The following is a 94140-nucleotide window of genomic DNA, read 5'->3' as shown; positions in this document are numbered from 1 at the left end:
GCAGCGTCGGGCGCGAGAGGTTAAGGGCAGGGCGGATGCTCTCCGTGGGCCCAAGACTTCGTGCCGACGAGCGGCGCTGTCAGGTTCGTTTCGCCAGTAAGTTTCCGGCTCCGTCGACAGGGCCGGGAAAACTGCGGCGAGGAGCGAGCCGTGCGTACGGCAAAACCGTGTGGTCCTGGCCGTCGTTGCTACGGTCAAGCCTTGGCGAATGCGGCATTTGCGTCAACCGACGCGGTGCCGGCGACTTTCGCGAAGGTGAGGGAGGCCAGAAGGAATTCGGCTCCCGGGAGAGCACGGCATAAGCCGTCCGACCATCGCGCAGGGAAGGCCGTGTGTTGGGCTTCACCTGTTGCTGCTGTGCGGTTTTCTCTGCGCACCCTTTCGCGCAGCGGACCGCGGGTGCCGCCGGCACCCGGCCTTCCCTGCGCCCTCTTGGCGAAGAGGGTGGCGAGATCAAGCAAAGCTCGGGTGAAATCAGCCGCGAGGATGCGAAGGCGTGTCCACGAGCCTGTAGGATGGGTAGAGCGAAGCGAAACCCATCATGTTCCGGCGACGATGATGCGCGATGGGTTTCGCTTCGCTCTACCCATCCTACGAGTGCGCGTTGGGAGAACTGCGTGCCGCCCCTTGCTCCGTCATTGCGAGGAGCGACTTGTCCGCCGTAGCTCGAAGAGCCAAGGCGGAAGCGTGCCCACGACTTCTCGCATCGTGACCGAAATCGTGGGCGCGGCGCTTTGCGCCTTTGCCTACCCCACGGCACTGCGTCCTGTCGCTCGCACCTCTGGCAGCGGTGGAGGCGACTCACTTCGAGTGCACCCAGCCATCGCCGCAAAATTGGGCGCGCTTCGTGTGTCCTAAAATCTCAAGTTGTGGATTGTCATCTTCACAAGGGTATCGCGGTAAGCCAACCCGTGTCTTCCTGGCCACGATTGTGCTGCTTAAGCAACACTCACGCCGGATTTAACCCTCATCACCGGTCGTTCGCATCAGCGCCGCTTTTTGGCCACACCCGAACATGAATAAAATCGCTCTAATGTTTCAGGGGCTGGGCTGGTCCCTTGCAGGCGACGGGAAATCCCAAGGTCGATTCAAATCTTGGGTCTGACGTTCCGGGTCTGACAAGGGTTAGCCAAGGAAACTGGTTAGCGATGGACGCGAAGAGCAACATCAAGCACAGGCTGCCGAGCCGTCACGTGACGGAAGGCCCTGCGCGCGCGCCGCACCGGTCCTATTTCTACGCCATGGGTCTGACCACCGAGCAGATCCACCAGCCCTTCGTCGGCGTCGCCTCGTGCTGGAACGAGGCCGCTCCCTGCAACATCGCCCTGATGCGCCAGGCGCAGGCGGTGAAGAAGGGCGTCGCGTCGGCCGGCGGCACCCCCCGCGAGTTCTGCACCATCACCGTCACCGACGGCATCGCCATGGGCCATGACGGCATGCGCTCCTCGCTGCCGTCGCGCGAATGCATCGCCGATTCCGTCGAGCTGACCGTCCGCGGCCATGCCTATGACGCCCTGGTTGGGCTAGCCGGCTGCGACAAATCGCTGCCGGGCATGATGATGGCGATGGTCCGCCTCAACGTGCCCTCGATCTTCATCTATGGCGGCTCGATCCTGCCCGGCAATTTCCGCGGCCAGCAGGTCACCGTGCAGGACATGTTCGAGGCGGTCGGCAAGCACTCGGTCGGCGCCATGTCCGACGAGGACCTCGACGAGATCGAGCGCGTGGCGTGCCCCTCGGCGGGCGCCTGCGGCGCACAGTTCACCGCCAACACCATGGCGACTGTCTCCGAGGCGATCGGTCTGGCGCTGCCTTACTCGGCCGGTGCCCCTGCACCGTACGAGATCCGCGACGCCTTCTGCATGACCGCGGGCGAGAAGGTCATGGACCTGATCGCCCAAAACCTCCGGCCGCGCGACATCGTCACCCGCAAGGCGCTGGAAAATGCTGCGGCCGTGGTCGCAGCATCCGGCGGCTCAACCAATGCTGCACTGCACCTGCCGGCGATCGCGCACGAGTGCGGGATCAAGTTCGATCTGTTCGACGTCGCCGAAATCTTCAAAAAGACACCTTATGTCGCGGATTTGAAGCCGGGCGGCCGTTATGTCGCCAAAGACATGTTTGAAGTAGGTGGCATACCGCTTCTGATGAAGACGCTGCTCGACAACGGATTTCTCCACGGCGACTGCATTACGGTCACCGGTCGAACGATCGCCGAAAACCTCAAAAGCGTGAAATGGAATCCGCACCAGGACGTGGTGCACCCGGCAGATAAGCCCATCACCGTCACCGGTGGTGTGGTCGGTCTGAAGGGCAATTTGGCGCCAGAAGGTGCGATCGTGAAAGTCGCGGGAATGTCCAACCTCAAGTTTACCGGTCCGGCCAGGTGCTTCGACCGGGAGGAGGACGCGTTCGAGGCTGTTCAGAACCGGACCTATAAGGAAGGCGAAGTCATCGTCATCCGCTACGAGGGCCCCAAGGGCGGCCCCGGCATGCGGGAGATGCTCCAGACCACCGCGGCGCTGACCGGCCAGGGCATGGGCGGCAAGATCGCGCTCATCACCGACGGCCGCTTCTCCGGCGCCACCCGCGGCTTCTGCATCGGCCATGTCGGCCCCGAGGCGGCCATCGGCGGCCCGATCGGGCTGCTCGAGGACGGCGACATCATCGAGATCGACGCCGACGCCGGTACCCTTAACGTAAAATTGAGTGACGCTGAGCTCGCTCAGCGCAAGACCAAATGGAGCGCTCGCGCGACTAACCACACGTCGGGTGCGCTTTGGAAGTATGCTCAGCAGGTTGGACCAGCGGTCGGAGGGGCAGTAACCCATCCGGGCGGCGCGCACGAGAAGCAGTGCTATGCGGACATCTAGGCGTACCATTGTTGCGTTTGTGTTGGGGGCCAGTGCGCTGGCCATGCCGGCGTTCGCCTTCGACGGCTCGCCGGCCAACAACAAGGACGCCACCATCCCGGTCGTGACCACGCTGCCGGGTGCTGCGGGTGCGGTGCGCAGCAAAGTAGCGCCGCCGGCCCAGGAAACCTCGCTCAGTGCACTGCAATATGCCGCCGAGGGCGGTCATCCCGGCGCGCAGTTCAAGCTCGGCCGCATGTATGCCAATGGCGATGGCGTCGCCCAGGACGACGTGCGCGCCTTCGAATATTTCAGCCGGATCGCCAACGCGCATGCCGACGACAGCCCGTCGGCGCCGCAGGCCCAGATCGTGGCCAACGCCTTCGTCGCGCTCGGCCGGTACTATCTGAACGGCATCCCGAACTCGAAGATCAAGCCGGACCAGGACCGGGCGCGGGAGATGTTCTCCTACGCGGCCTCCTATTTCGGCAATGCGGACGCCCAGTACGATCTCGCCCGCCTGTATCTGAAGACGCCGGACGCCTCGCGCGAGGACTTCCGCTATGGCGCGCGCTGGCTCGGCCTTGCCGCCCAGAAGGGCCAGCACGAGGCTCAGGCGCTGCTCGGCCAGATGCTGTTCAACGGCGACCGCCTGCCGCGGCAGGCCGCGCGCGGCCTGATGTGGCTGACGCTGGCCCGTGACAGCGCCGGCACCGAAGAGACCTGGATCAAGGAAAGCTACAACCGCGCCTTCGCCAAGGCCTCCGACGACGATCGTGCCATGTGCCTGCAAATGCTGGAACAGTGGGTGCAGGGCCGCCGCGAGTAGGCTCCACGTGCAGTCATTCCGGGGCGATGCAAAGCACCCAGCCCGGAATCTCGAGATTCCCCGGTGCGCAATTGCGCACCTGAGGTTCGGCTCTTCGAGCCGCCCCGGAATGACGGCGCTGATGGCTACGCCGCCTCCAGATCCAGATCCGCCCACACCGGCACGTGGTCCGACGGCTTCTCCCAGGCCCGCACATAGCTGTCGATCCCGACATTGGCGAGCTTGTCGCTGGCCTGCGGCGACAGCAGCAGATGGTCGATCCGCAAGCCGTGGTTCTTCTGCCAGGCGCCGGCCTGGTAGTCCCAGAAGGTGTAGAGCCCGGGCTCGTCGGTGACGGCGCGCAGGGCGTCGGTCAGGCCGAGGCCGAGCAGGGCCTGAAAGCTCTCCCGCGTCTCGGGCTTGAAAAGCGCGTCCTCGGTCCAGGCCGCGGGGTTATGGACGTCGCGGGCATGCGGGATGACGTTGAAGTCGCCTGCGAGGATCAGCGGCTCCTCGGTCTTAAGGCGCTCCTTCGAATACTCAAGAAGCCGCGACATCCATTTGAGCTTGTAGGGATATTTCTCGGTCCCAACCGGATTGCCGTTGGGCAGATAAAGACAGGCGATACGCATCACGCCGGACTTGAGCGTCACCACGCCCTCGAGGAAACGGGCATGGGCGTCCTCGTCGTCGCCGGCGAGCCCCGACTTGGTCTCGTCGAAGCGGAGCTTCGAGAGCAGCGCGACACCGTTGAACGTCTTCTGCCCGTGCGTGACCACGTTGTAGCCGAGCGCCTCGATCTCCAGCCGCGGGAAGGCCTCGTCGACGCATTTGATCTCCTGCAGGCAGACGATGTCCGGCTGGCATTCCTTCAGCCAGGTCAGCAGCAGGTCGATCCGCTGCCGGACCGAGTTCACGTTCCAGGTGGCAACTCTGATGGGCATGTCGGCAGGGCTCCGGGCAGGGGCCATGGTTAGAACAAACTGCCAACGCGCCCGTCAAGGACGCCGCAAAATCTCCCACAAAATTAACCCGGCTTAAGCGGGCCGCAGGCCATTGATACGGAAAAGGTTCCGTGGATGGGATGGCCGGTCAAAACTTCAGAGCGAGCTGAGCCGCGCGACGGGCTGGTCGGCGCGTTCCTGTACTGGCTCGGCGGCTTCGAGATCGAGGACGGCCTGACCGCCGATCTCAGCGAGCGCGAGCTGCGCCGGATCCGCGCCAAGCAGATCGACGCAGTGACGCGGCTGATCCCGGTGACGATGGCCGTCACCATGCTCAACGTCGCCATCGTGCTGATCCTGTTCTGGGGCAGGGGCTGGAACGACTTCCTCGCGGTCTGGGGCATGACGCTGGCCGTCACAGCCTCGCTCGCCGTGCGTTCGTGGCGGCGCTCGCATCGGACCCCGCCGCAGGAGGCCTCGCCCCGTGCCGCCGAGCGCATGCTGCGGCAGGCCTTCTTCCTCGCCGCGATCTGGGGCACGCTGCCGCTCGCCCTGTTCAGCCGGGTCGGACCGATCAGCCAGCTCATCCTGGCCTGTCTGATGGTCGGCATGATGTCGGGCGGCGCCTTCACGCTGTCGACGTTCCCGCGCGCCGGCCTCGTCTATCTCGCCACCATGACGGTCGCCTGCGCCGGCGCGCTGCTGCTGTGCGGCACCGGGCCGCATCTAGTGACCGCGGTGTTCCTGCTGCTGTTCGCGTTCTTCATGGCGCGCAACATCGTCTCGCAGGGCAATCTGTTCCTCGGCAATCTCAAGGCCCAGCTCGAGCTCGAGCGCCAGACCGAGATCATCTCGCTGCTGCTGAAAGACTTCCAGGAGAACGCCAGCGACTGGCTGTGGCAGACCGATGCGGAAGGTCATCTGACCGACGTGCCGCAACGCTTCGCCGACGTCGCGCAGTTGCCGTTGCCGCTGTTGAAGGGCTCGCACTTCGCCGACGTGCTCGACATGCTCTGCCCCGAGGACAAGGCGGCCGCCTACAACGTCGTCGGCCTGATGGAGCATGCCGAGCCGTTGCACGAGATGAACCTCAAGGTCGTCGCCGGCGGCGAGGCGCGGTTGTGGTCGCTGACCGCGAAACCCGCCTATGATCGCGACGGCCAGTTCCTGGGCTATCGCGGCTTCGGCCGCGACGTCACCGAGCGCTGGCGCGCGGAGAAGGCCGAGGCCGAGAGCCGGGCGAAGTCGGATTTCCTGGCGGTGATGAGCCACGAAATCCGCACGCCGATGAATGGCGTGCTCGGGCTTGCCAGCATGCTGCTCGAAACAAAACTCGATCCGGAGCAGCGCGAGGCCGTCACCACGATCCGCGAGTCCGGCGACAATCTGCAGCGCATCCTCAACGACATTCTCGACCTCTCCAAGCTCGAAGCCGGCCGCTTCCAGTTCGAGGCGATCGACTTCGCGCCGCAGGCCCTCGTCGAGACGGTTGCGACCGTCGCGCGCGCCAGCGCCAAGAGCAAGGGAATCGCGGTCAGGGTCGAGCTCGATCCGAACCTGCCGCCAACGCTGCGCGGCGACGTCGCGCGCATCCGCCAGGTGCTGCTCAATCTCGCCTCCAACGCGGTGAAGTTCACAGACGTGGGCGAGGTGACGATCTCGGCGACCTGCCAGGCGCGGCGCGATCTGCTCGCGACCGTCGAATGGGCCGTGACCGATAGCGGCATCGGCATTGCGCCCGAGAAGGTCGGTCAGCTCTTCAGCGACTTCGCGCAGGCCGACGCCTCGATCAGCCGCCGCTTCGGCGGCACCGGGCTTGGGCTCGCGATCTCCCGGCGCATCATCGAGCAGATGGGCGGCACCATCGGCGTCACGTCGACGCCGGGCGAGGGGTCGATCTTCCGCTTCACCCTGGTGCTGCCCTGGAGCCAGGCGCAGGCCTCCGACCAGGCGGCGGGTAGCGATGAAGCCGACGCGCTGAAGGCGCGCATTGCCGAACTCGACCGGCCCTTGAAGGTGCTGGTCGCCGAGGACGATGCCGTTAACCGCATGGTCGTCAGCAAGATGCTGGGAGCCTTCGAGGTCGAGCTGCGCGTCGTCACCGACGGCGTCCAGGCCGTCGAGGCGGCTTCAGAGGGCGATTACGACGTCGTGCTGATGGATGTGCGCATGCCCGACATGGACGGCCTTGCCGTGACCCGCGCGATCCGCGCGCAAGGCGGGCGCTTCGCGGCTCTGCCGATCATTGCGCTCACCGCCAATGCCTTCCCCGAAGACGTCAAGATCTGCCGCGAGGCCGGCATGTCGGACTTCCTGGCGAAGCCGCTGCGCAAGCCCGCGCTCGCTGCCGCCTTGCTGCGCGCGCTGGACGGCCACGCGATGTCGGAGGACGCGCCGCTGCAGCCGGAGCTGATGCCTGATGACGTGGAGTGGACCGACGAGGAAAGGCAGATGACGGGCGCTTAAACCGCGCGTCAGATCGAGAAGCTGGTGCCGCAGCCGCAGGACGCGGTGGCGTTGGGATTGTTGACGCGGAACGACGCGCCGATCAGATCGTCGACGAAATCGACCTGCGAGCCCGCCAGGAACGGCTGCGAAGCGGAATCGACCAGCACCACCGCATTCTCCTGCTCGATCACGAGATCGTCGTCGGTGCGGTCGCGGTCGATGTCGAACTTGTACTGGAAGCCGGAGCAGCCGCCGCCCTCGACGGAGATGCGCAGCATCGCGCCGGCGCCTTCGCCCTTGAGGATCTCCCCAATCCGGCGTGCGGCGCGGTCACTGATGGTCACGTCTGTCGTCATGGCTCGTCTCCGATAGTCCCGTGGTCATATCAAATTCACTTGGCAGATTCACTTGGCCAATTCATTTGGTATCCCGCGTCCGGCATAGTTAAGTGCAAGGATACGCAGAATCAAATGGATAGGGACTAAATTCGTCGTGTCCGTCGGAATGGCAGCCCCCCGCGCGCCCTATGCCTGCGATCCCGATCGCAGCCGCGGCCGGCTGGTCGCCGAGCCGCCGAGCCGGACCCGCAGTCCGTTCCGGCGGGATTGCGACCGGGTAATCCATTCCACCGCGTTCCGCCGCCTGAAGTACAAGACCCAGGTGTTCGTGTTCCACGAGGGCGACCACTACCGCACCCGGCTGACCCATTCGCTGGAGGTGGCGCAGATCGCCCGTGCGCTGGCCCGCCAGCTCGGACTGGACGAGGACCTCACGGAAACGCTGGCGCTCGCCCACGATCTCGGCCACCCGCCGTTCGGGCACGCCGGCGAGCGGGCGCTGGATGCCTGCCTGAAGGATTTCGGCGGCTTCGACCACAATGCCCAGGCCCTGCGCGTCGTCGGCTCGCTCGAGCACCGCTATCCCGAGTTCGACGGGCTCAACCTGACCTGGGAGTCGCTGGAGGGCATCGTCAAGCACAACGGCCCGCTGACCGATCGCAGCGGCGCGCCGGTCGGACGCTATCGCGAGCACGGCATTCCCGTCGGCATTGGCGACTACATCAAGCTCTATGATCTCGAATTGTGGAGCTTCGCCTCGCTCGAAGCACAAGTAGCGGCGATCGCCGACGACATCGCCTACGACGCCCACGACATCGACGACGGCCTGCGTGCGGGCCTGTTCGATCTCGACGATCTCAAGGTGATGCCGCTCACGGCCGAGATCATCGCGGAGACCTCGGCGCATTACCCCGACCTTGAAGACGTCAGGCGCGGCGCCGAGCTGGTGCGCGAGCTGATCTCGCACCTGATCGGCGCGGTATTCGCGGAGACGCAGAAGAACCTCCATGCCGTGAAACCGCAATCGGCCCAGGACGTCCGCCAGCAAAGCCGGGCGCTGGTCGCGTTCCCCGCCGAGGTCGCCGAGGAGGAGGCCGCCATCAAGCGCTTCCTGTACCAGCACATGTACCGCCACAAGCGGGTGATGCGGGTGATGGGCGAGGCGGAGCAGATCCTGTTCGACCTGTTCGCGAAATACCTGAAATCGCCCGCTGAGCTGCCGCCGGAATGGCTGCTCGGGGCGGAGGCGGACGATGAGGGCGACCGGGCCCGGCGGATCGGCAATTTCATTGCCGGAATGACGGACCGCTTTGCCCTCACCGAGCACCAGCGGCTTTTTGACTCGACCCCGGATTTGCGTTAGGCGGCGCCCATGCCCGACACATCCTCATCCCTGCACCTGTTCGCCGACGTGCTCGCACGCGTGCACGCCGCCTGCCGTACGCTTGCGGCGGAAGCCAGCTGGCCCGAGGGCATCGATTTCTCGCGCGTGGTGGTCGAGCCGCCCCGCGACGCCACCCATGGCGACATGGCGACCAACGCCGCGATGGTGCTTGCGAAAGAGGCAAAGGCGAAGCCGCGCGACCTCGCCGAGCAGATCGCCGAGCGGTTGCGCACCGATGCGCTGATCGCCAAGGTCGACGTCGCCGGTCCCGGGTTCATCAACCTGACGCTCAAGCCGGCGGCCTGGGCTGAGGCGCTGCGCACGGTGCTGCGCGAGGGCGCCGATTACGGCCGTGTCCGCGGCGGCTCCAAGGTCAATGTCGAGTACGTCTCGGCCAACCCAACCGGACCGATGCATGTCGGCCATTGCCGCGGCGCCGTGTTCGGCGATGCGCTGGCGAGCCTGCTCCAGTTCGGCGGCCATGACGTCACCCGCGAATATTACATCAACGACGCCGGCGCCCAGGTCGACGTGCTCGCGCGCTCCGCGTTCCTGCGGTATCGCGAGGCGCTCGGCGAGGACATCGGCGCGATCCCGGAAGGGCTCTATCCCGGCGACTATCTGAAGCCGGTGGGCACTGCGCTCGCGAAGGAGCACGGCGACAAGCTGCTCGCGATGAGCGAGGCCCAGTGGCTGCCGACGGTGCGCGCCAAGGCGATCGCGATGATGATGGACGAGATCAAGGATGATCTCGCCGCCCTCAACATCCGCCACGACGTGTTCTTCTCTGAGCGCTCGCTGATCGAGACCGGCAACAACAAGGTCGCCGAGACCATCGATTTCCTGAAGGCCAAGGGCGACATCTACGAAGGCCGCCTGCCGCCGCCCAAGGGCGCGCCGGTCGAGGACTGGGAAGACCGCGAGCAGCTGCTGTTCAGGGCGACCGCTTACGGCGACGACGTCGATCGGCCGCTGATCAAGTCGGACAATTCCTACACCTACTTCGCCTCCGACATCGCCTACCACAAGAACAAGTTCGACCGTGGTTTCGCGGAGATGATCGACGTCTGGGGCGCCGATCATGGCGGCTACATCAAGCGCATGCAGGCGGCGGTGAAGGCGACGACCTCGGGCAAGGGATCGCTCGACGTCAAGATCGTCCAGCTCGTGAAGTTGCTGCGCAACGGCGAGCCGGTGAAAATGTCCAAGCGGAGCGGGGACTTCGTCACCTTGCGTGAGGTGGTGGATGAGGTCGGCCAGGACGCCGTCCGCTTCATGATGCTCTACCGCAAGAACGACGCCGTGCTCGACTTCGACCTCGCCAAGGTCATGGAACAGTCGCGCGATAACCCGGTGTTCTACGTCCAGTACGGCCACGCCCGCGGTCACTCGATCTTCCGCAACGCGCGGGCCGAGGTGTTCCCGGAACTGCCTGACGATTCGGACAAGCGCATTGCCTGGCTCAGTGAATCGGCAGTTGAGCGGCTGTCGGACCCGGTTGAACTCGATCTTCTGAAGCGCCTCGCAATTTATCCGAGGATGCTGGAAGCCGCCGCCGCGGCCCATGAGCCGCACCGTATTGCCTTTTATCTCTATGACTTAGCGAGCGAATTTCACGCACTTTGGACGAAGGGGCGCGATTTGCCCTATTTACGCTTCATTATCAATAATGATGCAGATCTTACAAAGGCGCGACTGGCGATGGTCCAGGGCGTCGTCTCGGTCCTGGCATCGGGCCTCGCCATCCTCGGCGTCCATGCCCCGGACGAGATGCGGTAGTTTGGGGCGAACTACTTAAGAGGAATTTTGGGGGTAACCGGCAGAAGCCGGATCGCTTAGACTTGGTTGAAGCCTTGTGGGTCGAAAGCCGCGCCTTGGTCGAGGGGCGCGCGGCTTTCCCGAAGGGACGCATCATCACGATGGCCGAACGATATCAGGAAAGACCGTTTCCCTCCGATGACTATGGTCGCGGTGGCGATCAGCATGGGAAGGCGGAAAATGATCCCTTGGCCGAACTCGCCCGCCTGATCGGACAGACCGATCCGTTCGCAGCCCAGGGGCGCCCGGGCGCGCCAGCGCCGGCAGGGGCCACCCAGAACTATCAGGACTACCAGCAGGACGGCTATCACCAGGACTATGCCGAGCAGGCTCCGCCGCCGCCGGGGCCGCCTTCATGGATCCGGCGCGCCAATGTGCAGCCGGAGCCGGCCCCCGCGCCGGAGCCTGATTATCCCGTCTCAGCCAACCCGGTTCATCCGTTGCATCGCTATTCCGCCCAGCCGACCGCGCCCGAGCCCGAGTTTCAACAGCCGCAGGCCTATCAGGACCACGGCTATCAGCAGGCTCAGAGCTATCAGGATCAGGCTTACCAGCAGCACGATCAGGCGTATCAGGACCAAGCCTATCAGGAGCCGTATCAGCAGCAGCCCGATCCGTCGCGTTACGACGATGCGCTGTATGGGCGGCTGGAGTCGGGCGAGCAGGATTACCAGCGCGAGCCTGCTTATCCCGACGATCCCTACGCGTTCCAGAGCGACTATCCCGAGGCTGATCTGGACGAGCCGAAGAAGCAGCGCGGCGGCATGATGACCGTCGCGGCGATCCTCGCGCTCGCCGTGGTCGGCACCGGCGCGGCGTTCGCCTACAAGACCTACGTGGGCTCGCCCCGCAGCGGCGAGCCGCCGATCATCAAGGCCGACAACACCCCGACCAAGATCGTGCCGGCGCCGACGGATTCCGCAACCAAGGTGCCTGATCGCATGGTCACCGGTGACGGCGGCGAGAAGATCGTGCCGCGTGAGGAAGCGCCCGTCGACGTCAACGCCAGAGCGAGCGGTCCCCGCGTCGTGTTCCCACCGCTGAACCCGAATGCCAATCCGCCGCCGGTGGCAAGTGTCTCGCCGTCCGCGGCCATGCAGCCAGGCGCGGGTCCAGTTCCGAGCAACGGGACGATGCCGAACAGCGCGCCGCGGGCGATCAGGACCGTGGCCGTGAGGGGTGATCAGACCGATAGCGGCACGCCACAATCGGCGGCGGCCGCCAAGCCGTCCGCAACGGCGCCGAAGCCCGTTGCCGCACCCGCTGCACCGGCCGCGCCGCGCAATCCGCCGACCTCGGCCAATGCCAGCGCCAACCAGCCGCTCTCGCTGGCGCCGCAGTCAGAACCGGCGCAGCGGATGGCTGCGACCAACCCGACGCAGATCGCGCCGAGCGCTGCTCCCGATACGGGCGGCGGGGGCTTCCTAGTGTCGGTGACCTCGCAAGACACCGAGGCTGCCGCCCGGTCGTCGTTCCGTGTGGCGCAGGGCAAATACGCCTCCGTGCTGGGCTCCCATTCGCCTGTGATCAAGCGGGTGGACCGGCCCGACGGCACGGTCAAATACCGTGCGATGGTTGGGCCTTACAAGACGCGGCAGGAAGCCAGCCAGTTCTGCAAGGAGCTGATGGCGGCCGGCGGGCAGTGCTTTATCCCGTAGTATTATCGGCCGTTTCCTTGACCCTCTGACGGGGCAGGGTTAATCGGCCGTTATGAGCAAGCGGGCCTTCATTACCGGCGTTTCCGGAACGGAACTGACCGCTATCGAGCGGGAGTTCATCCGTGCCGAACGTCCGTGGGGCTTCATCCTGTTCAAGCGCAATGTCGCGACACCGGCTCAAGTGGCTGCGCTGGTTGCGGAATTGCGGGCAGTTGCAAACGCGCCCGATGCGCCAATCCTGATCGATCAGGAGGGCGGGCGCGTACAGCGGCTGGGTCCGCCGCACTGGCCGGTCTATCCGCCGGGAGCAGTATTCGCGAGTTTGTACGATGCCGATTCGGCGCTCGGCCTCACGGCGGCGCGCCTCAGCGCCCGCCTGATCGCCGCCGATCTCGCCGATCTCGGCATTACCGTAGATTGCTTGCCGCTGGCTGACGTGCCGGTGCAAGGTGCCGATGCCGTCATCGGGAACCGGGCCTACGGCACCGAGCCGGGCAAGGTTGCCGCGATCGCCCGTGCGGTGACCGAGGGCCTGGAGCAGGGCGGCGTGCTGCCGGTCCTCAAGCACATCCCCGGCCATGGCCGGGCCACCGCCGACACCCATTTCAAGTTGCCGACGGTCGATACGCCCAGGGACGAGCTGGAACAGACCGACTTCGCGGCGTTCAAGCCGCTGGCGGATCTGCCGATGGCCATGACTGCACATGTTGTGTTTAGCGCGGTCGACCCCGCCCATCCGGCGACGACTTCTGCGACAATGATTGCTCAGGTGATTCGCGGCGCAATCGGGTTCCAAGGTTTGTTAATGAGTGATGACGTGTCGATGAACGCGCTGTCGGGGAATATCGCCGAACGGACTCGCGCCATCTTCGCGGCCGGTTGCGACATAGCCCTGCATTGCAACGGCAACATCGAGGAGATGCGCGAGGTCGCCGGCCAGACACCGGAATTGTCGGGCAGGGCACTGGAGCGCGCGAACGCCGCGCTCGCCGCACGCAAGGCACCGCAGGCGTTCGACCGCGTGGCCGCGCGCGCCGAACTGGACGCATTGATCGCACGGGCAAACACGGCATCCGCATGACCGCAGAAATCCTATCGTTTGAAACCGGGCGGCCCGCAGAGCTCGCCGAGGGCGAGCCGGCGTTGGTGGTGGACGTCGAGGGGTATGAAGGCCCGCTCGACCTGCTGCTCGCGCTGGCGCGGCAGCAGAAGGTCGATCTCGCCAAGATATCGATCCTGGCGCTGGCCGATCAGTACCTCCACTTCATCGAAGCCGCGCGAAAGATCCGGCTTGAGCTTGCCGCCGACTACCTCGTCATGGCGGCGTGGCTCGCCTTCCTGAAATCGCGCCTGCTGCTGCCGGAGCCGCCGAGTGCGGAAGGGCCGAGCGCCGAGCAGATGGCGACCGCGCTGGCCAACCGGCTGCGTCGTCTGGAAGCTATTCGCGAAGCCGCCAATCGGCTGATGAACCGTCAGCAATTGCTGCGCGATATCTTCCCGCGCGGCGAGCCCGAGCAGATCGCCGAGATCAAGCATCCGAAATACACCGCGACGCTGTACGACCTGCTGACCGCCTATGCCTCGCAGCGCCAGTCGCGTGTGCTCGCGAGCGTGCATCTGGCCAAGCGCACGGTGTGGTCGCTTGCGGAAGCGCGCGCCACGCTGGAGCGGCTGGTCGGCAGCATCACCGAGCAGGACGATTGGGGCGTGCTCGACGACTTCCTGATCCGCCACGTCGCCGATCCCACGCAGCGCGCGACGGTGTTCGCCTCGAGCTTCGCCGCCGCGCTCGAACTGGTGCGTGAAGGTCAGCTCGAGCTGAACCAGAAAGAGGCGTTTGCGCCCATCTATTTCCGGAAGGGGCGTCCTAAACCGGTCCCGGACGCAGCTCCTGCGCCCGACGCGCCGGTCGCTTAAGTGCAAGAAGGAGAATCTGCCATGGCAAGCCTGGCTGAAGTGCGGGTAGAAGAGGCCGAGCCGATGGAGAACGAATCCCAGGCACGTCCCGAAGAATTGCGGCTGCTGGAAGCGCTGCTGTTCGCCTCGAGTGAGCCGCTGGATACCGCGACGCTGGCCAAGCGCATGCCTGACGGCGTGGACGTCAAGGCCGCGCTCGAGCAGCTCCAGGCCGACTACGCCTTGCGCGGCGTGAATCTCGTGCGGGTCGCCAACAAATGGACCTTCCGCACCGCCGGCGATCTGTCCTGGCTGATGACGCGCGAGAGCACCGAGACCCGCCGCCTGTCGCGCGCGGCGATCGAGGTGCTGGCGATCATCGCCTATCACCAGCCGGTGACGCGTGCCGAGATCGAGGAGATCCGCGGCGTCGTGACCTCGAAGGGCACGCTCGACGTGCTCTTGGAGACCGGCTGGATCAAGCCACGCGGCCGCCGCAAGACGCCCGGCCGTCCGCTGACGTTCGGAACCACCGAGGACTTCCTGTCGCAGTTCACGCTGGAACAGCTCGGCGACCTGCCGGGTCTGGAGGAGCTGAAGGGCACGGGCCTCTTGGATTCGCGCCTGCCGACCGGATTCAGCGTCCCGACGCCGTCGGATGACCCGGCGCTGCGCGAGGACGAGGATCCCCTGGAACCGGGCGAGGAGCTTGATCTGGCGCTGGCGCCTGCGGTCGAGCCCGAGACGCCGCCGGAAGGCGGCAATGAGGGTGGCGAGGCCGGCAGCGAGGAGTGATCCTCCGGCCTTCTACGGGCCCCCTGCGACCAGTTAACACTAGCAAGATTACGTAGCGCCAACAGCGAATTGGCGTTGCCTTGGTCCTTGTTTTTGAGGCCTGCCAAGCCTACGTTCCGGTCAAGATCGGCCGGGTCCCCGGCCATGCGTGTTTGGAGGGTTGCAGGATGGGTTCACTCAGCATTTGGCACTGGATCTTGGTGATCGCGGTGGTCCTGCTGCTGTTCGGCCGCGGCAAGATTTCGGATCTGATGGGCGACGTCGCCCAGGGCATCAAGGCCTTCAAGAAGGGCATGCAGGACGACGACAAGGTCGCCGACAAGCCCGAGCCGGCCAAGTCGCTCGAGCACAATGCCGCCCCGACTGCGGCCCGGTCCGACGTCGGCAGCAAGGCCGTCTGAGCCAGAGAGCACGCGAGACGCGGGTAGCGGCCCCGATCCTGCGCGCAAGGGATTGGGCCGGCTGCGGCTGGCGTGAACGGAAGACCTCATGTTCGACATCGGGTGGAGTGAACTGGTCCTGATCGGGGTCGTGGCCCTGATCGCCATCGGCCCGAAAGAGCTGCCGGGCGTGCTGCGCATGGTCGGGCAATGGATGGGCAAGGCCCGCAAGATGGCCGCCGAATTCCAGGGCCAGTTCCAGGAAGCGATGCGCGAGGCCGAAATGGCCGACCTCAAGAAGAGCTTCGACGAGGTCAAGGAAGCCGCGACCGGCTTCGCCAGCAACAATCCGCTGACCTCGCTGCAGAAGGACGTCAGCGACGCGCTCCGCGTCGATGCGCTCGACAAGCCGGCCGAGACGCCGACCACCTCGGCGGCGATCGAGCCGCCTGCGACTTCAAGCGAAGCACCGGTGACTTCAAGCGAAGCACCGGTGACCCCGACCACTCCGGAAGCACCGACACCGCAGACCTTCGTGGAAGCCGAGGCGCATGCGGCGGTGAACGAGCCGCTCGCCATCACCCGTGAGGTCGAGCAGGCACAGGTTACGCAGACCTCGGTGACGCAGGACACCGCGCCATCCGAGGCGATCAAGGACGCCAAAGCGTCATGACCGACGCCGATATCGAGGCCAGCAAAGCCCCTCTGATGGACCATTTGATCGAGCTGCGTTCGCGGCTGATCAAGGCGCTGCTCGGCTTCGGCCTGGCCTTCATCTTCTGCTTCTTCTTCGCCAAGCAGATCTACAACGTGCTGGTCTGGCCGTTCGTGTGGGTCGCGGGCCCCGAGAACTCGAAGTTCATCTACACCGCGCTGCTGGAATATTTCATCACCCAGCTCAAGCTTGCGCTGTTCGGCGCCGGATTCCTCTCGTTCCCGATCGTCGCGGGACAGATCTACATGTTCGTCGCGCCGGGCCTCTACAAGCACGAGAAGCAGGCCTTCGTGCCGTATCTGGTCGCGACCCCGTTCTTCTTCGTGCTGGGCGCGGCGCTGGTCTATTTCGTCGTGCTGCCGATGCTGGTGCGGTTCTCGCTCGGCATGCAGCAGGCCGGCAGCGACGAGACCGCACAGATCCAGCTCCTGCCCAAGGTCGGCGAATATCTGTCGCTGATGATGTCGCTGATCTTCGCCTTCGGCATCGCCTTCCAGCTCCCGGTGATCCTGACGCTGCTCGGCCGCATCGGTATCGTCACCGCGAAGATGCTGCGTGAGAAGCGCCGCTATTTCATCGTCATCGCCTTCGTGATTGCGGCGGTGCTGACGCCGCCCGACGTGCTCAGCCAGTGCTCGCTCGCGATTCCCCTGCTGGCGCTCTACGAGGGCTCGATCATCGCGGTGGCGATGGTGGAGAAGAAGGCGGCTGCCTCGCAGGCAAGCACCGGCACCGACGTGTCGACGCCGGCCAATCCGGCCGAGTAGGGGCGAGCACCGCGGTCATTCCCCGCCAATGCGGGGAATCCAGTACGCCGCGGCCCCTCCAGGAATCACTCCCGTCTCTGGAATACTGGATCGCCCGCTTTCGCGGGCGATGACAGCCGTGCTAGGGGAAGCCAGCCATTTGCACGACTGCGAATCCTGGATTTGCAGGCTTGCAACAAGCCTCAGGACCACGGCCATGCACGACATCAAATCGATCCGCGACAATCCGCAAGCCTTCGACGCCGGCCTCGCCCGGCGTGGCCTGAAGCCGTTGTCGGGCTCGCTGCTCGCGATCGACGAGAAGCGGCGCGCGGCGATCCTGGCCTCGGAGCAGGCGCAGGCGCGGCGCAATGCAGCCTCCAAGGAAATCGGCGACGCCAAGAAGGCGAAGGACGAGGCGCGCGCGGCCAAGCTGATGGCTGAGGTTGCCGAGCTCAAGACCACCATGCCCGAGCTTGAAGCGGCCGCGAAGGCTGCCGACGAGGAGCTGACCAGGGAGCTGTCGGAGATTCCGAACATCCCGTTCGACGAAGTGCCCGACGGCGTCGACGAGCACGGCAACGTGCAGCACCATGTGTTCGGCGACAAGCGCAACTACAGCTTTGCGCCGAAGCTGCATGACGATCTCGGCACCGCGCTCGGCTACATGGATTTCGAGGCAGCGGCAAAGCTGTCCGGTGCGCGCTTCGTCGTGCTGAAGAAAGGGCTGGCGCGGCTCGAACGCGCGATCGGTCAGTTCATGCTCGACCTGCACACCAACGAGCACGGCTACACCGAGATCAATCCACCGCTGCTGGTGCGCAACGAGGTGATGTTCGGCACCGGGCAGTTGCCGAAATTCGAGGACGATCAGTTCTGGGCGATCAAGGGTGAGCTGCTCGCATCGCCCGATCACGCGCGGCTCAAGACCGAGCGCCTCGGTCTCATTCCGACGGCCGAAGTCTCGCTCACCAACCTCGCGCGCGAATCCATTCTCGACGAGAAGCAATTGCCGATGCGGCTCACCGCGCTGACGCCGTGCTTCCGCGCCGAAGCCGGTGCGGCCGGACGCGACACGCGCGGCATGATCCGCCAGCATCAGTTCACCAAGGTCGAGCTGGTCTCGATCACGACGCCCGAGACCAGCAAGGACGAGCTGGAGCGGATGCTGTCCTGCGCCGAGCAGGTGCTGCAGAAGCTCGACCTGCATTACCGCGTGATGACGCTCTGCGCAGGAGATATGGGTTTTTCGTCGCAAAAAACCTACGACATCGAAGTGTGGATGCCTGGGCAGGGCGACGGCGGCATGTTCCGCGAGATCTCGAGCTGCTCGGTGTGCGGCGATTTCCAGGCGCGGCGCATGGATGCGCGCTCGCGCGGGCCGGACGGCAAGCCGCGCTTCGTGCACACGCTGAACGGCTCCGGCACCGCAGTCGGCCGCGCGCTGATCGCCGTGATGGAGACCTATCAGCAGGAGGACGGCTCGATCGCTGTTCCCGATGTGCTCCAGCCCTATATGGGCGGACTGAAGGTGGTCGCGCGCGATTAGAGCGTTTTCAAGCGAAGTGGGTACCGGTTCGCGTCAAGAAAACGCGTCAAACTAGATAAGGCGCATTGCCGGTCTGAAGCGAGCGAAACGTTTGGTTGCGAAGATCGGGCGGCCGGTTATCCTGCCGGCCACCCGACAACGCGAACCGATCGTTCATGGCCTTGCACCGCGACATCTTCTGGGTTGGTCGACAATGGGCGGTGACGGGTGCCGGCATCCAGGCCGTTGATCAGCGCTTGCGCGGCGTGCTCGACATCGGGATCGCGCGGCTCTGGGACGATGATCTCGTGCAGAGCCGGCGGGCCAAGCCCGGCGTGAACGCTGCCGATTTCGACAAGGCGCTGACGGTGGCGCGCGAACGTTTTCCCAACACACTGGTCGATATGCCGGCGTCAGACCCGATCGTTGCGCAACTCAAAGCACTCGGCGTGATCGAGACGCCGGTCGTCAGCCCGGTCGTGCCGGCGATGAAGCTGCGCGCCGAAGGCCGGCTCGCGCGCTTCCTGCCGCAGTGGCGCATCCGCCGCTAATATTGCATCGGGCTCGAATAACTCGGCGCCATTCGCAGCAGCGTCCCGGGATCGATCGTCTGCGACCGGTGCCGTGCCGGCACGCAGCCGTGACGTGTCGCGACCAGGCCCTTGGCACAGGTGCGCGACCGCTCGGGTTCGTCGGATGACAGTCCTGGCGATGATGACGTTGGGGATGCCTCCGGCTTGGTTGCTGCCGTGGCGCAAGGGCCCTCGCGCGGGCAGCGTTTCGGCACGCATCTGCCGCGCGACAATTCGAGGTCATAGACCTGTCCGGACATCGTCACCTGGCCGTTACACAGGCACTCGCCGCTGATCGTCATGGCGCCGCCCAGGCAATTCTCCGCGTTGGTCCGCACGCAGGTGCCGCCGGGATCGTTGCCTGCGGGCATCAACTGGAATCCGGCGGGGCAGGCGCATTGGCCGTTGCTCGCGGTGCCGCCGATGCAGGTGATGGTGATCAATGCGCGCGGCGGCGCAATTGGTGGAGGCAGCGCATCGGCGACACAGATGTTGCTCGCCGCGTCGAGATGACTGTCGGCGGGGCAGGCCGGCTGGACGGCCGTTTCGCTGCGGTCCGGCACAGCGGGCGGGCTCGGAAGCTGCGTTTCCACCGGTGGAGCGAGAGGGGCTGCCTTGGCTACGCAGGCGCCGCCCCGGAACTCCTGCCAGGGGAAGCAGCGGTCCACGGCCCCTGAATCCTTTGAATCCTGGGCCTGTGCCGGAAGCGCTGCGAGCGCGTTCAGGCCAAGGCCGGCACCAAGGCCTACTCCAAGGCACATCAGGGCTGCAAAGCGGGTCATGGGGCGTCCCGTCGCCACAGGATATCCTCCGAAAATAGGATACGGTGCTGCGCCGCGGCAATGAGCTAGATCACAAATGCGGTCTGCTCGCCGGCGCCCCGACGGCGGTGTCCGGTTTGCCTGATCGGCCCCAGCCGGATAAGACGGCCCAAACGGCTTGAGGAATCGACCTTTCGCATGCGCATTCTCTGCACCAATGACGACGGCATTCACGCTCCCGGCCTCAAGGTCGTGGAGGAGATCGCCAAGGCTCTGTCCGACGACGTCTGGGTGGTCGCGCCCGAGCTAGACCAGTCCGGCGTGTCGCATTCGCTGTCGCTGAACGATCCGCTGCGCCTGCGCGAGGTCGGCCCGCGGCACTTTGCCGTGCGCGGCACGCCGACCGACTGCGTCATCATGGGGGCGCGGCATATCCTCGGCACCAAGCCGCCGGACCTCGTGCTGTCGGGCGTCAACAAGGGCCGCAACGTCGCCGAGGACGTGGTCTATTCCGGCACCATCGCCGGTGCGCTGGAAGGCACCATTCTGGGCCTGCCGTCCTTCGCGCTGTCGCAGGAGTTCAGTGTCGAGACCCGCGACCGGCCGCAATGGGACACCGCGCGCCAGTTCGGCCCCGACATCCTGCGCAAGGTGATCAAGGCCGGCATTCCCAAGGATACCGTCATCAACGTCAACTTCCCGTCCTGCGCGCCGGAGGACGTGCTCGGCATTCGCGTCACCCGGCAGGGCAAGCGCAATCTCGGCTTCCTCAAGATCGACGAGCGCAGGGACGGCCGCAACAATCCCTATTTCTGGATCGGCTTCGAGCGCGCGGCGATGATGGACACGCCCGCCGAGGGCACCGATCTCGCGGCGCTGCGCGAGCGCTACGTCTCGGTCACGCCGCTTCGGCTCGACCGCACCAACGAGGCGTTTTCGGAAGCGCTGAGTGCGACGCTGAAATAGCAGGCTACGGGGCCGGCAGTCGTGACAACTAGCCGCCGCGAAGGGCGGCTTCGATGGTCTTGCCGAGCGCGTCGAGCTGAAATGGCTTTTGCAGCGCCGGCCGGTCGCGGTACTGCTCGGGCAGGCCGGAGGAGCCGTAGCCGGTGGCGAAGATGAACGGGCAGCCCTTGGCCTTGATGACGTCGGCCACCGGCGAGATCACCTTGCCGTTGACGTTGACGTCGAGGATGGCGATGTCGAACTGGGTTGCCTGGGCGAGCCGCAAGGCTTCGGTGATGTCGCCGGCCTCGGCTGCGACCTTGTAACCGAGCTCCTCGAGCATATCCGCGACCATCATCCTGATCATCACCTCGTCTTCGACGAGGAATACAGAGCGGCCGGAAAGCCCTGTCGCGGTCATTGTCGGTGAGTCCTTGCCCATTTCGGAAAACGTTCGCAGATAACACGAATCGACGCAATGCGCGTTTCGGCGAACGGACGCCTGAAAATGGCCTTTGCTAGTCCTGTGCAAGCCGATTTGTGATCAAATACCGCGACCAAAAGGCTATCATGGGTTCCTGGACAGGAACAGGATTCGTGCCCGTGCCTTGGCGATCGCAAGCGCCGATCCGGACCTGACGAAACGATATAAGCAGCGATGACCTCCAATCAGCACCCGCCGGAAAAGATGATGTTTCAGCTCACGCTGAGGCGTCGCGGCATCAGCGATCAGACGGTGCTGCGGACCATGGAGGAGGTGCCGCGCGACGAGTTCGTCGACGCCGCCGATCGCGAGGGCGCCTATCGTGACAGCGCGCTGCCGATCGCCTGCGGGCAGACCATCAGCCAGCCCTTCGTCGTCGCCTACATGACCGAGCAGCTCCAGCTCCAGAAGAAGCACCGCGTGCTCGAGATCGGTGCCGGCTCGGGCTACCAGGCGGCCGTGCTGTCGAAGCTCGCAGGGCAGGTGCTGACGGTCGAGCGTTACCGCAAGCTCGCGGACACCGCGCGCGCCCGGCTTGAAAAGCTGGAGTGTCACAATGTCGAGGTGATGCTCGGTGACGGTCTCAACCTGCCGCCCAATATCGGCCCGTTCGACCGCATCATCGTGACCGCGGCGGTGGAGCAGCTTCCCGAGAACCTGGTCGAGCGGCTCGAGGTCGGCGGCATCCTGATCGCCCCGGTCGGCCCGCATCAGGGCGTGCAGACGCTGGTCCGGCTGACCCGGACGGAGACCGGGATCGAGCGCAGGGAACTCGTCGAGGTCCGCTTCGTGCCGGCGCTGCCCGGGGTGGCCCGGGAGCTGTAGAATTCCGGATCGGCTGTGCTGCCAACATCTTATTGGGAGGGTTAAGCCGTTATTTACTCGCGACGTGTTTACTTAAAAGACCAGTTCTGTTGCGTACGAGTGAGTAACCATGTCTGTCGTCGCCGAGTTGCTTTACTCGCGCCGCGTACCGCAGGTCGCGGTGCTGGCGCTGATCTCCTTCAGCTTCGCAGGGTGCAGCGCCGACATGTCGTCGCGCCTGTCCCAGTCGAACTTCTCCAACCCCTTCGCGTCTGACCAGACCGGCTCGGTGCAGCAGGCACCGCCGCCGCAGCAGCGTGAGCTGCCGCAATATGCGCGGCCGCAGACGCAGCCGGGCTATTATCAGTCGCAGCCCTTGCCGCCGCCGGCGGTGTCGGCGCCGCAATCCTATCCCGTTGCGAGCGGTGGCGGCGTGTCCGGAGGCGGGCGCGGGGTCGGCTCCTACGCGCCCCCGGCGCAGCCGCATCTTGAAACCACGGCCGCCGTGCCGCCGCGCTCGGTTGCTGCAGCGCAGCCAGCCGGCGGGACCAAGATCATCGTCGGCACCAGCGACACGCTCGACGTGCTCGCCAAGCGCTATCACGTCACGCCGCAGGCAATCCTTGCCGCCAACGGCTACAAGGGCCCGCGCTCGCTCTCGCCCGGTCAGCAGCTGATCATCCCGCACGCGGGCGCTGTCGCCGCTGCGCCCGCGCCGGCGATGGCTCCGGTTGCGGCGGCTCCCGCGCTGGCGCCTGCTGCGAAGCCGGTTGCCGTCATGGCGGCGCCGCCGAGCTCCCACTTCGTCAATCGTGGCGACACGCTCGCCAGCATCGCCCGCAAGAACCACATCTCGGCGGCTGAGCTGGCCCGTGCCAACGGCCTCGATCCCTCGGCCAAGCTCAAGCTCGGCACCAAGCTGACCGTGCCCGGTGCAAAAACCGCCGCCGTCGCGGCGCCGGTTGCTGCGGCTCCGGTCGGTGCTGCGCCGGTTGCGGGCACGCTCCAGCCGGTCGCTGCGGCTCCTGCGCCCGCCATCAAGATGGCCGCTGCCGCCGCGCCCGTGCAGAGCGCGCGCCTGGCCCAGGCCACGGCCAATGTCGAAGAGAAACCCGCTGAGGCTCCGGCGAAAGCCGCCGAGACCACCAGCTCGCTGCCGACCTTCCGCTGGCCGGTCCGCGGCAAGGTGGTCACGACCTACGGCGCCAAGACCAATGGCAAGTCCAACGACGGCATCAATCTCGCGGTGCCCGAGGGGACGCCGGTCAAGGCGGCCGAAGACGGCGTCGTTGCCTACTCCGGCAACGAGCTGAAGGGTTACGGCAATCTGGTCCTGGTTCGGCATTCCAATGGCTACGTCACCGCATATGCCCATGCGAGTGAGCTGCTGGTGAAGCGCGGCGATACCATCAAGCGCGGTCAGGTCATTGCCAAGTCGGGTCAATCAGGTGAGGTGGCGTCGCCGCAGCTCCACTTCGAGATCCGCAAGGGATCGAGCCCGGTTGACCCGCTTCAATTCCTGAACGGGGCGTGAGGCGCGCGCTTCCCGAAGCCGCGCACGCGACCACCACAAGCCCGCTGTCATCGTCCGCCTTGTGCGCAATTGCGCACTGGGGCGGACGATCCAGTCATTCAGAGACAGCAGTCGCTAAGCCGGGAAGCTGCCGCGAACCATCAAGTCGCGAGGCCGCGAAAAGGAATGAGATCAGGTTCGGCCTGTAGCTTTTGTGGCCGAACAATCAAATGATCGAAAAACAACTCCATGCAAAGTAGCCGATGGCTACCGATGCGATGTCCTAATGTTCTGAATCTGCTTCGGTTTCGATGGCGCAGCAGACATAGCGGGACGTGCTGGCGACCCAGCGCCGTCGTGAAAGAGCCGACCAGGTTCCCTTGATTTAGATCAACCTGGACGCGTCCCGCTCCGTGTCTCTAGCAGCGCAGGCCGCACGGGTCCGGAGTTCGGCATGAAGTTGGCTGATGCGACATCGTCGCGACAATCGCGCTTGCATCCGCCAGGTGAGGGGATGCTGTACGTGCCGGGCGGCACGTTTCGCATGGGGTCGGATCGGCATTATCCGGAGGAAGCGCCGGTCCACCGCGTGACCGTGGATGCGTTCTGGATGGATTGCCATCCAGTAACGAACCGGCAATTTAAGGCGTTCGTCAAGGCTACCGGCCACGTCACCGTTGCCGAGATTGCGCCCGATCCAAAGGACTATCCCGGAATTCTCCCGCACATGATCTATGCGGGCTCCCTGATGTTCTCGCCGCCCGCGTATCCGGTCAGTCTTCGGGATTTCAGCCAGTGGTGGACCTTCGCCAAAGGCGCGGACTGGCGGCATCCCTACGGGCCGGGCAGCGACATCCGCGGGCTGGACGATCATCCCGTCGTGCATGTCGCCTTCAGTGACGTGATCGCTTACGCAAAATGGGCCGGCAAGGATTTGCCGACCGAAGCGGAATGGGAATTTGCGGCGCGCGGCGGACTGGACGGCGCCGAATTCGCATGGGGAGATGAATTTGCGCCGGGGGGCCGTCACATGGCCAACACCTGGCAGGGCGAATTTCCACGCCAGAACACTGGGGACGACGGATACGAACGGACATCGCCGGTCACCGCGTTCCCGCCGAACGGCTACGGGCTGCACGATATGATCGGCAACGTCTGGGAATGGACGTCCGACTGGTACTCGCCTCGGCATGAAGCTGACGCAGCAAAAGCCTGCTGCATTCCAGAGAACCCGCGCGGCGGCCGCGAGGCCGAAAGCTACGACCCCAGAACGACCAACGTCAGGATTCCACGCAAGGTCATCAAAGGCGGTTCGCACTTGTGCGCGCCGAACTACTGCAGACGCTACCGGCCGGCTGCGCGGCATGCGGAGCCGATCGACACATCGACGAGCCACCTTGGATTTCGGTGCATCAGGCGAGGTGCCCCTAACGCATCATAACGGGAGAGCGACGCCATGTTGAACTGCATGTTCGATGACAAGCTTTCGGTCGCAATGCCATCCAAGACATCAAGTTGCTACAAGAGGTCCTACGCCTCGCTGCTTGGCGCGACGATGTTGATGTCGCTGGCCGGGGCAGCCAGCACGCCGGCGACCGCGCAGCCGGCACAGAAACCCAATATCCTCTTCATCATGGGTGACGACATCGGCTGGATGCAGCCGAGCATCTACCACCGCGGCCTGATGGTCGGGGAAACACCCAACATCGATCGCATCGGCAACGAAGGCGCGATCTTCATGCATTATTACGCCGAGCAGAGCTGCACGGCCGGCCGCAATGCCTTTTTCACCGGCATGAATCCGCTGCGCACCGGGATGATTCCTCCGCAACTGCCCGGCAGCCCGTCCTATCTGCGGCCCGGCACCCCGAGTCTCGCCAAATTCCTGCTCGATCTCGGCTACAACACTGGCGAGTTCGGCAAAAATCACCTCGGCGATCACACCGACGCGCTGCCGACCGCGCACGGCTTCCAGGAATTCTGGGGCTACCTGTATCATCTCGACGCCATGCAGGGCGTGAGTTTCCCGGACATCAACAAGTCCCCGACCCAGCAGACGGTTGCTCCGCCATGCAAGAATACGCCGATCCCCGGCATCGCGGAGGTACCGGGCGCGGTCGATCCGCAAACGACGGTTTGCCTGACGCCTCCGCGCAACGTCCTGTCGTGCAAGTCGGATGGTACAAGCAGGACGCAGCAGTGCGTCGACCAGGGCCCGCTGACGCTCGAACGATCGAAGGGGGTCGACGAGGAAATCTCGGCCAAGGTCATCGACTTCATCGATCGCAACGACCCGAAGACGACGGGCAAGCCTTTCTTCGTCTGGTACAACCCGGCGCGCATGCACGTCACCACCGTGCTGAACGACAAGTACATGGCCATGGTCGGCGAACCGGGTGGCAAGGACTGGGGCGTCAACGAAGCCGGCATGAAGCAGATGGACGACAACATTGGCTATGTGCTGAAGAAGCTCCAGGACATGGGCCAGCTCGACAATACGATCGTCGTGTTCACCACCGACAACGGCGCCGAGACGTTCACCTTCCCGGACGGCGGCACGACCCCGTTCAAGGGCTCGAAGATGAACACCTGGGAAGGCGGCATGCGCGCTCCGTGTGTCATTCGCTGGCCGGGCGTCATCAAGCCTGGAACGGTCAAGAACGACATCTTCGCATCGCTCGACTGGCTGCCCACGCTTGTCAACATCGCCGGCGGAGCCAAGGGCGATGCGCTGAACAAGCGGATCATGGCCGGCTCCTATCCGGGCATCGTCAAGACCAAGCTCGATGGCTTCGATCAGACCGAGTACCTTTCCGGACGTTCGGAAAAGTCGGCGCGCGACACCTTCTTCTACTATTCCAGCAGCCATCCGTCGGCTGTGCGCTACAAGAATTGGAAGATGTATTTCGCGATCGCGCCCGAAACCCCGACGGGTTTCCTCTCGCCGGGAGTCCAGACCCAGTTCGCAGCCGGCATGGTTAACCTCAAGCGCGATCCATTCGAGACGTCGTGGGGCGATGAGAAAAAGGCGAGCTTCTGGTTCAGCGGCGCGCTCGCCGGGCCGGTCACGGCTTACATATACGACTGGAACCTGCTGCCGATCGGGCAGGTGCTGTGGCTGAAGGAGCTGGAATCCTACAAGGAGTTCCCACCCCTTCAGGATCCGGCGAGCTACAACCTGGATCAGGTTTTGGATCAGCTCAAGAAGGGTCAGGGGCACCCGAGCCAGTAGCTCGGATGCTTGCGGGTAATGCGGGCGCCCGACACAGGGGCGCCCGCCAATCCACTGCGCTCAGAATCCGACTGTTCACGAAGCAGCGTGCCGACAAGCGTGCAACGAACAGCAACGATGCACGGACCTCGCACGCAGCTTCAATGTTGAGTGGTGCGGACCGCACAGTCGAAATGGATCGGCAATGAAACAGATCATGCGATTTCCACATCCTGACCGTCGCGCGCTGCTCTCGTCTCTGGCGATGCTTCCGTTTCTATCTGCCGCTCTGCGTTCCACGTCGGCCGTGGCCCAGACGCAAACCGGTTCTCTACCATCCTGGAATGAGGGTCCGACAAAAGCTTCGATCGTCGACTTCGTCGCACGAGTCACAGAGAATGGCGGTCCCTATTTCGTGCCGCCCGATCAACGCATCGCGACCTTCGACAACGACGGGACGCTCTGGGTCGAACAGCCGATGTATGTGCAACTCGCTTTTGCGCTGGATCGTGTGAAGGTTCTCGCGCCGATGCATCCGGAATGGAAGGACCAGCAGCCCTTCGCGGCGGTGCTGAACGGCGACCCGAAGGCGCTTGCAGCTTTCGGAGAGAAGGGCGTAGCCGAGCTGGTGGCGGTGACTCACGCCGGCATGACGACAGCGGAGTTTGAGAAGATCGTCACAGACTGGCTTGCGACCGCACGTGATGCCCGTTTCAAGCGTCCGTATACCGAACTTGTCTATCAGCCCATGCTCGAACTGCTGGCTTACCTCCGCGCCAACGGTTTCAAGACCTTCATCGTGTCAGGTGGGGGCATCGAATTCATGCGGCCATGGACCGAGAGGGTTTATGGAGTTCCTCCCGAGCAGGTCGTCGGATCGTCAATCAAGACCCGATACGAAATGCGTGACAGCACGCCGGTTCTGTTTCGTCTGCCAGAGGTCGATTTCATCGACGATAAGGCCGGCAAGCCGATCGGGATTAACAGCCACATTGGCCGGCGTCCGATCGCTGCTTTCGGCAACTCCGATGGCGACCTCGAAATGCTGCAATGGGCGACGCTCGGGACCAGTGGCGCGCGGTTCGGCCTGATCGTTCACCATACCGATGCAGAACGTGAATATGCCTACGATCGCCAATCGCATTTCGGCAAGCTCGATGTCGCTCTCGATGCCGCAGCGGTGAACAGGTGGACCGTCGTGGACATGAAGAAGGACTGGAAGAGGATCTTTCCGTTTGATTAGAGGCGAAACCGCCAGGCTCCCGGTTGCGGGGATATGTTGCGCTAAATGCACGCTATCGGGCAGGGCACGACAGCCAAGTTTCAGCTTGTGGTCAATTCACAACGGATATCGGGCGTGGAACATGCCTTGCCTGCAGGCTGCAACCCAGCTGATCGACATCTCGCTGGGTGTGTCCCATATGAGACAGTGAAAAATAACGCTTTGTAGTTGGATGAGAAAGCGACGGGAAAGTCTGGCAATATCGTTGCCCGACATGGGAGCGTGCCATGAAGTCGTTCCTTGCGGCTCTGCTCGCTATCTTCGCGAGCGTCACCGCGCGTGCTGCGGATATGCCAGTGAAGGCTCCGATCGCTCTTCCGCCGCCATACAATTGGTCAGGGTTTTATCTTGGAGCAAATGTTGGTGGGGCCTGGACCAGCGGCAGCCTGAACATTCCAGGCAACAATTTATACGGCGGGCTGACGGAATTCATCGGTGGCGTCCAGGCTGGCTACAATTTCCAGGCCGGCCATCTTTTGTTTGGCGTGGAAGGTGATTTCGATGGGGCGACGTTTGGTCATCCCGCGCTTCCCACACCTACGCTCGGCTCAGTGAGCCAGAACTGGATTGGGACATTAGCAGGCCGTGTCGGCCTCGTGGAGGATCGTTGGCTTGTGTACGGCAAGTTTGGCGGTGGCTGGGTGCAAAGCAATGCCTCGTTGAACTTTCCCGGTGTCACTTGGCAGGGGTCCAATACCAGTTCCGGCTGGCTGGCTGGGGCGGGCATCGAGTACGGCTTCAAATCGCATTGGACGCTCAAACTCGAATACGATCAGATTATGCTGGGAAACTGGACTTCGGCCACGGTCCCGCCAATCCCGCTGAACCGCAACCTTCAAATGGTCAAGTTCGGTGCGAACTACAAGTTCGAGAGCGGCGGTTCTGATGCAGTCGAACGGACACGCGCTGCCGGTTCTGCCAGGCCTGCGGACGAAGACTTGGCGAAGCAATCGCAGAACCCTATCGCCGATCTCGTCAGCGTTCCGTTCCAAAGCAATACGAATTTCAACGCCGGACCGTTCAACCGCACCCAGGAAGTACTCAACATTCAGCCAGTCGTGCCGCTGCGCCTCAACGCAGACTGGAACCTGATCTCGCGCACCATCATGCCCGTGATGAGTCAACCTAGCCCGATATTTAACAGCAATACGAATGGCATTGGTGACATCACTCAGGAGTTCTTTTTGTCACCCACCCATCCGGGCACTTTGATCTGGGGCGTCGGTCCAGTCTTTACGATCCCGTCCGCCACTGATCCGATTCTCGGAACGGGTAAGGTGTTGTTCGGTCCGACCGCCGTTGCCCTCGTAACGCCCGGACATTGGGTGATCGGCGTGCTGGCCAACAATCAGTGGTCAGTTGGCGGCAATCCGTTGCGGCCGCCGGTGAATCAGTTTCTCGTGCAGCCGTTCGTCAACTACAACATGGCGCACGGGTGGTACCTGACAAGTTCGCCGATTATCACCGCAAACTGGCTGGCTGCACCGGGTCAGCAGTGGAACGTCCCAATTGGTGGCGGCTTTGGTCGATTGTTCAAGCTCGGCGACCAGCCAGTGAGTGCGTCGATCCAAGGGTTTTATAACGTGGTTAGACCGGATGGCGCGCCGACGTGGCAACTGCGTTCGTTTTTCTCCCTGCTATTCCCGGAGAGGTGAGGGGCGTCTGCTAACGAGTGAGGTTCGGAAATTTCTGGTCGCGTACCCTCGTCCGTTGCATGACCGGATCGGTCTTGTGCTGCCGACTGAGATACGAGGTATCGTTCTTGCGTTGGGTTTGAGAGAACCGATCTGGGCGGCCACGCGAAAACGGCAAAACAGTCGCTTTGATCGAGACAGTTTTTGTAAGGCGCAATCGTGCGGCGCTATGAGGAATCGGCAAATCAGCAGGCATGCACTCAGGAAATTGTGGCATGGAAGGCACAGTCTCCCGCTAAGGATGCACAAGCTGGGAAAGCGTCGATACCGCATAGACGCGCTGTGGTAGCGTCTACTTCGTTTTCCGGGTCCTCACACGGCCGGATTGTTCTTCGGTTGTGCGGAGGGCAGAAGAGTGGGGATCGGCAGATGCAGATAAAGAGCAGGAAGTCGGTATCGACGGCTGGTTTCGTTTGTCGGCTGGGCGCGGCGGGAATTGCCACCTTACTCGCGCTCCCCAATGATGCGGCGCGAGCCGATGAAGGCGGCGTCAGCTTCTGGATACCCGGCTTCTTTGGCAGCCTCGCCGCCGCCCCCGCGCAGGCGCCCGGCTGGTCGGTGACCTCGATTTATTATCACACCTCGGTTTCCGCCGGCGCCGACGTGGCGCGGGCACGCGAGATCACGATCGGTCGCATTCCCGCGAATCTGAACGTCAACGTGAATGCGAACGTCAAGGCGAATGTGGATCTTGGCCTTTTGGTCGGGACCTACACCTTTGCGACACCGGTGCTGGGCGCGCAGGCCCAAGCCTCGCTGTTGGGAGTCTACGGGTCCAACTCGACGTCGCTGGCGGGATCGCTGGTGGGGACAGTGACGGGACCAGGCGGCGGCGTATTGCCATTCTCGCGCTCCGACAGCATCAACAGCTCGATCATCGCATTTGGCGATCTGCTCCCGATGTTCCAGCTGAAATGGAACGCCGGTGTCCACAACTACATGACCTACATCACCGGGGACATCCCGGTCGGGGCCTATCAGTCGGACCGTCTTGCGAATTTGGGGCTTGGGCATTGGGTAATCGACGCCGGCGGCGGCTACACCTATTTCGACCCAAAGACCGGGCGAGAAGCATCGGCGGTGCTGGGATTTACCTACAACTTCGTAAACCCTGCCACCCAATATCAGAGTGGCGTCGACATGCACTTCGACTGGGGCGTGTCGCAATTCCTCACCAAGCAGTGGCAGGTCGGCTTGGTGGGTTACGCCTATCAACAGCTCGGCTGCGACAGCGGCTCCGGCGATCGCGTCGGCTGCTTCCGATCGCGGGTGCTCGGCGTCGGACCGCAGGTCGGCTACATTTTCCCGGTTGGAGACATGCAGGGATATCTGAACCTGAAGGCCTACGGCGAATTCGCCAATGAAAATCGGCCAGCGGGCTGGAACGTCTGGCTGACGTTCAATCTTTCGCCCGCGGCGGCAACGCCGCCGACACCCTCGAGGCACATTTTTACTAAGTAGGATCAGCGATGCCCCTACGGCAAATCGGCCATCTGGCTGGAATACTTGGCTGACTTTTGCGATCTCGCCCGCCGCGCCTGAAAGCACCGTTGCGTCAGGCGGTCAACGGCCGCTCGACGATCGAACGCTCAATGTCGTGCTTGCGCTTGTGTTCGCAACATCAGTCCTTGGCCCGGTTCTGACCGGAAGGAGGAGCGCGATGCTACACGCCGCCAGAACCGGTTCTCATGCACACGCGCCCTTGATTCCCCGCCTTCGGGGAAAGACAGCCGTAAGTGGGTTGCGATCCGTCTGCTACGTCGTCGTCAGCTTCACACCCAGCCGTCCCGCCAACTCCTGCACGAACTGCCAGGCGACGCGGCCCGAGCGGGAGCCGCGGGTGGTCGACCATTCCAGCGCCTCGCGCTCCAGCGCCTCGTCGTCGACCTTGATGCCGAAATGGCTGCAATAGCCGCGCACCATGGCGAGGTATTCGTCCTGGCTGCAGCGGTGGAAGCCGAGCCACAGGCCGAAGCGATCCGACAGCGAGACCTTCTCCTCGACCGCTTCGCCGGGATTGATCGCGGTCGAGCGCTCGTTCTCGATCATGTCGCGCGCCAGCAGATGGCGGCGGTTGGAGGTGGCGTAGAGGATGACGTTCTCGGGCCGGCCCTCGATGCCGCCTTCGAGCACGGCCTTGAGCGACTTATAGGACGCGTCATTGCCGTCGAAGGAGAGGTCGTCGATGAACACGATGAAGCGGAAGTCGGCGTCGCGAAGCTTCTCCATCAGCATCGGCAGCGTTTCGATGTCCTCGCGGTGGATCTCGATCAGCTTGAGCTTGTCGGCCGCCTTGCGGTCCGCGTTGATGCTGGCATGCGCCGCCTTCACCAGCGACGACTTGCCCATGCCGCGCGCGCCCCAGAGCAGGGCGTTGTTGGCGGGCAGGCCGTTGGCGAAGCGCTCGGTGTTCTCCATCAGGATGTCGCGCATCCGGTCGACGCCCTTGAGCAGGAACAGTTCGACGCGGCTGACCCGCGGCACCGCAGCAAGGCGGCCGTCGGGGTGCCAGACATAGGCGTCCGCCCGCTCGAACGATTCGCGTTCCACGGCCGGGTTGCCCTGGGCGGCGAGGTGCGCCGCAATGGTCTCCAGCGCGCGGACGATGCGCTCCTGGGAGAGGTCCGGGGAGGCCTTGAAGGGCGCCTTGACGACCCCCTTGGGGCGTTTTGCCGCGACGGCGGCGGGCTTTCTGGCAGGGGTACGGGGGCCTTTGCCGGCCGGGCTTTTGCTTGGTTTTTTGGGCATGTCCGAAGTTCCTGAGAATGCAGCCTTATCGGGCCTGAGGGCGCGCCGCAAGGTGGCCAAATCGACGGTCTGGCAGCGTTGCAATTGGGGCAATGGCCGCTATAGTCCGCGCGAATTTGACCGAACCGGTCGGCTTTGAGGGCCTGACCGGCTTCCCCCGTTTCCACGAGGATCGTCCGAATGCTGATTACCCCTGCGTATGCCCAGGCCGCGGGCGCCGGCGACACCAACAGCATGTTGATGTCGCTGCTGCCGTTCGCCCTGATCTTCGTGATCATGTACTTCCTGATTCTGCGTCCGCAGCAGAAGAAGGTCCGCGACCACGCTGATCTCGTGAAGAACATCCGCCGCGGCGACACCGTCGTGACCTCGGGCGGTCTCGTCGGCAAGGTCACCAAGGTCGTCGACGACGACCAGATCGAGTTCGAGATTTCCGACGGCGTGCGGGTGCGGCAGATGCGCCAGATGATCTCGGGCGTGCGCGCCAAGGGCGAGCCGGCGAAAGAATCCAAGGATAGCGCGAAGGAAACCGCCAAGGACGACGCCGCGTCGAAGTGAGCGCTTCCGCTAGTCTTTCAAGTTTCCTGCAAGTCTCCTGATCTGACAGGTCCAGTCGATGTTGTATTTCACGCGGTGGAAGGCGCTCGGGATCATCCTGACGGCGCTGATCGTGTGCCTCTGCGCGGTCCCGAACTTCTTCCCCGAAGCGCAGGTCAAGACCTGGCCCGCCTGGGCGCAGCGCCGGCTCGTGCTCGGCCTCGACCTCCAGGGCGGCTCCTATCTGCTGCTCGAGGTCGATTCCAACTACGTGAAGAAGGAGCGGCTGGACCAGGTCCGCGACGACGTGCGCCGCACGCTGCGCGATGCCAAGATCGGCTTCACCGGCGGCGTCACCGTGCGCAACGACGCGGCCGAGGTTCGCATCACCAAGGAGACCGACGTGCAGCCGGCGCTCGCCAAGCTGCGCGAGCTGTCGCAGCCGCTGGGCGGCCTGATGGGCACCAGCGGTCAGCGCGACCTCGAAGTGGCTGATGCCGGCGGCGGCGTGATCCGCCTGACCATCCCGCAGGCCGCGATGCTCGACCGCATGCGCAAGACCATCGAGCAGTCGATCCAGATCGTCGAGCGCCGCGTCAACGAGCTCGGCACCGTCGAGCCCGTGATCCAGCGCCAGGGCAACGACCGCATCCTGGTGCAGGTCCCCGGTCTTCAGGACCCGACCCGCCTGAAGGAGCTGTTGGGCAAGACCGCGAAGATGGAATTCCGCATGGTCGACACGTCCGTGCCGCCGGATCAGGCGCAGCAGGGCAGGTTGCCGCCGGAATCCGAGCTGTTGATGAGCGCCTCGCCGCCGCCGACGCCTTACGTGGTCAAGAAGCAGGTGCTGGTTGCCGGTGGCGATCTGACCGACGCCCAGGCGAGCTTCGACCAGCGCACGGGTGAGCCGGTCGTCAGCTTCAAGTTCAACACCTCAGGCGCGCGCAAGTTCGCGCAGGCCACGCAGGAGAACGTGGGACTGCCCTTCGCCATCGTGCTCGACAACAAGGTGATCTCGGCGCCCGTGATCCGTGAGCCCATCACCGGCGGCCAGGGCCAGATCTCCGGCAATTTCACGGTGCAATCGGCCAACGACCTCGCGATCCTGCTGCGCGCCGGCGCGCTGCCGGCGCCGCTGACCGTGGTCGAGGAACGCACCGTCGGTCCCGGCCTCGGCCAGGACTCGATCGAGAAGGGCGAGCTTGCGGCTTATGTCGGCTCGATCCTGGTCATCATCTTCATGCTGCTGACCTACCGGCTGTTCGGGGTGTTCGCGAACATCGCGGTGGCCATCAACGTTGCGATGATCTTCGGCCTGCTGTCGCTGCTCAACGCCACGCTGACCTTGCCCGGCATCGCCGGCATCGTGCTTACCGTCGGTATCGCGGTCGACTCCAACGTGCTGATCTACGAGCGCATCCGCGAGGAATTGCGCGGCGGCCGCAACGCGATCTCGGCGATCGACGCCGGCTTCAAGCGGGCGCTTGCGACCATCCTCGATTCCAACATCACCACCTTCATTGCCGCCGCCGTGCTGTTCTATATCGGCACCGGCCCGGTGCGCGGCTTCGCCGTGACGCTCGGCATCGGCATCATCACCACGGTGTTCACCGCCTTCACCCTGACCCGGCTGATCGTCGCCTGGTGGGTGCGGTGGAAGCGGCCGCAGAGCGTGCCGATCTAGGAGCCTGATCGTGAATCATACCGTTCTCATCGGGCTCGGCGTCCTCATCGCCATCCTCACCGTGGTCGCGGCGCTCGGCCTGCTGCCGTCGCTGCGCATTGTCCCGGACAATACGCATTTCGACTTCACACGCTTCCGCCGCATCAGCTTCCCGATCTCGGCGGCGCTGTCGATCATCGCCATCACGCTGTTCTTCACCCACGGGCTGAACCTCGGCATCGACTTCAAGGGCGGCACGCTGCTGGAGGTCCGGGCCAAGTCCGGCGCCGCCGACATCGCGGCGATGCGCACGACGCTGGATGGCTTGCGTCTTGGCGAAGTCCAGTTGCAGCAGTTCGGCGGGCCCGAGAACGTTCTGATCCGCGTCGCGGAGCAGCCGGGCGGCGATGCTGCGCAGCAAGAAGCCGTCCAGAAGGTCCGCAACGCGCTCGGCGATTCCATCGAGTACCGCCGCGTCGAGGTGCTCGGTCCGCGCGTCGCCGGCGAGCTGCTGGCCTACGGCATGCTCGGCCTGATGCTCGCGATCGTCGCGATCCTGATCTATCTCTGGTTCCGGTTCGAATGGCAGTTCGCGCTCGGCGCCATGATCGCCAACGTCCACGACATCGTGCTGACCATCGGCTTCATGTCGGTCAGCCAGGTCGATTTCGACCTGACCAGCATCGCGGCGCTGCTCACCATTCTCGGCTACTCGCTCAACGACACCGTCGTCATCTACGACCGCATCCGTGAAATGCTGCGGCGCTACAAGAAGATGCCGATGCCGCAGCTGCTCAACGAGTCGATCAACTCGACGCTGTCGCGCTCGATCATCACCCACGTCACCGTGACGCTGGCCCTGCTGGCGCTGCTGCTGTTCGGCGGTCACGCCATCCACAGCTTCACCGCGGTGATGATGTTCGGCGTGGTGCTGGTCGGCACCTACACCTCGATCTTCATCGCTGCGCCGATCCTGATCTATCTCGGTGTCGGCGAGCATCGCGAGGATGCGCCGGACACGGCTACGCCGGCGAAGAAAAACAAGGCATGATCCGAACCGCAGGCCCTCGCATGCGTTCGCGAGGGTATTAGGCTCATTCGGACGAAGCTGATGGCTGGCGATCCCAACGCACCGCATTTCCCGCGCTCGGCGCCGATCGATGCCTATGGCAAGGGTGGCTTCGCCTTTGCAGGCATGTCGCACCGGGGGTCGCTGCTGTGCCTGCCCGACGCGATCTGGGCCTGGGATGTGACCGACCCCAGCAAGATCGACCGCTATTCGCTGGATCGGGTGTTCGCGGCCGCCAACGGCATCGACACGCTCCTGGTCGGCACCGGGACCGGGCACTGGCTGCCGCCGCCGGAGTTGCGCCAGGCGCTGAAGGCGGTGAGGGTGGTGCTGGACACGATGCAGACCGGCCCCGCCGTGCGCACCTACAACATCATGATCGGCGAACGGCGGCGCGTCGCTGCGGCGCTGATCGCCGTGCCATGAGCAGCCCTGCGCCGCCCGACACCGTGACCTTCTGCGCCGATCTCGTGCGCAGCCACGATTTTCCGCGCTATGCGGCGACCCTGTTCGCACCGGCCGCCGAACGGCGTGCGCTGCTGGCGCTCTATGCCTTCAACGTCGAGATCGTCCGCGTCCGCGACCAGGTCAGCCAGCCCTTGCCCGGCGAGATCCGCTTCCAATGGTGGACCGATCTGTTCTCGGGCCTCGTCCATGGCAGCGCCGAGGGCAATCCGGTCGCGGCCGAGCTGTTGCGTGCGATGCGCGATTTCGACCTGCCGGTCGAGCCGCTGTCGCTGCTCGTCGATGAGCACCAGTTCGACCTCTACAACGACCCGATGCCGACGCTGACGGCGCTGGAGGGCTATCTGGCCGCGACCTCGTCGGCATTGCTGGGTCAAGCCGCCCGGATCATGGGCGCACCGCCCGATGCCGCCGAGCATCTTGCGCGGCATGCCGGGCTGGCGCAGGGCATCGTGCAGGTCATCGCCAACCTGCCGCGCGATGCCGCGCACCGGCAATTGTTCCTGCCGCAGCAGGTGCTGGCGAGCCATGGCTGCGAGATGGAGGACGTGTTCGCCGGCAAACAGACGCAGGCCTTGCGCGCCGTGCTGGAGCAGCTCGCAGGTGAGGCACGGCAGCATCTGACCACGGCCCTGTCGCTGCTGGCGCAAGTGCCGGCATCGGTGCGTCCCGCGTTTCTGCCGCTGGCTCAGGCGCGGTCCGAGCTCAAGCGCCTGTCGCAGCCGGGACGCAACCCGTTCACGCCCCAGCCGGTATCGCGGCTGCGCACGCTGTGGACGCTGTGGCGGGCTTCACGTTCGCGGGAATTTACCAAATAGCGGTTGGCTTATCGCTCGCGCCGGGCAAATGCTCTATGCTGTCCCATGGCTGATTTGTATGGCTGACTTGTCCCAAACCACGTCCTCCGATCTCACCGGCTTGCCGGTGTCCCCTGGCGACATTCACGCCGCCGCCGAGACCATCCGCGGCGCCGTCGTCGAGACGCCCTGCAGCTACAGCCGCACGCTGAGCAACATCTGCGGCTGCGACATCTGGCTGAAATTCGAGAACCTCCAGTTCACCTCCTCGTTCAAGGAGCGCGGCGCGCTCAACCGGCTCACGGCGCTGACGGCCGAGGAGCGTGCGCGCGGTGTGATCGCGATGTCGGCGGGCAACCACGCGCAGGGCGTCGCGTATCACGCCAAGCGGCTCGGCATTCCCGCCACCATCGTGATGCCGGTCGGCACGCCCATGGTGAAGGTCGAGAACACTCGGCATCACGGCGCCGAGGTGGTGGTGACGGGCGCGACGCTGGAGGAGGCGGCCGCCTATGCGCGCAGCCACGGCGAGGCTCGCGGCATGATTTTCGTCCACCCTTACGACGATCCGCTGGTCATCGCCGGGCAGGGCACGATCGGGCTGGAGATGATGAAGGCGGTGCCCGAGCTCGACACGCTGGTCGTTCCGATCGGCGGCGGCGGCCTGATCAGCGGCATCGGCATTGCGGCGAAATCGATCAAGCCGTCGCTGCGGATCCTGGGCGTCGAAGCGTGGCTCTATCCCTCGATGTACAACGCCATCCATGACGGCAATCTGCCGGCACGCGGCGACACGCTCGCCGAAGGCATCGCGGTCAAATCGCCGGGCAAGATCACCACCGAGATCGTCCGCCGTCTCGTCGACGACATCGCGCTCGTCAGCGAGGCCGAGCTCGAGCGCGCGGTCGCGACCCTGATCTCGATCGAGAAGACGGTCGTCGAGGGCGCCGGCGCCGCCGGCCTTGCCGCGCTGATGTCCGATCCCTCCCGCTTCAAGGGCCAGAAAGTCGGGCTCGTCCTGAGCGGCGGCAATATCGACACGCGGCTGATCGCCTCCGTCCTCACGCGCGAGCTGGCGCGCGAGGGCCGGTTGACCCAGCTATCGCTCGACATCCCCGACAGGCCGGGGCAATTGGCGGCCGTCGCTTCGCTGCTGGCTGAAGCCGGCGCCAACATCATCGAGGTCTCGCATCAGCGGACCTTCTCGGATCTGCCGGCCAAGGCGACGCTGCTGCAGCTCGTGATCGAGACCCGCGACAGCGCGCATCTCGACGAGGTCATGGCCAAGCTCGGCGCATCCGGACTGAGCGCGCGCTGCACCTGAATGGTGCGCCGCTATCGCGGCGCCAGACCTGCGACGAGGCCGATCAGCCGGTCGATCTCGGCTTCCGTATTGTAGTAGTGCGGCGAGGCCCGCACGACCGGCGGCAGCGCGCGAGTCTCGGCATCGATGCGGGTGCTCGCCGGATCCGACGCGCCGATGGTGATGCCTGCCGCGGCGGCGCTGCGAACAACGGCATCCGCCTCATACCCCTCCACGGTGAAACTGACGATGGCGCCGGGGCTGCGTCCGAGATCGCGAATGGTCACGCCGCGAATGCTGGCAAGGCCGCTGCGTAGACGGCCCGCAAGCATGCGGCAACGCTGCTCGATCGGGCCAAGGCCGATCGCGAGGGCGTAGTCGACGGCTGCGCCGAGACCGAGCCTTGCCGCGTAATTGTTCTCCCAATTCTCGAAGCGGCGGGCATCGTCCCGCAGTTGATAGGCGTCCCGCGAGACCCAGGGCGCGGCGAAGTGATCGATCATCGGCGGCTCGAGTTGCTGCAGGAGCGGCCGGCGGACGTAGAGAAAGCCGGTGCCGCGCGGGCCGCGGAGGAATTTTCGTCCCGTCGCGGACAGCATGTCGCAACCGATCGCCTCTACGTCGACCTCCATCTGTCCGACCGCCTGGCAGGCGTCGAGCAGATAGGGGATGCCGTGCGCCCGCGCGATCTTTCCGATCGCTGCTGCGGGATTGACCAGCCCGCCATTGGTCGGGACCCAGGTGACGGCAATGAGTTTGACGCGTGCATCGATCATGCGCTCGAGCGCGCCGACGTCGAGCTCGCCGCTGGCATCGCTCGGCACCACGTCGATGACCGCGCCCGTGCGCTTGGCGACCTGAAGAAAGGCGACATAGTTGGCGGCGTATTCCGCCTCGGCGGTCAAGATCCGGTCGCCCCTGCCAAACGGCAGCGCGTAGAACGCCATCTGCCAGGCAACCGTCGCGTTCTCCACCAGGGCGATCTCGTCGGGCGCGGCATTCAGCAGACGCGCGACCGAGCCGTAGACTGCATCAAGCCGGCCCGCCTCGCGGTCGGCGGCCGCATAGCCTCCGATCTCGCTCTCGAGCTCGATGTGTTGCTTCATCGCCGCGACAACCGGCGCCGGCATCAGTGCCGCGCCCGCGTTGTGGAGATAGGCGAGCCGGGAGGCAGCCGGCGTGTCGGCACGAATTCGGTCGATGTCGATCATCCACGCCTCCGCATCCTGCGATCTTCGCGCTTGGATTAGACACATCAACGAATGCGGGCAAGATGGCCGGGCCTGGCCTCAGATGCAGAGGCCGAGCAGCTTGACGTGGCAGTTGGTCGATTTGGGCTTGCTTGCCGGAGCTGCCTCGCGCTTGACGGCAACCAGCGGCTCCTTGTCCATGTTCTTGTCTTTGCTCTTCTTGCCCTTCGGCTCGTAGTCGCCGGCGATCACCATGGCCCAATAAGTACGCTTGCCGCTGGCATTCTTGGCGCTGGCGATGCCGACGCGGGAGGCGTTGTGCAGGAGCAGGTTCTTGCGGTGCCCGGACGAGTCGATCCACTGGCCCAGCGTCTTCTCGAAACTGTCGTAGCCGTAGGCGATGTTCTCGGCGGCGCGGCCCGCGCCGGCCAGCGCGACGCGCTTGTTGAACGGGCCGAGGGCGTCGTGACTGAGGTCGTCCTTCGCCGCCATCGCGCGGGCCTGGTCCATGGCGATGCGGTCGAGGGTGGAGTCGCGGACGACGCGGACTTCACCGTTCTTGAGGCGGAAGCTGGAGATCAGCTCGGCCGGGCTCTCGGCCATGGCGGGCGCGGCCGCCAGCACCAGCAGGCCAGCGATGAGCCCACCAACTGCGCGATGCATCATGGTCCCCCGAGTGCCCATCATCCCTGCCAAGATCCCAGCAAAGCCTGCGTTCCCTGACCGCTTCTCTATCGCCAATGTGGACGCTTCAAGGCGTGCCCCACGCTAGCTCGTCGGCAAATCCGCCTCGAAATTGAAGCGGTCGCGCAGGTTCTTGCGCTGCTCCAGAATGTCCTTGAGGAAGGCGCGGTCCTGGTCGTTCTTCATCATCGGCTCGATCAGGTCGAGCTGGTTCATCGCGACCAGTTGCAGGATCTCGGTGCGCGGCTTGCCGCCGGCATCACGCGGCAGCGCGTGCACGACCTGGATGTGTTCCGGCGGCTTCGGGCCCTTGGCAGCACTGAGCTCGTTGCGGAGCTGGCCCTCGAGCGCGGCCTGATCGGCCTCGACGAAGGCGTAGAGGCCGACGCCGGACCGGCGATCGGCGAAGGCGACGATCGCGGTGTCGCGCACGGCCGGGTTCCTGCGGATCAGCTCCGCCAGCACCGGCGCATCATTCACCAGCCGGCGGCCGCCACCCTCGCGGTCGGTGAAGTTGAACAAGCCGCGGGTGATCGCGCGATAGACCTTCTTGCCGGTGGCAAGCCACAGGCTCGCGGCGAACGATTTCTTGGCCAGGATCTTCCGCTCGCGCGGCGTCAGTGCTTCGGGCGCGTAGGTGCGCTTGTGCTTGAGCAGATGCCGGAGGTCTTCATAGGCGAGGATGCGGTAGAGCCGGCCGCGGCGGTTGAAGCAGGCCGCGAGCTGGAAGTCGGTCACATAGGCGCGGCCGTCGCGGCCGACCAGCCAGTTCTGTTCCTTGGCGAGATCGTTGTGGCAGATGCCGGCGCGGCGCAGCCGGCGCAGTGCCGCCTTGGCCGAGCGGAAATAGGCGAGGTCGCCGTGCGGCTTTGCCAGATGCAGCGCGACGCCGTCGACGAAGCCACGCACCAGCGCGCGGCGTCCGGCCCACAGCAGCTCGGGACCGACGTCGAGGCCCTTGGCGAGCGCGAGCGCATGCTTCTCGCGCGCGAACAGATGACGGGCGAGCAGGAACGACCACCACGGCGCCTCGTCGAGCCGGCGCAGCACCGCGTCGACCTCGCCGTTGTCGCCGCGAAAGCGGCCGCGCTCGACGGTCGAGAACACGTCGCGCTTCAGCAGCACGCCCTCGGTCCAGCGCGCCGACAGTGTCGCGGCGTCGTCTTTAGGGAGGCTCATCGAAAACTCACGCGGCGGCGGCAATGCGCAGGTGATCGGCGATCCAGCGATCGAGATCGGCGAGGGCCAGCGCACTCATCGCCTGCTTCTTGGCTACCGTCTTCTCGTTGCCCCGTAGCCGCGTGCCGTCCGGCTTTTTGGCCGGGGCGCTCGCAAGCGGCGGGAACAGACCGAAATTGATGTTCATCGGCTGGAACGAGCGCGTGCCGGGCTCGACGGTCTCGATATGACCGCCGGTGATGTGGCCGAGCAGCGATCCCAGGGCCGTCGTGCTGGGCGGGCTCGCCAGCGTCTCGCCGCGTGCGTCGGCTGCCGCATAGAGGCCGGCGATCAGGCCGACGCTGGCGGACTCCACATAGCCCTCGCAACCGGTCATCTGGCCGGCAAAGCGCAGCCGCGGCTGCGCGCGCAGGCGCAACTGGCCGTCGAGCAGCTTTGGCGAGTTGAGGAAGGTGTTGCGGTGCAGGCCGCCGAGGCGGGCGAACTCGGCCTTCTCAAGCCCCGGAATGGTGCGGAAGATGCGCTGCTGCTCACCGTATTTCAGCTTCGTCTGGAAGCCGACGATGTTGTAGAGCGTGCCGAGCTTGTTGTCCTGGCGCAGCTGCACGATCGCGTAGGCCTTGGTGGTGGGATCGTGCGGATTGGTGAGGCCGACCGGCTTCATCGGGCCGTGGCGCAGCGTCTCGGGGCCGCGCTCCGCCATCACCTCGATCGGCAGGCAGCCGTCGAAATAGGGCGTGTTGGTCTCCCACTCCTTGAACTCGGTCTTCTCGCCCGCGATCAGCGCGGCGACGAAACCGTCATACTGCTCCTTGGTCATGGGGCAGTTGATGTAGTCGGCGCCATTTCCGCCCGGGCCGACCTTGTCGTAGCGCGACTGGAACCAGGCCACCGACATGTCGATGGATTCGCGGTGCACGATCGGCGCGATCGCGTCGAAGAAGGCGAGCGCGTTCTCGTCGGTCAGTTCGCGGATGGCGTCGGCCAGCGGCGCGGAGGTGAGGGGGCCGGTCGCAACGATGACGTTGCTCCAGTCGGCCGGCGGCAGGCCTGCGATCTCGCCACGGGCGATCTCGATCAGGGGATGGTCGTTCAGCGCCTTGGTGACGGCGGCCGAGAAGCCGTCGCGGTCTACCGCGAGCGCTCCGCCGGCGGGCACCTGGTTGGCATCGGCCGCCCGCATGATCAGCGAGTCGAGCCGGCGCATCTCGGCGTGGAGCAGGCCGACGGCGTTGTTGGCGGCGTCGTCCGAGCGGAACGAATTGGAGCAGACGAGCTCGGCGAGCCCGTCGGTGCGGTGCGCCTCGGTCATGCGGTCTGGCCGCATCTCGTGCAGCACCACGGGCACGCCAGCCTTGGCCACCTGCCAGGCGGCCTCTGAACCGGCAAGGCCGGCGCCGATGACGTGCACGGTATTCGATAGGGGTCCTGTCATGGGGCGGACAGGTAGCGCTTTTCGGCGGTCAGTGGAATCGCCGAGATCGAGTTTTCTGCCATCAGAAACGACAACGCCCGCACGAGGCGGGCGCTATCGGTTCGTCCGGTTAGGGCTGAACGATATCAGCCCTGATACTGACCGGCGGCAACGCGCGGGATGTCCGAGCGATCGAGGCCGATGTCGGCCAGTTCGCGATCGCTGAGCTGGGACAGCTCGGCAACATTGCGCTGATAGTCCCGGAAAGCCTGGATCATGCGGATGAGCGAGAGCAGCATTGGTAGTCTCCTGTAGTTCGATTCAGCCCTTGCCCGGGCGTCATCGTTGAAATGAATATAGGTGAGAGTGGTGCAGTGCGAAAGTTCCGATGTTGCGATGCAGCTAAGCGGGTAGCGCATGGCATCGGTAAGGAGCGCTTAACCTGTTGGCAGTCCCGCCCAAGAGCTGGGCGGATGCCTCCGACAGGTGCAATAAAAGTCCGTGAAATCACGGGTTTATCGCAATTCCTGCGGTTCCGTTGGTGCTGGAAATAAGTTACGTTCTCGTGACCCGCAAGGCGATGCGCCAGCTTGTAAGCCCAAGTCTCGCATACGCGAATCGCATGACTCGCGGACTATAATAATGAACATATATTCATTTTATTGGGCACTCAACCGAATTTGAGAGCTGGAACGATCGGCTAGCGCGGGGAGCTGGATTCGGTCGTAACGGCTTGAGGCCCTACCAAATATCGCTTCTTGCCCGATCGAGTGCCCGCAGCCATTGGTGCGCTGCACACACGCCAAGCGTGCAACTCCCTGATTACAAAACTGTAATGAAAATCAGAATTTCTGCATGCGGCTCTGCGCGATGCGCAACATCACGCAATTCTCGCGGGGAATTTATTGCGACATGTTGCCGCGACCGGGGAAGAGTTGTTCCGCAGATTCCGGCAATGTCGCTGGTTCTGGCCCAAGAACAAGAGAAGGAAAGTAACATCATGACGAAGTTACTCGGGGTTATCGCAATTGCCGCCGTCGCATTCGCCGTTGCGCCGGCCCAGGCCGCCAAGCACGCCGCCATGGGCGGCTGCAGCGGGGCGAACCTGGAGAAGACGGAGACCGCGATCGAGAACATGGCCGACGGCGACAGCAAGTTCGTCGCGCAGAAGGAGATCGCTGCGGCTCAGGACTCTCTGCTCAACGGCAAAATGGGTGCGTGCGGAACGCATCTGAACAAGGCGATGCACGCCACCATGGGCAAGTAAACGGGTAGGTCAACGCGACCAAGAGAGGGCCGGTCGCCGGGCGATCGGCCCTATGCGTTTGTGGCGCGAAATCTACGGGGCGTGTGCGAGCTGGGTGGCGAAATAGGCCACGGTCTTGGAATAGACTTCGCTCTTGTTCCACTGCTGGAGCACCGCGAAGTTCGGACTGCCCGGCTGCCAATCCTTGCCCTTCTGCCAGCCATAGCCGGCGAGGTAGTTGGCGGTGGAGGCGAGCACGTCGGGGGCGTTGTGCAGGAGATCGCGCTTGCCGTTGCCGTCGAAATCGACGGCGTATTTCATCCAGGATGACGGCATGAACTGGGTCTGGCCGAGCTCGCCGGCCCAGGCGCCTTTCATGTCGCCGGGCGCAAGATCGCCGCGCTGGACGATGCGCAGCGCATCAAGGAGCTCAGCGCGAAACTGCTCGGAACGCCGGCAGTCATAGGCCAGCGTCGCCAGCGATCGGATGGTGGCGAACTTGCCGGTGTTGACGCCGAAATCGGTCTCCAGACCCCAGATCGCGACCAGCACCTCGCCGGGCACGCCGTAGGTCTGCTCGATGCGGGAGAGCACCGAGCCGTACTGCTTCATCATGTTGGAGCCGCGCGTCATCCGCGGCGGCACCATGCGGCCGGAAAACTCTTCAAAGGTCTGGGTGAAGACCTTTTGCGACTTGTCACGGTTGAGCACGCTCTGGTCGAGCGTCACACCGGCAAGCCCGGCGGTGATAGCCTGCTGCGAGATGCCCTTGGCTGCGGCGTCGGTTTTGAAATCCGTAAGCCAGGCGTCGAAATTGCCCGAGCCGCAGGCCACAGCGGCGAGCGCTGGCTGCGCGGACAGGATGGATGCGGAGAGGGCGAAGGCTGCGAGAGCGAGACGAGAAATCGTCGGGGTCATCAGATGAAATGGATTCCGTGAAGTGATCTGACCAGCGTGTGTAATCTCGGTTGTAACCGCGGCCAAAGCAAGGCGTTTGACAGTGCGCGATCCTGCCCGAGTCGTGCCCGGGCAGGATCGCATGTCACGATATCGTCAGGCGTCCGTCCGATTTCGCCATGGGAACAGGTTGGCGGGGAAGTCGGCGGCCGGCTTGCGCGGACGCTGCGGCGGGGGCGGCACCGGCCGTGCACCGGGCTCCGACACGATCACCTTGCGGTAGAGGTGCCAGGTGGCGTGGCCGAGCAGGGGGATGACGACGGCAAGGCCAAGGAAGGCCGGGATCGTGCCCAGCGCCAGCAGCACCGCGACGATCACGCCCCAGGCCGCCATCGGCACCGGGTTTTTCGCGACGACGCGCAGCGACGTCACCATCGCCTCGAACGCGCCGGCATGGCGGTCGAGCATCAAGGGGAACGACACGGCGCTGATGCAGAGCGCGGCGAGCGCGAACAGGAAGCCCGTGCCGCAGCCGACCACGATCAGCCACCAGCCTTGCTGGGTTGTCAGCACGCGCGTCAGGAAATCCGAGATCCCGGAGACGCCCTCGTAGCCGAACGCGGCAACATAGATCGCCTGCGCGGTCGCGACCCAGGTCACGAACAGCGCGAGCAGCAGCGTGCCGAGGCCGAGCATCGCGCCGAACGAGGGTGAGCGGAGCACCTCCATGGCGTCCCAGGCGCTGGCTTCCTCATAGCGCTCGCGCCGGCTGGAGAGCTCGTAGAGACCGAGCGCCGCGAAGGGCCCGATCAGCGCGAAGCCCGCGGCCAGCGGAAACAGCAGCGGAAGCACCGAATAGCCCATCACCACGCGGGCGAGCACGAGGCCCAGCACCGGGTAGATCACGCAGAGGACGATAGCGTGGCTCGGCACCGCCTTGAAATCCTCCCAGCCGCGCCGGAGCGCGTCGTGCAGGTCGGACAGTTGGATGGTTCGGATGACAGGTCCAGCCGCATTCGCGGGCTGGGCCATCGTGGGGACATTGCCCTGGTAGAGTGTGGCCATGGTCGCTAGCTCCCTCGCCATGCAGCCGAATCTGGCGCCGGCGACGGCGCAAGCGGCCGCTTTTCTTGAGTGATCACGATCCCGACCAGACGCGAATTCCGGAAGGCATCGCGAACGGAACGTAAAGCGTACGCCTATTTCCGAGTCCTGTCCCTCACGCGTGGGTGAGATTCGATGCCGCAGTGCAACCTCGAATGTGTCATTCGGTCGTCATTTCGCCGCAGATAAGCTGATGCTGCTTGCTCGCTCGCAGGAACTTCGCGGGCGCTACGCAGTAACTTCGTCTATAAGTGCCACTCAAGGCCCTTCCAACGGATCCATTTCGGGGAGCAGACATGAGCATTTTCGGGAAAATCATGGGCGCGATCTTCGGCAGCCATCCGGCTTCCGCCGCACCCGCTGGCAGCGCACCCGCCGGCAGCGCACCGTCGGGCAGCGCGCCCGCAAGCGCCGCGCCGGGTGGATCGGCGCCGGCTGCCGCGCCCGCAGCGAACGTGGACGTTGCCGCAATCGTCGACGCGGCCGTGGCCGCGCACAAGGGCGAGAAGCTGGAGTGGCGCACCTCGATCGTCGACCTCATGAAGGCGCTCGACATCGACTCGAGCCTTGCCGCGCGCAAGGATCTCGCCAAGGAGCTCGGCTACAGCGGCGACACGAACGACTCCGCGAGCATGAACGTCTGGCTGCACAAGCAGGTGATGTCCAAGCTCGCCGCCAATGGCGGCAAGCTGCCGCCGGAGATCAAGCACTGACCGACTGATCGGTCGTTGCCAGGGGGCCCGCGATCTCGCGGGCCCTTTTGCTTTCAGGCGATCAGATCGGCATCTTCCGGATGCCGCTCCAGATAGTCGACGACGAAGCCGCAGCCGGCGATCACCTTCCTGCCGTCGCGGCGGATCAGGTCGAGCGCGCCCTTCACCAGCTCGGAGGCGATGCCGCGGCCGCGCAGCGCGCGCGGCGTCTCGGTGTGAGTGATGATCACGGCTGACGGTGTCAGGCGGTAATTGGCGAAGGCGATCTCGCTGCCGATATCGAGCTCGAAGCGGCCCTTGTCCTTGTTGTCGCGTACCGATGCCGCCATGCAAAATCCTTCCGAAGCGCTGCGTCTGCCCTGATCTAGGCGCCTGAACCGGCCCTTGCCAAGGTGCGACCAAGGAAGGTCGTCGCAGGGGAGATATCTCGAAAATGCGTGTCCAGCTCAGCCTCATGGCGCTGCTCGCTGTATTGGCCACGACCGCGCCGGTCGCGGCTGCGGCCGAAGGCGGGCCAGCCTGGGAGACCTGCGTGGGGCTGACTGCCACGCCGGACGAACGGGTCAAGGCCTGCTCGACCGTGATCGATACGAAAAGCGAGAGTGGCAAGCGGCTCGCCGGTGCCTATTGCAACCGCGGCCATGGCCTCACCGAGAAGCGCGACCTCGATGCCGCGCTGTCCGATCTCGACGAGGCGATCAGGCTCGATCCCGACTATGCCTGCGCCTACAACAACCGCGGCCGCGTCTACAGTTTCAAGCGCGACTACGATCGCGCCATCGCCGATTACGACCAGGCCATCAAGCTCGATCCGTCGATGGCGCTGGCCTACAGCAATCGCGGCGAGTCCCGCTATAACAAGGGTGATCTGGACGGCGCCGTCGCCGATTTCGACGCCGCGATCAAGCGCAATCCCAAATCCGCCACCGCCTATGCCAACCGCGGCTACGTCTACGCCCGCAAGCACGACACCACGCATGCGCTGGCCGACTTCAGCATGCGCATCAAGCTCGCGCCGGATCTGATCGCCTATATCGACCGCGGCAACGTCTATCGTGACAGCGAGCAGCTCGACCGCGCTGCTGCCGACTATGGCGAGGCGATCCGCCTCGCGCCGACCGACGCGCGCGGCTGGCGCAATCGCGGCATGATCCGGCTCTACCAGGGCGACAACAAGGGCGGTCTTGCCGACTACGACAAGGCGCTGCAATACGATCCCTCCGATGTGTTCTCGTGGAACAATCGCGGGCAGGCGAAGCTGCGGCTCGGTGACAAGCCGGGCGCGATCGCCGATCTTCGCAAGGCGCTGGAATTGAAGCCGGGGCTAGAGAGCGCGCGCGACGCGCTTCAGAAGCTGGGGGCGCTGTAACACCAAAGATTCCTCCCCGTTACCCTTGCAGCTTTCGCTGTGGTTCCCACGTCCTTGATCAGACATACGCCCGAATGCGGCCGGCAGGTCGCCCGAGATTCGGAAGTCGTGAATGCCAGCCGCCGACGTATGCCTCTTGCTTATAGGAGGTTACGATGTCGGACTTTGGTTTCTTGAATACTCACCGAACATGGGAGGACTGGTGCGGCATGCTGCTCGGCGCGCTGATCGTCGTGTCGCCCTGGTTTCCCATCTATGAGGAGGCGGTGACGGCCGGAGATCAGACGCTCATCCTGAATGCGGTCGCGATCGGATTCATCGTATTTGGCCTCAGCCAGCTCGAATATGTGGCACTGCAACGCTGGCAAGAGGTGATCACGCTCCTGGCCGGGCTGTGGCTCGTCGTCTCGCCTTACGTCCTCGGCTACTCCGGCGCAGGCTTTCTCCGCGTCTATCACACGGGCCTCGGCGCCGCGGTTGTGCTGCTTGGAGTGCTTCAGCTCTGGCAGGACTGGGGGATAAGTGACGAGGACATGCTCAAGCATGGGCGATAGGCGGCAGATATCGGCGGGCCCACTGCACGAATGACCGGTGGGCCTTCACGGTCTATTTCTTCACCAGGTCCTGATACTCCGGATGCTTCTCGATCCACGCCTTCACGAACGGGCACTCCGGGACCAGCTCCAATCCAGCGGCGCGGACCTGGTCGAGTGCGCCTTGCACCAGCTTTGAGCCGACGCCCTTGCCGCCGAGCTCTTTCGGCACATCGGTGTGCACGAAGGTGATGACGTTGCCCTCGCGCTTGTAATGCTCGGTCGCCAGATGACCCTCCACCTCGAGTTCAAAACGGTGATGGGCCTTGTTGTCGATGACGTCGCTCATGTCGTCTCCGGTCAGCTTTTCAGCGAGTCCGTCAGCATCTTGCGGATCGACAAGGCTTCGCCGTCGGAGGCGCCCTTGATGTCGTCGATCCGCCAGCTGCCGGCCTCGCGCACGAAGTCGTAACGCACGATCAGGTCGGCGGGCTTCCGATCGTTGCGGTGGCCGGTGATGGTCACCGCGATCGTCGCCTTGTCGGCCTCCATCTTCTCGGCGTCAACCTTGAATGATTTCACGTCCGGTTCCTGCGAGTTGGTGACCGGATCGAAATCGACCGGACCGACGTCGCCCTTCGGCGTATGCGCATCCGCCTTGGCCCACAATGCGACCAGCGACTTCGACAGATATTTGGCTTTCGCCGCCTTGTTCTCGATGACGAAGGCGGCGCCGCCGTCGCCCTTGCCTTTGGCGGCGCGGGTGTAGACCGCGGTCAGGATGGCGACGGGATCGCTTGGGGCAGGGGTCTCCGCCCATGCGGGAGAGATGCCGGCAAGCAGAGAGGCGGCGACGAAGCTTCGACGGGTGAGCATGAAATGTCCCTGAGATGATGGCACGTGCGCGCAGGCCGGTCTGGCCCACGTCAGCGCGTATCTCTGTAGACCGATGGAGCGGCCGTTCGGTTCAATCGCTCGCGGTTCAATCGGTTGCCTTGGCGAGCCTGGAATCTTCCGGCTGCGGCTGTTGGGGAAGGCAGCCCTGGCAGATGACGAGGGAGCGATTGACCTTGGCGTCCTGTTCGGCCTCGATGCCGTCCTGCGCCTGCCACCATTCCTTCGAATAGGGCTGAAGCCCCGCCTGCGACCTGCTGCGCTCGGAATTGGCAGCGGCGCGCGTTGTGCGCGATGGCGCGGAACGTGGCTGATTGGGATCCTCGCCGGCGCCATCCCAGGCGTAGCGCGCCGGCTTGAAGGCTGGGTCGGAGGCGAGGTGGGCTTGTGGAGCCACGGCGCATCCACCGAGCGCCAGCGACAACAGGAGGAAGGCGGGCGCTTTGACCATGATGCGGCACTCTGTACGCGAGAACTGCGCGAGGTTGCGCCGATCATGTTTAAAATTCCCTGAACGATCGCGGCGGCGCCGGCGACAAACGCCCATGCGCACTCTGGTCCTCATGCTTGTTCTCATCGCCTCCGCTGCGCGCGCCGATGATGCAAAGCCGTTCAATCCAGCCGACTATCCGCCCGGCGTGCAGCAAGCCGTGCGCTACGCCAACGAGGAATGCGAGAGCCAGGGCGGCGGCGCGGTGACCTTCGCGCCTGATACGGTGCGCAAGATCGACCTGACCGGCGATGGCCGCGACGACTACATCGTCGATTTCCGCGACACCAAATGCGGCGAGCGCGAGACGACCTATTGCGGAACCGGCGGCTGCGTCGTGACCATCCTGGTGACGCTGCCGGATGGCCATGTGCGCCCCGTGTTCGACGGCTATGTCCGCAGCTACGAGATCCTGGCGCCGCCGATGAAGCGCGGGGCCGCGCGCACCATCCGTTTCGATCTGCATGGCAGCTATTGCGGCGGCTTTGGTGCGCAGGCCTGTTTCAAGGAGAAGGCCATCACGGCGACGCCGTTCGCGTTCAAGCAGCCGTAGATCTGGTGCGCGCCCGGCGGCCTTGCGGGGGCGCCGGTGAAGGCGATAAATGGGCTTCAACGAGTGGGCGGCGAGCGCGTCGTCCGCACCCGAAGAGGAAGCCCGATGCCGCCCCTGCGCATGTCCCGCCGCGTCATGAATCTCGCTTACATGCTGACCCAGAATGCGCGGCGGCATGGGGCGCGTCCCGGCTTCGTCTGGGGTGACAAATCCTGGACCTGGAGCCAGATCGACGCGCAGGTCTCGGCGCTGGCCGCAGCGCTCGCCGCGCGCGGCATCGCCAAGGGCGATCGTATCCTCGTTCATTCGAAGAATGGCGACGAGATGTTCTTTTCGATGTTCGCCGCGTTCCGGCTCGGCGCGGTCTGGGTGCCCACCAATTTCCGCCTGATGCCGGACGAGGTGACCTATCTTGCGCAGGCCTCCGGTGCGAAAGCGTTTCTGTGCCATGTCGATTTTCCCGAGCATGCCGCTGCCGTGACCGGCGGGGCGCTGGAATTCACCTGGAGCCTCGACGGCAAGGCTGCGTTCGGCGAGCGTTCGGTGGCCGACGCCATCGCCTCGCAGGCGGGAGCGGTGGTCGAGAACGTCGCCGTCGAGCACGACGATCCCTGCTGGTTCTTCTTCACCTCTGGGACCACCGGCCGTTCCAAGGCTGCGGTGCTGACCCATGGCCAGATGGGTTTTGTCGTCACCAATCATCTCGCCGACCTCACGCCCGGCGTGAGCGAAGCGGATGCCTCGCTGGTGGTGGCGCCGCTGTCGCATGGCGCCGGCGTGCATCAACTGGTGCAGACCGCGCGCGGCGTTTGCACCGTGCTGCTGCCGACCGAAAAATTCGACATCGACGAGGCGTTCCGCCTGATCGAGCGGCACCGGGTCAGCAACCTCTTCACCGTGCCCACGATCCTGAAGATGATGGTCGAGCATCCCGCCGTCGACAAATACGATCATTCCTCGCTGCGCCATGTGATCTATGCCGGCGCGCCGATGTATCGCGAGGACCAGAAGACCGCGCTGAAGAAGCTCGGCAAGGTCATCGTGCAGTATTTTGGTCTGGGCGAGGTCACCGGCAACATCACGGTGCTGCCGGCGGCGCTGCACGACGCCGAGGACAGTCCGCATGCCCGGATCGGCACCTGCGGCTTCGAGCGCACCGCGATGCAGGTCTCGATCCAGGATGACGAGGGCCGCGAGCTCAAGGCGAACCAGAGCGGCGAGATCTGCGTGATCGGGCCTGCGGTGCTCGCCGGCTATTACGACAACCCCGAGGCCAATGCGAAGGCGTTCCGCAACGGCTGGTTCCGCACCGGCGATCTCGGTCACATGGACGAGGAGGGGTTCGTCTACATCACCGGCCGCGCCTCCGACATGTACATCTCCGGCGGCTCCAACATCTATCCGCGCGAGATCGAGGAGAAGATCCTGACCCATCCCGCGGTCGGCGAGGTCGCCGTGCTCGGCGTGCCCGATGCGACCTGGGGCGAGGTCGGCGTCGCCGTCTGCGTCCCGCGCGAGGGTGAGAAGCCGGTGAGCGAGGCCGAAATGGCGGCGTTCCTTTCGCCGAAGGTGCCGCGCTACAAGATGCCGAAGCGGTTCTTCTTCTGGGAGGCGCTGCCGAAATCCGGCTATGGCAAGGTGCCGAAACGGATGGTGCGCGACGAGCTCGAGGCGCGCGGGCTGCTCGATCTCGACCAGACGAAGACAGGCTGAGCGTCGGCGATGCGGACCATCAAGCAGCCGGGCGCAGCTATCGCCGAACGCATCCAGTGGGTCGAGGCGAGGGGGCGTGCCTTCGCGTTCACGCTCGAACCAGGCCTGCCGTTGCTGGAAGCCGCGCGGCGCGGCTTTGCGGCGGAGGGCTTTGCGGGCGGCGTCCTGAATTTCGGTCGCGGCGCGCTCGGGCCGTTCGCCTATGTGATGCCGGCGCTGTCGAAGACCGGCGAGAACGCCGCGTTCTACAGCGACACGTATCGGCCCAGAGGCGTGACGCACACCAGGCTCGGCAGCATGACGCTCGGCAGCCGCGACGGCGCGCCGTTCTTTCATTGCCACGGACTTTGGACCGAGGCCGACGGCAAGGCGGGCGGCGGCCACATGATGCCGGACGAGACCATCGTCGCCGAGCCGTTCGCGGTCGAAGCCTTCGGCATCGACGGCGCGACGTTCCTCGCCGAGCCTGACTCCGAGACCAATTTCAAGCTGTTCGGCCCGGTCGCGACCGCGAGCACGCCCGCCCGCACGACGAGCCGTGCCTTCGCGCTGCGGCTGCGGCCCAATCAGGATTTTGCCGGCTGCCTCGAAGAGTTCTGCCGCGCCCACGGTATCGCGCGCGCAAAAATTCACGGCGGCGTCGGCTCGACCATCGGCGCGCGCTTCACCCATGGCGGCGTGACAGAGCCGTTCGCGACTGAACTCGCGATCACGGCGGGCACGATCACGCCCGGTGCGTCCGGCGCGCTGGAAGCCGCGCTCGACGTTGCGCTGATCGATTACACCGGCGGCATTGCCGAGGGCCGTCTGATCCGTGGCGACAACCCTGTCTTGATGACCATGGAGCTGGTGCTCGAGGTATTAGGCTAGATCATCGCGAGCTGGAACCCAGCTTGGCGATAGCCAGGAAGGTGGATTCACTGAACCCTGAGCTTGATCCCTGAAACAGATCGAGCAAGGGAGATTGCCCCTGTCCGGTGGTCTGGCTGTTCTTGACGTCATACATTGCGGTGAAGCGGTTCAACAGCTTTGCAACCTTCGTGGGATCGGAGAGATCCTTGATCTTCATGAATTTGTCCACGAACTTGGCCTGCTGATCGATCGGCATTGCCGCCATCGAGTCAGGTAAATTGAAGGTGGTCCTGAACACCTCCGAAAGAGCCTTGTCGGCGAGGATGTCGTATGCGGAGGTGATCTCGCCCGCCTTGCGCTGGAAATAGAGCGCCAGCCGGACGCCCGGGTTCGTATCCCCCTGCTGCTGCTCCAGGCTTTGCTGGAGATAGTTCGCCTGCGTTTCCCGGAATTGATCCCCTTTCTGCGGACCCATCATCGGCAGGCGTGCGACGTTGCCCTTGCTGTCGAAATTGAACGACGCCACGATATCAGCAAAGCGAGAATCGCTCTGCGAGTTCGCAAAGCTCCTGGGATTGCTGAGGTCGGAGGCGAAGATCTTCTTGAGAAACTCGTCGCTGACCTTTTTGGGATCCAGGCCCTTGGCGACGAGAACAAAATCGACCATCTTGCGGTTTTTAAGCAGATCGGAAACGCTGTCGATGCCGGCGATGGCTTCCTGATAGGCCGTCGCGTCCTTTTGGGCCTGTGCCCGAATCGCCTTTTGCTCTTGAGGGCTCGCGTCTTTTATCGCTGCAATGACGTAGGCCTGCGCAATCTGGAGGACCTGAGCGGAGTCCTGAGCCACCAGGGGGGTCGTCAGATTGCCTTTTGCATCGAAATTGAAGGCGCGCGCGAGCTGGACATACCGGTCGTCCTTGAGGGTATAGACGAAGCTCTTGGGGTCGTTGACGTCGCTTTCGAGGACGGCCTTGATGGTGTCCTGCGAGACCCCCTTGGGATCGAGGCCGACGGCGCCCAGCGCAAAATCATACACGCTCGGTGTCGATACGAACGCCTGGAGCGACTTGACAGTGGGGATGGCGTTCCGGAACAGCTTGATGGCCAGAGCTTCGCTCAGCGGGCTTGCCGCCGCATAGACGGCGGACTTGCTGTCGTCGAACCTGTCTTTCGTGGCCGTGATATTTGCAGCGGTCTGCGCGGACACGCCTGCCGGAAGCGACCCATCCGGCGAAAACTCGAACGCGCCAGCCAGATCAACGAAGTTGCCAATCGTCGCGATCTGGTCGTTGAGGCCGGATACGGTGCTGTTGGATGTATCGAGGTGATATTGCTCGACCAGGATCTGGACCTTCAACTGGGTCACATCGGCGCCCGGCTGCGTTAGTTGAGCCTTGTAGTCCGCAATCTTCTGAGTGGCGGCAGCCGCATCCGACTTGGCCTGGGTGAGCTGGGCGTTGAGGCCGCTCAACTGAGACGTGAAATTGGTGCTGACGTAGCTGGTCGGATCGGATGGATCGCTGCGCAGGACCTGACTGATCGTGTCGCGGGGCCACTTACTCTCATCGATCTCGAATGCCGAATAGACATAGTTGCGAAGACGGTCGTCGTTCAGCAACTGGTCCGCGCTGGTGATGCTGCCGATTTTGGCGCTGTAATATGCGGAGTCGTCGGCGAGTGCATCGACCTGCTTCTGCTTGGTCGCCGTGTACAGGCCGATCGTGTCGTCGGTCTGGTTGTCCGATTGCGCAACCGGCGTTGTGCCGCCTTTGAAGGAGAATGCCGCGGCAAATTCCCGGTAGCGCTTGTCCACCAGCTTGTTGACGAAGCTGTTGGAGTCGTTGAGGTCGCTCTCCAGCACCTTCTTCATGAAGGCCTTGGCGTAGGCCATGTCTTCCAGGCCATAGGCCTTCGTGGCGTAATGATAAAGGCGATAATCCTTCATCAGATCGTCGACGGTCTTCACTTTGCCGATGTTGGCCTTGTAATAGGCGGCCTCGCGCGCCACGTCCGTTTGCTGCCCGACCCGCGTCAGCGACTGCTTGAGATTGCGCGTGATGTAGCTGTAGCTGAAATAGGTTGTGACCATCGCGCATTCCTCGCGGCTTTAGTGTCCCGGACGTCCGTCAATCATTGCCGGGGTCGCGAGGTGGGAGCCGGCCTCATGCCGGCAGACTGTCCTACGTCTTCTCGGGGCGTTTCCGGCCTACAATCTCAAGTGTTAGTTCGAGCCCAGTAACGTTTGCCGTGTTTATTTCTGTCTATTTCTAAATGTTTCTCAGATGCAGCTTTCGCGAGGATTGTGTTCCTGATATGTTCCCGTTGGGGTGGGTCGGAATGGGGTTGGAAGCCGGGGATGAGCCGAAGGAGCAGCCGAACGATCACCCTGTTGGCGCCTTACCTGAGACGGGTCTGGCTCGACCCGTCGCTGGGGGAGTAGGCGAGGGGGCAACCCAGGCTCACTCTCTCCGCCGTCATTGCGAGGAGCGCAGCGACGAAGCAATCCAGAGTCTTTCCGCAGAGGGATTCTGGATTGCTTCCGCCTTCGCCAAAGGCTTCGGCGGACAAGTCGCTGCGCTCGCAATGACGGCTGTTGAGCTGCGGCATTCGCTTCTCTCGTGTCCCGGACGCGCTGCAGCGCGTAGCGGTGCGGCGCAGAGCCGGGACCCAAGAAGTTGCAGGGGTCGCTGACGCATGGGCCCCGGCTCTGCAGCGCACCGCCGAAGAGGCGCTGCGCTACGTCCGGGGCACGGGAGTGGAATTCATCTCGCATCCTTATCCCAATCGCGCACGCTTTCGCATTCTCGCGGCCCATCCGACCCGAGTTTTGCGGCATTCGCCGCCCTCGAAAGTGCCGAGGGCGCAGGGAAGACCGGGTGCCGGCCGGGCACCCACGGTCCACTGTGCGAAAGGTGGCAACAAAACTGCACAGCGGCATACAGGTGAAGCCAAACATCCGGCCTTCCCTGCGCAGTGGTTTGACGGCTTATGTCGCGCTCTCCCCGGGGAGCGATGCACTATTGCCCCCGTCGCCTCGCCGATCGCTGATATGCGCGCCCGGTTGGGCAGGGCACATCACGACAAGACTTGGCGCACAGACCCCGGGCGCCAGGACCACACGATTTTGCCGTACGCTGGGCTGCACCGGTCGTATGCGCGCGGGGTGTTGCTCACGGCGCGAGCCGCCCTGCAAACCACCATCGCGCCGGCGCTGCCCGCGTCCACCACGTCCCACCCCGCGTGTCGTGACGATCGCGATACGCCCCTCGGACCGGGCTGGGATGTCCGTAACATGCGATAATTCCGAATTCGCGTAAAGCGAATTATTTCGCTCCCGATATATTGCCCCTGATCTCGTGTGTTTTGCCCGACGGGCAACGCAAGGGATGGTGTGGAGGCGGCGCGGTCCGCCACAGCGGCGCCGCGAACCGGTCTCGCCATGGTCGAAAAATGCGCTACCATGACCTCAGCGCGCCTCAAGTCGCGCAGATCCAAGAGCGAGGAAACGAGATGAGGATGACGATCGGTACGGCGATCGCCGGAGTGGCGGCGCTGGCGATGGTGGGGATGGCCTTGACGGCTGGTTTCGAGCCGGTCCGGGCCCACGGGCCGACCCGGCAGAAGGTGCGGGAATCCATCGAGATCAACGCAGCGCCCGCCAAGGTGTGGGCGGCGATCGGCAATTTCCAGGACATGAGCTGGCTGCCGCCTGTCTCCAAGACCGAGGGCGAGAAGGGTAACGAGATCGGGGCGACGCGGAAGCTGACCCTGACCGGCGGTGCGACCGTAGACGAGGAGCTCTACAAGTTCGACGCGGCCGCGATGACCTATTCCTATCGGATCACCAATGTGGACGTGAAGGTGCTGCCGGTCACCAATTATTCCTCGACCTTGACGGTGACGCCGAGCGCCGACGGCAAGGGCTCGACGCTGGAATGGGCCGGCGCGTTCTACCGCGGCTTTCCCAACAACGATCCGCCGCCGGAGCTGAGCGACGAGGCGGCCAAGACGGCGGTGAGCGGGCTCTACAAGACCGGGCTCGAGGCGCTCAAGAAGAAGCTCGAGAGCGGAAGCTGACCGTGCGCGCGCTGGTCCTGGCGGCGCTCGCCGCCAGCCTTTGCGGTGCGAGTGTCGGCTGCGCGTTCGCCGAGGAGGCGTTCGTCACCAACCAGCTCAGCGACGATCTGATGGTCGTGGATCTCGCCTCCGCGCGCGGCGTTGCGACCATCCCGATCGGCGGCAAGCCGGCGGGCGTCGCGTTGAGCGCAGACGGGCGCTTTGCCTATGTGACGAGCCCCGATGCCAAGGCGGTGACGGTGGTGGACGCGGCGACGCGCCAGGTCGCCGGCCGCATCGAGGTCGGCGGCGGGCCGCTCGGCATTGCGGTGGCGCCCGACGGCAAGACGGTCTATGTCGCGGACTGGTATGCGGCGGCGGTGCGGGTGATCGACACGGCGAGCCGCAGCGTCACCGCCAGCATCGCGGTCGGCGCCTCGCCATCGGGGCTTGCGGTGACGCCCGACGGCAGGCTGCTGCTCTCGGCGGACCGCGACGACGACAGCGTCTCGGTGGTGGACACCGCGACGCGCCAGCGCAAGGCGGTGATCAAGGTCGGCACCCGGCCGTTCGGCGTCACCATCGATGCCGACGGCAAGCGCGCCTACACCGCCAATGTCGGCTCCAACGACGTCTCCGTGATCGACATCGCCGCGGGCACCGAGATCGGCCGCGTGCCCGTGGGGATGCGTCCCTATGCGGTGGCGCTGGCGCAAGGGCGCGGCTTCGTCACCGACCAATATGGCGGCACGGTCAGCGTGTTCGACCTTGCGACGCTCAAGCCGGTCAGGCGCATCAATGTCGGCGATTATCCCGAAGGCATCAATGCCACCGCCGACGGCAAGCGCGTCATCGTCGCCTGCTGGGAGAGCAACACGCTCGATATCATCGACGCAGCCGAGCTGAAGGTGATCGGCGAGGTCAAGACCGGCGACGGCCCGCGCGCGTTCGGCGCGTTTTTGCGGAGGACGGAGTAGGGGGCGGTAGCCCGCATGAGCGAAGCGACATGCGGGAGCGCGCCGTCCTCATCCACCGGCGTTCCCGGATATCGCTTCGCTCATCCGGGCTACGGCATCGGGACACAGAGTGGCTGTAATCGCCTCCATGCGCTCAAACACGTAGTCGGGCCTCAGCGCCCGCAGCGCCGCCGGTGCCGCATAGCCCCAGCACACCGCGCCGCACGCAATCCCCACCGCGCGCGCCGCCTCGATGTCGCGGACCTCATCGCCGATCGCGATGACGTTGTCCGGCGCGACGCCCGCGCGCCGGATCACCCGGCGGAATTTCGCGGGCTTGCCGAACACCGATGCCGAACAGTCGAAATGCGAGAACAGCGCGGCGGCCTCGCCAAGCTTCTCGCGCGCATTGGCCTCGCTGTCGGAGGTCACCAGCGCGAGCTGTACGCCGCTTTGCGATAGCGTCCGAAGCATCGTCTCGACGCCGGCAAACAGCGAAATCTCCGCCGCCGCCTCGCCCTTCAACCGCCGCGCATGCCGCGCGATCGCCGGCAGCTTCCACAAGGGCACCTCGAGCCGGGAAAGGATCTCCCGCGTCGAGGCATGTCGCAGCGCCTCAACGTCCTCATCCCGAACGCGGCGAAAGCCGAAGCGGTCGGCGACGTCATTGATGGTGCGCAGGAACCACGGAAAGCTGTCGGCCAGCGTGCCGTCGAGGTCGAAGATGGCGAGGGCGTAGGGCATGGAGGAGAGTTTCGAGTCCGCTGACAAGCGAGGCGTGGCGTGCTATGTTCGATAGAATTCGAGGATAGCCATGCGTCACGAGCGGATTGAAATCAACCCGGCGATCATGGACGGCAAGCCTGTCATCCGCGGGACGCGCGTGCCGGTCGAATTGGTGCTGCGCGAGCTGGGCGCAGGCATGACCATCGAGGCCATCCTCTCGGAGCATCCCCGGCTCACGCCAGATGATATTCGGGCAGCCCAGGCTTTCGCGGCCGACTGAACTGTGAACGAGCTGCCCTTTTCGTTTCGAGAGCAGGATGGCGTGGCTACCCGCGTCCCATCCGGCATTCCCGATAAGGCGGCGCTTCTTGCTCACATCGCGCGGGAGCTTAATTTTCCGGATTATTTCGGTGGGAATTGGGATGCACTCGAAGAGTGCTTGTGCGATCTGTCTTGGCTTCCTAAGGGGCCGGTCTTTCTCGACCATGCAGACGTGCCGCTAATTGACGACGTCGCAAGTTCAAGTACCTACATCGCGATACTGGCCAGCGCGGCTGGCAAAGGGTTGAGGTCAGATCGTCCACTTTGCGTCGCATTTCCGGTCGCTTTCCGCGACCGCATATCTTGGCTGCTTCGATTCAAAAAGGGCTAACTCACTCCGCCGCTTCGGCTTCCTGGCTGCAGCACCGCCGCTACGATTTCCACACCGTCTCCTCGGTCCAGCCCAGCTCGGCGAATTCGGCAGCCCGGAGCGGCGCTTCGCCTTCCGCGAAGAACTCGTCGAGCTGCGGCGGCGCGACGCTCGTTTCGGACAGCATGGCGTGGGCCTGTCCGCGATGATGGATCTGGTGCTGGAACAGATGCATGAGCAGCCGGTCGCACCGCTCGGTCTGCACGCGCGTGTCGCGGTTGATCTTCACGACGTCATCGAGCCGCGCGGGCGTCAGTGCATCGCAGATGGCAATCAGGCGCATGTCCATCGCGGCTTGCGCGGGCTTCAGCGCGGCAAGAGAAGGAAAGGGCACTTCGTTCTTCCAGGCCGCCGGTCCGAGCCAGCCGCCCTCGAGCGCGTCGATGTAGAAGAGGTCGATGATGTAGGTGTGGTTCAGGGTGCGCTGCAGGCTTGGAAAGAAGCCGCTGCGGTGGGCGTCGAATTCCGGCTGGGACAGCGCGGCGCAGGCGGTGAGCAGGCGATGGTTCGCCCAGGCATTGTTATGGGCGAAGGCGCGGTAGGTTTGGACGAGTCCTGCGGACATGTCGGTCCTTTCCCGGATCCTGCGTCGGGCGTGAACAACGAAGCGTGGCCACCCACCTCACGAGAAGAGCAGTGGCGGATTACGCTGCGCAAATCCGCCCTACGACTTCGGTTTAACGCTGCTACTCAGCCGCCTCGCTCGTGCTCCGCCGCTTCGGCTTCCTTGCCTTCTTCAGCACCGGCTCCAGGAACTTGCCCGTGTAGCTCCGCGGCGCTTTCGCGATGTCCTCGGGTGGGCCCCAGGCGACGATCTCGCCGCCGCCGTCGCCGCCTTCGGGGCCGAGGTCGATGACCCAGTCGGCGGTCTTGATGACTTCGAGATTGTGCTCGATGACGACCACCGTGTTGCCCTGCGCGACCAGCTCGTGCAGCACTTCCAGCAGCTTCTTGACGTCGTGGAAATGCAGGCCGGTGGTGGGCTCGTCCAGGATGTAGAGCGTGCGGCCGGTGGCGCGCTTCGACAGCTCCTTTGCCAGCTTGACGCGTTGCGCCTCACCGCCCGAGAGAGTTGTCGCCTGCTGGCCGACGTGAATGTAATCGAGCCCGACGCGGTGCAGCGTCTGAAAAGTCTCGCGTACGCGCGGCACCGCCTTGAAGAACTCGGCGGCTTCCTCGACGGTCATGTCGAGCACGTCGGCGATGCTCTTGCCCTTGAACAGGACCTCCAGCGTCTCGCGGTTGTAGCGCTTGCCCTTGCAGACGTCGCAGGTGACGTAGACATCGGGCAGGAAGTGCATCTCGATCTTGATGACGCCGTCGCCCTGGCACGCCTCGCAGCGGCCGCCCTTGACGTTGAAGGAGAAGCGGCCGGGCTCATAGCCGCGCGCCTTGGCTTCGGGCAGGCCGGCGAACCACTCGCGGATCGGCGTGAAGGCGCCGGTATAGGTCGCCGGATTCGAGCGCGGGGTACGGCCGATCGGCGACTGGTCGATGTCGATGATCTTGTCGATATGCTCCAGGCCCTCGATGCGATCATGCGGGGCTGCGCCTTCGCTGGCGCCGTTCAGCTTGCGCGCGATGGCCTTGTAGAGCGTGTCGATCAGCAGCGTCGACTTGCCGCCGCCGGAGACGCCGGTGACGGCCGTGAACAGGCCGAGCGGAATTTCCGCCGTGACGTTCTTGAGGTTATTGCCGCGCGCGTTGACCACCTTGATGGTGCGGCGATGGTTCGGCGGACGCCGTTCCGGCACCTCGACCTCGAGCTCGCCGGTGAGATATTTGCCGGTCAGCGATTTCGGGTTGCGCATGATCTCGGCGGGTGTGCCTTCGGCGATGATGTTGCCGCCATGCATGCCGGCGCCGGGGCCGATGTCGAGCACGTAGTCGGCGAGCAGAATGGCGTCCTCGTCATGCTCGACCACGATCACGGTGTTGCCGAGGTCGCGCAGTCTCTTAAGGGTGTCGAGCAGGCGGGCGTTGTCGCGCTGGTGCAGGCCGATCGAGGGCTCGTCCAGCACGTAGAGCACACCCGTCAGGCCCGAGCCGATCTGCGAGGCCAGGCGAATGCGCTGGCTCTCGCCGCCGGACAGGGTGCCGGAGGAGCGCGACAGCGTGAGGTAGTTGAGGCCGACGTCGAGCAGGAAGGTGAGGCGCTCGCGGATCTCCTTCAGGATCCGGCCGGCGATCTCGTTCTGCTGTGCGTTCAGCGCGTCGGGCACGGTCTCGAACCATTCGCCGGCCTTCCTGACCGACAGCTCCGAGATCTCGCCGATATGCTTGGTGCCGACCTTGACGCAGAGCGCCTCGGGCTTGAGCCGAAAGCCCTTGCAGGCCTCGCAGGGCACGTCGTGGAAATACTTGGCCAGCTCCTCGCGCGCCCATTCGCTCTCGGTCTCGCGGTAGCGGCGGTTGATGTTGGTGATGACGCCCTCGAACGGCTTCTTGGTGTCGTAGGAGCGGACCCCGTCCTCGTAGGAGAACTTGATCTCGTCCTCGCCGGAGCCGTGAAGGATCGCGTTCTGCGTCTTCTTCGGCAGATCCTTCCATTTGGTGGTCAGCGTGAACTTGTAGTGCTTGCCGAGCGCCGTCAGCGTCTGGGTGTAATAGGGCGACGACGACTTGGCCCAGGGCGCGATCGCGCCCTTGCCGATCGCGAGCTCCTTGTCGGGAATGACGAGGTCTTCGTCGACATGCTGCTCGACGCCGAGACCGCCGCAGGCCGGGCAGGCGCCGTAGGGGTTGTTGAACGAGAACAGGCGCGGCTCGACCTCGGGGATGGTGAAGCCGGACACCGGACAGGCGAACTTTTCCGAGAACAGGATGCGCTCGGGCCCGCTCTTGTCGTGGATTTTTGCGGTCTTCTTCTTCTCTTTCTCTTCCGCGGGCGCCGTCGCCGGCGCGTCGGCGAACTCGACCACGGCGAGGCCCTCGGCGAGCTTCAGCGCGGTCTCGAAGCTTTCGGCGAGGCGCTGGCCGATATCGGCGCGCACCACGATGCGGTCGACGACGACGTCGATGTCATGCGGGAATTTCTTGTCGAGCGTCGGTGCTTCCGCGAGCTCGTAGAAGGTGCCGTCGATCTTGACGCGCTGAAAGCCCTTCTTGAGCCATTCGGCGAGTTCTTTCCGATATTCGCCCTTGCGGCCGCGCACGACGGGGGCGAGCAGATAGAGGCGAGTGCCCTCAGGCAGCGCCAGCACGCGATCGACCATCTGCGAGACGGTCTGGCTCTCGATCGGAAGGCCGGTGGCGGGCGAATAGGGCACGCCGACGCGCGCCCAGAGCAGGCGCATGTAGTCGTAGATCTCGGTGACGGTGCCGACGGTCGAGCGCGGGTTCTTCGAGGTCGTCTTCTGCTCGATCGAGATCGCCGGCGAGAGGCCGTCGATCTGGTCGACATCAGGCTTCTGCATCATCTCCAGGAACTGGCGCGCATAAGCCGACAGCGACTCGACGTAGCGGCGCTGGCCTTCCGCGTAGATGGTGTCGAAGGCGAGCGAGGATTTGCCGGAGCCGGAAAGGCCGGTGAACACCACCAGCTTGTCGCGGGGAATCTCGACGTCGATGTTCTTGAGGTTGTGCTCGCGCGCGCCACGGATCGTAATTGCGCGCAGGCTCGAGCCCGCGTTCTGCTGTTGGCGCTTCGCCTTGATCACTTCATCCATCCGAGTTGCCCTCAAGGAATCCCAAAGGTGCACGATCGCGCCGACGTAAAGGCGCGCTTTGCCCGGAACCGGGATCGGCGCCAATGGGTATGCGAGCGAACGTAGGAAGAACGGAGGCGGATTTCCAGTGGGAGATGCGAATCGTCAACGGTTTGTTGGCGCACTGGCGGCATCTGGCAGCAGAGGGCGCGGAACAGGTGGGGAAAAGGCGAGCAAAACGCGAAGGGCCGGCGCGAGGCCGGCCCTTCGTTCGCGGTTGGATGCGGAGTTGGGGGCGATCCGCACCGATCAGGACTTGGAGTCAGGACTTGGAGGATCCTGCGACAAACGCGTGCTTCAGTTTTCTTGCTCAGTATTTCGCGACGACCGGGTTGCCCCAGCGGTAATTGATGCGGATCAGGCCCATGTCGATGTCCTGGCCGATCCGCTCGGTGTGCGCGCCCAGGCCATCGGGGGTGGCGAAGTCTGAGCTGTGATGGCCGAGGAAGACGTGGTTGTACTCGCCACCGACTGACCAATTGTCGGCAAAGCTCCATTCCATGCCGATGCCGATGGCGTAGCCCCAGCGAGTCTGGTTGACGCTGTTGAACCTCGGCACGGCGCCCAGAACGAACTGGTCGTATTTGTCGTGGGCCACGGCCGCGCCGGCCTTGCCGTAAAGCAACAGGCTGTTGACGGCATAGCCCATCTGACCGGTGAGCAGTCCGAAGCTGTCGATCCTGGTCTGGTTGGACAGTGGTGCCAGCACCAGGCTGACATTGCTGCCTTTGAAGTCGGCCCAGTTGCCCTGGCCCTCGAGGCCGAACACCCAGTGCGACTTCTGCCAGCGATAGCCGAGCTGTCCGCCGACGGTGCCGCCGCCGGCATTGTGGCAGCCTTCGCCGAGCGCCGGATCGACCGCGACGCCAATCGCGCTGGTCACCGCCCAGCAGGCATGGGCCCAACCGCCGCCGCCATTGATGCCGGCATAGACGCCGCTCCAGTCGTAGACGGCGATCGGCGCCACCGGCGCCTTGTAGAGTGGAAGATCAGCGGCACCGGCGGGCACAACCGCGCCGAGTGCGAACAGGCCGACTGCGGCCGGCGCCCAGGTTTTCATGTCACGTCCCAAACTCATCAAGCCAATTCGCGCGGGCGATTTGTGCCCCACGATTCCTTGACGGCTCGGCGCAGTGTCCCGCGAAAACAAAAAGGCCGGCGCGAGGCCGGCCTTTCGTGACGATGTGACGATGTGACGTCGGTCGTGAGACGAAGCTCAGTACTTCGCGACGATCGGGCCGCCGAAGTGATAGTTCACGCCGACCTGCACGGTGTGGTACTCGAGCGTTCCGGTCGTCAGAGGGGCAATGCCCGAGAAGTAGGTCTCGCCGCCAAGGCTGCGATAGAGGTACTCGCCCTTGACCGACCACTGCGGAGCGAAGAAGGCTTCGACGCCCGCACCGACGGTCCAGCCGGAGTGCCACTTGCTGTCGCTAACAAGGCCGAGGAGGGTGATCTTGTTGTCGACCCAAGCATAACCGCCGGTGCCGTAGAACAGGACGTTGTTCACGGCGTAGCCGATGCGGCCGCGCACGGTACCCATTGCGTCGGTCTTCGACTTCACGAGGCCGCCGAACGCCGTGTCGCTGGCGTCAGCCCAAGCGCCGTCAGCCTCGACACCGAACACGACATTGCCGGTCTGCCAATTGTAGCCGGCGGTGCCGCCGACAAAGCCACCCTTCATCTTGATGTCGCTGGCGTTCTGCCAGGCGCCGCCACCGACGATACCGAGGTAGAAGCCGGTCCAGTTGTAGACCGAAGCCACGGCCACCGGCGCCTTGGTGTAGGGGCGAGCCGCCAGGTCGGCAGCCGAAGCGGCGCCGGTGAGAGCGAGCAGACAGGCCGAAGCCAAGAAAATCTTCTTCATATTCAACAAATCCCAGTCCCAGTTTCTATTTTGACTTCCGTGCGTCGGAAGCAGGATCGGACGTCGTGGTCCAACTGATGTCGTGCTTACACCAGCAAAGCCGCAAGTTGTGTACCCAAAAAGCCACAACAGTCACAAAACGTAATAATCACTGACCAATTGTGCCGAGCTGGGAACGCCCAGCAAAAAGGCCGGCGCGAGGCCGGCCTTTGATCTGTAAATGATATCAAAGAGATATCAGTACATCGAGATGGCCGGGCCGCCCCAGCGATAGTTCACGCGGACCAGCCCGATATCGGCGTCCTGGCTGATGCGCTCGGAGCGTGTGGCGGCGCCGAGCGGGGCGAACAGGAAGTTGCCAGAACTGGTGAAGCCGATGGTGCGGCTGCCGAGGAAGAGGTGATCGTATTCGAAGCCGACCGTCCAGTTCGGCGCGAATCCGAATTCGACGCCGGCGCCCACGGTGCCGCCCCAGCGGGTCTCGTTGGACCGGTCGAACTCGAGGCCGGTGACGACGTCGTAGCTCCGGTAGCGGTCATTCACGACCGCGCCGCCGCCCTTCACGTAGACCAGCACGTTGTTCCAGGCGTAGCCGACCTGACCGGTGAACAAGCCGAACGCGTTGATCTTGGACCGGTCGCGAAGGCCGGCGCCGCTCGTGCTGACATTGTCGCCGGAGAAATCGGCCCAGTTGCCCTGGCCCTCGAGGCCGAACACCCAATTGGCCGACTGCCAGCGATAGCCGACCTGGCCGCCGACCGTGCCGCCGGTGGCGTTGTGACAACCTTCGCCGATCAGAGTGCCGGTGACGGGCGTGACGAAGTCCCAGCACTTGTGGCTGGAGCCGCCGCCGCCGTTGATGCCGATGTAGAAACCGCTCCAGTCGTAGATCGTGGCGATCATCGGAGCCGGCGCCTTGGTGTAGGGACGCGCAGCGAGATCTGCCGCGCTTGCGGGAGCCGAAAGGCCCAACGCCACTGCGCCGATTGCACCAATCAAAATCTTATTCATCGCAGTCTCCCCAGTTTCAGCCCGCTTCTTGTTGTCCCCGAAGCGGCTGATCAGGCGCGACGCCCGTATGAATTCCAAGGCGAGCGTAGCTCAGCGGGGAGGCAGAGTCCGTCTCCGGAATGCAACAGTTCGGAGGCATCTGAAACGCCTCTAACTTGATGAATGTTAAGGTTTTTTCTGCGCGCGCGGGAACCCGGAAAAGTTCCATGGGGGCGTCGCGATTTTGCAACATGTTCCCGGTCTGCCGCCGGCGCGAAGGGCGAAAGTAATCGCAGGAACAAATCTGGAACAAACCTGAGGTCGATGCTATATGTGGGGATAACCTGAGGGGTGACGGGCTGATCTGCCCTCGCAAGCGTATAGGGTCGCCTCAACGGGGCGGCAGAGCATCGCGGCGCGGGCTCGGCCTTTTGAAATTCAGTGGCATTCGGAGTGGAGAGCGGCGATGGCGGGAAGCGTCAACAAGGTCATTCTGGTTGGAAATCTCGGCAAGGATCCCGAAATCCGCCGCACCCAGGACGGGCGGCCGATCGCGAATTTGAGCATCGCGACCTCGGAGACCTGGCGCGACAAGAACAGCGGCGAGCGCAAGGAAAAGACCGAGTGGCATCGCGTCGTGATCTTCAATGAAGGGCTGTGCAAGGTCGCCGAGCAATACCTGAAGAAGGGCGCCAAGGTTTACATCGAGGGCGCGCTCCAGACCCGCAAATGGACCGACCAGAGCGGCGTCGAGAAGTACTCGACCGAGGTCGTGCTGCAGGGCTTCAACTCGACCCTGACGATGCTCGACGGTCGCGGCGGCGGGGGTGGCGGCAGCTTCGGTGATGAGCCCGGCGGCGATTTCGGCTCCTCCGGTCCGGTCAGCAGCGCACCGCGTCGTGCCGTGGCCGCCGGCGGCGGCGGTGGCCGCAACAACGACATGGACGACGACATCCCGTTCTGAGGCGAGACGGGCGCGGCGCGCCTAACTTTGCTTACTCGCGTAAGGCGCCAGGATTTCTTACCAATCGACGGGCCAAGCTCGGTTTTTCCGGGCTGGCCTCATGTGCCGCTTCAAGCCTTTGACGGGCTGCGATGTGAATGGTATTAACTTCATGTTAATCCTATTCACATGGCCGATCCCCGGCCGGAGGACGCGCCAGATGAGCCTCGCGCCATTGCTTGACGCCGCTCCGGCGATCCCGCTGCACGCCTTCGCGGCGATGGCGGCGTTCGTGCTCGGCATCGTCCAGTTCGCCGCGCCCAAGGGTACGCTGCCGCACCGGACGGTCGGCTGGATCTGGGTCGCGCTGATGGTCGCGGTGGCCGCCTCGTCGTTCTGGATCCACCAGATCCGCCTGGTCGGGCCGTTCAGCCCGATCCACCTGCTGTCGATCTTCACGCTGGTGATGCTGCCGCTCGCGGTGTGGCGGGCGCGCACCCACCGGGTCGCCGATCACCGGCGCATCATGATCATGACGTTCGTCGGTGCCCTGGTGATCGCCGGCCTGTTCACGCTGGTGCCCGGACGGATCATGTACCGGGTGATTTTCGGGGCGTAAGCAGCGGTTCCGCAGCACGCGTTCCGGCCTTGCTCCTGATAGTGCCGGGGAGGGCGTAAGTCTCTGGAAAAACAGTCGGAAAAAGCGCTTCCCAGGACCTCGCAAGGGTGGTTATCAGGGGGGCGATGCGCTATATGATTCCCAGATAAAATTTCACCGGATTCCCCCTTGGCAGACGACGACAACAAGCCCGGCGACCAGCCGGCGCAACCCTCGGATATTCGCCCCGTCTCCATCTTCGAGGAGATGAAGAAGTCGTATCTCGACTACGCCATGAGTGTGATCGTGGCGCGCGCGCTGCCCGATGCCCGCGACGGCCTGAAGCCGGTGCATCGCCGCATCCTGTACTCGATGAACGAGCAGGGGCACACGCCCGACAAGAAGTACGTCAAATCCGCCCGCGTGGTCGGCGACGTCATCGGTAAGTATCACCCGCACGGCGACCAGTCGATCTACGACGCCATGGTCCGCATGGCGCAGGACTTCTCGATGCGCGTGCCGCTGATCGACGGCCAGGGCAATTTCGGTTCCGTCGACGGCGATCCCCCGGCCGCCTATCGTTACACCGAAGCGCGGCTGACCAAGGCGGCGCTGGCGCTGCTGGCCGACATCGACAAGGACACCGTCGACTTCCAGCCGAACTACGACAACAACGAGACCGAACCGTCGGTTCTTCCGGCCAAGTTCCCGAATCTTCTCGTCAACGGCGCCGGCGGCATCGCGGTCGGCATGGCGACCAACATCCCGCCGCACAATCTCGGCGAGGTCATCGACGCCTGCGTCGCGCTGATCGACAATCCGGCGCTCACCATCGACGAGCTCATCAACATCGTGCCGGGACCGGATTTCCCGACCGGCGGCGTCATTCTCGGACGGCAGGGCATCCGCTCGGCCTATCACCTCGGCCGCGGCTCGATCGTCATGCGCGGCAAGGTCGCGATCGAGACCATCCGCAAGGAGCGCGAGGCGCTCATCGTCACCGAGATTCCTTACCAGGTGAACAAGGCGACGATGGTCGAGCGCATCGCCGAGCTGGTCAAGGAAAAGAAGATCGAGGGCATCGGCGACCTGCGCGACGAATCCGACCGCGAAGGCTATCGCGTCGTCATCGAATTGAAGCGTGACGCCGTGCCGGACGTGGTTCTGAACCAGCTCTACAGATTCACGCCGCTGCAGACGAGCTTCGGCGTCAACATGGTTGCGCTCGACAGCGGCCGTCCGCGGATCATGCATCTGAAGGACCTGCTGGCGATCTTCGTCGATTTCCGTGAGCGGGTCGTCACGCGACGCACCAAGTACCTGCTCGCCAAGGCGCGCGATCGCGCGCATATTTTGGTCGGTCTGGCGATCGCGGTTGCCAATATCGACGAGATGATCCGCGTCATCCGGACTTCGCCCGACCCGACCACCGCGCGCGACACCCTGATGTCGCGCGACTGGCCGGCCCGCGATGTCGAGGACATGCTGACGCTGATCGACGATCCGCGCCACCGCATCAGCGAGAACGGCACGATCCGGCTGTCGATGGAACAGGCGAGGGCCATTCTCGACCTGCGCCTGCAACGCCTGACCGCACTCGGCCGTGACGAAATCCGCGACGAGCTCGACAAGCTCGCCGGCGAGATCGCCGATTATCTCGACATCCTGCGCTCGCGCGAGCGCGTGCTGACCATCATCAAGACCGAGCTCGCCGAGGTGAAGGCCGAGTTCGCCACCCCGCGCCGCACCGTGATCATGGAGCAGGAAGGCGAGGTCGAGGACGAGGACCTGATCCAGCGCGAGGACATGGTCGTCACCGTCTCGCATGCCGGCTACGTCAAGCGCGTGCCGCTGTCGGCCTATCGGGCGCAGCGCCGCGGCGGCAAGGGCCGCGCCGGCATGCAGACCCGCGACGAGGATTTCGTCAGCCGCCTGTTCGTGGCCTCCACGCATACGCCGGTGTTGTTCTTCTCGTCGCGCGGACAGGTCTACAAGGAAAAGGTCTGGCGGCTGCCGATGGCCGCGCCGAACGCACGCGGCAAGGCGATGATCAACATCCTGCCGCTGGAGCAGGGCGAGCGCATCACCACCATCATGCCGCTGCCCGAGGATGAATCCACCTGGGGCAACCTCGACGTGATGTTCGCCACCACCGGCGGCAACGTCCGGCGCAACAAGCTGTCCGACTTCGTCGACGTCCGCCGCTCCGGCATCATCGCCATGAAGCTCGACGAGGGCGAAGCGATCGTCGACGTCCAGATCTGCACCGAGCACGACGATGTGCTGCTGACTACGGCCGCCGGCCAGTGCATCCGCTTCCGGGTCAGCGACCCCCGACCTGACAAGGATGGCGAGATCAAGGAGCACGGCGTTCGGGTCTTCGGTGGTCGAACATCGATGGGCGTTCGGGGCATCTCGCTTGAAGATGACAAGGTCATCTCAATGTCGATCTTGCGCCATGTCGAGACCACGTCCGACGAGCGTTCGGCCTATCTGAAGATGCGCCGCGCGGTGGCCGGCGAGCCCGCGGCCGAGGAGCCTGCGGTAGATACCGAGGCGGAAGAGACCTCTGGCAACTTCCAGCTCACCCAGGAGCGCTATGCCGAGATGTCGGCGGCCGAGCAAATCGTGCTGACGGTCTCGGTCAACGGATATGGCAAGCGGACCTCGTCCTACGAGTACCGCACCACCGGCCGCGGCGGCAAAGGCATCGTCGCCATGAGCGTCAACAACCGCAACGGCAATCTGGTCGCGTCCTTCCCCGTTGAAGACGCCGACCAGATCATGCTGGTGACCGACAAGGGCCAGCTGATCCGCTGCCCGGTCGAAGGCATCCGCATCGCCGGCCGCTCGACCCAGGGCGTGATCGTGTTCGACACCGCCGAGGACGAGCACGTGGTGTCGGTCGAGCACATCACGGAAGAGGCCGAGAGCGGGAATGGCGAGAACGGATCGTAGTTACGTTGAGGCACAGCTCTCCGTGAGAGTTGTCCTCAATTGTAACTTTGAGTAGTGTTTGGCGATCGAACGCCATCCATTGCAAGACATGGACCCACCGGGAACGTGCGCGTTATCTTTTTCCCTTTGGTCGCTGGCTGCCTCGCAGCCGTGTCAGCCGGGCCGGCTGCAGCTCAGACAGCAGCTTCCAATGCTGTCGCTGAGACATGCCGTGCGGATATCGACGACAAGAAGCTCGACGCGCGGGAGGTTGTTTGCCTGCGCGAGCTTGGAAAGCTGGCGGCGAGCCGCAAGGGCGATGTGCTGTCGCTGCAGCTCGAGAACGGTAAGTCGAAGGCCTATCAAACAAACGTCAGGGCATGCGAGACCGACGATGCGCGGAATTGCGTCCAGTATTGGCTCGCCGGCTATCATCCGGTGGCGCATGTCTATTCGATCGCGATCCAGTATTACGAAGGCAGCAGCGTCGAACTGGTGAACGCCCGCACCGGGAAAACTTTGCTTCTTCCGGGCGTGCCGTATTTTTCTGACGACGGCTCGCGCTTTCTCGTCATCGACAATGACTATGCGCATGGCGGCGACGATGATCTCGCGGTGGGGATTACCGAGGGCGACGTGCCCGCGCTGCAATGGAAGCACACGTGGCAGGGTGAGCCCGTTGAGTGGCGCCACCAGCGCTGGATCGACAACGACCATGTGGCCTTGCGTGTATTTCCGGCCGATACCGAACAGAAATGCCCGGACAATAATTGTGACGCGATCCTAGTGCGTTTCAACGACGGCTGGGCGATCCGGCGGGTACCGACGCCGCCGAAATAGCAGGACGATCCAGCCGGCTAGATCTCCAGCTCCGTGCCGAACTCCACGACCTGCTTGGTCGGCACGCCGAAGAACGCGGCGGAGCGTTCGGCGTTGCGCTGGAGGAAGGCGAACAGGCCCTCGCGCCAGACCCACATGCCCGGCACGTCCTCGCGCGGGATGATGGTCTCGCGGCCGACATAATAGGTGATGTCGGAGAGATCGATGCCGGGCAGCTTGCCCTGCCGGCAGGCGAGTATCAGGCCCTCATAGATCGTCGGGTTCTGCATGAAGCCGTAATGCAGGACCACGCGGGTGATGCCGGATATGATCTCGATCACCTCGGCGCGGGCCTCGTCGGCGACGTGCGGCACCTCCTCGATCAGCACGGTGACGAGGACGATGCGCTCGTGCAGGACGTGGTTGTGCTTGACGAACTGGGTCAGCGCGAGCGGTACGCCTTTCGGCGCGGAGGCCAGGAATACGGCCGTGCCCGGCAGCCTGGCGCTGCACTTGTTCACGGCCGTTTCGATCAGGTCCTCCTCGGGCTGGCGCAGGCGGCTGCGCGCGGCCTCGACCAGCTTTACGCCGCTGCGCCAGGTCAGCATCAGGAAGGCGACAAGGGCGGCGAGCAGCAGCGGAAACCAGCCGCCCTCGAACAGCTTGATCGAATTGGCGGAGAAGAAGATCACGTCGATGACGAAGAAGAAGCCGTTCACGGCGACCACGAGCCACGGCGAATAGCCCCACTGGATCGCGACCAGCGCCGCGAGCAGCGTGGTGATCGCCATCAGCAGCGACACCGCGATGCCATAGGCGCCGGCGAGCGCGTCGGAGGTGCCGAAGCTCAGCACGGCGCCGAGCGTTGCGGCGGCGAGCAGCCAGTTCACCAGCGGCACGTAGATCTGGCCGATCGCATGGCTGGTGGTGTGGCGGATCTGCATGCGCGGAAGGAAGCCGAGCTGGATCGATTGCTGGGTCAGCGAGAACACGCCGGAGATGATCGCCTGCGAGGCGATCACGGTCGCCACCGCCGAGAAGGCGACCAGCGGATAGTGCAGGAAGTCGGGGCAGAGCTGGAAGAACGGGTTCTCGATCATCGTGGGATCGGTGATCAGGAGTGCGGCCTGGCCGAAATAGTTCAGCACCAGCGCAGGGAGGCAGATCGCGAACCAGGCGAGCCGGATCGGCATGCGGCCGAAATGGCCCATGTCGGCATACATGGCCTCGCCGCCGGTCACCGCGAGGAAGGCGGCGCCGAGGATGGCGAAGGAGACGTGGAAGTCCTGGTGGATCAGGAAGTCGAAGGCATAGAACGGGCTGAGCGCGGCGAGCACCGCCGGCGCCTTGACGATGCCGTGGATGCCGAGCGCGGCGAGCACGATGAACCAGGCCAGCATGACCGGTCCGAAGATGCTGCCGATGAAGCCGGTACCATGCTTCTGCATCATGAACAGGCCGATCAGGATGACGACGGTGACGGGCACCACGACCGGCGCGAGCGAGGGCGCGTCGACCTTGAGGCCTTCGATGGCTGACAGCACCGAGATCGCCGGCGTGATCGCGCCGTCGCCGTAAAGGAGTGCGGCGCCGACGAGACCGACGACGAGCAGATGCGCGCGCCAGGTGCCGGGCTGGGCGTGGCGGGCATGCAGCAGCGCCAGCAGCGCCACGATGCCGCCTTCGCCGCGGTTGTCCGCGCGCAGGATCAGCAGCGCGTATTTCAGGGAGATGATGAGCAGCAGCGCCCACAGGATCAGCGAGGCAACGCCCAGGACAGCGTCGTGACTTAGGGTGCCGCCATGGGCAGCCGCCTTGGCGGCTTCCTTCAGGGCGTAGAGGGGGCTGGTGCCGATATCGCCATAGACCACCCCGAGGGCGCCTATGGTCATGGCAAGCGGCAGAGGGTCAGGGTGATGGCCGGAAGCGACTGCGGGCGTACTGGACAATGTCGACCCCCCGATGGGATCGCGCCCGACGGGCCATTCCGACGGGCGCGAGCATCAGACAGTCTGCGACGAGACGTCGCAAATATCCACGAAATTTATATCAGGAAGCTTTTCTGACGCGAAGCTGACGACCGCAACTACGGCGTGCGGTCCGCGGTCACGAGGCGAGCCTCGCGGATGTCGGCCTTGGTGCCGGCCTGGCGCAGGCAGGATGCTTCGAAGTTCGGCCAGGCCTGCTGCGAGCAATCCTTGCCGATGGTGCGGGCATCGAGGCGGTCGCTCTTGGCGAGCGGCTGCGGAACGCTCGCTTCGACGGTCGGAGCGAAACCGGGAAGGACGGTGAGGGCGGCAGCAACAAACGCAGCGACAGCGATGGCCGAGAAGGTCTTGATCATTGACGGTCCCCTGTGATGCGGCCGCTAGCGCCTGGTGTGCGGCCCGTCATTCGTTGGGTGGATTACTAACCATGACCAGTTTCCGGACGTCTTCGCGGGCAGCGGAAACGGTTTCGTTCGCGGTCCGTTTTGTTTCGTGGGCCCCCTCAGGACGAAACAAACGGCCGGCTGCCGACATCACCGGCGGTCCAAATTGCGGGAAGCGGGCAGGAAACCAGCGGGAAACGGACAAGGAACCCGTCCGGCTTGCCCGGCCGTGCAGGGCGCGGTAGGACGGGGCCATGCCGCGCATCGCCTTCTACCCAGGTTCCTTCGACCCCATCACCAACGGCCATCTGGACGTGGTCCGGAGCAGCGCCCCGCTGTGCGACCGGCTGGTGGTCGCGGTCGGGATCCATCCCGGCAAGAAGCCGCTGTTCTCGACCGAGGAGCGGCTCAAGATGCTTCATGACGTCTGCGGGCCGGTGGCGGCCCAGGCCGGCTGCGTGCTCGAGGCTGTGACCTACGACGATCTCGCGGTCACCGCGGCGCGCAAGTACGGCGCGACCATCATGATTCGGGGCCTGCGCGACGGCACCGATCTCGACTACGAGATGCAGCTCGCCGGGATGAACGGCACCATGGCGCCCGAGGTGCAAACCGTCTTCCTGCCGGCCTCTCCCTTGGTCCGCCCGATTACCGGCACATTGGTGCGCCAGATCGCCGGCATGGGCGGAGACATCTCGGCCTTCGTACCGCCGCTCGTTGCATCCCAGCTCAAGGCAAAATTCGCCGGATAACGGCGCGCTTTTTCATCTCATCTGATCCGGAGTTTCCATGATCCGTCGTCTCGCAATTCTTGCCACGATGTTCGTCGCGCTCGTGGCCGTTCCCTTGGGCGCGGTCCCGGCAATGGCGCAGCAACTGCCCGCGAATCTCGACAAGGCCAACGCGCTGGTCATCGACACCACCAAGGGCCGCATCGTCATCAAGCTGCGCACCGATCTGGCGCCGCAGCACGCCGAGCGCCTCAAGCAGCTGGCGCGCGAGGGCTACTACAACAACGTCCCGTTCCACCGCGTGATGGACGGCTTCATGGCGCAGACCGGTGACGGCGAGAAATTCAACGGCACCGGCGGCTCGAAATATCCGAACCTGAAGCAGGAATTCTCCAAGGTGCATTTCGCACGCGGCATCGTCGGCATGGCCCGGCGCGGCGACAGCGTCGACACCGCCAACTCGCAGTTCTTCATCATGTTCGCCGACGGCGGCAGCCTCGACGGCCAGTACACCGTGATCGGCGAGGTGGTGCAGGGCATGGACGTGGTCGACAAGCTGAAGAAGGCACCGGCCGGCTCGCCGAGCGGCACCGTCACCGATCCCGACAAGATGGTGAAGGTGCAGGTCGCTTCCGACATCAAGTAAGACTGCCAATGTAGGAGAGGGCTATGGCGTATTGCGGCAACAGGCTTTTGCTGGCTGCCGCGGTGCTGCTGTTCGGCATCACTGGTGCTGCTGCCGAGGACGCGCAGGTCAACACCATCCAGGACATCTACCGGCATCTGCGCACCTGCTGGAGGCCACCGTCGCCGGCCAAGGCTCGCCCTATCGACATCACCGTCGTCGTGAGCTTTAACCGGTCCGGCGACATTCTGGGCCACCCGAGGATTTCCTATGAATCCGCGGAGGCCTCGGAGAATGATCGGCTGCAATACCGGATCGCGGTGATGGAGGCGTTGCAACGCTGCACGCCGATGCCATTTACCGATGCAATGGCCGGCGCGGCGGCGGGGCGTCCATTCGCGATCCAGTTCCGCAGCCGGAAGACTTCACCACCAACACAAGAGAGACGAGCATGAGCGTCACCGAAAACACCCTGATCCTCGAGACCACGCAGGGCCCCGTCACCATCGAGATGCGTCCGGACCTCGCGCCCGGCCACGTCGCGCGCATCAAGGAACTGGTCCGCGAGGGCTTCTACGACGGCATCGTGTTCCATCGCGTGATCGAGGGCTTCATGGCGCAGACCGGCTGCCCGCACGGCACCGGCACCGGCGGCTCCGGCAAGAAGCTGAAGGCCGAGTTCAACAAGGAGCCGCATGTGCGCGGCACCGCCTCGATGGCCCGCGCGGCGAGCCCGGATTCCGGCGACAGCCAGTTCTTCATCTGCTTCGACGACGCCCGCTTCCTCGACAACCAGTACACGGTGTGGGGCAAGGTCACCGAGGGCATGGAGAATGTCGACAAGATCAAGCGCGGCGAGCCGGTGCAGAACCCCGACAAGATCGTCAAGGCGCGGATGGCTGCCGACAAGGAGTAAGCTCTCGCCCCTCATCCTGAGGAGCGCGGAACGCGCGTCTCGAAGGATGGAGGCCCCGCTGCTACAGCTCGGCCTTCATGGTTCGAGACGGCGCTAACGCGCCTCCTCACCATGAGGGTTCGACTGCACGGCGCTGAACCCGACATGCGCACCGACCTCTTCGATTTCGAGCTGCCGCCCGAGCGCATCGCGTTGCGCCCGGCGCATCCGCGCGACTCCGCGAAGATGCTGGTCGTGGAGGGCGGCGCGCTGCGCGACCAGACCATCGCCGATCTGCCGCAATGGCTGAGGGCGGGCGACCAGCTCGTCGTCAACGACACCAAGGTGATCGCGGCGCAACTAAAGGGCCGCCGCATCGGCCGCGAGACCGAGCCGAAGATCGAGGCGACGCTGATCAAGCGTCTCGACGGCTCGCGCTGGCAGGCGCTGGTGAAGCCGGCGAAGAAGCTGGTCGCCGGCGACCGCATCCGCTTCGGCAACGAGGGCAAGGTCTGCCTGCTCGGCCATCTCGACGCCGAGGTCGAGGCCAAGGGGGCTGAGGGCGAGGTGACGCTGTCGTTCTCGTTCCACGGCCCCGCGCTCGACCAGGCCATCGCCGATCTCGGCAGCCCGCCGCTGCCGCCCTACATCGCCTCCAAGCGCACGCCTGACGACCAGGACCTCGCGGACTACCAGACCATGTTCGCGGCGAACGAGGGCGCGGTCGCGGCGCCAACTGCGGGGCTGCATTTCACCCCGGCGCTGGAGCAGGCACTGCAGGCGCGCGGCGTCGGCGTCAACCGCGTCACGCTGCATGTCGGGGCAGGGACGTTCCTGCCGGTGAAGGTGGACGATACCGACGGCCACAAGATGCATGCCGAGTGGGGCACGATCTCCGCCGAGACCGCGGAGCGGCTCAACACCGCGCGGAAAAACGGCGGCCGCATTGTCGCCGTCGGCACGACCTCATTGCGCCTGCTCGAAAGCGCGGCCAGCGAGGATAGCACCATTCAGCCGTTCACGGCCGAGACCTCGATCTTCATCACCCCCGGCTATCGCTTCCGCGCGGTCGATGTGCTGATGACGAATTTTCATTTGCCGAGGTCGACATTGTTCATGCTGGTGTCGGCATTCGCCGGCCTGGAGACGATGCAGCGAGCGTATGCGCACGCGATCGCGAGCGGCTACCGGTTCTACTCGTATGGCGACGCGTGCCTGTTGTTTCGGGCAGTGCCGTAGGCAACTTGCGCAACTGCATTTTCCGTCACCCTGAGGTGCTCGCCTCTTCGGCGAGCCTCGAAGGGCGACGGCCCTGGTGCCGCATCTCGGCCGTGCATCCTTCGAGGCTCGCCCAGCGGTGCTTTGCACCGCCGGGTTCGCACCTCAGGATGACGGATCGAGAGTCTGTTACGCCATCACCCGCTGCGGCAGCAGCTCCGCGATCTGCACGGCGTTCAGCGCGGCGCCCTTGAGCAGTTGATCGGCCGCCACGAACATCGAGATCGAATGGCCCGAGGGATCGCTGAGGTCCTTGCGGATGCGGCCGACCAGCACGTCGTCCTGGCCCGAGGCGTCGATCGGCATCGGGAAGTAGTTCTTCACGCGGTCGTCGACGATCTTCACGCCGGGGGCCTGCGCCATGATGGCGCGGACCTGGTCCTCGGTGATCGGTTTCTCGCATTCGAAGGTGATGGCCTCGCAATGCGCGCGCAGCACCGGCACGCGGACGCAGGTGACGCCGATCGCGATCTTCTCATCCTCGAAGATCTTGCGGGTCTCCTTGATGACCTTGGTCTCTTCGTCGTTGTAGCCGGTCTCGGGGTCGACGGCGGTGTTGTGGTTGAAGAGGTTGAAGGCGTAGGGGTGCGGCATCACCTTCGGCGTATAGACCTGCCCGTTGAGATTGGCGCGGGTGGACTCGACGAGCTCGTCCATCGCGGCCGCGCCGGCGCCGGAGGCGGCCTGGTAGGTCGAGATGATGACGCGCTTGATGCGGTTCTTCTGGTGGATCGGCCAGAGCGGCACCAGTGCGGTGATCGCGGCGCAGTTCGGGTTGGCGATGATGCCCTTGTGGTCGCGGATGCGGTTGCCGTTGACCTCGGGGATCACCAGCGGCACGTTCGGATCCATCCGGAAGGCGGAGGAGTTGTCGACCACGACCGCACCGGCCTTGACCGCGATCGGTGCGAACTTCTTCGAGATGCCGCTGCCGGCGGAGAACAGCGCGATGTCGACGCCCTCGAAGGCGCGCTCGGTCAGCTCCTCGATGACGACGTCCTTGCCGCGAAACGACACCGTCTTGCCGGCCGAGCGGGCGCTGGCGAGTGCCTTGAGCTTGCCGACGCGAAAGCCGCGCTTGTCCATGGTGGCGATGAATTCGGCGCCCACCGCACCGGTGACGCCGACAATCGCGACGACGGGATCGTTACTCACTTTGTCCTCCATTGCATTTCAGTTGGGCTGGGATTTAGGCAACAAAAAAGCCCCGGACCTCTAAGGGCGGGGCTTCGGCAGAGCTGATGCGTTTAAGTCGACGACCTACGTGCGCACGCCTCCCCGGGCCCCGAAGGCCGTGGTGGTTTTGGTCGTGCGTTTGGTGGTCGTGAACATGGCGGCGACTTATGCGGGAGAGTCTGGCGCCCGTCAATGGCTTTTCGGCGGGATTGTGGCCGCCGGCCGGGACGTCGTCTATTTAGTCTTGGCGCCGGGCGGCTCCAGGATGACCTCCTTGAGATCGTCGCCGCTGATCACGACGATCGCGAAGTTGAGCCGGCCGCCTTCGCGCACGAGGCCACCGCTGATCGCCTTGCCCGAGGCTGCGCGCTCGGCAACATGCACGGCATCCGCGAGGCGGTGCCTGATCGCACCGAGCGCGGCAAGGTTGCTGCGATCCTCGAGGTCGAGCTCGGTGAGGGGAAGGGCAGCTTCGCCGCCGATCAGCTCGCCGGTCGTGGCGTTGATGGTGTGGCGCCAGATCCGGTCATTGTGCAGGGTTTTCACCCGGTAGACCGGCACGCCCGAACCGCCGTCGAAACTCACATCTGCCGTCGTCGCGCCGGCGTGACGCGCCTCGGCGATCGCCATGGCCTGGCTGATCGAGATCGACGAGCTGCGGAATCGTTCGATCTCGCGGCTGACCGCTTGGCGATCGACTTCGGCACTCCCATCTGTCTCGCTGTGAAGGGCGGTCGGCGTGCCCGCGGACACGGTAGCCCCTGCCGGCCCGGCGAGGAGCAGCGCGGGCAGGGCAATCGCAAACAGGTGCGAGGTCAATCGTTTGGTTGTCGTCATGCTCGAAACCCTCGGCCAGCGAGTGTGCCGGATGATGGTAAAGAATTCGCGGCCGGCCTTGGGCATCGGCCGGCCGCGGAACGACGTGGCGGGCTGTACCCGCCGCGGCGATCTTAGCGATACGGACCTCTTTTGGGGCTGGTGAAAAAAGCGGTCCGTATCGCTTATAACTAAACCATACCGTATCGTTTTATTTTGGTCAATGGCGCGGCCATGCCCCAGCGGGGGATAGATCGCCGGTTCACGGAATTGTCAGCGGGACGAGCGTCGCCGCGGCGTGCCTTTGGGCGCGTCCTTGGGGGCGTCTTTGTGAGCTTCCTGGACGCGGTCGGCCGGCCCCAGCGCACCGGCCAGGAACAGCTTGATTGCGACGCGCATCCGCTTTTCCGCAGCCTTCAGCTCCAGCGCCGTTCCAAACGTCGCCATGCGGTGGGTGTGGCCGACGACGACGTCGAGAAACACCTCGGCAGCGATGGTGCTGTCTTCGATGTCGAGCGCGCCCTGGGCCACCAGACGGTCGAAGAAGCGCGCCGTGGTGGCGACGGCCTTGAGCCAGCCTTCCTCCTTGCCGAGCTTGGCAATGTCGGGGAAGTTGATGGCCTGAGACGTCATCATGCGGCTGAACGCGACGGCGTCCGGTCCGCAGGTGAATGTCAGCATCTCGCGCCCGATCTCGATCAGGCGCTGCTCGACCGGGATGTCCGAGCCGCTGGAGAGCTGCGTCTCCGCCGCCGCCGACAGCGGTGCCAGCCAGCGTTCGATTTCGCGCCTCAGCACGGCCGCAAACAGGCCGCGCTTGTCGCCATAGCGGGAATAGACGGTCGGCTTGCTCACCCGCGCCGCTTCCGCGACCGCATCGAGCGAGGTCGCGTCGAAACCGCGATCTAGGAACAGGCGGGTGGCGACCTCGATCAGCCGCTGGTCGCGCTCGATGGCGGCGGTCTTGGTCGGCCGGCCGCCGCGTGATTTCGGCACCTCGCGCCGCGGCGCTGCCGCTTTCGTTTTGGTCGCAGTCAATCCCATGCCCAATGATTCCTGCGCGTTGCCTGTCATTCGCTCTATATCGCGCAGGAGCGGGGGCGTCATCGCGAATCTGGCCGAATTGGCCGTATCGTCAACGGTTTCATCACGGTCTCGTTCCGTCACGTGCTTCACGGCAGCGTGGACGTCCAGGCCTGGCCGGATGCGGCCTTCTCATATCCGTACTGATACAGCGTCCGCATATAGGTGGTGTCGAACCCTTCCGACGGCGGCGCCGGATAGTCGCGCGCGATGTAGGAGAGGTGGAAACCAAGGCGGTTGCGCTTGGCGAAATCATAGGTCGAGAAGATGATCGAGCGCGTCTGCGACTGCGTGATCGCCGACAGGCTGCGCGAGGCGACGTCGATCGTGCTGTTGGACACCAGCTCGAAATTGCGTTCGATCTTCTTGTTGACGAGGATGTAGATGTCCATCTTCGCGCTGCCGGGCAGGCGGCTGCCCTGGAACAGCAAGGCTTCGGGCAGCGTCAGCACCGGCGCGGTCACGCCGCCGTCGACATGCATCTCCTGAAACCTGCGGCCCTGGCCTTCGGCATCGATCATGATCGGAGGAAACACCAGCGGAATGCTGGCGGAGGCCGCCATCACGTCGCGAAACAGCTTGAGCGCTTCGGGCGTGCCGACCGCGGCGATCTTGCCCATGTCCCAGATTGCGGTGCGCTGGGTGTCGAGATCGGTGGTCACGATCAGCAGCCGTCGCCCCTTGGCGTTCTCGCGCGCGACCTGCGCCATGATCTCCGGCCCGACATAGCGGGCGACGAGCTCGCGCAGCCGCGTGTTGCCGAACAGGCCGGAGCCGAACAGCACGCGCATGATGCTCGGATCGTTCAGGAGGCTCTCGGCGATGCCGCTGGTGTAGACGTCCTTCAGCGTGTCGTCATATTGCCGTCCAAGGAACGCGAAGGGCGCGATCAGGCCGCCGGTGCTGACGCCCGAGACCACGGAGAAGTTCGGGCGTGTGCCGGCGGCACTCCAGCCGTTGAGAACGCCGACGCCATAGGCACCATCGGCGCCGCCGCCGGAGAGCGCCAGATAGGATTTCGACGCCGTGCTGGTGTCCTTGTCGAAGCTGAATTTCGTGACCGGCTCGTCGGCGTAGCGGCGGAGGCCGTCAATATCGAGCACGCGGGATGTGCTGGCCTCGGCCGCCGTATATGGTGTGCGGGGCAGGGAGGTGCAGCCGGCGAGCGCCAGGGTGCAGGTCAGGATCAGGGATCCGATCAGGCGGGCACCTGCCTGCCTTATCCGGCCATGCGAGAGGCCGGACATTTCAGTCGAACACGAAGCAGATGACATTGTCGGTGGCTGGCGATCACGCAAATACCGCCGCGGCAAAATTCACCGCAGCATCCCGTCCAGCCCCCAGAGAAAAACTACACTGTATCGTTTTATTTGACAAGGTGCGGCGGGCATCAAGTCGGCGTCAAATGTGTCCCAGTCTGAGGCAGCGCGCGGTCCGAGCGGGTTGATCGGCCTCGCCCAACACGCAATAAGCACGGCCATGAATCTACCCAATCATTTCGAACTGCTTGCCACTGATGGCACTGCGCGCACCGGCCGCCTGACCACCCCTCATGGGGTGGTGCGTACACCGGCTTTCATGCCAGTCGGAACCGCCGGCGCCATGAAGGGCATGCACTGGCGCGAGGTGCGCGAGGCCGGCGCCGACATCGTGCTCGGCAATACCTATCACCTGATGTTGCGGCCCGGAGCCGAGCGGATCGCCGCGCTCGGCGGCCTGCAGCGCTTCACCGGCTGGCACGGGCCGATGCTGACGGATTCCGGCGGCTTCCAGGTGATGTCGCTGTCCGACCTGCGCAAGGTCACCGAGAACGCCGTCACCTTCCGCTCGCATATCGACGGCGCCAAGGTCGAGCTGTCGCCGGAGCGTTCGATCGAGGTGCAGCGCTTCCTCGGCTCGGACATCGCCATGCAGATGGACGAATGCGTGCGGCTGCCGGCCGAGCGCGACGACATCGACCGCGCGATGCGGCTGTCGCTGCGCTGGGCCGAGCGCTCAAAGCGCGCCTTCGAGAGCGCGCCTGACGGCTACATGCTGTTCGGCATCGTCCAGGGCGGCGACATCCCGCAGCTTCGCCATGCCAGCGCCGAAGGCCTGGTCGAGATCGGTTTCCACGGCTATGCGATCGGCGGCCTTGCCGTCGGCGAGCCGCAGGCCGTGATGCTGGCGATGATCGACGAGACCGCACCGCGTCTGCCGCAGGATCGGCCGCGCTATCTGATGGGCGTCGGCACGCCCGACGACATCCTCGAGGCGGTGAAGCGCGGCGTCGACATGTTCGATTGCGTGATGCCGACGCGCAATGGCCGTCATGGTGTTGCCTTCACGCGTTTCGGCCAGGTCAACCTCCGCAACGCGCGCCACGCCGACGATCCGCGGCCGCTCGATGAGGAGAGCGCGTGGCCGTCGGCGCGCAACTATGCGCGCGCCTATCTGCATCATCTCGTCAAGGCCGGCGAGACGCTGGGGGCGATGCTGCTGTCCGAGATCAATATCGCCTACTACCAGTTCCTGATGCAGGGCATCAGGGACGCGATCGCACACGGAAAGTTTGAGGAGTTCTATCAGCGTACGCGCGAGGACTGGGCGAGGGGCGACATCGCCCCACGCTAGGCCGATCAAGGATCAGTTGCACACGATCCGCTGCTTGACGGCATGCTTGGTCACGAAGCCATAGCCGCAATTGTCGCAGGTCCAGAGATACGAGATCATGTGGTCCGAGACATAGGCGGAAGCTTCGGCGGCGACCATGGAGTCGGCGCAGACCGGACAGGTAGGCAGCTCGCTGCAACGCGGATCGCGATGGAGCGCGACGGTCGGCAACACTTCAGCAACCGCTGACATCGTGGTGACCTCCCTGTTTTGAGACGTAAGTCTAACATAAGCATAAGCAGTTGACGAGGTCGCAACACAAAGGCGTCGGCTTTTATAAAATTCGCCTCACCAGGATGTGTCCGCTCGCGGTCTTCGCATCGCAAATAACTCGTGTGCGTTGCGATATTTCGCCGCGCTGCTTCACGCGCAATGATTTCACTGCACTGCACCCTGCCGGCCAAGAGCCGGAGCGAGTGCGGCCGGAGTCCTGGTGTCCGAACGAAGCTTCCGTCCGAACGAGATCCAGGGTTTCTCGACGAACGAATATGACAGCCAGCTGACAAAAATGGACAACGCTACGACCGTAGTGACGAAGGCAAGCCATGGCAGCGGTCCGTCGCCGAGCCAGGCGTAATGGTGCACCCAGACCATCGCGAACGGCGACATCAGGTAGACCGAATAGCTGATGACGCCGACGAATGCGATCGGGCGCCAGGCCATGCGCTCGCCGAACGCGGCGAACAGGATGAAGACGAGGGCCGCGCAGACATAGGCGCCTCCGATCGAATAGCTGTAGAAGAAGTTGCCGTCATAGACGCCGCCATAGCGGCGGTTGCACAGCGTGATCGCGAACAGGGCGTAGAGCGCCGTGCAGCCGACGACATGCCGCCATCGCAGCGTTCCGCCGATGACGGTGTCGCGAATGACCTTGCCGAGGAACATCGCCGACAAATTCAGCCCGGCCTCCATCACCACCCAGGCCGCCCTGTTCTCGACCAGCATAGCCACCGCGATCCCGGCGAGTGCCGTCGCGATGACGATCGCGACTGCGGTGAGCCGCCGGTTCAGAAGGCCTGCCATGAAGAGGCCGATGCAGACAGCATAGAACAGCAGCTCGATCGTCAGCGTCCAGTAGAAGTCCCAGAGGTGAGGGACCTCCAGGAAGGACTGGAGCATCGTCAGGTTCGCGGCGATCTGCGGCAGCGGATATGTCCTGGATTCGAGCGCCTGCATCGTGACCAGCCCGAGCGCGATCGAAGCCCAGTAGGCCGGGTAGAGCCGGAAGAAACGGCTGATCGAGAAGTCGTTCACGGGCGAGGAACTGGCAGGAAAACTGAAGGGAATGACAAAGCCGCTGACGAAGAAGAACAGCACCACGCCGAACCGGCCGAAATTCATGTAGTAGCCGATCGCGTCGTGAAAGATCGCCTGATACGCGCCGGTCGGGTGCTCCCTCACGATCACCTCGAGCGCATGCTGGACGACCACCGAGAGGACGGCGATGCCGCGCAGCGTATCGATGAAGGCGAGCCGTCGATGCATCATGCGTTCCCTGCCGCTCCCACCCCATGATCGGATCGATTGTGGCAGCGCCGTCCCGGCCATGACCGGCCGACCGCAACGGACGTCGCCTGTCGGGAGGGTATCTGGCTAAGGCGCAAGCGGTGATCAGGAGGCTGGACGCTGGTTGCGGCAGTTCAGCACGGCAATCGTGAAGAGATTCACAACGGAGAACAGCAGGGCGGGGAGGCTGACCATTCCGGCGACGGCGGACCGGCCGACCGGGTCACATTATTTTGCTACGGGACGGGTTCCACGCGGGTCCGATTGTCGCTTGCGCGTCGCCGCCGGCTGTCGGTAACTGCGGAAGAGCTGCGACAGCGGCCCAAATCGTCGCCATAGGGAGTTCATGATGGACGCATCGTCCAAAACGGGTGCAGAGCACCAACCCGGCCGGGGCCGGATCTACTCCTCGATCGTCGAGGCTTTTGGCGACACGCCGATCGTGCAATTGCGCCGGCTGCCGGGCATGCACGGCGTCAACGCGACGATTTTGGCAAAACTTGAATATTTCAATCCGGCCGCAAGCGTGAAGGATCGCATCGGCGCGGCCATGATCATCGCGATGGAGAAGGCCGGCATCGTCAAGCCCGACACGGTGCTGATCGAGCCGACCTCCGGCAATACCGGGATTGCGCTCGCCTTCGTGGCGGCCTCGCGCGGCTACCGGCTCAAGCTGGTGATGCCGGAATCGATGTCGATCGAGCGGCGCAAGATGCTGGCCTTTCTCGGCGCCGAGCTGGTGCTGACGCCGGCCGCGCAGGGCATGAAGGGCGCGATCGCCGCCGCCGAGGAGCTCTTGAAGACGACGCCGAACTCGGTGATGCCGCAGCAGTTCAAGAACCTCGCCAATCCCGAGATCCATCGCCGCACCACTGCGGAGGAGATCTGGAACGACACCGGCGGCAACATTGATTTCTTCGTCGCCGGCGTCGGCACCGGCGGTACCATTACCGGCGTCGGTCAGGTGCTCAAGCCGCGCAAGCCCTCGCTGCGCGTGGTCGCGGTCGAGCCGGAGGAGAGCCCGGTGCTGTCCGGCGGCCAGCATACGCCGCACAAGATCCAGGGCATCGGCGCCGGCTTTGTGCCCGACATCCTCGACCGCTCGGTGATCGACGAGATCGTGAAGATCAACTCGACCACCGCGATCGAGACCTCGCGGGCGCTGGCGCGGCATGAGGGCATTCCGGGGGGCATTTCCTCGGGCGCGGCGATCGCCGCGGCGCTCGAGATCGGCAAGCGGCCGGAAGCTGTTGGAAAAACCATCCTGGCTATCGTGCCGTCCTTCTCCGAGCGGTATCTTTCGACGGCTCTGTTTGAGGGGATCTAGGACATGGCGGATCAACCGAGACGGCCGCGCACGCTGGGCGACGCGCGGTCGGAGGCCGAGGCGGCGTTCAAGAAGGTGACGGCCAAGGTCGCCGCAGCGCCGCCGAAGCAGAACGTGGCGCCGGGGATCAAGGAGCAGGTCACGCTGCGGATCGACCAGGACGTGCTCGAGTTCTTCCAGGAGGGCGGCCCCGGCTGGCAGGACCGCATCAACGAGGCGCTGCGCAAGGCGGCGGGGAAGTAGGGGCCCGGCCGGCGGCCGACGCGGCGGCATCCTGGCGGCGGCCTCAGAGCACCTGCGACAGGAACCGCTGGGTGCGCTCATCCTTCGCCGCCGTAAACAATGTGTCCGGCGGCCCGTGTTCGACGATCACGCCGCGATCGGTGAAGTAGACGTGGTCGGCGACCTCGCGCGCGAAGTTCATTTCGTGGGTGACGAGGATGCAGGTCATCCCGTCCTCGGCCAGCTCCCGGATGGTGACCAGGACCTCCTTGACCGTTTCCGGATCGAGCGCGGCGGTCACCTCGTCGAACAGCATGATGTCTGGCCGCATCGCCAGTGAGCGCGCAATCGCCACGCGCTGCTGCTGCCCGCCGGAGAGCTCGCCGGGATAGCTGTCCTCTTTTCCTGCGAGCCGCACCTTGGCGAGCAGCGCGCGGGCGCGCGCTTCGACCTCGGCGCGGTTCTGGCGCAGAACATGGATCGGCGCCATCATCACGTTCTGCAGCGCCGTCTTGTGCGGGAAGAGATTGTACTGCTGAAACACCATCCCGACCTTGCGGCGAAGCGCCAGCTTGTCGAGCCTGGGATCGGTGACCTCGATGCCTTCGATCTGAATGCTGCCGGACGAGATCGGCTGAAGTGCATTGATGCAGCGGATCAGCGTCGACTTCCCCGATCCCGACGGGCCGATGATGCAGATCACCTCGCCCTTCCTGACCGAGAGGCTGATGCCTTTCAGGACCTCGAGCGCGCCGAAGGACTTTCTGACGTCGACGCATTGGACGATGGGCTGATCCGGAGTCCAGCTCGTGGCCATGCTCTTCTCCTCAGCGCACGCGGTACCGACGTTCGAGACGAGCGGTCCAGAGGTTGATCGGATAACAGTAGAGAAAGAAGCACAGCAGCGCGAAGCCGTAGAGCGGCGCGAACAGCTCCGGTCTGCCGCCCTCGGCCGCGTGGACCTGCGCCGTCAGCGTCAGCATTTCCGAAACACCCACGATCGATGCGAGCACCGTCGACATCGTCACGAGTGCATAGACGTTCATCCAGGGCGGCAGCATTCGCTTGATGCATTGCGGCAGCATGATCAGCCACATGGTCTGGCGCCGTGTGAACGAGAGCGATTCCGCCGCCTCCCATTGCGTCGATGGAATGGAGCGGACCGCGCCGCGCACGACCTCGGCGACATTCGCCATGACCGGCAATGCGAAGCCGACCGTCGCCTTGATCCAGTCCGGCAAGGGGATGGTCGTCTTGAACAGGGTGACCTGGAAGGGCACCAGAAACATCACGAAGAACAGCAGCACCAGCCAAGGCGCGTTGCGGAAGAATTGAGTGATGAGCCAGCTCGCGGCGGCGAGGGGCCGGAACTCCGACAACAAGGCCAGGCCGAGGCCGACCCCGGCAATGGTCCCCAGCACCATGGACAGCAGCGAGATCAGGATGTTGAAGCCGAATCCCCACAACAGCAGCGGGGACCATTTCAGGATGACCTGCAGCGGTGACAGCATCGCCGGTCCGCTCTGCGCCCACGCGGTCGATGCAGCCATGATGGCGCAGAAGCAGAGGATCGCAGCGGACAGCGGGCCGATCCGAATGGACATCCGGTTCGGCGCGAGGCGGTACGGCAGAAGGACGGCAAGCCTGTGCCCGGGCTCGGCGTTGTTCATCGCGCGTACCCGGGAATGCGCATGGCCCGCTCCCAGCGATGCATCAGCCAGACCAGGATGCCGACAAGAATGCCGTAGGTCGCGAGCAACAGGACCATCATCTCGAAGACGTTCTGCGATTCCGACCAGATCTGCTTGACCGCGTACAGAGTTTCGGGAACGGCGATCGCGTAGGCCAGCGTGGTCGTCTTGAGCAGATTGACGAGGTTGTTGTTCAGCGCGGGAAGGCAGACGCGAATGGCCAGCGGAAGGACGATATGAACGTAGGCCTTGAGGCGCGTGTATCCGAGCGCCTCGGCGGCTTCCAATGTCGTTCGCGGCACCGCTTCAATGCCGGAGCGGAAGATCTCGACGTTGAAGGCGGCCGCAAACAGCGACAGCGAAATGATCGCCCACTGGACGTTGTTCAGCAGTGGAACGCGCATGCCCGCCGTCTCGATGGCCGGAAGCATGGTGCCGAGGCCGAAATAGAAAAAGAAAAGCTGCACCAGCGGCGGCGTGTTGCGGAACACGACCACGAAAGCATTGACGGGCAGCCGCAGCAGGATGGACGGACTGCCTTGCAGCAAGGCGCCCACCGCGCCGATGACGAGGCTCAGCAGGATGGTCGTGACACTCAGAAGCAGCGTCATCTTGAGCCCGCTGAAATAGCGGTCCCAATCGTAGGCATCGTAGAATACGGAGAAATTCAGCCCCGTCGTCTCGTAGAGCCGCTGAAACCAGTCGGCGATTGCTTGCATGTTGCGTGACACCGAGCTGTTGAGGCGATGCCTCGTATCAGTGCATTGGCCCGCCCTGTGCGGAACGCCGGATGGATCCGGCGCTCCGCTCCAGGCGTCTATTTGCCCTTGTATTGCTCATGCATGGAGAGCGAATACTCCGTCGGAGCGATGCCCCATTTCTTTTCCTCGTCCACGATGAAGCCGGTCTTCATCCAGTCCTTCGTCGTGTCTTCGAGCAGCTTCTGCAGGCTGCTATTCTCGAGCGCGACGGCGATCATCCATGGCGAGGGCAGCACACCCTTCAAGGGCAGGGTATAATCCGCCTTCCACTCGTCTTCGATCAGTTTGCCTTGCAGGAAGGTCTGATCGTAGAGATAGCCGATGCAGTTGCCCTGTTTCATGGCGAACAGAGGCTTCTCCGAGCCGTCGAAGGCCACGATTTCGGGGCCGTAGGATTTGGCAATATCCTTGTTGTACCAGGCCCCCGACGTCGCACAGACGGGTTTGCCCTTGAGATCGGCCCAGTCCTTGATGCCGGCCTTCTTGTTGAGAAGGATGTTCACGTAGTCCGAATAATACAGCGGTTCGATGGCTTGAACGACGCGGCGGCGTTCCGGCCTGTCCGACATGGTCGCGATCAGCAAATCGATCTTGCCCTGCTGCAGAAACTCGATCCTGTTCGAGGCCGCGACGGGGACGAGCTCGAGCTTGACGCCGAGCCGCTTGGCAATGTCTGCGGCAAGATCAGGCTCGATGCCGACGACGTTGCCTGCGGGATCGCGATATCCGAACGGCTTGTAGTCTGCCTTGACGCCGACGTTCAGCGTGCCGCGCTGCTTGATCGCATCGACGCCATCAGCGGCCTGCGCGCTGCCAAGCAGCAGCAGCGTCGCCGCACCCGTCACCATGGACCGGACCAGATTTCTCATCGGATGACACCTCCAGGATTGCAATCACGACACGGGTTCGACGTATTTTTTCGCGTTACAAGGTTCGTGCCATGCGTCACGAAAATCGGGACACGGCGAAGGGAGTGATGTCGATCGCGCTTCGACCGTCGGTCACCATTCCGGCGACGAGGTTTCCTATGCCCGCCGAATGCTTGAAGCCATGCCCGGAGCACGCGGAGACGACATGGACCCTGTCCTGCGCGGGATGGCGGTCGATGATGAAGCCACGATCGGGCGTCACCGTGTAGAGACAGGCGGCCGCGTGCGCGACGCGGGGCGTGGCGCCGGCGAGCCGGCCTTTGACATGCTTGCTGTACATCTCGGCGGACTCGATCGGATCGACGGTGCGATCGATGGTGTCGGCCGTCGTGCTGGTCTCGTACTGCTCGGTCGCGACCTTGAGGCGGCGATCGCCGGGCAGGGGCGGGAAGCCGTAGAGATAGTCAACATCCGTCGCGCCATGCATCCAGATGAACACGGGGGCGTTGGCGCGATATGCGCTGGTGTCTTCGAGCTCGTACCAATGCAGCACCTGGCGCTTCACCGTGAGCAGACGGTCGAACGGTGCGCCGAGCAGGTGAGCATTCCAGGCGCCTGCCGAGACGACCACCTGGTCCGCCTCGAATGTGCCTGAGGACGTTTCCACCCGAACGACGGAGCCTGTCTGCGCCAGCGAGAGAACTTCGACCCCGGTGCGGATCACCGCTCCGAGCTGCTCCGCGCGCGTCAACTGTGCCTTGATGCAGCGCTCGGGAAAGACGTAGCCGCCGCCGGGCTCGTAATAGGCCTTCTCGTTGCCCTCGAGGTTCAGGAACTGCGGGAAGCGATGAGCCACCTCGCGCCCGTCGATCACTTCATGAGCGACGCCGAAATCACGGGCAGCCCCGATCGAACGTGCGACGAAATCCGGCTTGCCGTGGTGCGAGGTCTCGCCGACGCCGGGGGCCATCACGACGAGGCCGCAGGGGTTCAGCAGCTGGTCAGGCGTCTCGGCCTCGAGCTCGCGCCAGATCCGGTGCGAATCCAGCACCAGGGGTACGTAATCGCGGCCTTCGCCGACGGCCTGCCGGGTGATGCGGGTTTCGCCGTGGCTGGACCCCATCATGTGGGGAGGGGCAAAACGATCGAGGCCGACCGCCTTCACCCCTCGCTTGGCCAGTTGATAGAGCGCCGCGCTGCCCATGGCACCGAGGCCGATCACCAGAATGTCCGCTCGCTCGCTCATGAATTGAAGCTGCTCAATTATTGGAACTGCACAGAGCTTGCTCTGCGGATCGGCTCCTGGACAAGTATAATTCAGGTATTGAAGCAAATTTGCATGTTCACGTGACTTTTGCTTAAGTTAAGAGATGACGTCGGTGCCTCCAGACCTGCGAAGCCTCCAGATCGTTGCCGCGGTCGCTGATACCGGCAGCATGCTGGAGGCGTCCCGCCGATTCGGGATGACGCAATCGGCGGTGTCTCAGGCCGTGCGGCGTGCCGAAGCGGCGGTCGGCGTCGCCTTCTTCAATCGCAGCCGCAGGCCGCTCACGCCGACTCGGGCAGGGCGCATCCTTGCGGACCGCGTCCTCGATCTGAACAGGGACTTTGAAGCACTGCTCGGCACGCTCCGTACTGCGGCGGAACAGTCCGAACGTGTCGAGCTGAGGCTCGGCCTCGTCGATTCCTACGCCGGCACGGTCGGCGCGCACCTCGTCAAGGAGCTCATGACGGGATCGATCGCGCTCAGCCTGTCGGCATGGTCGGGTCTTGCCAACTCGCATGCAGAGGCGCTGGTCCGGCGCATGATCGATGCGGCGATCACGTGCGACGCCATGGACGATCTGTATGACGTCGAGCGCTTCCCGTTCTATCGCGAGCCGTATCTGCTCGTGGTGCCGCGCGGACTGGAAGCCGAGTTTGCCGATCTCGATTTGCGCGAAATCCTCGCCCGGTACCGGCTGGTCCGGCACAGTGAGCGCTCTTACGTGGGCGCTCAGGTCGAGCGCCATTTGAGCCGTTTGGGTGTGCGTCCGCCGCGCGCCTTCGAGTTCGACACCTCGGACAGCCTGGTTGCGATGGTCGCGACGGGGATGGGCGTGGCGATCACTACGCCGCTGTGCCTGTTGCAGGGACTGGCTCACGCCGCCCAAGTCAGCGCTCTGCCGCTGCCGGGCCCTGGATTTTTCCGCGAGCTGCTTCTGGTCACCCGTCGCGGCGATATCTCATCATTGGCGCCGCGTATTGCGGAGATGGCGCGGACCAGCATCACGATGCAGGCGATGCCGCGCATCCGGGCGCTCGTGCCCTGGTTCACTCAGGATTATTAGCGACGAAAAAGCCCGGCGCGAGCCGGGCTTTCTGTTTCGAGATTGGGGGCTCGCCTCAGCGGCGGAACATGCCGCCCATCATGCCGCCGACGACACCGCCGACGAAGGCTGCACCCGCATCGCCGCCACCGCTGTTGCGATGCTGCTGAACCGGTGCGCTCTGCGCCTGGGCAGGTGCTGCACGGCGGGCCGGCTTCGCGCTGTCGTCGCTCGCGGTGGCCGGCGCGGCCGCCACGATCTCGGAGAGCAGGGCCTTGTGCTGGAGCTTGTTGAGGTAGCCGGACGAGGGATAGCCGCGCGCCGCCTGCCAGCGCTTGAGCACCGTGCGGGTCTCGTCGCTGAAGACGCCGGTGACCTTGGTGTCGAAGCCGAGCCCGGTGAGGCGGCGCTGCACGTCGCGGCGCTGGCCCTTGTCGAGGCCGATCTGGTCCTCGGTGAGCTGGCTGGCATCATCGGTGAAGGTCGCGGGATCGACGCCCGCGTTCAGAGTGCGGGTCGTGGTCGACGGGCCGCTCTTGATCGCAGCGAGCCGCGCCAGCGCCAGCGCCTTGAACTGGCCGTTCGGATAGGCCGAGAGATAGGCGTTGAGCTCTTCCGGCTTGTTGGACTCCTTCACGGAGCGCCAGTATTCGAGCTCGACACCGTCAGAGCTGCCGGCGCTCGCCGCGGGCACGACACCAGCGGCGGTCGGCGCCGCGTTGGCGACCTGGGTGGTCGGCGCCTGGTTGAGATAGACCGCGCCGATCAGGTTGGTGTGGCCCCAGGGCAGCTGGCCCTTGTGGGTCTCTTCGTTGACCTGGGCGCGCACCGAGGTCATCGCCTGCTGGATCTCGATACCCGGCTTGGTGATGTTGTCGATCAGGGCGCGGGTGAACGGGCTGTTGTTGCCTTCCTGGCCGTCGAGCGCGGTCTGGCCCGGGCCGGTGGCGAACGCGATCAGCGTGCCTTCGCCGGACTTCATCTCGGCAAGGCCGCTCTGCACGTTGACGCTGCGGGTCGCCGAGTTCGACTTGATCTTGGCGGCGAAGGGATTGTCGCGGCAGGCGTCGAGGAAGACGAGCTTGACCTTGGCATCGCCCATGGTCTGCTCGAGCGTCAGGTCGATGTTGATGGCGGCGCCGAGCTTGACGTCCATCTCCGACTTGATGTCGGCATCGACGGGCAGCAGATAGTTGGTGCCGCCGACGGCGATGCCGTGGCCGGCATAATAGAACAGTGCGATGTCGGAGCCCTGCGCCTTGCGGCCGAAATCGAGCAGCTTCTCCGTCATCTGGTCGCGGCTGAGATTAGATCCTTCGATCACCTCGAAGCCGACATTGCGCAGCGTCGATGCCATTGCCTTGGCGTCGATCGGCGGGTTCGGCAATTGTGCGACGTTCTTGTAGCTGCCATTGCCGACGACGAAGGCGACGCGGCGGTCGGCCTGTGCGGCACTGACTGACAGCGCCATGCACATCAGCGAAGCGAGGAAGGTGAGAGTGCGCATCTGAAATCCCCAACAGAATCGAATTGCAGGCAGCAACAAATCGGCAACGAACTTACACGACACGCCCGGTTTCGCGCTAGCGAAACGACAGTTCGCCCAACCCATTACTTCGCGGCCGAATGTGCACGATGGGAAGCCCCTCCAACGTGATCCAAATCACGCTCGACCACTATGTTTGTCGCGCGAGATGGCGCGGGGGTTCACTGCGCGCGGGCGGGAACGGGCGGTGCCGGCTTCAAATTCAAGAGGTTGCCGCACAGGATCAGCGCCGCGCCGAGCACGGTCCAGGCGTCGAGCCGCTCCGAATAAAGCAGCCAGCCGGCGGTGGCGGTGAGGGGCACCCGGAGGAAGTCCATGGGGACCACGATGGTCGCATCGGCGTAGCGCATCGCGCTGGCGAGGCAGTAGTGCGAGAATGTGCCGCAAACCGCGATCACGCCGACCCAGGCCCAGGCATGGGCGGACGGCCAGGTCCAGACGAACAGCGTCGGGAAGAAGCCCGCGACCGACTGCACCACCAGCATCCAGAACAGGATCGAGAGCGCGCTCTCGGTGCGGGTCAGTGATTTGACCAGCGCCATCGACACGCCAAATCCCATGGCGGCGCCGAGCGCGATGAGCTGACCCGGATTGATCTCGCCGGTCGCGGGGCGGACGATCACGATCACACCGACGAGGCCAAGGGTGATGGCCGCCACCTTCCACGACGTCATCCGCTCGGACAGGAACGTCGCCGCGAGGATCGCGGTCCAGATCGGCATGGTGAACTCGATCGCCACCACCTGGCCGATCGGGATCAGCGTCAGCGCGAAAAACCAGCCGAGCTGGGCAACATAGTGCACGAGGTTGCGCGCGAGGTGGTGTTGCAGGCGCGACGTCTTCAGCACCTTCAAGCCGCCGGCGCGGTAGATGATCGGCGCCAGCAGCACGAAGCCCGCCAGCGACCGGATCTCCATGATCTCGAAGACGTTGAGCTCGCGCGTGGTCTCGCGTCCGGCCACCGCCATGACCAGCATCATCGACAGCCAGCCGGCCATCCACA

Annotated in this window: 90 protein-coding genes (1 of these 90 running past the window's edge); 52 read left to right on the top strand and 38 right to left on the bottom strand. The window is 64.4% G+C overall.

From position 1 onward, the window contains the following. Window positions 1-1148 precede the first annotated feature (1148 nt). Both ilvD and VGR99_RS35385 read left to right on the top strand, forming a co-directional pair. Window positions 1149-2873: a dihydroxy-acid dehydratase gene (gene ilvD, locus VGR99_RS35390; RefSeq protein WP_326904579.1), complete on the top strand. Its 1725-nt coding sequence runs from the start codon at window positions 1149-1151 to the stop codon at window positions 2871-2873. Next, window positions 2860-3681 carry a tetratricopeptide repeat protein gene (locus tag VGR99_RS35385; protein WP_326904578.1) on the top strand — a complete coding sequence of 274 codons (822 nt, stop codon included), beginning with the start codon at window positions 2860-2862 and terminating at the stop codon, window positions 3679-3681. Before ilvD ends, VGR99_RS35385 begins: the two co-directional genes overlap by 14 nt. A 125-nt stretch (window positions 3682-3806) precedes the next feature. Here the strand turns inward: VGR99_RS35385 and xth are convergent, their stop codons facing one another. Next, window positions 3807-4604: an exodeoxyribonuclease III gene (gene xth, locus VGR99_RS35380; RefSeq protein WP_326904577.1), complete on the bottom strand. Its 798-nt coding sequence runs from the start codon at window positions 4602-4604 to the stop codon at window positions 3807-3809. 135 nt (window positions 4605-4739) lie between these two features. Here xth and VGR99_RS35375 point away from each other — a divergent pair, with 135 nt between their 5' ends. Next, window positions 4740-7070, top strand: coding sequence for a hybrid sensor histidine kinase/response regulator (locus VGR99_RS35375; protein ID WP_326904576.1), 2331 nt, complete (start codon window positions 4740-4742; stop codon window positions 7068-7070). Window positions 7071-7078: 8 nt separating this feature from the next. Here VGR99_RS35375 and erpA read toward each other — a convergent pair whose 3' ends face one another. Beyond that, window positions 7079-7408, bottom strand: coding sequence for an iron-sulfur cluster insertion protein ErpA (gene erpA / locus VGR99_RS35370; protein ID WP_326904575.1), 330 nt, complete (start codon window positions 7406-7408; stop codon window positions 7079-7081). A gap of 136 nt (window positions 7409-7544) precedes the next feature. Here erpA and VGR99_RS35365 point away from each other — a divergent pair, with 136 nt between their 5' ends. The 11 genes from VGR99_RS35365 to VGR99_RS35315 all read left to right on the top strand — a co-directional run bounded on the left by VGR99_RS35365 (window position 7545) and on the right by VGR99_RS35315 (window position 18861). Next, window positions 7545-8753 carry a deoxyguanosinetriphosphate triphosphohydrolase gene (locus VGR99_RS35365; RefSeq protein WP_326904574.1) on the top strand — a complete coding sequence of 403 codons (1209 nt, stop codon included), beginning with the start codon at window positions 7545-7547 and terminating at the stop codon, window positions 8751-8753. Between the two features lie 9 nt (window positions 8754-8762). Next, the gene (gene argS / locus VGR99_RS35360) at window positions 8763-10553 is read left to right on the top strand and encodes an arginine--tRNA ligase (protein WP_326904573.1); all 1791 of its coding nucleotides are present in this window, start codon (window positions 8763-8765) and stop codon (window positions 10551-10553) included. A 140-nt stretch (window positions 10554-10693) separates the two neighbouring features. Then, the gene (locus tag VGR99_RS35355; RefSeq protein WP_326904591.1) at window positions 10694-12250 is read left to right on the top strand and encodes an SPOR domain-containing protein; all 1557 of its coding nucleotides are present in this window, start codon (window positions 10694-10696) and stop codon (window positions 12248-12250) included. Window positions 12251-12302: 52 nt separating this feature from the next. Next, window positions 12303-13331 carry a beta-N-acetylhexosaminidase gene (gene nagZ / locus VGR99_RS35350; RefSeq protein ID WP_326904572.1) on the top strand — a complete coding sequence of 343 codons (1029 nt, stop codon included), beginning with the start codon at window positions 12303-12305 and terminating at the stop codon, window positions 13329-13331. Next, complete coding sequence (locus VGR99_RS35345; RefSeq protein WP_298245628.1) at window positions 13328-14167, top strand: segregation and condensation protein A; 840 nt, start codon at window positions 13328-13330, stop codon at window positions 14165-14167. The genes nagZ and VGR99_RS35345 overlap by 4 nt, the downstream gene beginning before the upstream one ends. Window positions 14168-14188: 21 nt before the next feature. Beyond that, window positions 14189-14941: an SMC-Scp complex subunit ScpB gene (scpB, locus tag VGR99_RS35340; RefSeq protein ID WP_326904571.1), complete on the top strand. Its 753-nt coding sequence runs from the start codon at window positions 14189-14191 to the stop codon at window positions 14939-14941. 167 nt (window positions 14942-15108) lie between these two features. Then, window positions 15109-15342 carry a twin-arginine translocase TatA/TatE family subunit gene (locus VGR99_RS35335; RefSeq protein WP_326904570.1) on the top strand — a complete coding sequence of 78 codons (234 nt, stop codon included), beginning with the start codon at window positions 15109-15111 and terminating at the stop codon, window positions 15340-15342. Window positions 15343-15430: 88 nt separating this feature from the next. Beyond that, window positions 15431-15994, top strand: a complete 564-nt coding sequence (gene tatB / locus VGR99_RS35330; protein ID WP_326904569.1) for a Sec-independent protein translocase protein TatB — start codon at window positions 15431-15433, stop codon at window positions 15992-15994. Beyond that, window positions 15991-16803, top strand: a complete 813-nt coding sequence (gene tatC, locus VGR99_RS35325) for a twin-arginine translocase subunit TatC (RefSeq protein ID WP_326904568.1) — start codon at window positions 15991-15993, stop codon at window positions 16801-16803. Before tatB ends, tatC begins: the two co-directional genes overlap by 4 nt. A 196-nt stretch (window positions 16804-16999) precedes the next feature. Continuing rightward, a complete protein-coding gene (gene serS, locus VGR99_RS35320; protein WP_326904567.1) occupies window positions 17000-18331 on the top strand; it encodes a serine--tRNA ligase in 1332 nt (443 codons plus the stop codon). 155 nt (window positions 18332-18486) lie between these two features. Continuing rightward, window positions 18487-18861 (top strand): hypothetical protein, encoded by a 375-nt coding sequence (locus tag VGR99_RS35315; RefSeq protein WP_326904566.1) that lies wholly within the window; start codon window positions 18487-18489, stop codon window positions 18859-18861. On the opposite strand, the gene VGR99_RS35310 is transcribed toward VGR99_RS35315, so the two are convergent. After that, window positions 18858-19664 (bottom strand): hypothetical protein, encoded by an 807-nt coding sequence (locus tag VGR99_RS35310; RefSeq protein WP_326904565.1) that lies wholly within the window; start codon window positions 19662-19664, stop codon window positions 18858-18860. The two genes, VGR99_RS35315 and VGR99_RS35310, sit on opposite strands and share 4 nt — an antisense overlap. A gap of 177 nt (window positions 19665-19841) precedes the next feature. On the opposite strand from VGR99_RS35310, the gene surE reads away from it, so the two are divergent. After that, entirely contained in the window at window positions 19842-20609 is a 768-nt protein-coding gene (surE, locus tag VGR99_RS35305) for a 5'/3'-nucleotidase SurE (RefSeq protein WP_326904564.1), read from the top strand. 28 nt (window positions 20610-20637) lie between these two features. Here the strand turns inward: surE and VGR99_RS35300 are convergent, their stop codons facing one another. Further along, complete coding sequence (locus VGR99_RS35300) at window positions 20638-21009, bottom strand: response regulator (protein ID WP_326904563.1); 372 nt, start codon at window positions 21007-21009, stop codon at window positions 20638-20640. Window positions 21010-21246: 237 nt separating this feature from the next. Between VGR99_RS35300 and VGR99_RS35295 the strand changes: the two genes are divergently transcribed. From VGR99_RS35295 to VGR99_RS35265, 7 genes are all read left to right on the top strand, one after another. Next, window positions 21247-21897, top strand: coding sequence for a protein-L-isoaspartate(D-aspartate) O-methyltransferase (locus VGR99_RS35295; protein ID WP_326904562.1), 651 nt, complete (start codon window positions 21247-21249; stop codon window positions 21895-21897). A 109-nt stretch (window positions 21898-22006) separates the two neighbouring features. Then, the gene (locus VGR99_RS35290; RefSeq protein ID WP_326904561.1) at window positions 22007-23410 is read left to right on the top strand and encodes a LysM peptidoglycan-binding domain-containing M23 family metallopeptidase; all 1404 of its coding nucleotides are present in this window, start codon (window positions 22007-22009) and stop codon (window positions 23408-23410) included. A gap of 433 nt (window positions 23411-23843) precedes the next feature. Beyond that, entirely contained in the window at window positions 23844-24830 is a 987-nt protein-coding gene (locus VGR99_RS35285; protein ID WP_326904560.1) for a formylglycine-generating enzyme family protein, read from the top strand. A 120-nt stretch (window positions 24831-24950) separates the two neighbouring features. Then, window positions 24951-26621, top strand: coding sequence for an arylsulfatase (locus tag VGR99_RS35280; protein WP_326904590.1), 1671 nt, complete (start codon window positions 24951-24953; stop codon window positions 26619-26621). A 184-nt stretch (window positions 26622-26805) separates the two neighbouring features. Continuing rightward, window positions 26806-27843 carry an HAD family hydrolase gene (locus VGR99_RS35275; protein WP_326904559.1) on the top strand — a complete coding sequence of 346 codons (1038 nt, stop codon included), beginning with the start codon at window positions 26806-26808 and terminating at the stop codon, window positions 27841-27843. A 266-nt stretch (window positions 27844-28109) separates the two neighbouring features. Further along, window positions 28110-29537 (top strand): outer membrane protein, encoded by a 1428-nt coding sequence (locus tag VGR99_RS35270; protein WP_326904558.1) that lies wholly within the window; start codon window positions 28110-28112, stop codon window positions 29535-29537. Window positions 29538-29945: 408 nt separating this feature from the next. Further along, window positions 29946-31037, top strand: coding sequence for a SphA family protein (locus VGR99_RS35265; RefSeq protein ID WP_326904557.1), 1092 nt, complete (start codon window positions 29946-29948; stop codon window positions 31035-31037). Between the two features lie 294 nt (window positions 31038-31331). Here VGR99_RS35265 and VGR99_RS35260 read toward each other — a convergent pair whose 3' ends face one another. Beyond that, entirely contained in the window at window positions 31332-32324 is a 993-nt protein-coding gene (locus VGR99_RS35260) for an ATP-binding protein (RefSeq protein ID WP_326904556.1), read from the bottom strand. 180 nt (window positions 32325-32504) lie between these two features. Between VGR99_RS35260 and yajC the strand changes: the two genes are divergently transcribed. Genes yajC through VGR99_RS35230 form a run of 6 tightly spaced genes read left to right on the top strand, consistent with a single transcriptional unit; the run spans window position 32505 to window position 38179 of the window. Then, window positions 32505-32882, top strand: coding sequence for a preprotein translocase subunit YajC (gene yajC, locus VGR99_RS35255; RefSeq protein ID WP_028171851.1), 378 nt, complete (start codon window positions 32505-32507; stop codon window positions 32880-32882). Between the two features lie 58 nt (window positions 32883-32940). Further along, window positions 32941-34545 (top strand): protein translocase subunit SecD, encoded by a 1605-nt coding sequence (gene secD, locus VGR99_RS35250; protein ID WP_326904555.1) that lies wholly within the window; start codon window positions 32941-32943, stop codon window positions 34543-34545. A 10-nt stretch (window positions 34546-34555) separates the two neighbouring features. Continuing rightward, entirely contained in the window at window positions 34556-35575 is a 1020-nt protein-coding gene (gene secF, locus VGR99_RS35245; protein ID WP_326904554.1) for a protein translocase subunit SecF, read from the top strand. Window positions 35576-35635: 60 nt separating this feature from the next. Beyond that, window positions 35636-36019, top strand: a complete 384-nt coding sequence (locus tag VGR99_RS35240) for an Mth938-like domain-containing protein (RefSeq protein WP_326904553.1) — start codon at window positions 35636-35638, stop codon at window positions 36017-36019. Continuing rightward, the gene (locus VGR99_RS35235; RefSeq protein ID WP_326904552.1) at window positions 36016-36876 is read left to right on the top strand and encodes a phytoene/squalene synthase family protein; all 861 of its coding nucleotides are present in this window, start codon (window positions 36016-36018) and stop codon (window positions 36874-36876) included. Before VGR99_RS35240 ends, VGR99_RS35235 begins: the two co-directional genes overlap by 4 nt. 58 nt (window positions 36877-36934) lie before the next feature. Then, complete coding sequence (locus tag VGR99_RS35230; RefSeq protein WP_326904551.1) at window positions 36935-38179, top strand: threonine ammonia-lyase; 1245 nt, start codon at window positions 36935-36937, stop codon at window positions 38177-38179. 11 nt (window positions 38180-38190) lie between these two features. Here the strand turns inward: VGR99_RS35230 and VGR99_RS35225 are convergent, their stop codons facing one another. From VGR99_RS35225 to VGR99_RS35205, 5 genes are all read right to left on the bottom strand, one after another. After that, a complete protein-coding gene (locus VGR99_RS35225; RefSeq protein WP_326904550.1) occupies window positions 38191-39369 on the bottom strand; it encodes an aminotransferase class V-fold PLP-dependent enzyme in 1179 nt (392 codons plus the stop codon). 78 nt (window positions 39370-39447) lie between these two features. After that, window positions 39448-40011 (bottom strand): CAP domain-containing protein, encoded by a 564-nt coding sequence (locus VGR99_RS35220; RefSeq protein WP_326904589.1) that lies wholly within the window; start codon window positions 40009-40011, stop codon window positions 39448-39450. A gap of 105 nt (window positions 40012-40116) precedes the next feature. Continuing rightward, on the bottom strand, window positions 40117-41211 hold the full coding sequence (locus VGR99_RS35215) for a serine/threonine protein kinase (protein WP_326904549.1): 1095 nt from the start codon (window positions 41209-41211) through the stop codon (window positions 40117-40119). A 7-nt stretch (window positions 41212-41218) separates the two neighbouring features. Further along, complete coding sequence (gene trmFO, locus VGR99_RS35210; protein WP_326904548.1) at window positions 41219-42646, bottom strand: methylenetetrahydrofolate--tRNA-(uracil(54)-C(5))-methyltransferase (FADH(2)-oxidizing) TrmFO; 1428 nt, start codon at window positions 42644-42646, stop codon at window positions 41219-41221. 125 nt (window positions 42647-42771) lie between these two features. After that, a complete protein-coding gene (locus tag VGR99_RS35205; protein ID WP_007590701.1) occupies window positions 42772-42924 on the bottom strand; it encodes a DUF1127 domain-containing protein in 153 nt (50 codons plus the stop codon). Between the two features lie 656 nt (window positions 42925-43580). Here VGR99_RS35205 and VGR99_RS35200 point away from each other — a divergent pair. Further along, window positions 43581-43892: a hypothetical protein gene (locus VGR99_RS35200; RefSeq protein ID WP_326904547.1), complete on the top strand. Its 312-nt coding sequence runs from the start codon at window positions 43581-43583 to the stop codon at window positions 43890-43892. 72 nt (window positions 43893-43964) lie between these two features. On the opposite strand, the gene VGR99_RS35195 is transcribed toward VGR99_RS35200, so the two are convergent. Together VGR99_RS35195 and VGR99_RS35190 are read right to left on the bottom strand one after the other, a co-directional pair. Beyond that, on the bottom strand, window positions 43965-44789 hold the full coding sequence (locus VGR99_RS35195) for a lytic murein transglycosylase (RefSeq protein ID WP_326904546.1): 825 nt from the start codon (window positions 44787-44789) through the stop codon (window positions 43965-43967). A gap of 135 nt (window positions 44790-44924) precedes the next feature. After that, a complete protein-coding gene (locus VGR99_RS35190; protein WP_326904545.1) occupies window positions 44925-45833 on the bottom strand; it encodes a DUF2189 domain-containing protein in 909 nt (302 codons plus the stop codon). Between the two features lie 335 nt (window positions 45834-46168). Here VGR99_RS35190 and VGR99_RS35185 point away from each other — a divergent pair, with 335 nt between their 5' ends. Continuing rightward, entirely contained in the window at window positions 46169-46585 is a 417-nt protein-coding gene (locus tag VGR99_RS35185; protein WP_326904544.1) for a DUF3597 domain-containing protein, read from the top strand. A 53-nt stretch (window positions 46586-46638) separates the two neighbouring features. Here VGR99_RS35185 and VGR99_RS35180 read toward each other — a convergent pair whose 3' ends face one another. Continuing rightward, window positions 46639-46914: a GNAT family N-acetyltransferase gene (locus tag VGR99_RS35180; RefSeq protein ID WP_326904543.1), complete on the bottom strand. Its 276-nt coding sequence runs from the start codon at window positions 46912-46914 to the stop codon at window positions 46639-46641. A gap of 104 nt (window positions 46915-47018) precedes the next feature. On the opposite strand from VGR99_RS35180, the gene VGR99_RS35175 reads away from it, so the two are divergent. Beyond that, window positions 47019-47954 (top strand): tetratricopeptide repeat protein, encoded by a 936-nt coding sequence (locus VGR99_RS35175; RefSeq protein ID WP_326904542.1) that lies wholly within the window; start codon window positions 47019-47021, stop codon window positions 47952-47954. Between the two features lie 155 nt (window positions 47955-48109). Continuing rightward, on the top strand, window positions 48110-48508 hold the full coding sequence (locus VGR99_RS35170) for an SPW repeat protein (protein WP_326904541.1): 399 nt from the start codon (window positions 48110-48112) through the stop codon (window positions 48506-48508). 52 nt (window positions 48509-48560) lie between these two features. On the opposite strand, the gene VGR99_RS35165 is transcribed toward VGR99_RS35170, so the two are convergent. From VGR99_RS35165 to VGR99_RS35155, 3 genes are all read right to left on the bottom strand, one after another. Next, entirely contained in the window at window positions 48561-48836 is a 276-nt protein-coding gene (locus tag VGR99_RS35165) for a GNAT family N-acetyltransferase (RefSeq protein ID WP_326904540.1), read from the bottom strand. A gap of 11 nt (window positions 48837-48847) precedes the next feature. Next, complete coding sequence (locus tag VGR99_RS35160; protein ID WP_326904539.1) at window positions 48848-49363, bottom strand: DUF3828 domain-containing protein; 516 nt, start codon at window positions 49361-49363, stop codon at window positions 48848-48850. A gap of 106 nt (window positions 49364-49469) precedes the next feature. Next, the gene (locus tag VGR99_RS35155; protein WP_326904538.1) at window positions 49470-49832 is read right to left on the bottom strand and encodes a hypothetical protein; all 363 of its coding nucleotides are present in this window, start codon (window positions 49830-49832) and stop codon (window positions 49470-49472) included. Window positions 49833-49926: 94 nt separating this feature from the next. Between VGR99_RS35155 and VGR99_RS35150 the strand changes: the two genes are divergently transcribed. From VGR99_RS35150 to VGR99_RS35140, 3 genes are all read left to right on the top strand, one after another. Next, window positions 49927-50424: a hypothetical protein gene (locus VGR99_RS35150; RefSeq protein ID WP_326904537.1), complete on the top strand. Its 498-nt coding sequence runs from the start codon at window positions 49927-49929 to the stop codon at window positions 50422-50424. Window positions 50425-50529: 105 nt separating this feature from the next. Further along, window positions 50530-52137 (top strand): acyl-CoA synthetase, encoded by a 1608-nt coding sequence (locus tag VGR99_RS35145; RefSeq protein WP_326904536.1) that lies wholly within the window; start codon window positions 50530-50532, stop codon window positions 52135-52137. 9 nt (window positions 52138-52146) lie between these two features. After that, on the top strand, window positions 52147-53007 hold the full coding sequence (locus VGR99_RS35140; protein ID WP_326904535.1) for a PCC domain-containing protein: 861 nt from the start codon (window positions 52147-52149) through the stop codon (window positions 53005-53007). 1 nt (window position 53008) lies between these two features. Here VGR99_RS35140 and VGR99_RS35135 read toward each other — a convergent pair whose 3' ends face one another. After that, window positions 53009-55078, bottom strand: coding sequence for a DUF1217 domain-containing protein (locus VGR99_RS35135; RefSeq protein WP_326904534.1), 2070 nt, complete (start codon window positions 55076-55078; stop codon window positions 53009-53011). Window positions 55079-56499: 1421 nt separating this feature from the next. Here VGR99_RS35135 and VGR99_RS35130 point away from each other — a divergent pair. Both VGR99_RS35130 and VGR99_RS35125 read left to right on the top strand, forming a co-directional pair. Further along, window positions 56500-57066 (top strand): SRPBCC family protein, encoded by a 567-nt coding sequence (locus VGR99_RS35130; RefSeq protein ID WP_326904533.1) that lies wholly within the window; start codon window positions 56500-56502, stop codon window positions 57064-57066. Between the two features lie 2 nt (window positions 57067-57068). Beyond that, window positions 57069-58022 (top strand): cytochrome D1 domain-containing protein, encoded by a 954-nt coding sequence (locus VGR99_RS35125; RefSeq protein ID WP_326904532.1) that lies wholly within the window; start codon window positions 57069-57071, stop codon window positions 58020-58022. A gap of 48 nt (window positions 58023-58070) precedes the next feature. Here VGR99_RS35125 and VGR99_RS35120 read toward each other — a convergent pair whose 3' ends face one another. After that, a complete protein-coding gene (locus tag VGR99_RS35120) occupies window positions 58071-58745 on the bottom strand; it encodes an HAD-IA family hydrolase (protein ID WP_326904531.1) in 675 nt (224 codons plus the stop codon). Window positions 58746-58815: 70 nt separating this feature from the next. On the opposite strand from VGR99_RS35120, the gene VGR99_RS35115 reads away from it, so the two are divergent. Both VGR99_RS35115 and VGR99_RS35110 read left to right on the top strand, forming a co-directional pair. Then, the gene (locus VGR99_RS35115; protein ID WP_326904530.1) at window positions 58816-59007 is read left to right on the top strand and encodes a DUF433 domain-containing protein; all 192 of its coding nucleotides are present in this window, start codon (window positions 58816-58818) and stop codon (window positions 59005-59007) included. Window positions 59008-59010: 3 nt separating this feature from the next. Continuing rightward, window positions 59011-59379: a barstar family protein gene (locus VGR99_RS35110; RefSeq protein WP_326904529.1), complete on the top strand. Its 369-nt coding sequence runs from the start codon at window positions 59011-59013 to the stop codon at window positions 59377-59379. Window positions 59380-59419: 40 nt separating this feature from the next. On the opposite strand, the gene VGR99_RS35105 is transcribed toward VGR99_RS35110, so the two are convergent. The 5 genes from VGR99_RS35105 to VGR99_RS35085 form a co-directional block, all read right to left on the bottom strand. Then, the gene (locus VGR99_RS35105) at window positions 59420-59983 is read right to left on the bottom strand and encodes a DinB family protein (protein ID WP_326904528.1); all 564 of its coding nucleotides are present in this window, start codon (window positions 59981-59983) and stop codon (window positions 59420-59422) included. Window positions 59984-60104: 121 nt separating this feature from the next. Next, window positions 60105-63086, bottom strand: a complete 2982-nt coding sequence (gene uvrA, locus VGR99_RS35100) for an excinuclease ABC subunit UvrA (RefSeq protein WP_326904527.1) — start codon at window positions 63084-63086, stop codon at window positions 60105-60107. Between the two features lie 349 nt (window positions 63087-63435). Next, entirely contained in the window at window positions 63436-64185 is a 750-nt protein-coding gene (locus tag VGR99_RS35095) for an outer membrane protein (RefSeq protein ID WP_326904526.1), read from the bottom strand. Between the two features lie 156 nt (window positions 64186-64341). Continuing rightward, the gene (locus VGR99_RS35090) at window positions 64342-64992 is read right to left on the bottom strand and encodes an outer membrane protein (protein ID WP_326904525.1); all 651 of its coding nucleotides are present in this window, start codon (window positions 64990-64992) and stop codon (window positions 64342-64344) included. Between the two features lie 237 nt (window positions 64993-65229). After that, window positions 65230-66003: an outer membrane protein gene (locus tag VGR99_RS35085; protein WP_326904524.1), complete on the bottom strand. Its 774-nt coding sequence runs from the start codon at window positions 66001-66003 to the stop codon at window positions 65230-65232. 445 nt (window positions 66004-66448) lie between these two features. On the opposite strand from VGR99_RS35085, the gene VGR99_RS35080 reads away from it, so the two are divergent. The 4 genes from VGR99_RS35080 to VGR99_RS35065 all read left to right on the top strand — a co-directional run bounded on the left by VGR99_RS35080 (window position 66449) and on the right by VGR99_RS35065 (window position 71300). Then, a complete protein-coding gene (locus VGR99_RS35080) occupies window positions 66449-66946 on the top strand; it encodes a single-stranded DNA-binding protein (RefSeq protein WP_326904523.1) in 498 nt (165 codons plus the stop codon). A gap of 199 nt (window positions 66947-67145) precedes the next feature. Continuing rightward, window positions 67146-67544 carry a DUF2306 domain-containing protein gene (locus VGR99_RS35075; protein WP_326904522.1) on the top strand — a complete coding sequence of 133 codons (399 nt, stop codon included), beginning with the start codon at window positions 67146-67148 and terminating at the stop codon, window positions 67542-67544. 168 nt (window positions 67545-67712) lie between these two features. Then, window positions 67713-70481: a DNA gyrase subunit A gene (gyrA, locus tag VGR99_RS35070; protein ID WP_326904521.1), complete on the top strand. Its 2769-nt coding sequence runs from the start codon at window positions 67713-67715 to the stop codon at window positions 70479-70481. Window positions 70482-70586: 105 nt separating this feature from the next. Next, window positions 70587-71300 (top strand): hypothetical protein, encoded by a 714-nt coding sequence (locus VGR99_RS35065; protein WP_326904520.1) that lies wholly within the window; start codon window positions 70587-70589, stop codon window positions 71298-71300. Window positions 71301-71317: 17 nt separating this feature from the next. Here the strand turns inward: VGR99_RS35065 and VGR99_RS35060 are convergent, their stop codons facing one another. Beyond that, on the bottom strand, window positions 71318-73171 hold the full coding sequence (locus VGR99_RS35060) for a KUP/HAK/KT family potassium transporter (protein WP_326904519.1): 1854 nt from the start codon (window positions 73169-73171) through the stop codon (window positions 71318-71320). Between the two features lie 194 nt (window positions 73172-73365). Further along, window positions 73366-73623, bottom strand: coding sequence for a hypothetical protein (locus tag VGR99_RS35055; protein WP_326904518.1), 258 nt, complete (start codon window positions 73621-73623; stop codon window positions 73366-73368). 281 nt (window positions 73624-73904) lie between these two features. Here VGR99_RS35055 and coaD point away from each other — a divergent pair, with 281 nt between their 5' ends. The 5 genes from coaD (at window position 73905) to queA (ending at window position 77140) form a co-directional block, all read left to right on the top strand. Next, complete coding sequence (coaD, locus tag VGR99_RS35050) at window positions 73905-74402, top strand: pantetheine-phosphate adenylyltransferase (protein ID WP_326904517.1); 498 nt, start codon at window positions 73905-73907, stop codon at window positions 74400-74402. Between the two features lie 37 nt (window positions 74403-74439). Beyond that, window positions 74440-75027, top strand: a complete 588-nt coding sequence (locus tag VGR99_RS35045) for a peptidylprolyl isomerase (protein WP_326904516.1) — start codon at window positions 74440-74442, stop codon at window positions 75025-75027. Window positions 75028-75050: 23 nt separating this feature from the next. Continuing rightward, window positions 75051-75461 (top strand): hypothetical protein, encoded by a 411-nt coding sequence (locus VGR99_RS35040; protein ID WP_326904515.1) that lies wholly within the window; start codon window positions 75051-75053, stop codon window positions 75459-75461. Further along, window positions 75458-75922 carry a peptidylprolyl isomerase gene (locus VGR99_RS35035; protein ID WP_035702663.1) on the top strand — a complete coding sequence of 155 codons (465 nt, stop codon included), beginning with the start codon at window positions 75458-75460 and terminating at the stop codon, window positions 75920-75922. The genes VGR99_RS35040 and VGR99_RS35035 overlap by 4 nt, the downstream gene beginning before the upstream one ends. A 144-nt stretch (window positions 75923-76066) precedes the next feature. After that, the gene (gene queA, locus VGR99_RS35030) at window positions 76067-77140 is read left to right on the top strand and encodes a tRNA preQ1(34) S-adenosylmethionine ribosyltransferase-isomerase QueA (RefSeq protein WP_326904514.1); all 1074 of its coding nucleotides are present in this window, start codon (window positions 76067-76069) and stop codon (window positions 77138-77140) included. Between the two features lie 168 nt (window positions 77141-77308). Here queA and VGR99_RS35025 read toward each other — a convergent pair whose 3' ends face one another. The 4 genes from VGR99_RS35025 to VGR99_RS35010 form a co-directional block, all read right to left on the bottom strand. Continuing rightward, window positions 77309-78346, bottom strand: a complete 1038-nt coding sequence (locus tag VGR99_RS35025; protein WP_326904513.1) for an aspartate-semialdehyde dehydrogenase — start codon at window positions 78344-78346, stop codon at window positions 77309-77311. Window positions 78347-78589: 243 nt separating this feature from the next. Beyond that, the gene (locus VGR99_RS35020; protein WP_326904588.1) at window positions 78590-79192 is read right to left on the bottom strand and encodes a PepSY domain-containing protein; all 603 of its coding nucleotides are present in this window, start codon (window positions 79190-79192) and stop codon (window positions 78590-78592) included. A 252-nt stretch (window positions 79193-79444) separates the two neighbouring features. After that, window positions 79445-80215: a TetR/AcrR family transcriptional regulator gene (locus VGR99_RS35015; protein WP_326904512.1), complete on the bottom strand. Its 771-nt coding sequence runs from the start codon at window positions 80213-80215 to the stop codon at window positions 79445-79447. A 128-nt stretch (window positions 80216-80343) separates the two neighbouring features. Then, complete coding sequence (locus VGR99_RS35010; RefSeq protein WP_326904511.1) at window positions 80344-81501, bottom strand: patatin-like phospholipase family protein; 1158 nt, start codon at window positions 81499-81501, stop codon at window positions 80344-80346. Between the two features lie 232 nt (window positions 81502-81733). On the opposite strand from VGR99_RS35010, the gene tgt reads away from it, so the two are divergent. Further along, the gene (tgt, locus tag VGR99_RS35005; RefSeq protein WP_326904510.1) at window positions 81734-82867 is read left to right on the top strand and encodes a tRNA guanosine(34) transglycosylase Tgt; all 1134 of its coding nucleotides are present in this window, start codon (window positions 81734-81736) and stop codon (window positions 82865-82867) included. A gap of 12 nt (window positions 82868-82879) precedes the next feature. Here tgt and VGR99_RS35000 read toward each other — a convergent pair whose 3' ends face one another. Both VGR99_RS35000 and VGR99_RS34995 read right to left on the bottom strand, forming a co-directional pair. Beyond that, window positions 82880-83098 (bottom strand): hypothetical protein, encoded by a 219-nt coding sequence (locus VGR99_RS35000; protein ID WP_326904509.1) that lies wholly within the window; start codon window positions 83096-83098, stop codon window positions 82880-82882. Between the two features lie 186 nt (window positions 83099-83284). Further along, entirely contained in the window at window positions 83285-84394 is a 1110-nt protein-coding gene (locus VGR99_RS34995) for an acyltransferase (RefSeq protein WP_326904508.1), read from the bottom strand. 367 nt (window positions 84395-84761) lie between these two features. Here VGR99_RS34995 and cysK point away from each other — a divergent pair, with 367 nt between their 5' ends. Both cysK and VGR99_RS34985 read left to right on the top strand, forming a co-directional pair. Further along, window positions 84762-85739, top strand: coding sequence for a cysteine synthase A (gene cysK, locus VGR99_RS34990; RefSeq protein WP_326904587.1), 978 nt, complete (start codon window positions 84762-84764; stop codon window positions 85737-85739). A gap of 3 nt (window positions 85740-85742) precedes the next feature. Next, on the top strand, window positions 85743-85982 hold the full coding sequence (locus VGR99_RS34985) for a BrnA antitoxin family protein (protein ID WP_326904507.1): 240 nt from the start codon (window positions 85743-85745) through the stop codon (window positions 85980-85982). A gap of 43 nt (window positions 85983-86025) precedes the next feature. Here the strand turns inward: VGR99_RS34985 and VGR99_RS34980 are convergent, their stop codons facing one another. From VGR99_RS34980 to solA, 5 genes are all read right to left on the bottom strand, one after another. Then, window positions 86026-86778, bottom strand: coding sequence for an amino acid ABC transporter ATP-binding protein (locus tag VGR99_RS34980; protein WP_326904506.1), 753 nt, complete (start codon window positions 86776-86778; stop codon window positions 86026-86028). 10 nt (window positions 86779-86788) lie between these two features. Beyond that, window positions 86789-87631: an amino acid ABC transporter permease gene (locus VGR99_RS34975; protein ID WP_326904505.1), complete on the bottom strand. Its 843-nt coding sequence runs from the start codon at window positions 87629-87631 to the stop codon at window positions 86789-86791. Continuing rightward, entirely contained in the window at window positions 87628-88371 is a 744-nt protein-coding gene (locus tag VGR99_RS34970) for an amino acid ABC transporter permease (protein ID WP_326904504.1), read from the bottom strand. The genes VGR99_RS34975 and VGR99_RS34970 overlap by 4 nt, the downstream gene beginning before the upstream one ends. A 98-nt stretch (window positions 88372-88469) precedes the next feature. After that, on the bottom strand, window positions 88470-89282 hold the full coding sequence (locus VGR99_RS34965) for a transporter substrate-binding domain-containing protein (RefSeq protein WP_326904503.1): 813 nt from the start codon (window positions 89280-89282) through the stop codon (window positions 88470-88472). A 76-nt stretch (window positions 89283-89358) separates the two neighbouring features. Further along, entirely contained in the window at window positions 89359-90528 is a 1170-nt protein-coding gene (gene solA / locus VGR99_RS34960) for an N-methyl-L-tryptophan oxidase (RefSeq protein ID WP_326904502.1), read from the bottom strand. 124 nt (window positions 90529-90652) lie between these two features. Between solA and VGR99_RS34955 the strand changes: the two genes are divergently transcribed. Further along, window positions 90653-91612, top strand: coding sequence for a LysR family transcriptional regulator (locus tag VGR99_RS34955; RefSeq protein WP_326904501.1), 960 nt, complete (start codon window positions 90653-90655; stop codon window positions 91610-91612). A 55-nt stretch (window positions 91613-91667) separates the two neighbouring features. On the opposite strand, the gene VGR99_RS34950 is transcribed toward VGR99_RS34955, so the two are convergent. Together VGR99_RS34950 and VGR99_RS34945 are read right to left on the bottom strand one after the other, a co-directional pair. After that, the gene (locus VGR99_RS34950) at window positions 91668-93098 is read right to left on the bottom strand and encodes a caspase family protein (protein ID WP_326904500.1); all 1431 of its coding nucleotides are present in this window, start codon (window positions 93096-93098) and stop codon (window positions 91668-91670) included. Window positions 93099-93298: 200 nt separating this feature from the next. Further along, window positions 93299-94140, bottom strand: partial view of a DMT family transporter gene (locus tag VGR99_RS34945; protein ID WP_326904499.1) — the 3' portion only. Its footprint extends 34 nt past the window's final position; only the last 842 of its 876 coding nucleotides appear in the window; the start codon falls outside the window, past its right edge; it ends in the stop codon at window positions 93299-93301.

The sequence above is a fragment of the Bradyrhizobium sp. genome, assembly GCF_035935975.1.
Lineage (GTDB): Bacteria > Pseudomonadota > Alphaproteobacteria > Rhizobiales > Xanthobacteraceae > Bradyrhizobium.
Note: the sequence above shows the minus strand (reverse complement) of the source record. Positions and strands in the feature narration are given on the sequence as shown.

Excerpts from the sequence above, each read along its gene's own strand:
- ilvD (WP_326904579.1), top strand. The coding sequence starts at position 1,149 with ATGGACGCGAAGAGCAACATCAAGCACAGGCTGCCGAGCCGTCACGTG.
- VGR99_RS35385 (WP_326904578.1), top strand. The coding sequence starts at position 2,860 with ATGCGGACATCTAGGCGTACCATTGTTGCGTTTGTGTTGGGGGCCAGT.
- xth (WP_326904577.1), bottom strand. The coding sequence starts at position 4,604 with ATGCCCATCAGAGTTGCCACCTGGAACGTGAACTCGGTCCGGCAGCGG.
- VGR99_RS35375 (WP_326904576.1), top strand. The coding sequence starts at position 4,740 with ATGGGATGGCCGGTCAAAACTTCAGAGCGAGCTGAGCCGCGCGACGGG.
- erpA (WP_326904575.1), bottom strand. The coding sequence starts at position 7,408 with ATGACGACAGACGTGACCATCAGTGACCGCGCCGCACGCCGGATTGGG.
- argS (WP_326904573.1), top strand. The coding sequence starts at position 8,763 with ATGCCCGACACATCCTCATCCCTGCACCTGTTCGCCGACGTGCTCGCA.
- VGR99_RS35355 (WP_326904591.1), top strand. The coding sequence starts at position 10,694 with ATGGCCGAACGATATCAGGAAAGACCGTTTCCCTCCGATGACTATGGT.
- nagZ (WP_326904572.1), top strand. The coding sequence starts at position 12,303 with ATGAGCAAGCGGGCCTTCATTACCGGCGTTTCCGGAACGGAACTGACC.
- VGR99_RS35345 (WP_298245628.1), top strand. The coding sequence starts at position 13,328 with ATGACCGCAGAAATCCTATCGTTTGAAACCGGGCGGCCCGCAGAGCTC.
- scpB (WP_326904571.1), top strand. The coding sequence starts at position 14,189 with ATGGCAAGCCTGGCTGAAGTGCGGGTAGAAGAGGCCGAGCCGATGGAG.
- VGR99_RS35335 (WP_326904570.1), top strand. The coding sequence starts at position 15,109 with ATGGGTTCACTCAGCATTTGGCACTGGATCTTGGTGATCGCGGTGGTC.
- tatB (WP_326904569.1), top strand. The coding sequence starts at position 15,431 with ATGTTCGACATCGGGTGGAGTGAACTGGTCCTGATCGGGGTCGTGGCC.
- tatC (WP_326904568.1), top strand. The coding sequence starts at position 15,991 with ATGACCGACGCCGATATCGAGGCCAGCAAAGCCCCTCTGATGGACCAT.
- serS (WP_326904567.1), top strand. The coding sequence starts at position 17,000 with ATGCACGACATCAAATCGATCCGCGACAATCCGCAAGCCTTCGACGCC.
- VGR99_RS35315 (WP_326904566.1), top strand. The coding sequence starts at position 18,487 with ATGGCCTTGCACCGCGACATCTTCTGGGTTGGTCGACAATGGGCGGTG.
- VGR99_RS35310 (WP_326904565.1), bottom strand. The coding sequence starts at position 19,664 with ATGACCCGCTTTGCAGCCCTGATGTGCCTTGGAGTAGGCCTTGGTGCC.
- surE (WP_326904564.1), top strand. The coding sequence starts at position 19,842 with ATGCGCATTCTCTGCACCAATGACGACGGCATTCACGCTCCCGGCCTC.
- VGR99_RS35300 (WP_326904563.1), bottom strand. The coding sequence starts at position 21,009 with ATGACCGCGACAGGGCTTTCCGGCCGCTCTGTATTCCTCGTCGAAGAC.
- VGR99_RS35295 (WP_326904562.1), top strand. The coding sequence starts at position 21,247 with ATGACCTCCAATCAGCACCCGCCGGAAAAGATGATGTTTCAGCTCACG.
- VGR99_RS35290 (WP_326904561.1), top strand. The coding sequence starts at position 22,007 with ATGTCTGTCGTCGCCGAGTTGCTTTACTCGCGCCGCGTACCGCAGGTC.
- VGR99_RS35285 (WP_326904560.1), top strand. The coding sequence starts at position 23,844 with ATGAAGTTGGCTGATGCGACATCGTCGCGACAATCGCGCTTGCATCCG.
- VGR99_RS35280 (WP_326904590.1), top strand. The coding sequence starts at position 24,951 with ATGTCGCTGGCCGGGGCAGCCAGCACGCCGGCGACCGCGCAGCCGGCA.
- VGR99_RS35275 (WP_326904559.1), top strand. The coding sequence starts at position 26,806 with ATGAAACAGATCATGCGATTTCCACATCCTGACCGTCGCGCGCTGCTC.
- VGR99_RS35270 (WP_326904558.1), top strand. The coding sequence starts at position 28,110 with ATGAAGTCGTTCCTTGCGGCTCTGCTCGCTATCTTCGCGAGCGTCACC.
- VGR99_RS35265 (WP_326904557.1), top strand. The coding sequence starts at position 29,946 with ATGCAGATAAAGAGCAGGAAGTCGGTATCGACGGCTGGTTTCGTTTGT.
- VGR99_RS35260 (WP_326904556.1), bottom strand. The coding sequence starts at position 32,324 with ATGCCCAAAAAACCAAGCAAAAGCCCGGCCGGCAAAGGCCCCCGTACC.
- yajC (WP_028171851.1), top strand. The coding sequence starts at position 32,505 with ATGCTGATTACCCCTGCGTATGCCCAGGCCGCGGGCGCCGGCGACACC.
- secD (WP_326904555.1), top strand. The coding sequence starts at position 32,941 with ATGTTGTATTTCACGCGGTGGAAGGCGCTCGGGATCATCCTGACGGCG.
- VGR99_RS35240 (WP_326904553.1), top strand. The coding sequence starts at position 35,636 with ATGGCTGGCGATCCCAACGCACCGCATTTCCCGCGCTCGGCGCCGATC.
- VGR99_RS35235 (WP_326904552.1), top strand. The coding sequence starts at position 36,016 with ATGAGCAGCCCTGCGCCGCCCGACACCGTGACCTTCTGCGCCGATCTC.
- VGR99_RS35230 (WP_326904551.1), top strand. The coding sequence starts at position 36,935 with ATGGCTGACTTGTCCCAAACCACGTCCTCCGATCTCACCGGCTTGCCG.
- VGR99_RS35225 (WP_326904550.1), bottom strand. The coding sequence starts at position 39,369 with ATGATCGACATCGACCGAATTCGTGCCGACACGCCGGCTGCCTCCCGG.
- VGR99_RS35220 (WP_326904589.1), bottom strand. The coding sequence starts at position 40,011 with ATGCATCGCGCAGTTGGTGGGCTCATCGCTGGCCTGCTGGTGCTGGCG.
- VGR99_RS35215 (WP_326904549.1), bottom strand. The coding sequence starts at position 41,211 with ATGAGCCTCCCTAAAGACGACGCCGCGACACTGTCGGCGCGCTGGACC.
- trmFO (WP_326904548.1), bottom strand. The coding sequence starts at position 42,646 with ATGACAGGACCCCTATCGAATACCGTGCACGTCATCGGCGCCGGCCTT.
- VGR99_RS35205 (WP_007590701.1), bottom strand. The coding sequence starts at position 42,924 with ATGCTGCTCTCGCTCATCCGCATGATCCAGGCTTTCCGGGACTATCAG.
- VGR99_RS35200 (WP_326904547.1), top strand. The coding sequence starts at position 43,581 with ATGTCGCTGGTTCTGGCCCAAGAACAAGAGAAGGAAAGTAACATCATG.
- VGR99_RS35195 (WP_326904546.1), bottom strand. The coding sequence starts at position 44,789 with ATGACCCCGACGATTTCTCGTCTCGCTCTCGCAGCCTTCGCCCTCTCC.
- VGR99_RS35190 (WP_326904545.1), bottom strand. The coding sequence starts at position 45,833 with ATGGCCACACTCTACCAGGGCAATGTCCCCACGATGGCCCAGCCCGCG.
- VGR99_RS35185 (WP_326904544.1), top strand. The coding sequence starts at position 46,169 with ATGAGCATTTTCGGGAAAATCATGGGCGCGATCTTCGGCAGCCATCCG.
- VGR99_RS35180 (WP_326904543.1), bottom strand. The coding sequence starts at position 46,914 with ATGGCGGCATCGGTACGCGACAACAAGGACAAGGGCCGCTTCGAGCTC.
- VGR99_RS35175 (WP_326904542.1), top strand. The coding sequence starts at position 47,019 with ATGCGTGTCCAGCTCAGCCTCATGGCGCTGCTCGCTGTATTGGCCACG.
- VGR99_RS35170 (WP_326904541.1), top strand. The coding sequence starts at position 48,110 with ATGTCGGACTTTGGTTTCTTGAATACTCACCGAACATGGGAGGACTGG.
- VGR99_RS35165 (WP_326904540.1), bottom strand. The coding sequence starts at position 48,836 with ATGAGCGACGTCATCGACAACAAGGCCCATCACCGTTTTGAACTCGAG.
- VGR99_RS35160 (WP_326904539.1), bottom strand. The coding sequence starts at position 49,363 with ATGCTCACCCGTCGAAGCTTCGTCGCCGCCTCTCTGCTTGCCGGCATC.
- VGR99_RS35155 (WP_326904538.1), bottom strand. The coding sequence starts at position 49,832 with ATGGTCAAAGCGCCCGCCTTCCTCCTGTTGTCGCTGGCGCTCGGTGGA.
- VGR99_RS35150 (WP_326904537.1), top strand. The coding sequence starts at position 49,927 with ATGCGCACTCTGGTCCTCATGCTTGTTCTCATCGCCTCCGCTGCGCGC.
- VGR99_RS35145 (WP_326904536.1), top strand. The coding sequence starts at position 50,530 with ATGCCGCCCCTGCGCATGTCCCGCCGCGTCATGAATCTCGCTTACATG.
- VGR99_RS35140 (WP_326904535.1), top strand. The coding sequence starts at position 52,147 with ATGCGGACCATCAAGCAGCCGGGCGCAGCTATCGCCGAACGCATCCAG.
- VGR99_RS35135 (WP_326904534.1), bottom strand. The coding sequence starts at position 55,078 with ATGGTCACAACCTATTTCAGCTACAGCTACATCACGCGCAATCTCAAG.
- VGR99_RS35130 (WP_326904533.1), top strand. The coding sequence starts at position 56,500 with ATGAGGATGACGATCGGTACGGCGATCGCCGGAGTGGCGGCGCTGGCG.
- VGR99_RS35120 (WP_326904531.1), bottom strand. The coding sequence starts at position 58,745 with ATGCCCTACGCCCTCGCCATCTTCGACCTCGACGGCACGCTGGCCGAC.
- VGR99_RS35115 (WP_326904530.1), top strand. The coding sequence starts at position 58,816 with ATGCGTCACGAGCGGATTGAAATCAACCCGGCGATCATGGACGGCAAG.
- VGR99_RS35105 (WP_326904528.1), bottom strand. The coding sequence starts at position 59,983 with ATGTCCGCAGGACTCGTCCAAACCTACCGCGCCTTCGCCCATAACAAT.
- uvrA (WP_326904527.1), bottom strand. The coding sequence starts at position 63,086 with ATGGATGAAGTGATCAAGGCGAAGCGCCAACAGCAGAACGCGGGCTCG.
- VGR99_RS35095 (WP_326904526.1), bottom strand. The coding sequence starts at position 64,185 with ATGAAAACCTGGGCGCCGGCCGCAGTCGGCCTGTTCGCACTCGGCGCG.
- VGR99_RS35090 (WP_326904525.1), bottom strand. The coding sequence starts at position 64,992 with ATGAAGAAGATTTTCTTGGCTTCGGCCTGTCTGCTCGCTCTCACCGGC.
- VGR99_RS35085 (WP_326904524.1), bottom strand. The coding sequence starts at position 66,003 with ATGAATAAGATTTTGATTGGTGCAATCGGCGCAGTGGCGTTGGGCCTT.
- VGR99_RS35080 (WP_326904523.1), top strand. The coding sequence starts at position 66,449 with ATGGCGGGAAGCGTCAACAAGGTCATTCTGGTTGGAAATCTCGGCAAG.
- VGR99_RS35075 (WP_326904522.1), top strand. The coding sequence starts at position 67,146 with ATGAGCCTCGCGCCATTGCTTGACGCCGCTCCGGCGATCCCGCTGCAC.
- VGR99_RS35060 (WP_326904519.1), bottom strand. The coding sequence starts at position 73,171 with ATGACCATAGGCGCCCTCGGGGTGGTCTATGGCGATATCGGCACCAGC.
- VGR99_RS35055 (WP_326904518.1), bottom strand. The coding sequence starts at position 73,623 with ATGATCAAGACCTTCTCGGCCATCGCTGTCGCTGCGTTTGTTGCTGCC.
- coaD (WP_326904517.1), top strand. The coding sequence starts at position 73,905 with ATGCCGCGCATCGCCTTCTACCCAGGTTCCTTCGACCCCATCACCAAC.
- VGR99_RS35045 (WP_326904516.1), top strand. The coding sequence starts at position 74,440 with ATGATCCGTCGTCTCGCAATTCTTGCCACGATGTTCGTCGCGCTCGTG.
- VGR99_RS35040 (WP_326904515.1), top strand. The coding sequence starts at position 75,051 with ATGGCGTATTGCGGCAACAGGCTTTTGCTGGCTGCCGCGGTGCTGCTG.
- VGR99_RS35035 (WP_035702663.1), top strand. The coding sequence starts at position 75,458 with ATGAGCGTCACCGAAAACACCCTGATCCTCGAGACCACGCAGGGCCCC.
- queA (WP_326904514.1), top strand. The coding sequence starts at position 76,067 with ATGCGCACCGACCTCTTCGATTTCGAGCTGCCGCCCGAGCGCATCGCG.
- VGR99_RS35025 (WP_326904513.1), bottom strand. The coding sequence starts at position 78,346 with ATGGAGGACAAAGTGAGTAACGATCCCGTCGTCGCGATTGTCGGCGTC.
- VGR99_RS35020 (WP_326904588.1), bottom strand. The coding sequence starts at position 79,192 with ATGACGACAACCAAACGATTGACCTCGCACCTGTTTGCGATTGCCCTG.
- VGR99_RS35015 (WP_326904512.1), bottom strand. The coding sequence starts at position 80,215 with ATGGGATTGACTGCGACCAAAACGAAAGCGGCAGCGCCGCGGCGCGAG.
- VGR99_RS35010 (WP_326904511.1), bottom strand. The coding sequence starts at position 81,501 with ATGTCCGGCCTCTCGCATGGCCGGATAAGGCAGGCAGGTGCCCGCCTG.
- tgt (WP_326904510.1), top strand. The coding sequence starts at position 81,734 with ATGAATCTACCCAATCATTTCGAACTGCTTGCCACTGATGGCACTGCG.
- VGR99_RS35000 (WP_326904509.1), bottom strand. The coding sequence starts at position 83,098 with ATGTCAGCGGTTGCTGAAGTGTTGCCGACCGTCGCGCTCCATCGCGAT.
- VGR99_RS34995 (WP_326904508.1), bottom strand. The coding sequence starts at position 84,394 with ATGATGCATCGACGGCTCGCCTTCATCGATACGCTGCGCGGCATCGCC.
- cysK (WP_326904587.1), top strand. The coding sequence starts at position 84,762 with ATGGACGCATCGTCCAAAACGGGTGCAGAGCACCAACCCGGCCGGGGC.
- VGR99_RS34985 (WP_326904507.1), top strand. The coding sequence starts at position 85,743 with ATGGCGGATCAACCGAGACGGCCGCGCACGCTGGGCGACGCGCGGTCG.
- VGR99_RS34980 (WP_326904506.1), bottom strand. The coding sequence starts at position 86,778 with ATGGCCACGAGCTGGACTCCGGATCAGCCCATCGTCCAATGCGTCGAC.
- VGR99_RS34975 (WP_326904505.1), bottom strand. The coding sequence starts at position 87,631 with ATGAACAACGCCGAGCCCGGGCACAGGCTTGCCGTCCTTCTGCCGTAC.
- VGR99_RS34970 (WP_326904504.1), bottom strand. The coding sequence starts at position 88,371 with ATGCAAGCAATCGCCGACTGGTTTCAGCGGCTCTACGAGACGACGGGG.
- VGR99_RS34965 (WP_326904503.1), bottom strand. The coding sequence starts at position 89,282 with ATGAGAAATCTGGTCCGGTCCATGGTGACGGGTGCGGCGACGCTGCTG.
- solA (WP_326904502.1), bottom strand. The coding sequence starts at position 90,528 with ATGAGCGAGCGAGCGGACATTCTGGTGATCGGCCTCGGTGCCATGGGC.
- VGR99_RS34955 (WP_326904501.1), top strand. The coding sequence starts at position 90,653 with ATGACGTCGGTGCCTCCAGACCTGCGAAGCCTCCAGATCGTTGCCGCG.
- VGR99_RS34950 (WP_326904500.1), bottom strand. The coding sequence starts at position 93,098 with ATGCGCACTCTCACCTTCCTCGCTTCGCTGATGTGCATGGCGCTGTCA.